Annotated in this window: 118 protein-coding genes, 2 riboswitches and 1 other annotated feature (2 of these 121 running past the window's edge); of the genes, 79 read left to right on the top strand and 39 right to left on the bottom strand. The window is 46.7% G+C overall.

Features of this window, described 5'->3' with window-relative positions:
* Positions 1-71, top strand: partial view of an endonuclease/exonuclease/phosphatase family protein gene (locus BN1080_RS15895; RefSeq protein ID WP_052653728.1) — the 3' end only. The gene continues 766 nt to the left of window position 1, outside the view; 71 of the gene's 837 nt are visible here — the last part of the coding sequence; the start codon falls outside the window, past its left edge; the stop codon is at positions 69-71.
* Positions 72-118: 47 nt separating this feature from the next.
* On the opposite strand, the gene BN1080_RS15890 is transcribed toward BN1080_RS15895, so the two are convergent.
* From BN1080_RS15890 to BN1080_RS15880, 3 genes are all read right to left on the bottom strand, one after another.
* A complete protein-coding gene (locus BN1080_RS15890) occupies positions 119-748 on the bottom strand; it encodes a queuosine precursor transporter (RefSeq protein WP_052653725.1) in 630 nt (209 codons plus the stop codon).
* Positions 749-761: 13 nt separating this feature from the next.
* Complete coding sequence (queF, locus tag BN1080_RS15885; protein ID WP_052653722.1) at positions 762-1256, bottom strand: preQ(1) synthase; 495 nt, start codon at positions 1254-1256, stop codon at positions 762-764.
* 96 nt (positions 1257-1352) lie between these two features.
* A riboswitch (PreQ1 riboswitch) is annotated at positions 1353-1400 on the bottom strand.
* A 56-nt stretch (positions 1401-1456) separates the two neighbouring features.
* Entirely contained in the window at positions 1457-2782 is a 1326-nt protein-coding gene (locus tag BN1080_RS15880) for a cytochrome P450 (protein ID WP_052653719.1), read from the bottom strand.
* A gap of 117 nt (positions 2783-2899) precedes the next feature.
* On the opposite strand from BN1080_RS15880, the gene BN1080_RS15875 reads away from it, so the two are divergent.
* The 4 genes from BN1080_RS15875 to BN1080_RS15860 all read left to right on the top strand — a co-directional run bounded on the left by BN1080_RS15875 (position 2900) and on the right by BN1080_RS15860 (position 5371).
* Positions 2900-3826 (top strand): phosphotransferase family protein, encoded by a 927-nt coding sequence (locus BN1080_RS15875; RefSeq protein ID WP_052653716.1) that lies wholly within the window; start codon positions 2900-2902, stop codon positions 3824-3826.
* Positions 3827-3920: 94 nt separating this feature from the next.
* On the top strand, positions 3921-4454 hold the full coding sequence (locus tag BN1080_RS15870; RefSeq protein WP_052653713.1) for a TraR/DksA C4-type zinc finger protein: 534 nt from the start codon (positions 3921-3923) through the stop codon (positions 4452-4454).
* Between the two features lie 102 nt (positions 4455-4556).
* Complete coding sequence (locus tag BN1080_RS15865; protein ID WP_052653710.1) at positions 4557-4904, top strand: nuclear transport factor 2 family protein; 348 nt, start codon at positions 4557-4559, stop codon at positions 4902-4904.
* A gap of 68 nt (positions 4905-4972) precedes the next feature.
* Positions 4973-5371 carry a thiol-disulfide oxidoreductase DCC family protein gene (locus BN1080_RS15860; RefSeq protein ID WP_052653707.1) on the top strand — a complete coding sequence of 133 codons (399 nt, stop codon included), beginning with the start codon at positions 4973-4975 and terminating at the stop codon, positions 5369-5371.
* 200 nt (positions 5372-5571) lie between these two features.
* Here BN1080_RS15860 and BN1080_RS15855 read toward each other — a convergent pair whose 3' ends face one another.
* Positions 5572-6783 (bottom strand): DUF3238 domain-containing protein, encoded by a 1212-nt coding sequence (locus BN1080_RS15855; protein WP_052653704.1) that lies wholly within the window; start codon positions 6781-6783, stop codon positions 5572-5574.
* Between the two features lie 176 nt (positions 6784-6959).
* Between BN1080_RS15855 and BN1080_RS15850 the strand changes: the two genes are divergently transcribed.
* Complete coding sequence (locus BN1080_RS15850) at positions 6960-7811, top strand: GAF domain-containing protein (protein WP_052653701.1); 852 nt, start codon at positions 6960-6962, stop codon at positions 7809-7811.
* A 40-nt stretch (positions 7812-7851) separates the two neighbouring features.
* Here BN1080_RS15850 and BN1080_RS15845 read toward each other — a convergent pair whose 3' ends face one another.
* Positions 7852-8352, bottom strand: coding sequence for a metallophosphoesterase family protein (locus BN1080_RS15845; protein WP_052653698.1), 501 nt, complete (start codon positions 8350-8352; stop codon positions 7852-7854).
* A gap of 155 nt (positions 8353-8507) precedes the next feature.
* Between BN1080_RS15845 and BN1080_RS15840 the strand changes: the two genes are divergently transcribed.
* The 4 genes from BN1080_RS15840 to BN1080_RS15825 all read left to right on the top strand — a co-directional run bounded on the left by BN1080_RS15840 (position 8508) and on the right by BN1080_RS15825 (position 10891).
* Positions 8508-8783: a hypothetical protein gene (locus tag BN1080_RS15840; protein ID WP_052653695.1), complete on the top strand. Its 276-nt coding sequence runs from the start codon at positions 8508-8510 to the stop codon at positions 8781-8783.
* A gap of 130 nt (positions 8784-8913) precedes the next feature.
* Positions 8914-9453 (top strand): dihydrofolate reductase family protein, encoded by a 540-nt coding sequence (locus BN1080_RS15835; RefSeq protein ID WP_052653692.1) that lies wholly within the window; start codon positions 8914-8916, stop codon positions 9451-9453.
* Positions 9454-9726: 273 nt separating this feature from the next.
* The gene (locus BN1080_RS15830) at positions 9727-10350 is read left to right on the top strand and encodes a cell wall hydrolase (RefSeq protein WP_052653690.1); all 624 of its coding nucleotides are present in this window, start codon (positions 9727-9729) and stop codon (positions 10348-10350) included.
* Positions 10351-10453: 103 nt separating this feature from the next.
* Positions 10454-10891 (top strand): DUF2269 family protein, encoded by a 438-nt coding sequence (locus BN1080_RS15825; protein ID WP_052653687.1) that lies wholly within the window; start codon positions 10454-10456, stop codon positions 10889-10891.
* 44 nt (positions 10892-10935) lie between these two features.
* Here BN1080_RS15825 and BN1080_RS15820 read toward each other — a convergent pair whose 3' ends face one another.
* From BN1080_RS15820 to BN1080_RS15810, 3 genes are read right to left on the bottom strand one after another with little or no spacing between them, the layout of a single operon-like run.
* On the bottom strand, positions 10936-11745 hold the full coding sequence (locus BN1080_RS15820; protein ID WP_052653684.1) for a carbohydrate ABC transporter permease: 810 nt from the start codon (positions 11743-11745) through the stop codon (positions 10936-10938).
* A gap of 18 nt (positions 11746-11763) precedes the next feature.
* Entirely contained in the window at positions 11764-12639 is an 876-nt protein-coding gene (locus tag BN1080_RS15815; RefSeq protein ID WP_052653681.1) for a carbohydrate ABC transporter permease, read from the bottom strand.
* Positions 12640-12643: 4 nt separating this feature from the next.
* The gene (locus tag BN1080_RS15810; protein ID WP_052653678.1) at positions 12644-13903 is read right to left on the bottom strand and encodes an ABC transporter substrate-binding protein; all 1260 of its coding nucleotides are present in this window, start codon (positions 13901-13903) and stop codon (positions 12644-12646) included.
* A gap of 212 nt (positions 13904-14115) precedes the next feature.
* Positions 14116-14326 (top strand) — a binding site (T-box leader).
* 75 nt (positions 14327-14401) lie between these two features.
* Here BN1080_RS15810 and trpE point away from each other — a divergent pair.
* Positions 14402-15742 (top strand): anthranilate synthase component I, encoded by a 1341-nt coding sequence (gene trpE / locus BN1080_RS15805; protein ID WP_052653675.1) that lies wholly within the window; start codon positions 14402-14404, stop codon positions 15740-15742.
* Positions 15739-16329 (top strand): anthranilate synthase component II, encoded by a 591-nt coding sequence (locus BN1080_RS15800; RefSeq protein WP_052653672.1) that lies wholly within the window; start codon positions 15739-15741, stop codon positions 16327-16329. Before trpE ends, BN1080_RS15800 begins: the two co-directional genes overlap by 4 nt.
* A 60-nt stretch (positions 16330-16389) precedes the next feature.
* Here BN1080_RS15800 and BN1080_RS15795 read toward each other — a convergent pair whose 3' ends face one another.
* Positions 16390-17244 carry a dimethylarginine dimethylaminohydrolase family protein gene (locus tag BN1080_RS15795; RefSeq protein ID WP_052653669.1) on the bottom strand — a complete coding sequence of 285 codons (855 nt, stop codon included), beginning with the start codon at positions 17242-17244 and terminating at the stop codon, positions 16390-16392.
* A 145-nt stretch (positions 17245-17389) separates the two neighbouring features.
* Here BN1080_RS15795 and BN1080_RS15790 point away from each other — a divergent pair, with 145 nt between their 5' ends.
* Complete coding sequence (locus BN1080_RS15790) at positions 17390-17806, top strand: GNAT family N-acetyltransferase (protein WP_052653666.1); 417 nt, start codon at positions 17390-17392, stop codon at positions 17804-17806.
* Between the two features lie 157 nt (positions 17807-17963).
* On the opposite strand, the gene BN1080_RS15785 is transcribed toward BN1080_RS15790, so the two are convergent.
* Together BN1080_RS15785 and BN1080_RS15780 are read right to left on the bottom strand one after the other, a co-directional pair.
* The gene (locus BN1080_RS15785; RefSeq protein ID WP_052653663.1) at positions 17964-18341 is read right to left on the bottom strand and encodes a nucleotide excision repair endonuclease; all 378 of its coding nucleotides are present in this window, start codon (positions 18339-18341) and stop codon (positions 17964-17966) included.
* Positions 18342-18423: 82 nt separating this feature from the next.
* Positions 18424-19071, bottom strand: a complete 648-nt coding sequence (locus BN1080_RS15780) for an SDR family oxidoreductase (protein ID WP_052653660.1) — start codon at positions 19069-19071, stop codon at positions 18424-18426.
* Between the two features lie 128 nt (positions 19072-19199).
* Here BN1080_RS15780 and BN1080_RS15775 point away from each other — a divergent pair, with 128 nt between their 5' ends.
* Positions 19200-19478, top strand: a complete 279-nt coding sequence (locus tag BN1080_RS15775; protein WP_052653657.1) for a DUF6509 family protein — start codon at positions 19200-19202, stop codon at positions 19476-19478.
* 43 nt (positions 19479-19521) lie between these two features.
* On the opposite strand, the gene BN1080_RS15770 is transcribed toward BN1080_RS15775, so the two are convergent.
* The gene (locus BN1080_RS15770; RefSeq protein ID WP_052653654.1) at positions 19522-20250 is read right to left on the bottom strand and encodes a SurA N-terminal domain-containing protein; all 729 of its coding nucleotides are present in this window, start codon (positions 20248-20250) and stop codon (positions 19522-19524) included.
* Positions 20251-20393: 143 nt separating this feature from the next.
* On the opposite strand from BN1080_RS15770, the gene BN1080_RS15765 reads away from it, so the two are divergent.
* The 5 genes from BN1080_RS15765 to BN1080_RS15745 all read left to right on the top strand — a co-directional run bounded on the left by BN1080_RS15765 (position 20394) and on the right by BN1080_RS15745 (position 24657).
* A complete protein-coding gene (locus tag BN1080_RS15765; RefSeq protein ID WP_052653651.1) occupies positions 20394-21275 on the top strand; it encodes a DMT family transporter in 882 nt (293 codons plus the stop codon).
* Between the two features lie 91 nt (positions 21276-21366).
* Positions 21367-22476, top strand: a complete 1110-nt coding sequence (gene hisC, locus BN1080_RS15760; protein ID WP_052653648.1) for a histidinol-phosphate transaminase — start codon at positions 21367-21369, stop codon at positions 22474-22476.
* Positions 22477-22605: 129 nt separating this feature from the next.
* Entirely contained in the window at positions 22606-23514 is a 909-nt protein-coding gene (locus BN1080_RS15755) for an NAD(P)/FAD-dependent oxidoreductase (RefSeq protein WP_052654691.1), read from the top strand.
* Between the two features lie 289 nt (positions 23515-23803).
* On the top strand, positions 23804-24103 hold the full coding sequence (locus BN1080_RS15750) for a hypothetical protein (protein WP_052653645.1): 300 nt from the start codon (positions 23804-23806) through the stop codon (positions 24101-24103).
* A gap of 188 nt (positions 24104-24291) precedes the next feature.
* A complete protein-coding gene (locus tag BN1080_RS15745; RefSeq protein ID WP_052653642.1) occupies positions 24292-24657 on the top strand; it encodes a hypothetical protein in 366 nt (121 codons plus the stop codon).
* A 45-nt stretch (positions 24658-24702) separates the two neighbouring features.
* Here the strand turns inward: BN1080_RS15745 and BN1080_RS15740 are convergent, their stop codons facing one another.
* The 3 genes from BN1080_RS15740 to BN1080_RS15730 are packed head-to-tail and all read right to left on the bottom strand — an operon-like array spanning position 24703 to position 27119.
* Positions 24703-25275 carry a 5' nucleotidase, NT5C type gene (locus tag BN1080_RS15740; RefSeq protein ID WP_052653639.1) on the bottom strand — a complete coding sequence of 191 codons (573 nt, stop codon included), beginning with the start codon at positions 25273-25275 and terminating at the stop codon, positions 24703-24705.
* A gap of 4 nt (positions 25276-25279) precedes the next feature.
* Entirely contained in the window at positions 25280-26371 is a 1092-nt protein-coding gene (ribD, locus tag BN1080_RS15735) for a bifunctional diaminohydroxyphosphoribosylaminopyrimidine deaminase/5-amino-6-(5-phosphoribosylamino)uracil reductase RibD (protein WP_052653636.1), read from the bottom strand.
* Positions 26358-27119, bottom strand: coding sequence for a GTP cyclohydrolase II (locus BN1080_RS15730; protein WP_052653633.1), 762 nt, complete (start codon positions 27117-27119; stop codon positions 26358-26360). Before BN1080_RS15730 ends, ribD begins: the two co-directional genes overlap by 14 nt.
* A gap of 277 nt (positions 27120-27396) precedes the next feature.
* Here BN1080_RS15730 and BN1080_RS15725 point away from each other — a divergent pair, with 277 nt between their 5' ends.
* The 3 genes from BN1080_RS15725 (at position 27397) to BN1080_RS15715 (ending at position 29438) form a co-directional block, all read left to right on the top strand.
* Complete coding sequence (locus BN1080_RS15725) at positions 27397-27894, top strand: ferritin (RefSeq protein WP_052653630.1); 498 nt, start codon at positions 27397-27399, stop codon at positions 27892-27894.
* A gap of 66 nt (positions 27895-27960) precedes the next feature.
* On the top strand, positions 27961-28692 hold the full coding sequence (locus BN1080_RS15720) for an ABC transporter ATP-binding protein (protein WP_052653627.1): 732 nt from the start codon (positions 27961-27963) through the stop codon (positions 28690-28692).
* Positions 28689-29438, top strand: a complete 750-nt coding sequence (locus BN1080_RS15715; protein WP_052653624.1) for an ABC transporter permease — start codon at positions 28689-28691, stop codon at positions 29436-29438. The genes BN1080_RS15720 and BN1080_RS15715 overlap by 4 nt, the downstream gene beginning before the upstream one ends.
* A 45-nt stretch (positions 29439-29483) precedes the next feature.
* On the opposite strand, the gene BN1080_RS15710 is transcribed toward BN1080_RS15715, so the two are convergent.
* Positions 29484-30542, bottom strand: a complete 1059-nt coding sequence (locus BN1080_RS15710) for a saccharopine dehydrogenase family protein (protein WP_052653621.1) — start codon at positions 30540-30542, stop codon at positions 29484-29486.
* A 76-nt stretch (positions 30543-30618) separates the two neighbouring features.
* Positions 30619-31446: an STAS domain-containing protein gene (locus BN1080_RS15705; RefSeq protein WP_052653618.1), complete on the bottom strand. Its 828-nt coding sequence runs from the start codon at positions 31444-31446 to the stop codon at positions 30619-30621.
* A gap of 179 nt (positions 31447-31625) precedes the next feature.
* On the opposite strand from BN1080_RS15705, the gene BN1080_RS15700 reads away from it, so the two are divergent.
* From BN1080_RS15700 to coaW, 4 genes are all read left to right on the top strand, one after another.
* The gene (locus tag BN1080_RS15700) at positions 31626-32618 is read left to right on the top strand and encodes a S8 family peptidase (RefSeq protein ID WP_052653615.1); all 993 of its coding nucleotides are present in this window, start codon (positions 31626-31628) and stop codon (positions 32616-32618) included.
* A 182-nt stretch (positions 32619-32800) separates the two neighbouring features.
* A complete protein-coding gene (locus BN1080_RS17400; protein ID WP_234398980.1) occupies positions 32801-33217 on the top strand; it encodes a DUF485 domain-containing protein in 417 nt (138 codons plus the stop codon).
* Positions 33214-34749 carry a solute symporter family protein gene (locus BN1080_RS15690; protein WP_052653612.1) on the top strand — a complete coding sequence of 512 codons (1536 nt, stop codon included), beginning with the start codon at positions 33214-33216 and terminating at the stop codon, positions 34747-34749. Before BN1080_RS17400 ends, BN1080_RS15690 begins: the two co-directional genes overlap by 4 nt.
* A gap of 222 nt (positions 34750-34971) precedes the next feature.
* On the top strand, positions 34972-35775 hold the full coding sequence (gene coaW, locus BN1080_RS15680; RefSeq protein ID WP_052653606.1) for a type II pantothenate kinase: 804 nt from the start codon (positions 34972-34974) through the stop codon (positions 35773-35775).
* A gap of 65 nt (positions 35776-35840) precedes the next feature.
* Here coaW and BN1080_RS15675 read toward each other — a convergent pair whose 3' ends face one another.
* Positions 35841-36401, bottom strand: coding sequence for a nitroreductase family protein (locus tag BN1080_RS15675; protein ID WP_052653603.1), 561 nt, complete (start codon positions 36399-36401; stop codon positions 35841-35843).
* A gap of 164 nt (positions 36402-36565) precedes the next feature.
* Between BN1080_RS15675 and BN1080_RS15670 the strand changes: the two genes are divergently transcribed.
* Complete coding sequence (locus tag BN1080_RS15670) at positions 36566-37963, top strand: protoporphyrinogen oxidase (protein WP_052653600.1); 1398 nt, start codon at positions 36566-36568, stop codon at positions 37961-37963.
* A 106-nt stretch (positions 37964-38069) separates the two neighbouring features.
* Here the strand turns inward: BN1080_RS15670 and katA are convergent, their stop codons facing one another.
* On the bottom strand, positions 38070-39536 hold the full coding sequence (gene katA / locus BN1080_RS15665; protein WP_052653597.1) for a catalase KatA: 1467 nt from the start codon (positions 39534-39536) through the stop codon (positions 38070-38072).
* A 392-nt stretch (positions 39537-39928) separates the two neighbouring features.
* On the opposite strand from katA, the gene BN1080_RS15660 reads away from it, so the two are divergent.
* The 4 genes from BN1080_RS15660 to BN1080_RS15645 are packed head-to-tail and all read left to right on the top strand — an operon-like array spanning position 39929 to position 44332.
* Positions 39929-41431, top strand: coding sequence for a class I adenylate-forming enzyme family protein (locus BN1080_RS15660; protein ID WP_052653594.1), 1503 nt, complete (start codon positions 39929-39931; stop codon positions 41429-41431).
* 31 nt (positions 41432-41462) lie between these two features.
* Positions 41463-42644: an acetyl-CoA C-acetyltransferase gene (locus BN1080_RS15655; protein ID WP_052653591.1), complete on the top strand. Its 1182-nt coding sequence runs from the start codon at positions 41463-41465 to the stop codon at positions 42642-42644.
* A complete protein-coding gene (locus tag BN1080_RS15650) occupies positions 42637-43539 on the top strand; it encodes an NAD(P)H-dependent flavin oxidoreductase (RefSeq protein ID WP_052653588.1) in 903 nt (300 codons plus the stop codon). Before BN1080_RS15655 ends, BN1080_RS15650 begins: the two co-directional genes overlap by 8 nt.
* Positions 43523-44332, top strand: a complete 810-nt coding sequence (locus tag BN1080_RS15645; protein ID WP_110925673.1) for an enoyl-CoA hydratase-related protein — start codon at positions 43523-43525, stop codon at positions 44330-44332. The genes BN1080_RS15650 and BN1080_RS15645 overlap by 17 nt, the downstream gene beginning before the upstream one ends.
* Before the next feature lie 45 nt (positions 44333-44377).
* Here BN1080_RS15645 and BN1080_RS15640 read toward each other — a convergent pair whose 3' ends face one another.
* Entirely contained in the window at positions 44378-44965 is a 588-nt protein-coding gene (locus BN1080_RS15640) for a hypothetical protein (RefSeq protein WP_052653582.1), read from the bottom strand.
* Positions 44966-45138: 173 nt separating this feature from the next.
* On the opposite strand from BN1080_RS15640, the gene BN1080_RS15635 reads away from it, so the two are divergent.
* The 11 genes from BN1080_RS15635 (at position 45139) to BN1080_RS15590 (ending at position 56586) form a co-directional block, all read left to right on the top strand.
* A complete protein-coding gene (locus BN1080_RS15635; RefSeq protein WP_052653579.1) occupies positions 45139-46701 on the top strand; it encodes a fatty acid--CoA ligase in 1563 nt (520 codons plus the stop codon).
* Between the two features lie 64 nt (positions 46702-46765).
* Complete coding sequence (locus BN1080_RS15630) at positions 46766-47158, top strand: hotdog fold thioesterase (RefSeq protein ID WP_052653576.1); 393 nt, start codon at positions 46766-46768, stop codon at positions 47156-47158.
* Between the two features lie 164 nt (positions 47159-47322).
* Positions 47323-47472 carry a hypothetical protein gene (locus BN1080_RS17290; protein ID WP_199876636.1) on the top strand — a complete coding sequence of 50 codons (150 nt, stop codon included), beginning with the start codon at positions 47323-47325 and terminating at the stop codon, positions 47470-47472.
* Between the two features lie 109 nt (positions 47473-47581).
* Positions 47582-48544: a hypothetical protein gene (locus BN1080_RS15625; protein WP_052653573.1), complete on the top strand. Its 963-nt coding sequence runs from the start codon at positions 47582-47584 to the stop codon at positions 48542-48544.
* A gap of 102 nt (positions 48545-48646) precedes the next feature.
* Positions 48647-50311 carry a formate--tetrahydrofolate ligase gene (locus BN1080_RS15620; protein ID WP_052653570.1) on the top strand — a complete coding sequence of 555 codons (1665 nt, stop codon included), beginning with the start codon at positions 48647-48649 and terminating at the stop codon, positions 50309-50311.
* 2 nt (positions 50312-50313) lie between these two features.
* The gene (locus BN1080_RS15615; protein ID WP_052653567.1) at positions 50314-50535 is read left to right on the top strand and encodes a hypothetical protein; all 222 of its coding nucleotides are present in this window, start codon (positions 50314-50316) and stop codon (positions 50533-50535) included.
* A gap of 166 nt (positions 50536-50701) precedes the next feature.
* Positions 50702-51208: an RrF2 family transcriptional regulator gene (locus BN1080_RS15610; protein WP_052653564.1), complete on the top strand. Its 507-nt coding sequence runs from the start codon at positions 50702-50704 to the stop codon at positions 51206-51208.
* Complete coding sequence (locus BN1080_RS15605) at positions 51205-54042, top strand: YhgE/Pip domain-containing protein (RefSeq protein WP_052653561.1); 2838 nt, start codon at positions 51205-51207, stop codon at positions 54040-54042. The genes BN1080_RS15610 and BN1080_RS15605 overlap by 4 nt, the downstream gene beginning before the upstream one ends.
* Before the next feature lie 113 nt (positions 54043-54155).
* The gene (locus BN1080_RS15600) at positions 54156-54656 is read left to right on the top strand and encodes a TspO/MBR family protein (protein WP_052653558.1); all 501 of its coding nucleotides are present in this window, start codon (positions 54156-54158) and stop codon (positions 54654-54656) included.
* Between the two features lie 127 nt (positions 54657-54783).
* Positions 54784-55398: a PH domain-containing protein gene (locus BN1080_RS15595; RefSeq protein WP_052653555.1), complete on the top strand. Its 615-nt coding sequence runs from the start codon at positions 54784-54786 to the stop codon at positions 55396-55398.
* 213 nt (positions 55399-55611) lie between these two features.
* Entirely contained in the window at positions 55612-56586 is a 975-nt protein-coding gene (locus tag BN1080_RS15590) for a proline dehydrogenase family protein (protein ID WP_052653552.1), read from the top strand.
* Positions 56587-56623: 37 nt separating this feature from the next.
* Here BN1080_RS15590 and BN1080_RS15585 read toward each other — a convergent pair whose 3' ends face one another.
* Positions 56624-57880: an MFS transporter gene (locus BN1080_RS15585; protein WP_052653549.1), complete on the bottom strand. Its 1257-nt coding sequence runs from the start codon at positions 57878-57880 to the stop codon at positions 56624-56626.
* A gap of 815 nt (positions 57881-58695) precedes the next feature.
* Between BN1080_RS15585 and BN1080_RS15580 the strand changes: the two genes are divergently transcribed.
* The 4 genes from BN1080_RS15580 (at position 58696) to BN1080_RS15565 (ending at position 65804) form a co-directional block, all read left to right on the top strand.
* Positions 58696-63018 carry a S8 family peptidase gene (locus BN1080_RS15580; RefSeq protein ID WP_052654687.1) on the top strand — a complete coding sequence of 1441 codons (4323 nt, stop codon included), beginning with the start codon at positions 58696-58698 and terminating at the stop codon, positions 63016-63018.
* 107 nt (positions 63019-63125) lie between these two features.
* On the top strand, positions 63126-63518 hold the full coding sequence (locus tag BN1080_RS15575) for an acyl-CoA thioesterase (protein ID WP_052653546.1): 393 nt from the start codon (positions 63126-63128) through the stop codon (positions 63516-63518).
* A gap of 112 nt (positions 63519-63630) precedes the next feature.
* Positions 63631-63732, top strand: a riboswitch (purine riboswitch).
* 153 nt (positions 63733-63885) lie between these two features.
* Positions 63886-64473 (top strand): xanthine phosphoribosyltransferase, encoded by a 588-nt coding sequence (locus BN1080_RS15570; protein WP_052653541.1) that lies wholly within the window; start codon positions 63886-63888, stop codon positions 64471-64473.
* Positions 64470-65804, top strand: a complete 1335-nt coding sequence (locus BN1080_RS15565; protein ID WP_052653538.1) for a nucleobase:cation symporter-2 family protein — start codon at positions 64470-64472, stop codon at positions 65802-65804. The genes BN1080_RS15570 and BN1080_RS15565 overlap by 4 nt, the downstream gene beginning before the upstream one ends.
* A 41-nt stretch (positions 65805-65845) precedes the next feature.
* On the opposite strand, the gene BN1080_RS15560 is transcribed toward BN1080_RS15565, so the two are convergent.
* Positions 65846-66841 (bottom strand): alpha/beta hydrolase, encoded by a 996-nt coding sequence (locus BN1080_RS15560; protein WP_052653535.1) that lies wholly within the window; start codon positions 66839-66841, stop codon positions 65846-65848.
* Positions 66842-67033: 192 nt separating this feature from the next.
* Between BN1080_RS15560 and BN1080_RS15555 the strand changes: the two genes are divergently transcribed.
* Together BN1080_RS15555 and BN1080_RS15550 are read left to right on the top strand one after the other, a co-directional pair.
* Positions 67034-67639: a hypothetical protein gene (locus tag BN1080_RS15555; RefSeq protein WP_052653532.1), complete on the top strand. Its 606-nt coding sequence runs from the start codon at positions 67034-67036 to the stop codon at positions 67637-67639.
* 50 nt (positions 67640-67689) lie between these two features.
* Positions 67690-68628, top strand: coding sequence for a ring-cleaving dioxygenase (locus BN1080_RS15550; RefSeq protein WP_052653530.1), 939 nt, complete (start codon positions 67690-67692; stop codon positions 68626-68628).
* Between the two features lie 44 nt (positions 68629-68672).
* Here BN1080_RS15550 and BN1080_RS15545 read toward each other — a convergent pair whose 3' ends face one another.
* Positions 68673-69584, bottom strand: coding sequence for a proline dehydrogenase family protein (locus tag BN1080_RS15545; protein ID WP_407674808.1), 912 nt, complete (start codon positions 69582-69584; stop codon positions 68673-68675).
* A gap of 304 nt (positions 69585-69888) precedes the next feature.
* Between BN1080_RS15545 and BN1080_RS15540 the strand changes: the two genes are divergently transcribed.
* Positions 69889-71190 carry an acetamidase/formamidase family protein gene (locus BN1080_RS15540; protein WP_052653526.1) on the top strand — a complete coding sequence of 434 codons (1302 nt, stop codon included), beginning with the start codon at positions 69889-69891 and terminating at the stop codon, positions 71188-71190.
* A 412-nt stretch (positions 71191-71602) separates the two neighbouring features.
* Here BN1080_RS15540 and BN1080_RS15535 read toward each other — a convergent pair whose 3' ends face one another.
* The gene (locus BN1080_RS15535; RefSeq protein WP_052653524.1) at positions 71603-72163 is read right to left on the bottom strand and encodes a shikimate kinase; all 561 of its coding nucleotides are present in this window, start codon (positions 72161-72163) and stop codon (positions 71603-71605) included.
* Between the two features lie 113 nt (positions 72164-72276).
* Here BN1080_RS15535 and BN1080_RS15530 point away from each other — a divergent pair, with 113 nt between their 5' ends.
* Positions 72277-73320 carry a lactonase family protein gene (locus tag BN1080_RS15530; protein WP_052653522.1) on the top strand — a complete coding sequence of 348 codons (1044 nt, stop codon included), beginning with the start codon at positions 72277-72279 and terminating at the stop codon, positions 73318-73320.
* Positions 73321-73645: 325 nt separating this feature from the next.
* On the opposite strand, the gene BN1080_RS15520 is transcribed toward BN1080_RS15530, so the two are convergent.
* Both BN1080_RS15520 and BN1080_RS15515 read right to left on the bottom strand, forming a co-directional pair.
* Positions 73646-73975 carry a hypothetical protein gene (locus tag BN1080_RS15520; RefSeq protein ID WP_052653518.1) on the bottom strand — a complete coding sequence of 110 codons (330 nt, stop codon included), beginning with the start codon at positions 73973-73975 and terminating at the stop codon, positions 73646-73648.
* Between the two features lie 3 nt (positions 73976-73978).
* On the bottom strand, positions 73979-74560 hold the full coding sequence (locus BN1080_RS15515) for an SCO family protein (protein ID WP_052653517.1): 582 nt from the start codon (positions 74558-74560) through the stop codon (positions 73979-73981).
* 239 nt (positions 74561-74799) lie between these two features.
* Between BN1080_RS15515 and glgB the strand changes: the two genes are divergently transcribed.
* The 7 genes from glgB to BN1080_RS15480 all read left to right on the top strand — a co-directional run bounded on the left by glgB (position 74800) and on the right by BN1080_RS15480 (position 82632).
* Entirely contained in the window at positions 74800-76683 is a 1884-nt protein-coding gene (gene glgB, locus BN1080_RS15510; RefSeq protein ID WP_052653515.1) for a 1,4-alpha-glucan branching protein GlgB, read from the top strand.
* Positions 76673-77821, top strand: a complete 1149-nt coding sequence (locus tag BN1080_RS15505; protein WP_199876635.1) for a glucose-1-phosphate adenylyltransferase — start codon at positions 76673-76675, stop codon at positions 77819-77821. The genes glgB and BN1080_RS15505 overlap by 11 nt, the downstream gene beginning before the upstream one ends.
* On the top strand, positions 77818-78843 hold the full coding sequence (locus tag BN1080_RS15500; RefSeq protein ID WP_052653513.1) for a GlgC family sugar phosphate nucleotidyltransferase: 1026 nt from the start codon (positions 77818-77820) through the stop codon (positions 78841-78843). The genes BN1080_RS15505 and BN1080_RS15500 overlap by 4 nt, the downstream gene beginning before the upstream one ends.
* Positions 78840-80282, top strand: a complete 1443-nt coding sequence (gene glgA / locus BN1080_RS15495) for a glycogen synthase GlgA (protein WP_052653511.1) — start codon at positions 78840-78842, stop codon at positions 80280-80282. Before BN1080_RS15500 ends, glgA begins: the two co-directional genes overlap by 4 nt.
* A 38-nt stretch (positions 80283-80320) precedes the next feature.
* Positions 80321-81130: an SDR family oxidoreductase gene (locus tag BN1080_RS15490; protein WP_052653508.1), complete on the top strand. Its 810-nt coding sequence runs from the start codon at positions 80321-80323 to the stop codon at positions 81128-81130.
* Between the two features lie 154 nt (positions 81131-81284).
* Positions 81285-82367 (top strand): MBL fold metallo-hydrolase, encoded by a 1083-nt coding sequence (locus BN1080_RS15485; protein ID WP_052653506.1) that lies wholly within the window; start codon positions 81285-81287, stop codon positions 82365-82367.
* Between the two features lie 4 nt (positions 82368-82371).
* Complete coding sequence (locus BN1080_RS15480) at positions 82372-82632, top strand: DUF3006 domain-containing protein (protein WP_052653504.1); 261 nt, start codon at positions 82372-82374, stop codon at positions 82630-82632.
* A gap of 50 nt (positions 82633-82682) precedes the next feature.
* Here the strand turns inward: BN1080_RS15480 and BN1080_RS15475 are convergent, their stop codons facing one another.
* The 4 genes from BN1080_RS15475 to BN1080_RS15460 all read right to left on the bottom strand — a co-directional run bounded on the left by BN1080_RS15475 (position 82683) and on the right by BN1080_RS15460 (position 85947).
* A complete protein-coding gene (locus tag BN1080_RS15475; RefSeq protein WP_110925671.1) occupies positions 82683-82982 on the bottom strand; it encodes a DUF3219 family protein in 300 nt (99 codons plus the stop codon).
* A gap of 13 nt (positions 82983-82995) precedes the next feature.
* Positions 82996-84168 (bottom strand): acyl-CoA dehydrogenase family protein, encoded by a 1173-nt coding sequence (locus BN1080_RS15470; RefSeq protein WP_052653502.1) that lies wholly within the window; start codon positions 84166-84168, stop codon positions 82996-82998.
* Between the two features lie 91 nt (positions 84169-84259).
* On the bottom strand, positions 84260-85324 hold the full coding sequence (locus BN1080_RS15465) for a YkvI family membrane protein (protein WP_052653500.1): 1065 nt from the start codon (positions 85322-85324) through the stop codon (positions 84260-84262).
* Between the two features lie 296 nt (positions 85325-85620).
* On the bottom strand, positions 85621-85947 hold the full coding sequence (locus BN1080_RS15460) for a YflT domain-containing protein (protein WP_052653499.1): 327 nt from the start codon (positions 85945-85947) through the stop codon (positions 85621-85623).
* 120 nt (positions 85948-86067) lie between these two features.
* On the opposite strand from BN1080_RS15460, the gene BN1080_RS15455 reads away from it, so the two are divergent.
* The 6 genes from BN1080_RS15455 (at position 86068) to BN1080_RS15430 (ending at position 91528) form a co-directional block, all read left to right on the top strand.
* Positions 86068-86802 (top strand): MBL fold metallo-hydrolase, encoded by a 735-nt coding sequence (locus BN1080_RS15455; RefSeq protein WP_052653497.1) that lies wholly within the window; start codon positions 86068-86070, stop codon positions 86800-86802.
* A gap of 143 nt (positions 86803-86945) precedes the next feature.
* Entirely contained in the window at positions 86946-87917 is a 972-nt protein-coding gene (locus tag BN1080_RS15450; RefSeq protein WP_052653495.1) for a cation diffusion facilitator family transporter, read from the top strand.
* 86 nt (positions 87918-88003) lie between these two features.
* Positions 88004-89011, top strand: coding sequence for an LLM class flavin-dependent oxidoreductase (locus tag BN1080_RS15445; protein WP_052653492.1), 1008 nt, complete (start codon positions 88004-88006; stop codon positions 89009-89011).
* Between the two features lie 17 nt (positions 89012-89028).
* A complete protein-coding gene (locus tag BN1080_RS15440) occupies positions 89029-89667 on the top strand; it encodes an NAD(P)-dependent oxidoreductase (RefSeq protein WP_052653489.1) in 639 nt (212 codons plus the stop codon).
* 193 nt (positions 89668-89860) lie between these two features.
* Positions 89861-90130 (top strand): hypothetical protein, encoded by a 270-nt coding sequence (locus BN1080_RS15435; RefSeq protein WP_052653487.1) that lies wholly within the window; start codon positions 89861-89863, stop codon positions 90128-90130.
* A 93-nt stretch (positions 90131-90223) separates the two neighbouring features.
* The gene (locus BN1080_RS15430; RefSeq protein ID WP_234398979.1) at positions 90224-91528 is read left to right on the top strand and encodes a purine/pyrimidine permease; all 1305 of its coding nucleotides are present in this window, start codon (positions 90224-90226) and stop codon (positions 91526-91528) included.
* A 220-nt stretch (positions 91529-91748) separates the two neighbouring features.
* Here BN1080_RS15430 and pepF read toward each other — a convergent pair whose 3' ends face one another.
* The gene (pepF, locus tag BN1080_RS15425; protein ID WP_052653486.1) at positions 91749-93563 is read right to left on the bottom strand and encodes an oligoendopeptidase F; all 1815 of its coding nucleotides are present in this window, start codon (positions 93561-93563) and stop codon (positions 91749-91751) included.
* A gap of 695 nt (positions 93564-94258) precedes the next feature.
* Between pepF and BN1080_RS15420 the strand changes: the two genes are divergently transcribed.
* The 4 genes from BN1080_RS15420 (at position 94259) to BN1080_RS15405 (ending at position 97329) form a co-directional block, all read left to right on the top strand.
* Positions 94259-94738, top strand: a complete 480-nt coding sequence (locus tag BN1080_RS15420) for a PaaI family thioesterase (protein ID WP_052653485.1) — start codon at positions 94259-94261, stop codon at positions 94736-94738.
* Positions 94739-95015: 277 nt separating this feature from the next.
* On the top strand, positions 95016-96074 hold the full coding sequence (locus tag BN1080_RS15415) for an LLM class flavin-dependent oxidoreductase (protein WP_052653483.1): 1059 nt from the start codon (positions 95016-95018) through the stop codon (positions 96072-96074).
* Positions 96075-96085: 11 nt separating this feature from the next.
* A complete protein-coding gene (locus BN1080_RS15410) occupies positions 96086-97036 on the top strand; it encodes an ATP-grasp domain-containing protein (protein ID WP_052653481.1) in 951 nt (316 codons plus the stop codon).
* 110 nt (positions 97037-97146) lie between these two features.
* Complete coding sequence (locus BN1080_RS15405) at positions 97147-97329, top strand: hypothetical protein (RefSeq protein WP_052653479.1); 183 nt, start codon at positions 97147-97149, stop codon at positions 97327-97329.
* A 28-nt stretch (positions 97330-97357) separates the two neighbouring features.
* Here BN1080_RS15405 and BN1080_RS15400 read toward each other — a convergent pair whose 3' ends face one another.
* Entirely contained in the window at positions 97358-97660 is a 303-nt protein-coding gene (locus BN1080_RS15400; protein WP_052653477.1) for a hypothetical protein, read from the bottom strand.
* A gap of 132 nt (positions 97661-97792) precedes the next feature.
* Here BN1080_RS15400 and BN1080_RS15395 point away from each other — a divergent pair, with 132 nt between their 5' ends.
* On the top strand, positions 97793-98473 hold the full coding sequence (locus tag BN1080_RS15395) for a hypothetical protein (protein ID WP_052653475.1): 681 nt from the start codon (positions 97793-97795) through the stop codon (positions 98471-98473).
* Positions 98474-98536: 63 nt separating this feature from the next.
* Here BN1080_RS15395 and BN1080_RS15390 read toward each other — a convergent pair whose 3' ends face one another.
* The 4 genes from BN1080_RS15390 to BN1080_RS15375 form a co-directional block, all read right to left on the bottom strand.
* Positions 98537-99292 carry a hypothetical protein gene (locus BN1080_RS15390; RefSeq protein ID WP_052653473.1) on the bottom strand — a complete coding sequence of 252 codons (756 nt, stop codon included), beginning with the start codon at positions 99290-99292 and terminating at the stop codon, positions 98537-98539.
* The gene (locus BN1080_RS15385; RefSeq protein WP_052653471.1) at positions 99276-99806 is read right to left on the bottom strand and encodes an RNA polymerase sigma factor; all 531 of its coding nucleotides are present in this window, start codon (positions 99804-99806) and stop codon (positions 99276-99278) included. Before BN1080_RS15385 ends, BN1080_RS15390 begins: the two co-directional genes overlap by 17 nt.
* A gap of 125 nt (positions 99807-99931) precedes the next feature.
* Positions 99932-101197 carry an erythromycin esterase family protein gene (locus tag BN1080_RS15380; protein WP_052653469.1) on the bottom strand — a complete coding sequence of 422 codons (1266 nt, stop codon included), beginning with the start codon at positions 101195-101197 and terminating at the stop codon, positions 99932-99934.
* 89 nt (positions 101198-101286) lie between these two features.
* Positions 101287-101556: a GNAT family N-acetyltransferase gene (locus BN1080_RS15375; protein WP_052653467.1), complete on the bottom strand. Its 270-nt coding sequence runs from the start codon at positions 101554-101556 to the stop codon at positions 101287-101289.
* Positions 101557-101651: 95 nt separating this feature from the next.
* On the opposite strand from BN1080_RS15375, the gene BN1080_RS15370 reads away from it, so the two are divergent.
* A complete protein-coding gene (locus tag BN1080_RS15370; RefSeq protein WP_052653465.1) occupies positions 101652-102569 on the top strand; it encodes a catalase in 918 nt (305 codons plus the stop codon).
* Positions 102570-102609: 40 nt separating this feature from the next.
* On the opposite strand, the gene BN1080_RS15365 is transcribed toward BN1080_RS15370, so the two are convergent.
* From BN1080_RS15365 to BN1080_RS15355, 3 genes are all read right to left on the bottom strand, one after another.
* On the bottom strand, positions 102610-103989 hold the full coding sequence (locus tag BN1080_RS15365) for a Glu/Leu/Phe/Val family dehydrogenase (protein WP_052653463.1): 1380 nt from the start codon (positions 103987-103989) through the stop codon (positions 102610-102612).
* A 132-nt stretch (positions 103990-104121) separates the two neighbouring features.
* Entirely contained in the window at positions 104122-105612 is a 1491-nt protein-coding gene (locus tag BN1080_RS15360) for a glycine betaine uptake BCCT transporter (RefSeq protein ID WP_052653461.1), read from the bottom strand.
* A gap of 96 nt (positions 105613-105708) precedes the next feature.
* The gene (locus tag BN1080_RS15355; RefSeq protein WP_052653459.1) at positions 105709-106266 is read right to left on the bottom strand and encodes an SLOG family protein; all 558 of its coding nucleotides are present in this window, start codon (positions 106264-106266) and stop codon (positions 105709-105711) included.
* 190 nt (positions 106267-106456) lie between these two features.
* On the opposite strand from BN1080_RS15355, the gene BN1080_RS15350 reads away from it, so the two are divergent.
* From BN1080_RS15350 to BN1080_RS15305, 10 genes are all read left to right on the top strand, one after another.
* Entirely contained in the window at positions 106457-107230 is a 774-nt protein-coding gene (locus tag BN1080_RS15350; protein ID WP_052653457.1) for an SDR family oxidoreductase, read from the top strand.
* A gap of 27 nt (positions 107231-107257) precedes the next feature.
* Positions 107258-107818, top strand: coding sequence for a TetR/AcrR family transcriptional regulator (locus BN1080_RS15345; RefSeq protein ID WP_052653455.1), 561 nt, complete (start codon positions 107258-107260; stop codon positions 107816-107818).
* A gap of 17 nt (positions 107819-107835) precedes the next feature.
* Positions 107836-108723: a 3-hydroxyacyl-CoA dehydrogenase family protein gene (locus BN1080_RS15340; RefSeq protein ID WP_110925668.1), complete on the top strand. Its 888-nt coding sequence runs from the start codon at positions 107836-107838 to the stop codon at positions 108721-108723.
* Complete coding sequence (locus tag BN1080_RS15335) at positions 108720-109499, top strand: enoyl-CoA hydratase (RefSeq protein ID WP_052653454.1); 780 nt, start codon at positions 108720-108722, stop codon at positions 109497-109499. The genes BN1080_RS15340 and BN1080_RS15335 overlap by 4 nt, the downstream gene beginning before the upstream one ends.
* 14 nt (positions 109500-109513) lie before the next feature.
* Entirely contained in the window at positions 109514-109921 is a 408-nt protein-coding gene (locus BN1080_RS15330; RefSeq protein WP_052653452.1) for an acyl-CoA thioesterase, read from the top strand.
* Positions 109921-110988, top strand: coding sequence for a phosphotransferase family protein (locus BN1080_RS15325; protein WP_052653450.1), 1068 nt, complete (start codon positions 109921-109923; stop codon positions 110986-110988). Before BN1080_RS15330 ends, BN1080_RS15325 begins: the two co-directional genes overlap by 1 nt.
* A gap of 13 nt (positions 110989-111001) precedes the next feature.
* The gene (locus BN1080_RS15320) at positions 111002-112774 is read left to right on the top strand and encodes an acyl-CoA dehydrogenase family protein (protein ID WP_052653448.1); all 1773 of its coding nucleotides are present in this window, start codon (positions 111002-111004) and stop codon (positions 112772-112774) included.
* 12 nt (positions 112775-112786) lie between these two features.
* A complete protein-coding gene (locus BN1080_RS15315; protein ID WP_052653446.1) occupies positions 112787-113761 on the top strand; it encodes a quinone oxidoreductase family protein in 975 nt (324 codons plus the stop codon).
* Positions 113762-113779: 18 nt separating this feature from the next.
* Positions 113780-114721, top strand: coding sequence for an MBL fold metallo-hydrolase (locus BN1080_RS15310; RefSeq protein ID WP_052653444.1), 942 nt, complete (start codon positions 113780-113782; stop codon positions 114719-114721).
* A gap of 77 nt (positions 114722-114798) precedes the next feature.
* On the top strand, positions 114799-115343 hold the 5' portion of the coding sequence (locus BN1080_RS15305; RefSeq protein WP_052654680.1) for a zinc-binding dehydrogenase. Its footprint extends 442 nt past the window's final position; the window shows 545 of its 987 coding nt (coding positions 1-545); it begins with the start codon at positions 114799-114801; its stop codon lies off the right edge, out of view.

Here is a 115343-nt window from a genome sequence, read left to right as displayed (position 1 = left end):
TTGTAGCGGAGCTCGTGCTGGCTAGCGTGGCAAAGCCGACAAAATCTGCAGCAGGCATGAGAAATCAATAAACCGAAAAAAAGCCGGAAGCATCCTTTGCTTCCGGCTTTTTGCATGTTTATGAATAGCTGTGTTCAGTTGTTACCCGCTCGCGCCGGCAAATCTTCACCAGCAGATAGACAAGCGGGGTGTCGAGCGCTGCAGCGCACCACTTGAAGGCGTATTGCGTGAGAATCATCGCAATCAACGCAGACAGCGGCATCGTGCCGTAAAAAGCGATGGCGATGAAAATTGTTGTATCCACTAATTGGCTGACCATGGTGGAAGCATTATTGCGCAGCCATAATTTGGAGTCGCCATGGCGGTCTTTTAATTTGTGGAAGATGGTCACGTCTAAATTTTGGCTGATGAAATAAGAGACAAGGCTAGCTAACGTCACCCGGAAGCCCGCTGAAAAGATGGTTTCAAAAGATGCCTGGTCTCCGAAAAACGGAGCAGAAGGCAGCTGAATGGCAAAATAGATAAAAGCCAACGCACATAATTGCGTGATGAAACCGGCAAACACCGTTTTTCGCGCAGCTTCTTTTCCGTACACTTCCGCAATGGTATCGGTGATCGGAAAAGTGAATACATAGACAATGACGGCAGCAGGAAGAACGAGCCACTCGCCGATGCTGAAAAGTTTTACCGCTAAAATGTTCGAGAGAATCAATAGGCCGACAAAAGCGCCATTCAAGTAAAGCAGCATTTAAACGGCCTCCTTAGCGGTTGGTAATCGTTTCCGGATACATGTCGTGGTTCATTATCCGGTACGATGCCATTTCTTCGTATTTTGTTCCTGGCTTGCCGTAATTCGTATAAGGGTCGATGGAAAGGCCTCCGCGCGGCGTGAATTTCCCCCACACTTCAATGTAGCGGGGCTCCATTAACTTGATCAAATCGTTCATGATGATGTTGACCACATCTTCATGGAAATCGCCGTGGTTGCGGAAGCTGAATAAATACAGCTTCAAGGATTTGCTTTCCACCAATTTTTTATCGGGGATAAAGCTGATGTACATTGTCGCAAAATCGGGCTGTCCCGTCTGCGGGCAAAGCGAAGTGAATTCCGGGCAATTGAATTTCACGAAATAATCCCGTGTGTGGAGATTGTCGATCGGTTCCAAAATATCGGGATCGTATTCGAATTTGTATTTGGTGTTCTGATTGCCGAGCAACGATAAGTGATCCAGTGTGTCTTCATTTCTTCCTGTCATGAAAATAGGCCTCCTTCAAGTATCCGGCTTGAGAGAGGCCTATAAAAAAACGGAAAAAGAAAAGCCGAATCGCATGTGGATTCGGCTGAGTTTCGTCAATCCATAGTTTTTTATAGAGGGTGAAATGCTATGAACCTCTCCCGTTGCCGGGTTATAAAATTAGTCTAACTCATTCATAGTAAAAGACTTTCCAGGCTCTGTCAATGGCTATAGGAAGCGCGGACAATGCTTTGCCCATGTTCGCGGTAGAGTATATTGTCCGGAGTCTCTTTCAGCTTTTGGACGTTGCTGATGATAAACCGGCTCTTCGGCATGCTTGGCATGCGCGTCATGTCATAGGATAAATCCTGCGGTGGCACGGTGTAGCTGATGTTCTCCGTGAAGTATTTAAAGAACGCCTGCATCACCATAACCGTCATCCATTCGCCGGCACAGCGATGCCCCACGTAGTGGTCGCCACCGCCTTGCTGAACGAACGAAAACGGGCTGCCTTTCCAATTTTCAAAGCGCTCCGGAATGAATTCGTCCGGTCTATTCCAGCTGTCGGGATGGCGGTTCGTCCCGAAAATATCCAAGACGACCATCATATTTTTTTTGAAATGATAGCCATGCCACACGAAATCCTTTTTCACTTTGGCTGCCATCGCTGGCGTGAAAGGGTAATAGCGGCGGACTTCCTGTGCAAACATGTGGCTGTAATTGTTCTCATCCTTCTGCAATTTCATTTTCGTTTCCGGGTATTGATGAATCGCAAGCGCCCCGAAGGCAATAAGGAACGAAGTCGCAAGCATGGGTCGGTAGGAATTATTTAAGTCGACGGCAGCGGTATGGAGATCCAGGAACTTGCCGTCAGTTCCCCGGTGGTTCGCGACGATATAGGCAGCGGTATACGGCGGCGGGTTAAAGACACCTGAGCGGATATCCTGAATAATGTCTTTCAGCCAGGCTTCCTGGCTTTGCCGGGCAGCTGCTGCGCGTTTAAACCGCGCAATGGAGCCGTTGAATGAGTCGACCATCGCGACCAATTCTTCGGTGCGCTGCTTGACTTCGCTTTCTTTTAAAGGGAGGCCGGCCCAGTGGCAAATAGCGCGCGTCAAGATTTCCTGGACTTCCTCCATCAACACCACAGTATCCATCGTTTCCCACTGGCTCGCTTTGGCGTCGAGTTCTTCAATGGCCATTCGTTTAATATCTTCCAAACGCTCAGGCGTCATCATTGAAAGAAACATGCGCTTCAAGTGATGATGCTCTTCGCCGTCTCGGCCGTGGATGCCGCCTTCGCCAAGCAAAGTTTTCTTTAACGGTTTCGGCATCGCGCCTTTTCGTTTAAAGTATTGATTATCATAGAAAAGGGAAGCGGCTTCCTCACCGGAAATGCACACCGCTTTTTGGCCCATTAGGCGGGTTTCAAAAATATCGGATCCAAGTTCTTTGCGCCGGCTCGACATAAAATTAAATCCTTCATTGATTAGCGATAAGGTGCTATCTAATTCCTTTGCACGGGGAATTGGCGTTTTTACTTTCATCGGTTTCAGCTCCTCAATATTTTGCTTTATCTGCAATCAGGCTATAGCTTAAAATATACCCTTTGCCATTTTGGATAAACGCTGAATGGGAGCTGCATAAAAAGGAGACAGAGGATCATGGATCAAATATACGAAGTGACATCCGACATAAAGGCATGGCTTCAAAAGTCGCTGGGCGCAAAAAGCGAAATAAAAGAGCTTATCCCTTTGAAAGGCGGGACTTCCTCCCATCTTTTCGAATTTACTGCTGTACGCGATGGCCGGTTTGAACCGTTTGTTTTGCGCTTATTTACGTTAGAAGAATGGCTTGCAATGGAGCCGGATCTCGCAAAGCATGAAGCGGCTAGTTTACGGGAAGCCGGAAAGACCGGGCTAACCGTCCCGGAAATCGTAGCTTTTGATGAAACGGGCGAATTTTGCGGAGTGCCGGCCGTACTGATGACCAAAATCAGCGGAGAAGTCGTGTTGCAGCCGGACGATGAAAAGCACTGGCTGAAAGAAATGGCAGCCGCTCTGTCGAAAATCCACCTCCACAAAGCGGAAGGTTTCGGATGGGAGTATTTCGCTTATAACGATGCTTTGAAGATGGAGCGGCCGGTCTGGTCGAGTTGCCCGGACGAATGGATGCGGGCATTCCGTATTGTCGCCGGCATTCGGCCGCATGCAGAATTTTGTTTGATTCACCGGGACTACCATCCTACGAATGTTTTATGGGAAGGTGCCCAGATCAGCGGGATTGTGGATTGGGTCAATGCTTGCCGAGGGCCAGCCGGAATTGACGTCGGACATTGCCGCCTTAATCTCGCATTGCTGTACGGAATTCCTGCAGCGGACGGATTTTTAGCCGCTTACGAGCAGGCAGCAGGAGAAAAGTTCACCTATCATCCTTATTGGGATTTATCGGCGTTGGTCGATTTTGCGGAAGGCACGCCAACGGTTTATCCCGGATGGACTGCCTTTGGAGTAGCCGGTTTGACAGATGAGTTGATGCGGCACCGGTTCGATGGATATCTTCTGAATCTGCTAAAGCGATTTGATAGATAAAATAGCGGAGTTCGGGTTTCGGCAATGCTTGCAGGTTTGATTTCTCCTAAAACGGAAATATACAAACCAAGCAAGCTTTTGAGGAGGAACCAAGATGACAGATCAACAATTACAGGGATTAAAAGAACAATTGATCGAACAAAAGAGTTCTCTAGAAGACCGTGTTGAACATACAGAAGAATTTGATACGACGGAGCTGTCGAATTACGATAATCACCCGGCAGATAATGCCACCGACTTGTTCGACCAGGAACGGGGCATGGCGCTCAACCAATTCAAAGAAGATGAATTGGACGATGTCAACGCGGCATTAGCGGCCATGGAAGAAGGCACTTATGGAAAATGCACCGTTTGCGGAAAGGATATTCCGTATGAACGGCTAGAAGCATTGCCAACCGCTTTGACCTGCATCGACCATGCTGATCAAAATCCAGATTTGACGACTCGTCCGCCGGAAGAAGATGTGCTCCAAGGGGCTACTGGCCAGCCGGTCGAGAAAGAAGACGGACGCCTGCGCGACTATACGGATTCCTTTGAAGATGTAGAAGACTATGGCTCTTCCGATGGCCCGCAGGATCAGCCTGGAAAAGACGAAGATATGAAAGAATTTTACGAAGACGAAAAATAAGACTCAGCCTCTGCTACTGGCAGAGGCTTTTTTGCGGAGAAATGGTTGACGCTCTTTCGTTTATTTCCTACAGTAGTAAGAAATACAGGAGGGGGAAATGAGATGAGAGGGTTGGAGCAGGAGATTTATGAGCTGGAGTGCAGCCACATCCATCCAGAAGTGCGCATTTCCAAACAAAAACTGGGCGAAGTGCTCGATGATGAATTTTACGAAATCGGCAGTTCGGGGCGGATTTGGAGAAGGGCGGATTACGATGAAGATCATGCGCTCACGCCTGACGAGATGGAGATTTCCGATTTTCTTCTGCATCCACTCGGCGAAGAAGCGGTATTGACCACTTACCAGATTTGGAATAAAACAAGCGGCAAAAAATCGCTGCGCAGTTCGGTATGGAAAAAGCGGACATCTGGCTGGAAGCTCTTCTTCCACCAAGGCACGCCTTCCAAGTGAGCCGTGTTTGAGCAGCAGGAAAAGAGGTTATTTAAGGAGTAACACGTTTTTGCAAAGGAGAGATTTAGATGGATCACGCCGTAGTGTTATTTGACGGGGATTGTAATTTCTGTGACTCAAGTGTTCAATTCATCATACAGCACGACCCGGCCGGCTATTACCAGTTTGCGTCCCTGCAAAGCGACGTCGGAATGGAAATGCGCCAAAAATACGGTGTGCCGGACGATGTCGACAGCTTAGTGCTGATCAAAGACGGACAGGCCTATGTTAAATCGGAAGGGGCCTTAATGATTTCCCGCCATTTAACCGGTTTGTGGAAATTGGCTTATTATTTAAAACCGTTTCCTCGCGCTGTGCGTGACGGCGCTTACGATGTATTTGCGAAAAACCGCTATAAAGTTTTCGGAAAGCTCAACAGCTGTATGCTTCCGCCGCCGCATATCCGCAAACGCTTTTTGGACAAATAAAACAAGCTGGATGCCATGTGCATCCAGCTTTTTAATGTGTGGAAAGGGCTAAGGTTAAAACGGCTCTTTCCGCTTTTCTTTGTCCAGTTCCGTCGCCTAACCGCTCGAGGTCGCTTCAGCCTTATCCGCAATGCCAAAGAGCGCCATTGCCGCTAAGGCTTTCAGCGCTTGTCGCGGCTACATAGGCGACTGCACTTTTCTCACTCAAAATTCGATATTCTCCAATACTGGCTGGCGATGGATCTGGACATCCAGGCGAGGCCTTTGCTTTCGGCTTCGTGGATTTGGAACCAGTCGTTCATTTTGTCATTTTTCAAGTAGACTTCGTGGTTGGGCGCTTGGTCGTGCAGGCCGACGATGTCGTATTGGCCATTGCGGTAAAAAGTTGCCGATACGTTATAGTCGATATTCGGCGATGTCGTCAAGGGATTGCCGACGCTATGCGTTAAGGAGATGTTGACATTCCGGTCGTCTTCTTTCACTTTCTCCACCTGTACGTCTTTTGAAGAAGCGACGTCGGCTTTCCGGAATTTTTTCCGCCAGTCGTAGGCAATGCTGACGCCGACATCTTTTTTGAATTCAATGCGGGATTCTTCATCCCGCAGCTCGAGTGTGAAATTCACTTGAGTCCGGTAATCTTTTGCTTCTGCATCAAATCCGCGGTCATCGCCGCCAAAATAGCGGTTGGGTGACAGCATATTCGGGTTTTGCAGAAGATCATCGGGGAGGAACGTCGTATAGCGGAAATCCCATGTGCGGTTTTGGTCGGAAACATCCGTTTTTGGTGGATCTCCTAAAAGCTGATCGATGGATGCAAGCTTTTTGGTAACCCAAAATTCTTCCATCGCTGCTTTATCTTGAGAAGATTTGATGTTAAAAAAACCGAAGATGTTGGCCAGGAATGATTTCTCTTCGCTGAAATCGGTTTCGGATCTTTCAAGCGGACGTTTGGCACGAATCCAATACGTGTAGGCTTGATCTTTCTCGATATCCCGATCTGTGTATTGTCTTTTTTGGGTCGTATCAATCAATTCGCCATCACGGTATACCTCGTATTCTTCGACGCCATCAATGCCTCCCCAGGCAAGCGCAATTTTTGAAGGGGTGATGATGGTGGTGAAAGCCCTTTGCTGGAGGAGATTGACGATATCTTCCGAATGATTTTCCGTACTGGTCTGCATTTTGATGCGCTCAGTTGTATGGCCCGAATGGTCGAGGCGGTCAATCGTATACGTATACATTTCGCCCGCCTTTAAGTTTTCATCTGTAAAGCTATAACCTGTCCCTTCATAAATGACGGTTGCGTCTCTTTTGACTTTGCAGGCATCGCCTGTATCGGTCCATTCAAAATAGATGCTTGTATCGGTTTGCTTCAATAGGTCAATTTCCAAATGCGTTGTTGCCTGATTCATTCTTCTGCCTCCTTCAAATGGGTTTGGTAAGCTATACCCGAATCCCGAACTTCCTGAACATTCCAGTGAGGGCAAAAGCCCCCAACCCATTCATTTGCAAAGCCCTTGAACAAATAGTATGTTAAAGAAAGAGTGTGCAGTGAACTGCACGAGAAAAAGCGGAAGGAGGGGAAAGAATGACTTTGAACGAAACGCAAGCACCCAGAAGCTTCAAAAGTTTTGAGCAGGCGGCAGACCATATCTTGGCGTTATTGAGCACGCAACTGAATATCAATACGTTATTCATTGCCAAAAACGACGGGCAAAGAAACGAAATCGTCCGGGCAGTCAATGCAAAAGAAACCTTGGTCGAAGAAGGCCATTCGTCCCCCCTGAATCAAACCTTCTGCAGTTTAAGCATCAACTACGGAAAAGATGCACTGATTATTGAAGACATTGCTGCAGACCCCCTTTCCAATAAACTCGAAATTGCTTCGCGTTTCGGAAACGGTTCATTTGTAGGGATTCCGATTTATTATGAAAATGGGGAAGTGTACGGCACCATCTGCGGCCTTGACACAGAGTCCTTCGAATTCACTGAAGAAAATCAGCGGCTATTCGAAATGATGTCATCGCTCCTGACGTATGTGCTTGAACTGGAAAAAGCGAATGAGCAGATTCAGTTTCTTTCATCTCCTCTTGTTCCGGTTACGAAAGGCGTAGCGATTTTGCCGATTATCGGTGATATTACAGCTAAACGTGCTCAGTTTATCCTGAATGATGTATTGGTTAAAAGCAGCGACCAAAATCTGGATTACTTGGTGATTGATGTTTCCGGAGTTTCGCAAATCAATTCAGTCGTCGGAGAATACTTGCTCAAGCTTGTCAGCATGCTGAAACTGATTGGCATTGCTCCTGTGTTGACAGGCGTCCAACCATATATGGCGCTAAAAGTTCCGCATTTTGCTGAAAGCTTGAAAGGCATCCTAATCGAAGCGAATCTTGAAACGGCTCTGAAGCAGCTCGGATTTGTCCTCATAAAAGAATGAAAAACAAACGGACCCGCGCAGTAAGCGCAGGTCCGTTTTCTTATTCTTCCTTATCAAAAAATACGTGTTTGAGTTCCCAAGTGTCGCCAATTTCAAGGAGGCCAAAAGAATATTGGGATTCGCGCCGTTTGTCCGTGGGAGAACCGGGGTTGAAGAGTGTAATGCCTTCAACTTCGCGTCTGATGGGTGTATGGGAATGGCCGAAAACGATGATATCGACATGTTCCCCTTCAAAAGCATCAAACGCCCGCTGCTCGGTCGTTTTTCGAATGCCGTCTCCGTGCACGACTCCGATTTTTAAATCGCCGAACGTGAGGATTTTCTTCTTGCCAAAGCGGTCCAGGATTTCCCATGGATCGACATTCCCGGTAACGCCATCTGTTTCGGCATAGGCAGCCAATTCATAATAGACGTCCAGCGTTTGCCAATCGCCTGCATGGATGATGAAATCTGCCGTCTGGCATTCAGCAACCAACTTCTGCGGCAATTTTTTGGAGCGGTTTGGAATATGCGTATCGGAAACAATGACAATCTTTTGCATGTGCATCCCTCCGTCGTTTCAAGATACTTAAACTGTATCAGAGAAATGGGGAGCCGTCTAAGCGAATCCTATTTGTTACTAAACTGAAATGATTAATTTTTTCAGGAAAAGGGAACATAGTTTTATAAGCAAATACGGTTTTTGGAGGAATAGCAATGGATAATAAAACATTTGTCTACACAGGAATGGCAGTAGCCAGCGGAATTCTGTTGCTCACTGCCTACAACAAAAATAAGAAAAAGAAAATTTGGGTCTTTGAAGACAACGATATGCGAAATAGCTTAGAAGTCGACCGTGAAGAAAGTGTAAACGCGCCTTATGACGAAGCGGAAATCGGGCTGACGAAATTGGATTCGGCTTTGCGGTCGGAATGGCAGGCAAATGGCTTCCCCCAGACGCATAGAGGAATGAAAGAACTCGGAAATTCTTGATGGGAACGCGGCGCTGGGATGAAAAGACTCGGCGCTATTTTTTTTATGTTTCCTTAACTTCCAGAGGGATGTCCATGTGATAGAGTAAATGAAACTCAGCAAGCAATAAAAAGCAGGAAGAGGTGGAAAAATGGAAGATCAGCGAAAGCTTGTCTGCTATATAGCAGCCAGTCTGGATGGCTATATAGCGACGGAAGATGATTCATTGGACTGGCTTTTTAAAGTTGAAATGGATGGGGACGCGGGCTATGCCGAATTTATGGAAACGATCGATACGGTCGTAATGGGAAGGCGCACTTACGAGTGGGTGATGGAAATGGAAAAAGGAAAGTTTCCATATGAAGACAAAGAATGCTATGTATTTTCAAGCAGGCCGAATGAAAATAGCATGCATGCTATTTTCACAAACGAAGACATCCCGAGTTTCGTCAAACGGCTCCGAAAACGCCAAGGAAAGAATATTTGGGTAATCGGAGGCAGCTTTCTGCTCCAAGCTTTTCTGCACGAAGATTTGATGGATGAATTTATCATTTCAATCGCCCCCACTTTAATTGGCAGAGGCATCCCGCTTTTCCAGGAGCTTGAGAAAGAAATTGAATACGAACTGAAATCCGTTGAACAGTCCGGCCAATTTGCACAGCTGCATCTGGTTCGGAAACCGGTTATTTAAAAGGGCTTGGAAAAGTCCTTTTTTGCTGCAGAATTCTTACCCGAGCGGCTTGTACGGTATGTGAATCCTTTTTCCTTCAAAGCCGTAAGCAGAACTTCATAGACTTTCGCTGAAAAAACTTGCTTTATTCAAAAAATAGGATGTGGACATGACTATTGAACTTTTCTTTTCAATAAAGAAAGTAGGTCTGATGGATATTATCCATTCTTCTCGCCCCCTATACTAAAAGGAAGGAACGCATACGATCGTTCCGGAATAGAAGGGAGAGAAAGCATGAAAATCATTAAAACATTTACGTTTGTATTGTTTACTGTATTCTTTCTAAGTTTTTCTCAAACAGAAGCAGAAGCTCATTCTGGAGATCTTCACCTGGGCTCTACGGGGCAGCAAGTCACTGAATTGCAGACCTTATTGAAGAAACTCGATTATTTCCATGTAGATCCGACAGGCTATTACGGCCCGATAACCGAAAAAGCAGTAGCTCGTTTCCAGCACGATTTCAACATTCCTTCAACGGGCTATACAGGTCCTTTGACGCAAAACAAAATTGATCAAGTGAAAATGATGGCGCGTACGGTGCATGGAGAAGCGCGCGGTGAAAGCTACAAAGGACAGGTAGCCGTCGCAGCCGTTATTTTAAACCGTATCGATTCCGCCCATTTTCCAAACAGTACATATAATGTCATTTTCCAGCGCAACGCTTTTACGGCGGTAAATGATGGCCAGTATTGGCTGAACCCGAACCGTTCCGCTTACCAGGCGGTAAGAGATGCCTTGCAAGGCGCTGATCCGACAGGCGGGGCGACATATTACTATAACCCTGCTGGTGTAACGGACACCTGGATTTTCACCCGCGACGTCGTCACGAAAATCGGCAAACACTATTTTGCCAATTAACGAAATGGAAAAGGAGAGGTGCAGATGATCTGCAGCCCCTCCTTTTTTCATGTTTCCCCTGTATAATAAAGCAAGAATGATAAAAAGGGCGTTGAAATGATTTATGGTCTACACATTGATTTTATTCGCGCATATCATGAGCGCTATTTTGTCCATCGGCCCTTTTTTTGTCCTGATTCCTTTGCTGAAGCGAATGGAAGGCGTGGCGGAAAACGTGCTGGACGCACAAATTCAAACGTTCAAGTCGGCTATTCGGCTTGTAAAGCACGCAGGGCATGTGCTGGTGGCTTCAGGTGTGCTCATGATTTGGCTGGGCTACTGGCCGTGGTCCACTTCGTGGATCATCATGACTTTAGCTATCATGTTCGCTTCCGTATTCTTTCTGGCGCGGGCATTCAAGCCGACGTTGAAAAAGTTTGAGTCGCGGGATCATGACCGCAGCCATTTGATCAAAAAATTGAACCGGTCTGTCTGGATCTACATTCTTCTCTTGCTTGTGATGCTTTGGCTGATGGTCGCAAAACCGCAGCTTTGGCAATAAAAAAGGAGTTGCCCCGAAATAGGGCAGCTCCTTTTTTGATTCGCTTAGCCTTTTACTGCACCGGCGGTCATGCCAGCGACGAAATAGCGCTGCAAGAAAACATAGGCGACGACCATCGGAGCCGAGGCAATGACGACGCCGGTGAACAGCATCGGATAATTCGTGGCATACTGCCCTCTAAATTCCAATAAAGCGAGCGGTAAAGTCTTATAAGCATTGTCCGTGATGAATAGCAACGGATAGAGCAAGTCGTTCCAATGCATCACGAACAGGAAAATAGCGGTTGCCGAGAGAGAAGGCAAAGATAAGGGAATAGCGACTTTCGTGAACATTTTCCAGTTGCCGGCCCCGTCGATTGTCGATGCTTCAAACAATTCTTTCGGCAAGGTTTTCATAAAGCCGGTCAAGATAAAGACCGCGATAGGCAATGTGGAAGAGATGTTGACCAAAATTAATCCAACTAAACTATTGGTGAGGCCGATATTCAGCACGAGCGAATAGAGCGGCACCATAATCACTTGGGCCGGCACCATCATGCCAAGCGTGAACAAGGCGAAAAGAATATTGCCAAGCCAATTGCTGAGCCGGGTGATGCCAAAAGCGATCATGGCAGCGAACAGCAAGGTGAACGAAACCGAGAACAGCGTGACCACAGTGCTGTTCATGAAATATCCGGCCATGGTCTGTTCTTGGAAAATGGCAACGTAATTATCGAATTTGATGCCGCCTTCCGGAAACCCGAGCGGATTTGCAAACGTTTCCTGGAGGGTTTTCACAGAAGTCAGTAGGACGATAATTAGCGGCACCAGGATCAGCAACGCATAAACGAATAGGGAAAACCTTTTAAAAAGCAACCCGTTCTCCTCCTTTCATCAATAGGAAACCCGGTCCGACCGCAATGCTTTGAATTGCAGGAACGTGATAAAAGCGATAATGATCATGAAGATCACGGAAATGGAACTTGCGTAGCCGAATTGATAGCTTCTGAAAGCGACTTCGTAAATATAAGTGGCGATGATTTCAGTCGAGTTATTCGGTCCGCCGCCCGTCATGGCAAAGACGAGGTCGAATGCTTTAAACGATTGGATGGTCGTATAAGCGACAACAATCGTAGCAGAAGGGGCAAGGAGCGGCCACGTGACGCTTCGGAAAGTCTGCCATTTGCTGGCGCCTTCGATTTTTGCCACTTCATACATTTCCTGCGGGATGGCTTGCAGTCCGGCGACAAAAACGATGAGCATCTGTCCCGCATGAAACCAGATCTGGGTGATGGCCAATGAATAAATCGCGATATTGGCATTGCCCAGCCAGTTTTGTGCAAGGAAGTCAAGCCCCGCTAATTCGAGAAGCTGATTTAAAATCCCGAGTGACGGATCATAGATGAATGACCAGATGAACGCCACGGAAACGGATGAAAGAATCGTCGGGAAAAAATACAAAGCTCTAAGAAAAACGGTGGTTTTCGTGTTTTTCAGGACAATCATCGCAAAAGCGAGTGCCACGACTGTCTGCAAAATGACGACAACCAACATGAACTTCAAGTTATTGCCGACGGTTTTCCAGAAAATCGAATCTCCGGTAAGAGCTCTTTCAAAGTTATGGAATCCGACAAATTGAAACGCTTCACTGAAGCCGTCCCAGTCCGTGAACGAGTAGAAAAGGGCACTGGCCGTCGGATAAAGAAAGAAGATGCTGTAAAGAATCAATCCTGGAAGAAAGAATAAATAAATGGTTTTTGAAGTTTTCATGACATCATTCCCTGTTTTCGTCTACGATTTTCTGTGCAGCTTCAGCAGCTGCCATCGGCTCTTCACCGCCGAGTACATTTTCAATCGAACTCAAGACCGCATCTTCAATTTGGGCGTTGGTGATCAAAAAGCGCGGCTGGAACCGTGTTTTCTTTTCATCGATCCAATAAGCCGTATTTTTCAAAGCTTCTGACTCATAATTCACGTCGGTCACCGTTAAATGCTGGCCTGTGCCGTTTGCATATTTTGAGGCAATTTCAGGCTCGCTAAGGAAGTCGATGAATTTTTTTGCCTGTTCTTGTTTTTCGGATTTGCTGTTTACTGCGAGCATAAATGTAGCGGTATTGATGCCTTCATAAACCGCTTCGCTTTCTTCTACCGTAATGGGTGCCAGTAAATCCAATTGAAGATCCGGATTCAACCCTAAAATAGAAGCCATATGGTAAGAGCCGCTCGCAATCATGGCAGCTTCCTCATTTGCCACCATTGCCATGGCAGAATCCGAATTTGTGCCTAACGCATTTTTTTGGATATAGCCTTTTTGTTCAAGCAATTGGAAGTCTTCCAACGTCTTGACCCACCATTCATTTGTCAAAGACTCTTCGCCGCTTTGCAATTTTGCGAAGACATCTTCATCCAGTGCATTGTTCATCATCATGCTGTTCATAAATTGGTTTGGTCCGATATCTGCACCTGGAAAAGCGATGGGAGTAATTCCGTTTTCAAGAAGCGTATCGGCCATTTCTTGGAATTCAGTCCAACTCTTTGGTACCTCTAATCCTAATTTTTCAAACATTCCTTTGTTGTAGACCGGGATGTTGAATACGAGCTGATAGGGAAGCGCCAATTGCTTGCCGTCTTTCTGCCCGACGGAAATTAAATTTTCATCGAACTTCGAAACAAACTCTTCATCTGTCAAATCTGCGAAAATACCCGCTTTTTGAAGAGATTCAAATTGCGCGCCTGGGAAAGAAGTGAAGACGTCTCCCGTAGAGCCTTCTTGCAGCATGCGCTGTGCGGTAGCTTGGTATTGATCGGAAGGATAAATGTTCATTTCGACAGCGATGTCGGGGTTAGCATCTTCAAACTCAGCGATGATCTCATCGAATACAGCTTTGTCTTCATTGCGCCAATGCATAAAGCTGATGGTCGTTTTGTCTCCGGAATCTTCTCCGCTGCTTCCTCCGCTTTCGCCTGCACAGCCAGTCAGGACCAGCAGCAAGACCAGCATACTTGTCCATAAAGAAAAAGATGTTCTCGTCATTTGTATAGCCTCCCTTTTTTATAGATTATCGTGCTCATTAATAGTTATACCGTACTCTTATAGATTAATACAGAATTATCCGATAGAAAGGGTGGTGGATGGTTGACATTGAAGAAAGAATTGCATACGATAGGAACAACCTTTTTGTACGGAAAATGGCAGAAGGTGCCGGGAGCGGCATCGCCTTAGTACAGTTGAGCTGAGAATAGCAGAGCAAATCGATGAATAAGAAGAGTAGCGCGTGATCTCCACTCAAAGAGAGCCAGTGGCAGGTGTAAACTGGTGTGGAACAGGTGTGAATGGACTTATGAGTGATTCCTTGAAATCGGAGTAAAGGGATCCGTCTCCCCGCGTTATAGGGGATCAAGTGAAAGCTGGATCAGCTTTAACATGAGGTGGCACCGCGGTTGAACCGTCCTCTGCAGGGAGTTTATTTCCTGCAGGGGTTTTTTTATGGTTTAAACGCGCTGTCTTTTAACTTAGAGGAGATGAGCAGAGATGAAAACCAAGAAAATGGACGCCGATTCGCTGACGCCGATCATGGTGTTCAACCGGCTGAAAGGGCCAAGAAAATGCCTGCTTGAAAGTTCTTTGAAAACGAGCCTTACGGGCCGCTATTCGTTTATCGGGGCAGACCCTTCCAAAACGTTTATCGGACATGGAGAACAATTGATAGAGCGGGATTTCAGAACAGGGAAAACCATTCACCGAGCCGGGAAGCCGCTGGAATTATTAAAAGAACTTTTGCCTGTCCGCAAAGCGGAATTGGAAGGCATCCCATTTACCGGCGGAGCGCTCGGCTATATCGGCTACGATGCCATACAAGCTTATGAACCGATAGAAGCAGCCAAGGAAAACAGTTTGGAGATGCCGGATATCCATCTGCATTTATATGAAACCATTATCGTCTTCGACCACGTGAAAAATGATGTCACAATTATTTCGTTTGAAAACAAAATCGAAGAAGTGGAACAGCAATTGCTCGCGCCAAAAACCGAAGAGGCAAGAGAAACACAAGCGCCCTTAGCTTTCGCCTCAAAAACGGACGCGGCTGCATTCCGCGCGCAAGTGGCGAAAGCGAAAGAACATATCCGCCGCGGCGATGTTTTTCAATTGATCTTATCACAGAGGTTATCGGCTGCATATGAAGGCAGCGCCTTCGACTTGTACCGCAAATTGCGGAAGCAAAATCCGTCGCCGTACCAATTCTATATCGACTTTGAGGACTACGGGGTAGTAGGAGCTTCTCCCGAAAGTCTGCTGACCATTCGCGGCGGCCAGATGGTGACCAATCCGATCGCCGGCACAAGAAGGCGCGGCCGGACAGAAGAGGAAGATCAGCTGCTCGCTGAAGAACTGGCAAACGATGAAAAAGAGCGCGCAGAGCATCAGATGCTCGTCGACCTCAGCCGCAACGATGTCGGCCGGGTCGCAGCCATCGGTTCAGTGAAGATTCCAAAATACATGGCGATTGAAAAATACCAGCACGTGATGCATATTGTTTCAGAAGTGACCGGCAACTTGAACGAAGCGATGCACCCGCTGGATGCCTTGGTGTCTTGCCTGCCTGCTGGGACGGTTTCCGGAGCTCCGAAAGTGCGTGCCATGCAATTGATCCAGCAGTACGAAGAAGAGCGCCGGGGTGTTTACGGAGGGGCTATCGGCTATATCGGTTTTAATGGCAATTTGGATGTGGCGCTTGCCATCCGGACGTTTGTCATCAAAGACCGGTTCGTCCATGTACAGGCAGGGGCCGGCATCGTCTATGATTCGGATCCGCAAGCCGAGTATGAAGAGACGCTTCATAAAGCACGTTCGCTTACGGAGGTGTTCGGATGATTTTATTGATCGATCATTATGATTCCTTCACGTACAATATTTTTCAGGCGGCAGCGGAGCTGGGAAAAGAAATCCAAGTGGTCCGCTACGGTGTGCTGACGGTGGATGAAATCGTCGCGCTTCAGCCGGAAGCCATCATTTTATCTCCTGGTCCGGGGCATCCGGAAGAGTTGCCGGAATCGCTTCAGTTGATTGAAGCGGTTCATGCATCCATTCCACTGCTTGGAATTTGCCTGGGCCATCAATTGATCGGCACAGCGTTTGGCGGCAAAGTCGTTCAAGCACCGGAAATCCGGCATGGCAAAGTTTCGATGGTCACTCACCAGCAGCAAGGCGCTTTTGCCGGGCTCCCGACACCGCTGCCGGTTATGCGCTATCATTCACTTGCCATTGAAGAGAGTTCGCTGCCGGATTGTTTTGACGTTCAGGCCATTGCCGAAGATGACGGCACGATCATGGCGGTGAAGCACCGGGATTATCCGGTATATGGTTTTCAGTTTCATCCGGAATCCATTGGGACGCCGGAAGGAAAGCAATTGCTAGAAGGATTTTTGGCGGCTGCAAAAAAACAGGCAGCCCTGAAATAAAAAAGGAAATCCCCGGTTTTGGCCGGGGATTTCCTTTTTTGGATGGAAGGGTTCGCAAGTTTATTTTCTCGTGATGGGCATCGTGCAGCAGCGGAACGCGCCGCCCGATTTGATGATTTCCGAAAAGTCGATTTCGATGACTTCAAAGCCATGAGCTTTCAGCTGTCGATTGACGTCTTTGTTTTGAGGCTGGCTGAATACGCGTCTGTTGCCGATGGATAGCACATTCGTCCCGAGAGCAAATTGTTCCTTGGCATTGACGGAAAGAAGCGTGTAGCGTTTTGCCAGCATTTCAACCGTTTCCGGGTCCAATGCTTCCTCGAAGATCAGGGCTTCGGTTGGCGAAAGGATGTTGAACACACAGTCCAAGTGCAAGTATTTGTCATTGAACGAAATCGGAATGACGTTGAAGTTTGGAAGCTTCTCTTGCAGTTCGCGGACTGCATTATTTGACGTGCGGCTGCTGATGCCGATGTAGAGGGTGTCGCCGTCGATAATGACATCGCCTCCTTCTACCCGGTTGCTGCCAAGCGTTGTCGAACGGATCTGCTCAGTCTCAAGCCAGTCTTGCAGGACGCATTCTTCTCCTTGGCGGATAGAAGAAGCCATTTCCCCGATAAATACAGTATCGCCTACCGTGAACCCGATATCGCGGGTGAAGACTTGTTCCGGATATTCCTTGGAAGGGTCAAGCAATGCTGTTTCCACGCCTTGCTCCTTTAAGGCTTTGACGAATTGCCGGTGCTGCTCCATCGCAATCGCTGCATCAATATTTTCTTCTTGATATCGCTTTTGGACATCGTTGATGACTTCTTTTATTTCCATGTAATTAGGCGGGCAAAGCAAGACGTAGCGCAGCGGATCGTATTCGCTTCGGCACCAGGCTGATGGAATTTCTTTTGCATATGATGACATAAAAGTTCCTCCAAAAAACGTAGTTAGTAATTCACTATTCCCTGTATCAAATGAGGTTGAAACCTGGTGAAAAGGTGCAAGAAGGAAAGGCGGATGGGATAATGGGGAAGAAAATGCATAAAAATAAATGCGAGGGAGATGCGGCATGAGGATTGTTCAGCAGAAAATAAAAGAAGACCGCGAATTTATTCGGCAGAAAGTCATTGAACACAACATGGCGAGTGTGCCGGATGAAATCAAATCGCCAATAGATGAAGTGAGCTTTATCGCGCGCAGCGATAGCGGAGAGATCATCGGCGGGATTACCGGAACCGGCTTTTGGCAGCATATGCACATCGATTTTTTATGGGTCGACGAAAGTGTGCGCGGACAGCGGATAGCAGCACAATTAATGAAGCAAATGGAGGAATATGCACGCCAGGCAGGCTGCCGTTTGATGGTGGTGGATACGTTCAGTTTTCAAGCTCCGGGCTTTTATAAAAAACAAGGTTTTACCCAATTTGGCGTACTCGAGGACCATCCGGCGGGGCACAGCCACCATTATTTTGAAAAGCGGCTGTAAGGTGGAGAGGGCGGCAACGTGCAAATGTATGTAAATCTTCCTTGCCGCATATAAATTCACTAAAGCGGTGTTAAAAATTATTTTAATTAATTTTGTGTAAATAGATGCAAGCAGAAAAAAGCCCGGCGGGATGAATTCATCCCGCCGGGCTTTCCCGTCAGTCTTTGTAAAAGACTTTATCCACATTGTATTTTGCTTGAAGCGCATTGATCAAATACGTTTCGTAAATTTCGCGCTCCATTGGATCTTCCACGATAGAAACCGTGATGCGGTAAACTTCCTCGCGGTGGTTTTTCAAAGGTGACACATTGTCTTCAAAATGCTTTTTCACACGCTGGCGAAGTTTGCGGGCTTTGCCGACAAACAGCAATTCGCCGCTGTGGTTGAAGAACTGGATGATGCCGCCTTTATCGCGCGGGATTTCATGCAAATCGATAAAACCATAAAGCGGTTTTATGATAGCTTCGTCTCCGGTAACTTCCTGTTTGCGCTGTGTAATGGTCACATCCGCTTTTGGGGGTTGAATATTAATCATTATTATCACGTCCTCTAATTATCGTATGGTTTATCGTACCATAATTAGGCGCGGAAATCTATCCGCCCTTAAAGGCAGGAGATTATAAGGAATCTAATTCAGAAGCGGTCGAGTTGCCCCCTTGCAGCACTTCAAAGGTTTTGTGGTAAGTATTCGGGCGGTCCAGAACATTGACTAACACGCTCGCTACATCCGCTCGCGGAATCGAACGGCCTTCCATAGAAGTAAAGCCGGAAGTTGAAACTTCAATGTTTTCCGTTTTGTCTTCATCCGACAAGGCACCCGGACGCACGATGGTATAGTCCAAACTTGTCGATTTTAATATTTCATCCGCTGCTCTTTTGGCAACGAGGTAAGGCTTCATTTCTTCGCCGCCTGCATCCGGATCATTCGTCCCCATGGAGCTGAGCTGTACAAAGCGTTTTACGCCGTTTTCTTCAGCGTATTGAGCCGCTTTCGCAGAACCCCATAAATCGATGGTCAAAGTTTTATCCGGGCCGGTCGAAGCGCCAGATCCTGCCGCGAAAATAACTGCGTCCACGTCGCTGAAAGCCTCACTGAAATCTTTTTCCAAATCAGCGAGCACGACTTTCTGTGCACCCAATTCTTTCAAATGGTCCACTTGTTCTTCTTTGCGGACCATGGCTACAGCTTCATGCTCTGACGCTGAAAGTTCTTTTACGATATTTCGTCCAACTTGTCCATTTGCACCAATGACTAATACTTTCATCTACTATTCCACTCCTTTATTTGTTTCGGTTGTACCTGTATTCCCGTTGTTATTCGATTTAAACAGATGGGTGAAAGGCTACCCAAATGCCTGTATAAAGGCTAGAATAAAAGAACGGAGGTGTTAACATGGAAATTACAAACTACAGCATTTCTCAAATAAAAGATCCGACAGGCATTATCGAGGGAGAGCGCTACGAATTCTTGCTTGATGTGGAAGTCGATGAAGATGATGAATTGTACACAGAAGGCGGCTTGGAGCTTCGCGTCATTCTCGCGGTAGAAGGGGAAGAAACACGCATTGCCTTTTACAATTTTATAGACAAATTGAGCCGGAATGTATTGGAATTCGCTCTTGAAGAAGACGAAGAAGCGGAAGTTCTGGCTTATTGCCAAGGAAAACTGTAAAAACAAAACCCTCCAGTTCAAAGTTGAACTGGAGGGTTTTGTTTTAGATTTTCACATCAATTTCAGCTTTTGCTTTTAACTCTTCAATCCGGTCATAGACCGCTTGCTGTGTGTTCTGCTGTTCGAGCGACTGGCGGATGGTCGGCTCCATTTCTTCGTAAGCCGGAGCTTCTTGTTCCGAAGAGGAAGCGAAGCCGTCGTATGCTTCTTTCACTTCTTCATCCGTCACTTCCCCTGCTTTTACTTCTTCCGCTACGTATTGTTCATAGACGATCTGATCGCGCAGCTGGCTTTCCATGTCCTCAAGGGTAAAACCAGTTCTTTCCAAAGCTTCGTTCATTGCCTCTTCGTCTTCAAATTGGCCTTTCAATGATTCAAGGCGTTCTTCAACTGCGGCGTCTTCCGCTTTATAGCCTTTTTCTTCCGCATCCTGCAAGATCAGTTTATTGCCGACGATAACGGTGATCGCCTGCTCTTTCACTAATTCTGCATTTTCCGGTTCTGACGCTTTTTTGCCATCGGCCGCCAGTGTCGTCTCCAATTGGCGCGCGACGCTATTATAGACATTTCCTAAAATTTCTTCTTCGTTAACGACAACCACTACGTCTTTTTCAGCGGGAAGATCCAGTTCGGTCTGCTGTTCTTCGGTTGCCTCTTCGGCAGATTTTGCAGCTTCATCTTCTTTTGGCTGGGCGTCTTCATTATCTGAGCATGCTCCCAATGTTAGCAATAAAAGAAATGGGGCTAATGCAAATTTCATTTTTTTAATCATTTGAAAATCTCCTCTATGTTTGTCTCGTTACAGTAAAACATATTTGCACGCTGGACACAAATAGTACCCTTGCCTCGTGCCAATAATGCCATTATTCTGTACAATAGAACGATAAAGGCAAATTGGCTACTGGAGGCTGCATGATGGGAAAATACGCAAATCGGGCAACCGGCCTGCTGGTTTTATTGGTATTTATCTGGGGAATCAGTTGGTCCATTTATAAGGCAGCGCTCGATTTTACGCCCCCGATCCTTTTTGCCGGCGCCCGCTCGCTGATTGGCGGACTGTTATTGGCGCTGGTCTTGCTGCCGGTTTGGAAACGAATCAAATGGCGGGGAAACTGGACATCCTATGCCATCTCTGCTTTGTTGAATGCCGTTCTATTTTATGGCTTGCAGACAGCAGGCCTTAACTACCTGCCGGGTGGATTGTTTTCAGTCCTCGTTTATTTCCAGCCGGTGCTGATCGGTATTTTTGCCTGGATTTGGTTGGGGGAGAAAATGACCGCTTTCAAAATAACGGGCCTACTGCTGGGATTCCTCGGCATCCTGGTCATCAGTGCGGACAGTTTATCCGGAACTTTGTCCGTCACCGGCATTATCCTCGGCCTGTTTGCAGCGCTTAGCTGGGCACTGGGTGTTATTTATGTGAAAAAAGTCAGTTCACGGGTGGATTCAATGTGGATGGTCGCTCTGCAATTCATCATTGGCGGCACCGTTTTGGTCGTTGCCGGAAGCTTTACAGAAAATTGGGCGGATATTACTTGGAATACTACCTATCTCTTCGGACTCGGCTTTGGTTCGACATTCGGCATCCCGATTGCTTTCGTTATCTATTTCCACTTGATGAATAACGGAGAAGCAAGCAAAGTCGCAGCATTCACTTTTTTAGTGCCTTTGATTGCGGTGCTGACAGGCACAGTCTTTTTGCATGAAGCCGTAACCGCTACCTTGGCAATTGGTTTGATATTGATCGTTTTGAGCATTTACCTCGTCAATCATCGAACCAAATATCAACGGATATGAAGTAAGAGAGCTGCATTGATTTGCCGAGCGCCAGTGGTATAATTATAGCTATATACAAATAAACATACATAAAAATGTTGGAGGAATCGATATGATAAACCCCGTTACAATTAAAGCGCGCAAAACTTTAGAGACGATTCAACCTTACTCTCCAGGAAAACCGATTTGGGAAGTCCAGAAAGAGTTGGGATTGGATCGTGTGATCAAATTGGCTTCAAACGAAAATCCGCTTGGACCGTCTCCGAAAGCTGTAGAAGCCATCCAAACGGGGTTGGCTGAATTGAACCGCTATCCGGATGCGGATGCAACCGCTTTGAAGGGGGCCATTGCAGCCCGCTACGAGGTGGCTCCGTCGCAAGTCATCACTACGAATGGCGCAGATGAATTGATCACGTTGATTTCGGAAGCGTTTCTTGAACAAGGGGATGAAATTATCGTGCCATCGCCTTCCTTCAGCGAATACGATTTCGGCGCACATATTATGGGAGCAGCTGTTGTGCCGGTGCCATTTGCTGCCGGTTTCGAATACGATGTGGATGCATTGATCGCTGCTGTAACTGAAAAAACGAAAATCATCTATATTTGTTCGCCGAATAACCCGACAGGAACGTATATGCAAAAAGCGGACATCGAAAAACTGCTCAATGCCGTTAAAGACGTGCTCGTTGTCATTGATGCAGCGTACAGCCACTTCGCGGAAGCTGTAGATTACACAGACGGCATCGAGTATATCAATGCAGGCTATCCAGTGGTTGCCTTGCAGACATTCTCTAAAATCTATGGCATTGCCGGGGTACGGGTCGGATTTGGAATCGCACCGGAAGCGATTGTGCAATCCATCCTAAAAGTGAAAGAGCCGTTTAACGTCAACACACTCGCCCAAATCGCAGCTACGGCAGCGATTTCAGACAAAGAACATGTGGAAGCCTCCCAAACAGCCAATCAAGCAGGGCGCAAACAGCTTTACCAAGCGTTTGATGAACTAGGGTTGGCATATACGCCAAGTATGGCGAACTTTGTTTTGGTGAATGTAGGTCCTAACGGAGAAACGCTTTACAAGGAATTGATGGCCAATGGCGTCATTGTACGATACGGAAAAACATGGGGCTTGCCGGAGTACATCCGTGTTTCAGTGGGAACAAAAGAAGAAAACGAATTCTTCATTGAAGTCTTGGCAGGCTTATTAGCTAAACAAATATAAATCTAGAAATCGCCGCTTCCGTTTTGGGAGCGGTTTTTATATGGTCCGGATAAAGCAGCCATCCTTTGTTTATCAGCTTAGCTAAGGGGGAAACTCTATGATTAAACTGACTTGCAAAGGATGGATGGCATGATATATGATTGCGCAATTATTGGAGGCGGACCTGCTGGGCTAAATGCAGCTTTGGTTCTTGGACGGTCTCGCAGAAATACCCTTTTATTCGATGACGACCATGGCCGGAACCTGGTTACCCGTGAATCTCACGGCTTTATTACACGTGACGGCATCTGCCCGGAAGAATTTAAGAAACTGGGTCGCCAAGACATTGCCAAATACGATTCGGTGAAATTGAAAAACAGCCGGATCAAAGAAATCAAACGTGTGACGGAAACCCACTATGAATTGACGACGGAAGAAGGCGAGACTTTTCATAGCATCAAGATTATTCTGGCCACCGGATTGAAAGAACAGCTTCCGAATATTCCGGACATAGAGAAATTCTATGGCACGAGCCTCTTTAGCTGCCCGTATTGCGATGGCTGGGAATTGAAGGACCAGCCGCTCGCAGTCATTGCGGATAAGAGTGTTTTTGAATTGGCTAAAAAAGTCTATACGTGGAGCAAGGATTTGGTAGTTTTTACAAATGGAGAAGGGCGGCTTGACCTGGATGAAAAGGATAAGCTGATTGCCAAAGGCATCAAAGTAAGGGAAGAGATGATTGATGGCCTGGAAGGCGAAAATGGACAATTACGCAGCGTGAGGCTTGAAGACGGCACGCTCATTGACCGTACAGGAGGGTTTGTTACACCGCTTTGGACCCATGCCACAAATTTTGCCAAAGAACTAGGGTGCAAGCAAAATGAATATGGCGGCATTTTGACGGATGGCTATGGACGCACGAATGTTTGGAATGTCTATGCGGCAGGAGATGCATCGCTCATCGTGCCTTCCCAATTGGTGATTGCGGCAGGTGAAGGAAGCGCTGCAGCGATCGGGGTTAATGGCGATTTAACCAATGAATATTTCGACAGTGAATGAACTTGTAACGTTTCCCTATTCTCTCCAGTCTTGCTGCGTAAGAAGCAAGACTGGAGAAAATAACCGTCTATCTAGCTTTGCTTATGCTGATACCAGGCTGTGGAACGTCAGAGGAAAATCCGAAGGGACTTCAAGGCAGCAAAGAGGCAAGAGAGCGAGGAAAAATTTGAGATTGAAATTGCGGATAAGTGATTGGTTCAAAGCTTGTGTGCTTTTCAACCGAATCTTTTGCGTAAACCTGGTGTTATGCGGTAAACTTTCCGTACAGAATGCTAGGAGGCGAGCCGAAATGGATCAATCGAATGTTTTATCGACCATTACGTATATCGACACCGAACGGTCCATTGAAGCGGGGGAAATGAAAATCACCCAATCGGAATACACCATCCATCTTTTTGAAGATCACCTCGTCGCTTCAACTACAAAATTCAGCTTGGACAATGTCTGGGATATTTCCTATAAATCATTTTCAGAAGAAGCCAATCTCCTTTATTTGCATACCCATAGAGGAGTTGTCACGTATAAAGTTTTTGAGAATCCGATAAAGTTTGTCCGGACCTTCAAAAAAATAAAAAATGAAAATTACTGAGAAGCGGCGAAGAAGCCGCCTCTTTTTTTACAGCCGAAACCTCTTAGAAAACAGCATTTGCCGATGATGAAAAACAGAATTTGTGCTAAAATTTAGAAAAAAGGGTGGGCGAGTGGAAGGTGAGCAGTTCGCAGATTGCTTTGCCTGAATGATGGTTGAAAATTGCCTGAGGAAGGGAGCCATGCCAGATGAACGCAGTGATCGAAATTGCCGACCAATGGACAGACCGGGTGAATGCGAAAGATATTGAAGGGGTGCTGAAACTTTCAGCAACGAATGTCGAAATCAGCGGGCCAAGAGGAACGGCTGCGGGGCACGATATGCTTGCGCAATGGGTGGAAAACTCGGGCATTCAATTGCAGACGCTCTCTCGCTACATCAGAGATGGAAAAGTGATTTACGAACAAAAAGCTTCTTGGGAAAATGAGAACGGAGAAGTCATTCTCTATTCCTTTTTTTTAGTAAAAGAGGGCAAAGTCACGCAAATAGCACGCTTTGATTTACTGGACGATGCATTCGGCGCCAGTGGGATGAGTGAAGAAGACTTGGTCTAATGAATAAAGAAAAGGCTGGCCATCAAAATTCAATGGCCAGCTTTTTTAGCTTGTTTTGCTTTTGACAAGATGATAAAACTCCGACCAATCGGTTAAGCGGAGCCCTTCCACATGCCGATTATATGATTGGTCGCGAATGATGACATTTAAAGAGTCCCCGGACAAGGTATCGATCACCGCAGGCTTGTCGTCGAAATAATAATCCAACTCAAGATTCTGGATGATTTCAAATTTCTCCTGATCTTTCATGCCGCAGTAGAAATGGCCGTCTTTCACAGGAAAGCCTTGGCTTTTCAGCCAGTTTTTCGTTCCTTCGCCGTGTGCGGCGCCACGTGCTGTAATATAGAAGATTTCATGGCCTTCCCGGTCCAGCTGCTGCAAAATTTCCACGGCGCCTGGATAAACCGGGCAGTCCGCGTAATACAGTTCTTCAAGTGAACTATTCCACATTTTGCTGCCTTCTTCATCACTCAAATCAAACAATTCATGAATTTCCACGCGGTTCAGCTGGTCGAACAATTCCCGGCCGACTTCACGCCCTAATTTCTGTTGATAGAGCTGGAATGCATAGCCGCGCAAATCGATTAAAGTATCATCAATATCGAATCCGAATTTCATTTCTTTATCTCCTCACTGGATAAGCTGTAAATTTAAAGTCTTTGCCGACTTTCGTGAATTCGCCTTCTTCCAAGTCGATGGCATCTTTCATCAAGTCAAAACCGCTTCCTTCCAAAAACGTCGGGGCGTTTTTGCCGCCGACTAATTTAGGGGCAAAGTACAACACTACTTTGTCGATCAATCCCTGTTCTAAAAAGGAAGCATTGACTGTGCCGCCGCCTTCGATGAACAGCGAGGAAACCGAATGCTCACCGAGAATCCGCAAGACGTCTTGAATATCGACTTTCGTTTCGCCGCTTGTTTCAAAAACGCGGATGCCGCGTTCTTCTAGCTGCCGTTTTTTATTTACATCCACTTGTTGTGCCGTGAAAATCCACGTATCGGCCAAAGAATCGGTGACAAGCTTTGCTTCTAGCGGAATGCGCAGTTTGGAGTCCAAAACAATGCGCAAAGGATTGCGGCCATTCGGAATGCGCGCAGTCAATTCGGGATCATCTTCAATGACCGTGCCGACTCCGACAAGAATCGCCTGGTTTTCGCTGCGCAATTTATGTACGTCATAACGCGCTTCTTCGGAAGTGATCCATTTGCTGTCGAGTTGATGCGTAGCAATTTTTCCGTCTAACGTAGAAGCGGCCTTTAAAATGACGAACGGGCGCTGATCCACGATGAATTTATTAAAGACTTCGTTCATTTTGCGGGACTCTTCCTCGCGTATGCCAACGACCACTTCGATGCCTGCATCTTCCAGCATTTTTACCCCGTTCCCGGACACGACAGGATTGGGATCCAATGTGGCAACCACGGCTTTTTTCAAGCCGGCGTTGATGATCGCTTCTGCGCAGGGTCCGGTACGGCCGTGGTGCGAACAAGGTTCCAGCGTGACATAAATGGTGCCGCCTTTTGCGGCTTCACCAGCCATCCGCAGGGCATGGATTTCCGCATGCGGTTCGCCGGCTTTAAGATGTGCGCCAACACCGATGATGCGCCCATTATTGACAATGACAGATCCGACGAGCGGATTCGGGTAGGTCTGGCCTCGCATCGAACGTGCATTATTCAGTGCTAAATCCATATAGAATTCATGGTTTGGCATGAACAGGGGCCTCCTCTTCTCTTAAATGGCCGGACCGATTGATTTTTGTCTGCAAGTATTTGGAGTTGTATTCTGATTTATCGCCCCAAAGTGCAGTGCGCCCAGCTAACGGCAATCCGGCGTTTTCAAGTGCATGAATCTTTTTCGGATTATTGGTCAGCAGCGTAACCGGTTTTGACCGAAGCGTTTTTAAGACAGCAATTGCGTCTTCGTAATTCCGTGAATCATCTACAAAGCCCAGGCTTTCATTGGCTTCGACGGTATCATAGCCGTTTTCTTGCAAGACATAAGCCATCGCTTTGCTGAAGAGGCCGATGCCGCGGCCCTCATGATTGGCCAAATAGAACAAGGCGCCAGAACCGTGGTCGACAATTCGCTTCATGGACTGCTTTAACTGGAAGCCGCAATCACAGCGCTTGCTTCCGAAAATATCGCCGGTATGGCAAATCGAATGCATGCGGATCAATGCGTCTTCACTGTTTTCGAAATCGCCGTAGACCAGTACGCTTGATTGCTGGTATTCAGCGAGATTGGAAGAAGACAGTTTTTCAATGATGCTCTCATAATCATTTGTCACTTCATCGTGCTTTAACCAGCAATACCACTGGAAGATAACGGTTTCTTCATATAAGTTAACCGGCAGGCGGATCGGTCCCACCAGATAGATGGCCCCTTCATCGGATTCAATCATTTGTATCTTGTCTTTTAATACTGAAAAAACTTTTGGTTCTAGTTTTGTAGAAGTCATGGTGCTTCCCCCTCTTGAATTACTTAATCAAACTTGTATCGTTATCATACAACAATTGGTTACTTAAAGTAAGTGAAAAGCTTTAAAATCAGATAGATTAAATTAATAATATCTTTAAATAATAATAATTCTTATCTGGAGTGTTTAGAATATGATTTTAAATGATTATCATTATCATTTATACTATTCTATTCTCATTTGTTTTGCAATGATTTGGGGGATGTGTTATATTATCTACATTAGAATGATTCTAAATAAGGAAAAGGAGGATGATTACATGTTGCCGTCAAAACTAGTGTTAGCGTTAAATGACCAATTCAACAACGAGCTGCAGGCGTCTCATTCATATACCGCAATGGCCGCTTATTTCTCGAAAAAAGGGTATCATGGATTTGCCAACTTCTATTTAGTGCAAGCGAAGGAAGAACATTTTCATGCCATGAAATTCTACGAGTATTTGGTGACAATGGATGAAAAGCCGATGCTTCAATCATTAAGCGAACCGAAAAACCATTATGTAAGTGCTATGGATGTCCTGGAAAGTTCATTGGCGCAGGAAAAAGAAGTAACGAGCAATATCTATGCGCTTGTCACACTGGCCGACGAATTGCAGGAACATGCCACGCTTTCTTTCCTGGACTGGTTCATTGAAGAACAGATGGAAGAAGAAAAAATGTTCCGGGATATGATTGCCCGCATGAAGCATATTGAAGAAGGCGGAGAATACTTCCTTAAGATGGATGATGAATTCGCTGAACGTAAATTAGAAGGCTAAAGTGATTCCAAAACAGCACACCGCTGACTGTGTGCTGTTTTATTTTTTGAAAAGAGGAGTGGGAACATGGCGATCGAGTATAAACCAGCGATCCATTTTAAGCATGTAGATTATTCCATTGGGAACTTGACTATTCTAAAAGACATCACCGGTTCTTTTCCGGCCGGCAAAATTACCACCTTGGTAGGCCCATCGGGTGCCGGGAAAACGACTTTGCTAAAATTATGCAATGGCTTATTGTCGCCGGATTCCGGCGATATCTATATCAATGGCACTTCCATTCAACAATATGAACCTGTTGAGCTCCGCCGTATGGTCGGCATTGCTTTGCAAAGTGCGCCGATGATTGACGGCTCCGTCTATGACAATTTGGCTTTGCCGCTGGCATTGAAAAATGAAAAATTAGATGAAAGCTGGGCTTTTAGCTTATTGGAAGATGTCGGTCTTGGAAAAGAACTTCTAAAAAGGAACGTTAAAGATTTATCGGGCGGGCAGCGCCAAAAAGTATCGATTGCCCGGACTTTGGTGAATCGCCCCGAAATTCTATTGCTGGATGAAATTACTTCTTCTTTAGACCGGACTTCACTGAAGGAAATCGAAGAATTGATTGTAAAAATCAATCAAAAATACAAAACAGCGATTGTTTGGATTACCCACAATCTGCAACAAGCCTTGGAAATCGGTGATTTCACATGGGTCATGATGGAAGGGGAAGTAGTGGAAACCGGGGAAAGTGAATTGCTGGAAGACCCGCATAATGAAAAAGTCCAAGTCTTTGTGAAGGGGGAAGTTGGATGACTTATTTGACCTTATCGATCACCCTTATTTTTGTCGTCATTCCCTTGATCCTCTCCAAGACATTAAATTTAGGATTAGAGAAAGACACCATCATTGCTACTCTCCGTTCAATTGTACAATTGTTGGCTGTCGGATTTATCCTGAAATTCGTTTTTGATTCGGAGAGTTTGCTCTATATTTTCTTGATGGTCACGTTGATGATTGCGGCGGCGACGCACAATGCGCAGAAGAAAGGTGCCGCGATTAAAGGCATTACATGGAAAATAGCGGTGACGCTCGTATTTGTAGAAGTCCTTACGCAAAGCATTCTGCTCGGCTTCAAAATTACACCGCCCACTGCCCAATACATTATTTCCATCAGCGGCATGGTGATTGGGAACTCGATGGTGCTGTCCATCCTTTTCTTAAATCGTTTTACCTCAGAAGTGGAAGCGCATCAAGATCAAACGGAACTGATTTTATCGCTTGGCGGCACGCCGAAACAAGCAATTCATAAACAATTGATCCAATCGATCAAAGCCAGCATGATTCCGACCATCGAAAGCCAGAAAACCGTTGGGCTCGTGCAATTGCCCGGTATGATGAGCGGGCAGATCATTGCCGGTGCAGATCCGATCCAAGCGGTGCAATTTCAATTGCTGATCATGTTCCTGTTGCTCACCACTGCAGCGGTTACGAGCGTCCTGCTGGGCTTCTTGTCTTATCCAACCTTATTCAATCAACGGATGCAATTTCTGAAGAACTAAAAAAGCTTGCCTTCAAAGAGGCAAGCTTTTTTTGCAGGTAGTTAATTAAGGATAGAAGGTGTCGATTTCAAAAGTTCCGGAGCCGGGAAGTTCTTCGACAAGGCTCGAGCCGAAGAGCATTGAGGGCGTATAGCTGCCTCCTGTAAACTTTCCAGCCAGCAAACGGCTGACGCATTCCAAGGCGCCGTAAACGGTTAAATCGTATACATTAGCTGTCTGAAGGCGGGCGACTTTCCTCAAGCCTTCCGCATTTTGGGCTTCTCCCCATATAAACGCGGGGGAGTTGGAGCGAAGTTCTTCATCCGGTCCGCTTACGCGTTCATCGACCCACCGCTTCAGCGTTTTTTGAACCGCAGCGGATGATAAAACAGGGCGCAGGCCGCTGAGAAAGCGAGCCCCGGCTGCTGCCGGACGAGGGACGGGCGTCCAAGCAGAAATGTTTTGAATGCCGGTTGTGTAGTAAGCGGTTGAAACGTCTCCCCAAGGGATGCCCATGGAAGAACGCGGCCCTCGCCCGTAGTCGATGGTCCGTCGCTGGCTTCCGAGAGGCACAGGCGTCAGCTCTCCGTTGTTGCGGACGGTGCTGCCCGAGCCCAAACCTTCGATCATCGTTTTATAGGTGCCTCTGGAAATCCCCGAGTTCGAATCGAAGCCAAGAGCCAACGAAACGGCCTCGGGCATGAGCTCTTTTAATTTTAAAGCGGTGCAGTCGGTTGGAATAACATCGAAACCGACGCCGGAACAAAGAATAATTCCTTTTTGTTTCGCTTCTTCCGTTAAGGCATGGGTTTGTTCAAAGACGTCGATTTCACCGGTGATATCCAAATAATGCGCCCCGGCAGAAAGACAGGCTTCCATCATCGGTTGGCTGGTTTTGCTGAAAGGGCCAGCGCAGTGGAGGACGAGCGAAATGTCGGCCAGCTGGTCCGGCGCATGTGCATCCAAAGGAAAAGTGCGCATCTCAAGACCTAATTCATCTGCAAGCGGCTCGAGTTTTTGTGCGTTGCGGCCTGCCAAAATCGGTGAAAGGCCTCTCTTAGCTGCTTCGCGTGCAATCAACTCCCCTGTAAAGCCATAAGCTCCATACAAAAGCCATTTCTCCATTCTTTCCACTCCTTTATAGGTTAAAACTTACAACCATTCTGACGTCAAAAGGGAGGGAAATCCAGTGAGCCCTCTTTTAAATCTTCAATTTATTCATCTCTTCGAGAGCTTGCCTTACGGTTGCATAGCTTCGGATGGCAGAAAGATTCACGCCTTCCTGAATCATTGCTTGTGCGATTTGGGGGCGGATCCCGGTAGAAACGACCGCAATTCCCAATAGCTTCAGCATACTGGAGACTTTAAGCAACTGGTCAGCCACCTGGTTATCAATCATAAGGATGCCCGAAAAATCGACGATCAGCGTTTCGATATGCAGAGAAGGAATTTTCGGCACAATATGTTCCACGAGGTATTGTGCCCGTTCCTGATCGATTAACCCGATTAACGGGAGGACAGCAATGCCTTCTTGAATAGAGACGATCGGAGCGGAAAGTTCATTGATCTGTCGGCGGTTGGCGGCAAACTTTTCTTCGGTCAGCCGTTCAAATGCAAAAATAGCTTCATTCAAGCTGAGGTCCAATAAATAATTAAAGCGTTTCATTAAATTGATCATTTCGAGCGGCGGCAATTGGTAAGCCATCGACACAGCGGTTAAATGATCGATGAAAATGGAACGGGTGGATGGATAGCGGACAATCACAGTGGAAATCGGCTGGCCGAGAGCTGCCTGAAGCTCGCCATTTTTTTTGCTCCACTTGATTAATTCGGTATGTACATTTTCTTCAGTCTTTAACAAGGAATTGCCAAGAAATTGGAGAAACTCGGTGTAGACAATTTTCGCCTGGTTGATTTCCTGCAGAGAAACAGAGTGAGGAAAAGTAGGCACAATGTCATCAACAATTGTGTTAGATAAGGATTGAGCATTTTCTTTCAAATGCTTGGCCACGTTTAGGATGGATTCCATACGATTCACACTCCACTAATATATTCAATCTTTCTTATTCCATTATATACATGTAATAGGAAAAATTTAAAAATGAATGAATATTTCCTTTTACAGCCAGATATAAAGAGTTTGACAATTGGGAACATTCGTTCTATTATTCAAGTTACATATATCCACTTCATGGGGAGGCGAAACAAATGGAAAAAATTCACCTGATACCATACCGGATTGAAGACATCACTTCTGCTGTACCGCAAATACCGGAAGGCGTCAGAATGATACAGGCACCCGAAGTGTGGGGACAGGCGGCATACGGAAGAGGCAATGTCATTGCTGTTTTGGATACAGGCTGCCAAGTGGACCATCCGGATTTGAAAGAGCGGATTATTGATGGCCGAAATTTTACAAGCGACTTTGGCGGAGATCCGGCCAATTTTGATGACAATAATGGACATGGCACCCATGTGGCGGGAACAGCTGCTGCTTCGTTGAAGGAAGGCGGAGGCATTGCGGGGGTTGCCCCAAACGCCGATTTACTGATTCTTAAAGTGTTGACTGGAAGTGGCAGTGGAGAATATGCCGGCATTATTGACGGCATCCACTATGCCGTCGATTGGAGAGGGCCAAAAGGTGAGCGGACGAGTGTGATTTCGATGTCTCTCGGCGGCCCTGAAGATATTCCTGAATTGTATGAAGCGGTAAAACGGGCAGTGGATGCGGGGATTCCGGTAGTCTGCGCTGCCGGAAATGAAGGAGATGACAGCCCTCAAACGGATGAATTTGCTTATCCTGGGGCCTACGGGGAAGTAATCCAAGTGGGGGCGGTAGATTTCAGCCGCAAAATAGCGCCTTTTAGCAATACCAACAACGAAATTGACTTGGTGGCTCCGGGCATGAATATTTATTCGGCTTACCCCGGGGGGAAGTATGCAAGCCTGTCGGGAACTTCGATGGCGACGCCTCATGTGTCCGGAGCTTTGGCGCTGATCAAGAATATTGCAGAAAAGCAATTCCAGCGGGAGTTGACGGAAGCGGAACTATACGCTCAATTGGTCAGAAGAACCGTGTCTCTTGGCTATCCGAAAACAGCGGAAGGAAACGGTTTGCTCGCCCTCGACATCTTGCAGAAAGACGAGCGTTTATTGGAGCTCTTCAATTCCTCTGCTGCGAAGAAATCTACGGAAGAATAATCAATAAAAAGAAACCTCGGAAGAGCCGGCTAGTCGGCAGCTTCTGAGGTTTTTATTTCGTCTGAAGAGAAAAATTTTCTGATATTACCACATTTTGTATGACGGTGGTTGACTTGGATGTTTATGGATGTTTTAATTATTTTTAGATTCAGAAAAATTAAAATTTTAAAGGGGTGTTGTATTTGTCAAAACCAATTGCAGAAACCAATGCAGAACTTGCGCGTTCAAAGGGGAGCAGCAAAGTGAAAGGCGGCAGTACCGTTTCTGATACAAGAGCAGCAGGACATGTCCTGGACTTTTTAGCCATTGAATCTTCAGCAGGGTTTAAAGAATTAATGAAAAAGAAAAAGGCATTTTTAATTCCCACAACGATACTCTTTTTAGGACTTTATCTCTTATTTAATTTTATTATTTCGTATTCCAGCATTCTCGAAGCATCTTTTATTGGGGACATTTCCTGGGTATGGGTATTCGCCTTCAGCTTGTTTGCCATGACGTGGATTCTTGTAACCGTATACATGAAGCGGGCAGAAAAGTTTGACAAGATGGCTCAAGACACGTTAAAAGATTTTAACTATGACAAGGAGGAAAATCGATGAATGCGACCGTAATTGTTATTTTCTTAGTCATCGTTGCGATGACCCTTGTCATTACGTATTACGCGGCGAAACGAACCAATTCGACAAGCGATTTTTACACGGCTGGTGGAGGGTTGACCGGCTGGCAAAACGGAATGGCCATTGCAGGCGACTATTTGTCAGCAGCCTCCTTCCTGGGGATTGCGGGTTCCATTGCTTTGTTCGGATTTGATGGCTTCCTTTTCTCCATCGGCTATTTGGTTGCTTATCTTGTCGTTTTGTTTATCGTAGCCGAACCTCTTCGCAATTTAGGGAAGTATACATTAGCCGATATGATCAATGCGCGATTTAATGCAAAAAAAGTTCGGGGAGCGGCCGCATTGAGCTCCATAACCATTGTCATTTTCTACATGATTGCCCAGTTGGTAGGGGCGGGCGCATTGATCCAGCTGCTTTTCGGGATTGACTACTTATGGGCTGTGCTTTTGGTTGGTTTCATGATGACCATTTACGTCCTATTTGGAGGCATGACAGCGACAAGCTGGGTTCAGATCATTAAAGCCGTTCTTTTAATGGTGGGTACCGTTATTCTTTCTTTCCTGGTGCTGCAGCGCTTTGATTTCAGCATCCTGGAAATGTTTGCCCAAGTGAAAACAGCTACGCCGCATGGTGAAGCATTCTTGAATCCGGGCGTGAAATACACGATTCCGTTGGATACGATCTCGCTTATGTTGGCGCTTGTTCTCGGAACAGCCGGCTTGCCGCATATTTTGATGCGTTTCTTTACGGTGCGTGATGCGAAAACGGCAAGAAGCTCGGTTATGTGGGCGACTTGGATTGTCGGCATTTTCTACGTAATGACCATTTTCCTTGGATTCGGCGCTGCCGCATTCGTAGGTTCCCAGAAAATTATCAGCACGAATGCCGCCGGGAACATGGCAGCTCCGCTCCTTGCCCAGGCGCTTGGTGGAGACATTTTGATGTCCTTTATCTCAGCCGTGGCATTTGCAACGATCTTGGCTGTAGTAGCAGGGCTTGTGTTGACAGGAGCTTCCGCTTTTGCCCATGACATTTATGGCCAAATCATCAAGAAAGGGAAGGCCTCTGAAAGAGAGCAGATGCTGGCTGCACGATACGCATCTGTGGGCGTATCTGTGTTCTCAATCCTGTTGGCGATTTTCGCTCAAAACCTGAACGTAGCGTTCTTGGTATCGTTGGCATTCTGTATCGCAGCGAGTGCCAATTTGCCGGTTATCATCTATACGATTTTCTGGAAGAAATTCAACACGACAGGGGCTATTTCGGCTATTTTAACCGGTTTGATTTCAGCGTTAATCCTGGTATCGATCAGCCCAAGCGTAATGAATCCGGAAGCTGGCGCAGCGATTATCACCGGTACACCGATCTTCCCGCTGACCAACCCGGCAATCATTTCTATTCCGCTTGGCTTTATCGGCGGGGTTGTCGGTACATTGCTTTCGAAGGAAAGCGATATCAAGAAATATGCTGAAGTGAAGGTCCGCGCCAATACAGGCGGATTCAGACAGCTGTAAAAGAGAAAATTGAAAAGTGAGCCGCCTTCTATCCGATAAGAAGGCGGCTCTTATTTTATGGAGAGAAAATGGAGCCGGGCGAAGCCAACTTTTCTATTCGGCTCGCTTTGGAGCCGCCCGTCTTCAATCTCGTGGAAAACTGCACCAAATCTTAAAAGATTATGGTAGAATTTCATCGTGTGCAATTAAAGACAGCTGGTATTCAGAAAGAGCAGGTGCAAAATGATTATCGGAATAGATGCGGGAGGTACGCTAATTAAAATTGCGTACACCGAAAATGGCCAACTACAATTTAAGAAATCCCCGATAGCCGATATAGAAGGAGTGGCGAAATGGGTGAATGGCCTAGGCGATTGCGAAATTTGCCTGACAGGCGGAAAATCAGGCGTACTGCGTTCACTGCTGACTAAACAAGCAAAGGAAATCGTTGAATTTGAAGCGACTCACCGCGGTGTGCAGTTTTTGCTCAGCAAAATGGGACGGAGTGAAACGACTTATCTGGTCACCAATGTAGGGACGGGGACTTCGATTCATTGCATTCAAAACGACAGCCAAGAACGTTTAGGGGGCACGGGAGTCGGCGGCGGCACTTTAGTGGGCTTAAGCCATTTATTGACCGGGGTCAGCGATTACGAAGAAATCGTCCGGCTTGCAAGCAAGGGTTCACGTGAACGGATCGACTTAAAAGTAAAGCATATATATGAAGGAAAAGAACCGCCGATTTCCGGCGAACTGACAGCGAGCAACTTTGGAAATGACCTTTTTTCCATATCGGATGAATTGACGAAAGAAGAATTATTGGCAACGGTAATCGGACTTGTCGGTGAAACCGTCAGTACCGTCAGTGTGCAGGCTGCCCGCCAATGCGACAGTTCACTGGTCATCTATATCGGCTCTTCGTTCATCCATAATCCGCTACTGAAGGAAGTTGTCGAAAGCTACACAATTCTGCGCGGATCCACTCCGCTATTTTTGGAGAACGGGGAGTTCTCAGGAGCAGTCGGAGCGATGACCACTTTGCAGTAAAGGATGAAGCTATATGTAAAAAAACTCGTCTCTTCGGCCGGAATTCGGCGTCTGAGACGAGTTTTTTATTCGGAAATAATGGTCAGTTTTTCGCGGATATCGGTGCGTTCCCGTTTTTCAGGAACATGCTGCGGATAGCCGATCATCATCGTAGCGACAATTTTCTCTCCAGGCTGGACACCGATGGAATGGCGGAATATCGGATTGTAGATCCAATCGTTCGAGCGCCAAATCATGCCGATGCCCCGAGCCCAGGCTGCCAGTTGGAAGTTCTGCAGCAGGGAAGAAATCGCGCCGTAATCTTCATCCCAGCGTCTTTGGCGTGGATCTTCGGGCATGATCACAACAAGATGCAGCGGGATTTCACGGAAGTATTTTGCTTTGTTCAACACTTTTTGTGGTGTGACGCCGTCTTCTTTTGGCATGGCATCGATGTAGGCTTGGACGAATTTTTCTTTCCCTTCGCCAGCGTAAAGCTGGAAGCGCCACGGCTCGTTTATTGTATGGTTCGGCGCCCATTTGGCAATATTTAACAACTCGATAATTTCTTCTATATCGATTGGGTCGGATTTGAATTTTTTAATCGTTCGGCGTTCTATGATATTCTGGTCAATAGCATTCAACATCTTCATTCTCTCCTCTATGCGGTAATGTCTCTCTCATAATCAAACCAAAACTTTTGATGAAACGCAATCCAAAAAGAAAATCAAAGCGTAGTAAAACTGTCAAACTCTCTTCTGTTGAACCGGATATTTACTGATAAAATGGAATCACAAGGAGTGGATGAACCATGAAAACGGCTGCAATTATCGGCGGAGGCATTACGGGGCTTTCCGCTATGCATTATTTGCAAAAGTTAAAAGAGCAGCAAAACCTCGAGTTGAATCTTGTATTGATTGAGAAAGATGAGCTGCTCGGCGGTAAAATCAAAACAGCCAAAGATAAGGAATTCATCATGGAAACAGGAGCGGATTCAATTGTCGCGCGCCATGCAAGCGTCATGCCGCTTATTGAAGACCTGGGTTTGCAAGAACGCGTCGTCTATAATGGAACCGGCATTTCTTATTTATATGCGAACAATAAACTGCATGCCATTCCGGCCGATTCGGTTTTCGGGATTCCCATGAACAAAGAAGCATTGTTCAGTTCGACGCTCGTTTCAGAAGAAGGGAAGCAAGAAGCCCTCAAGGATTTTGAAACAGCCAATGAAACGTTTACGAAAGACAGTTCCATCGGTGAATTTTTGGAAGCTTTTCTCGGCAAAGAACTGGTCGAAAACCAAATTGCGCCGGTTTTGTCCGGCGTGTATTCCGGGGATTTGTACGAACTGACATTGGCGACGACTTTGCCGTATTTAGTCGATTATAAGAATAAGTATGGCAGCATCATCAAAGGGTTCGAAGCGAATGCAGCCCATTTCAAAGGAACGGCAAATAAGAAATTCATCTCGTTCGATGAAGGGATGTCGGTGCTGATCGACCGGTTAGAAGAAACATTGGCAGATGCCTCCATCGTAAAAGGCGTTCAGACGGAAAAAGTGGAAAAAACTCAAGTTGGCTATGAAGTGAAACTTGGCAATGGCGAAACGGTCAACGCGGATTATGTCGTGCTGGCAACGCCGCACCGGGCAGCACAATCTTTATTGGACGTCCCGGAATTAGACGAAGAGTTCGACCAACTTTTAACTTCCTCACTCGTGAGCGTGTATCTCGGCTTTGATTTGCCGGATGCGGATCTGCCGGCTGATGGCACCGGATTTATCGTCTCCCGGAACAGTGATCTTCTATGCAATGCTTGTACGTGGACGAGCCGGAAATGGGCGCATACTTCCCGGAAAGGCAACTTGCTTGTTCGGCTGTTTTATAAAAGTTCGAATCCTTCCTATGCACAGCTAAAAGATTTATCGGAACCGGAATTGGCTGGAGCGGCTTTATCTGACATTCGAAAAAGTTTAGGGATTGAAGCCAAGCCCGTATCGGTCGAAGTGACAGGGTGGAAGAACTTGATGCCGAATTATACGATGCAGCATAAGACGGCGGTGGCTGCCTTAGAAGATAAAATGGAAAAACTTGTACCGAACGTTAAGCTTGCTGGTGCTTCTTTCTACGGTGTGGGGATCGGTGCCTGCATTCAGAACGGCAAAGATTTGGCAGAAGAAATTATTGGAGAGTTATTAGCTGGAAAATAAATAAAACAGGAGAGCGGCCGTCGAAGCTGTTCTCTTTTTTGTTTGCGGGCAGGCTGCAAATAAAAAAGCGGCCACCCTTTAAAAAGGGTGGCCGCAAAAATTGGGTTTATTTTGTTTCAGTAAGGCCAGGAACTGGAAGCCCAAGTCCTTCTGCAACGCGTGTTCCAAATTCAGGATCCGCTTTGTACAAGTGGCCGATTTGGCGAAGTTTGATATCTTCTTTATCGACTGCACTCAAGCCGCCGACGAAAGTAGCAACAAGGCGCTCTTGCTCTTCCGGAGTTTGCAGGCGGTACAAGTCGCCCGGCTGAGTGTAGTGGTCTTCCTGGTAGTAAGGAACGGAATCGGTCATGCCTGAAACTTCAAGCGGTGCTGGTTTCGCAGCAGCAGTTTCAGTTGGGCCGCCGTAGCTGTTTGGCTCGTAGTAGACAGAACCGCCGCCGTTGTTGCCAAAGTTCATTTGGCCGTCGCGCTGGTAGTTGTTTACTTGGTTTTTCGCAGCGTTGATCGGAAGCATCTGGTGGTTAGCGCCTACGCGGTAACGGTGTGCATCATGGTAAGCGAACAAACGCCCTTGAAGCATTTTGTCCGGTGATACGTCGATACCAGGAACCAATGTGCCAGGTGAGAATGTTGCTTGCTCAACTTCAGCAAAATAGTTTTCCGGGTTGCGGTTAAGCACCATGCGTCCAACTTCGATTAGCGGATAGTCTTTATGAGACCATGTTTTCGTTACATCGAACGGGTCGAAGCGGTATGTGTTCGCATCTTCCAATGGCATGATTTGAACGTACATTTTCCAAGCAGGGAAGTCGCCTTCTTCGATTGCGTTGAACAGATCTTCTGTGTGGAAGTCTGGGTTTTCACCGGCAATTTTGTCCGCTACTTCTTGTGTGATGTTTTTGATGCCTTGTTCAGTCAGGAAGTGGTATTTCACCCAGTGGGATACGCCTTCAGCGTTTGTCCATTTGAATGTGTGGCTTCCGAAACCGTGCATGTGGCGAAGCGTCGCAGGGATTCCGCGGTCGCCCATCAAGTAAGTTACTTGGTGCAAGGATTCTGGAGATAATGACCAGAAGTCCCACACTGCGTTAGGGTTTTTCAAGTGCGTGCGTGGGTCGCGTTTTTGTGTATGGATGAAGTCAGGGAATTTGATCGCATCTTGGATAAAGAAGATCGGTGTGTTGTTTCCGACTAGATCGTAGTTTCCTTCTTCTGTATAGAATTTCAAAGCGAATCCGCGTGGGTCGCGAACGGTATCAGCAGATCCAAGTTCTCCAGCTACTGTAGAGAAACGTGCGAACATGTCTGTACGTTTGCCGACTTCAGAAAGGAAAGCCGCTTTTGTATATTTTGTTACATCTTGTGTGACTTCAAAGTATCCGTGGGCGCCGGCGCCTTTCGCATGGACAACACGCTCAGGAACACGTTCCCGGTTAAAATGCGCTAATTTTTCAAGAAGATGAACATCTTGAAGCAATACTGGTCCGCGTTGGCCAGCTGTCTGTGAATTCTGGTTGTCGCCAACCGGGGCTCCCCAGCTAGTCGTTAGAGTTCTTTTCTCTGTACTCATCTTTCGAACACCTCATTCTCATTATTATGTAAAACATTACACTTTTAATGATAACATTTTTTAAATTAAAATCAAACCTTAATAATAATCATTATAAATAAAGGGGGATTGATTCTGCTTCTATTGAATAGAATTGAAAAAATCTTTGCAGTTTCTCAATTACAAAACTTAAGAATAAAATGCATCCATTTATTTGAACAAACGTTTGAAAATTAAACGAAAAGGTAAAAATCCATTGCATTTCAAAATGAAAGGCGCTAATATTTATCATAAGGTAAGAATTTTCTGACAAATTAACGGCTGTTTTTTGTTAAATCAAGGTTTCATTTCTGAAAAAATGAAAACCCTTACAAAATTAAATCATGGCTTTATTCATTCAAAGGGGGAAAAATATGTTCATTACCGAAAGCATTGCCCATTACGCTGAACGCCAGCCGGAAAAAATCTACACGACTTATGAAGGGAGAACTTGGACGTACCATTCCTTTTATGAAAAAGCGAAACGCGTAGCCAGTTATTTTCAACAGAAAGGCTATGAAAAAGATGACATTATCGCGCTGTATGCGTTAAATTCGGATATTTTCCTCGTCTGCTATTTCGGTATTCAATTAGGCGGATTTACCGCGATGCCTGTAAACACCAAGCTGGCAGCGCCGGAGGTGGAATATATTTTCTTGAATTCCGAAGCGAAAGCGCTGATTTATGACGTCCGGATTGAAGAGACGATCCAAAAGACTGCGCATTCATTTCAAGACGTTCTTCAAATTGGCGGCGAAGATAGGGTAGGACAAGTGATTGCGGACGAAGCGCTGATTTTCCGGCCGGTCGCCCTGCAGCCGGAAGATACGGCCGTGGTCATGTACACTTCCGGAACGACTGGAAAACCGAAAGGGGTCATGTTGACCCATGCGAATATCCGCGCGGCGGCTGAAATTTGGTCGGAAGCGATGGCCATTACAGAGAATGACCGGATGCTGGTCGCGACGCCGCTATTTCATTGTGCGGCCGCGCATGTATTTGTCGTCCCTGTTACCTATAAGGGCGGCTCCCTTATTATAGAAGAAGCTTTTTCGCCCGATCGCACAGTCCGCATGCTTCAAGAGTCAGCGCCAACGATGTTTTTCGGCGTACCGGCCATGTATAGCATCCTATTGAATATGCCGGCTATCCGGGAAACCCGATTGCCGGCACTTCGGCTGTTCTGCTACGGAGCTGCGCCGATGCCGTATGAACTGGTGAAAAAGTTGAAAGAAATCTTTCCGGATGTCGGCCTGCAAAATTGCTACGGGCAAACCGAGAATGCACCGGCGGCTTCGTCACTGAAAGATGAATTTGCGCTCGATAAAATCGGCTCCGTCGGTGAAGTGCTGCCCCAAACGGAAATCCGCATCGCGGATGAATTCGGCGAATCGCTGCCTGCTGGGCAAGTGGGTGAAATTGTGGTCAAAGGACCGCAGGTGATGAAAGGCTACTTGCGCAATGAGGAAGCGACCCATCAGACAATCCGGAACGGCTGGCTTTATACGGGAGATCTGGGGAAGTTTGATGAAGACGGATTATTGTATATCGTTGACCGGAAAAAAGACATGATTATCCGCGGAGGTGAAAATGTCTATCCCGTTGAAGTCGAAGAAGTCCTTTATCAGATTCCGCAGTTGCTGGAAGCAGCGGTGGTAGGGGTGCCGCATGAAGTCTACGGGGAAGTGCCGAAAGCTTACGCTGTGAAAAAGCAGGGCCAGAAAATTTCAGAACAAGCGATTAAAGACTATTGCGCGACTCAACTGGCCAAATACAAAGTGCCTTTGGAAGTCGAATTCATGGAAGAATTGCCAAGAAACGCCTCAGGAAAAGTGTTGAAGCATACGTTGCGGAAAGCGGAAAACACGGTTTCGTAACGAACAGGAAATTCGAAAGGGGAATAGGAAAATGGAGAATGTGTATTTAGTGGACGGAGCAAGAACAGCCTTTACTTCTTTTGGAGGGTCATTTGCTAATGTAGAAGCGACGGAACTTGGAACAGCAACCGCAATCGAGGCGTTGAAGCGTTCGAATGTCAAAGCGGAAGATATCGACCACGTCATTTACGGCAATGTCATTCACTCAAGCCTGAATGCGGCCTATTTGGCGCGGCACATCGGGTTGAAAGCTGGAGTGCCGAAAGAAGTGCCGGCACTTACATTAAATCGGCTTTGCGGTTCGGGAGCGCAGGCAGTGGTTTCAGCGGCGCAGCATATTTTGCTTGGTGAAGCGGATCTTGTGCTGGCTGGCGGTGCGGAAAATATGTCGATGTCGCCTTACTCGAATTTCAAGCAGCGTTTCAATGGATCCAAGATGGGCAACATGCAATTTGAAGATATGCTGACGGCCACGCTGACAGATCAATATACCGGCAACGGCATGGGAATGACAGCGGAGAAACTGGCTGAACAGTATTCAATTTCCCGCGAAGAACAGGATGCGTATGCCGTAGAATCCAACCAAAAAGCAGCAGCGGCGTCGGACAATGGCGTATTTACCGAAGAGATCGTCGGTGTTGAAGTGAAAACAAGAAAAGGCACTGCACTCATTGACAAAGATGAACACATCAAACCCGATGCCAATGCAGAAAAACTTTCGACGCTCCGCCCTTCATTTAAAAAAGACGGGACGGTCACAGCCGGAAATGCATCCGGCATTAATGACGGCGCAGCGTCAGTCGTAGTGGCGGGCCAAGCGGCCGTCGACAAGCATGGTTTAAAGCCGATTGCCCGCATCGTTTCCTGGGGAGTTGCAGGGGTCGACCCGACCGTGATGGGGATCGGACCTGTGCCGGCGATTAAACAAGCCTTATCTCGCGCGGGCTTGTCGTTGGAAGAGATGGACCTCATTGAAGTGAATGAAGCATTTGCCGCCCAATATTTGGCGGTCGAAAAAGAGCTGGGGCTCGACCGCAGCAAAGTGAACGTCCACGGCGGAGCGATTGCCCTCGGGCATCCGGTGGGGGCGAGCGGTGCCCGGGTCTTGTTGTCAGCCGCATACGAATTGAAGCGCCGCGGCGGCAAGTACGCAGTTGCAAGCCTGTGCATCGGAGGCGGCCAAGGAATTGCGGTGGTGATTGAGCATGCTTAAACTGCCGGTCATCGTCTCGCCGATGTTTCTTGTCTCTACGCCTAAAATGGTCATCGAATCCAGCAATGCAGGCGTCATCGGATCCTTTCCTCTTTTAAATGCCCGGCCGATTGAGCAATGCGCGGCTTGGCTGGAAGAAGTGAAAACTGCTCTTGGCGATAAGCCTTGGGCAGTCAATTTCATCTGCCATCGCGGGTCGAATAAACGCTATGAAGAAGATTTGGAAATGATCCAGCGCTATGAGCCGCCAATCGTCATCACTTCACTTGGTTCGCCGGCTGAAGTGATCGAAATCGTTCATGCATATGGCGGATTGATCTATTCGGATGTGGCCAATGTCCGGCATGCGAAAAAAGCGGCCGCAAGCGGAGTCGACGGATTGGTGCTGGTGAGTGCCGGAGCTGGCGGCCATGGCGGAACATTAAATCCTTTCGCTTTCATTGCCGCAGTCAAAGCCTTTTATACAGGCACGATTATTTTATCCGGCTCTCTTTCGACGGGAGCAGATGTCGCTGCTGCCAGAATGATGGGAGCTGACTATGCATATATGGGCACCCGTTTTTTAGCAGCTGATGAAAGCATTGCCCCTGAAGAATACAAACAAATGGTCATCGATTCTTCGATTGAAGATATCCTCTATACCGATTCATTTAGCGGAGTGCCTGTGAATGTGCTTGTTCCGAGCTTGGTCAAACAAGGAATCGATCCGAAAACCTTGAAGCCAAAAGAGGAGATTGATTTATCTCATTTAGTCAATGCGAAAGCGTGGCGCGATATCTGGTCTGCCGGCCACGGCGTCACTACCATTACAAAACGGGAAACGACGAAAGAGATTGTGGAAACTTTGATTGCTGAGTATGAGGAAGGAGTGGCTAAACTTGTACGAAACGATTAAAACGGAGTTAGAGGACGGCATCTTGACGCTGACCTTGAACCGTCCGGACAAAATGAACGCCTATACGGAAAAAATGAATGAGGAGCTTTTGGATTTCTATAAAAACGTGAACAAGGATGACGCGGTCCGTGTCATTGTGGTGACCGGCAGCGGCCGGGCATTTTGTGCAGGCATGGATTTATCCGAAGGAGGCTCGACATTTTCTTCCGAGCAATCGGCTGAAGATTATCGGGATCTAGGCGGACAGGTCAGCTTGCAGGTATATGAAGTGAACAAGCCGATCATTGCGGCGATTAATGGGCCGGCTGTCGGGATCGGCATGACGATGACTTTGCCGATGGATATCCGGATTGTGAAAAAAGATGCAAAAATCGGTTTTGTTTTTGGACGCCGTGGAATTGGCCCGGAAGCAGGTTCGGGCTGGTTTTTGCCGCGGCTTGTCGGCATCGGAAAAGCCCTGGAATGGACCCTGACTGGCCGGTATATCCCGACGGGTGAAGCTGTCAGCAGCGGACTGGTTCAATATGAGTCGGATGAACCGCTAGCAAAAGCTTATGAAATTGCACGCGAGATTGCCGAAAACACAGCGGCCACTTCCAATAGTTTTACGCGGCAGCTTCTATGGAAGATGCTCGGGCAAGACCATCCGGAAGCTTCTCATTTAATTGAATCGAAATTTTTGCACTGGGCCGGGCAAAACGCTGATGCCAATGAAGGAATTCAGTCGTTCGTTGAAAAACGTCCGGCTGAATTCCCGATGAAAGCGAGCGGGCTGCCCGAGTTTTTTAAATAAAGAAAAGGAGTGGACCCAAATTATTTTGGTGCCACTCCTTTTTCTTTATTTAACTTTTGTGTTGATGTATTTGTAAATGCTTTGGAAATCAGCGCCGATGTTGGAAGCATTCTTCATGGCATCGGCATACCAGGATTCCAATTGTGCCAGTTCGTTGGAGTGTAAGCTTTTCTGGTTTGCTGTTTTGTCGACAAAGAGATTGATGCCGTTCACCCGGTTTTGAAAATGCGGAATGTGCTGGCGAAAACGATCAGCAATTGTCGGATTGAACAACATGCCAAGATGAATAATCCCGTTATTGATATATTCTTCCGCATATAAAGCCGCTCCTGCAGTTGCCAATTGGTCGGAGAGCTCAGGATTTTCCAATTTCTCTACAGTATGTGGAACCAACTTTTTTACGGTCGCAAGAATGGCCAGCAATTCTTGCTGCTGTTCTTTTGACAAACCGTTTTTTGTGTCGAAGTTTTGGAATATCTCACTGGTTTTATCGAGCAATGACGGCAAACTGTCGATTTCAAGCTTTTCGGGCACTGCTCCGAGCATGCTTTTCACTTTTCCGTAGACAAATAAACGCTGAAGATATCCGTAAAGCAAAACGATGCCATTGTATTGAACTTCTAAAGGATTCATTTTCATCCCCCCCCATTCTGTTTTCTCTTTACCCATTATATCGGGTCTTGAAAAGTTGAATAGAATCGATTAAATTTTCTGAAAAGTTATTGCGTTGTTCTCATAAATCTGACATCATTAAAGGTGGAAACAAAATGAATTGCTGTTCATAAAAAGGTGAAGGGGTTGGGGGAATGTACGCAACGCTCGGCAGAATTTTTGATCAGACAGTGAGTAAATTACCGGACAAGGAAGCGATTGTGGATTTGCGAAGAGGCTATCGCTGGACGTATCTTCAATGGGACGCAGAAGTAAACCGTTTGGCTAATGCTTTGACTGCAGCAGGAGTTGAAAAAGGCGACCGTGTTTCCACCTATCTTTTTAATAATATTGAACTGCCGACTGCCATGTTTGCCTGCGCCAAAATTGGTGCGATATTCAATCCGATCAATTTCCGTTTGAAATCTGAAGAACTTGCTTTTATTTTAACTGATGCCAGCCCTAAAATTGTTTTATTTGAAGAGGCTTTGAAGGAGCCGGTAGCTGCTATTCAAGCTGATTTTCCCAATATCGGCTTCTGGTTTATCGATGCAGAAACGCCAGATTATGCAAAGAACTACAACGAAATCACGCAATCTTCTCCAACCGGAAAACCGGCTGTAGAAGTGGAGGAAACGGACACTTATGCCATCATGTATACGAGCGGCACGACGGGTCGGCCAAAAGGCGTGATCCACCGCCACCGGGATATGGCAGAACAGAGCCTCGTATGCATCGCGCTGTTAAAATATACGCCGAAAGACATTGGGTTGGTCGCTGCGCCGATGTTCCATTGTGCGGAATTGCATTGCAATATCATTCCGCGGGTCCAGTCGGGCGCCTCCAGCATCATCATGCATCAATTCCATCCGGCCATTGCACTGGACATCATTCATAAAGAAGGCATCACCGTGATGTTTGCAGTGCCGACCATGTGGAGCATGATGGCGCAAATGGAAGGGGCAGCTTCTAAAGTCGATACGCTGAGATGCGGACTATACGGGGCAGCTCCAATGGCGCCGGTTTTGGTCAAACAAGTAAAAGAAATACTCGGCATCGATTTGATCCAGGCTTATGGACAGACGGAAATGGGGCCGGCCATTACATTTCTTGCGGAAGATGAGCAGCTGACGAAAGCCGGTTCTGCAGGGCGGGCTGCCTATAACCATGAAATCCGGATTGTTCAGCCAAATGAAGACGGGCCATCGGAACCCGATGCCATCCTAAAGCCTGGCGAAGTTGGAGAAATCATCGTTAGGGGCCCTTCGATGATGGTCGGCTATTTTAACCGGCCGGATGCCACAGAAAAAGCGCTGTACAAAGGCTGGTATCATTCAAGCGATCTCGGATTCATGGATGAAGACGGCTATTTGTATGTAGCGGACCGCGTCGATGATATGATTATCAGCGGCGGCGAAAATATTTATCCGCGGGAAGTGGAAGATGTCCTTCATGAACACGAAGCGGTAATGGATGTAGCGGTTCTTGGCATGCCGGATGAGAAGTGGGGAGAATCGGTGCTGGCGTTCATCGTTTCAAAAGACCCTTCTCTAACGGCAGAAGAGCTGGAAGAATTTTGTGTAAAAAATGAAAACCTGGCACGCTTTAAGCGTCCAAGACACTACCGTTTCGTGGATGAACTGCCGCGCAACGCCAGCGGAAAGATCCAAAAGTTCCTCTTGCGCGAACAGAAAATTGAGAGCGGTTCCAATTCCTAGCGGCAAACAATCTTTTGCATTTCCAGGAACTGATTTTGATTGAAGAGAAGGGAAGTTGTAGTAGATGAAGATGAAGCCAGTAGAACAGACCATTGCAGGAGTGCTCGGTATCGAATTTACCGAAATGGAAGAGAATCGGGTAGTGGCCACGATGCCGGTCCATGCTGCCACGCATCAGCCTTTTGGGCAGCTGCATGGCGGCGCTTCTGTCGTGCTTGCCGAATCAGTAGCAAGTGTGGGCACTTGGAACTTGATCGACCAGGAAACGGAGTATGCGGTCGGTTTGGAGATCAATGCCAATCATTTAAGAGGCAAGCAAGATGGTCTGGTGACAGCTATTGGGACGCCGCTCCATAAAGGGCGGACCACCATGGTGTGGGACATCAAAATTGTCGATGAACAAGAACGGCTTATTTGCGTGTCGCGCTGTACAGTTGCCATCGTGAAGAAAAAATAAGATGAAGCCCTGCCTTCCAGATCCACTGGGAGGCAGGGCTTTTCTCTTTGAGAAAGAGCCATGCGCTAAAGTTCATGCGTATATTTTCCTGAAAAATGCATTATCCGTTTATCAATTTTTTATCAGGGAATAGGGGGGATAATAAAAAGTTAGGGAGGGATTGCATGGCTAGAGATAAAAACAAAGATGAGCTGCAGAACAAGCAATTGGAACAGGAATTCAGAGAGCAGGCACAGGAATCTCGCGAGGATCTCGATTTTCCGGAAGAGCGCAGAAATGTTGCCGACTCGGACGATAAGGAAAATGGCCGTTGATTGAAACTCCCCCGCATCCGGATTGTCCGGTCTGCGGGGTTTTTGTTTAAAGGGCTTTTGTCTGCGTGATAAAATATACATAAACAGATTGAGAAAGTGAGTGGAAAAGATGTTTAATTCCATAACAGAGTTGATGGAAGCGAAAGCTTATCCAGATAAACGAGCGATTTCCTGGAACCGGATATGTGAAGAAGAGGCCTTATCCGAGGAATTTATCCGAGCTAACAGCGGCCAAGTCAATTGGTATTTGGTGTCGGGCCATCAAGTGCTATCGGAGGCTTTTATCCGGGAGTTTAGCCACCGGCTGTATTGGCATGCAGTTGCAGCGGAACAGATGCTTTCTGAGTCATTTATCGAAGAGTTCAGCCAAGCGGCTAAATGGCAGCCGGCACTTGAAGGCTTGACGAAGCGCCAAGTGAAAACCTTCGAAAAAGAAGGCCGGGAGTTTGACGACAAGAAATATTGGACCCTGATTTCGATGAAAAAGAACGTCAATCATGGCAAGGGTTTGTCTCCGGCTTTTATCGAGAAGCATCAGGACCGTTTATCATGGAAGGCGCTCTCGCTGTTTCAGAAATTGCCGATGTCATTGATTGACCGACATCCAGAAAAAGTCGATTGGAACAGCATTACCCGCAACCAATGCTTGACGGAGCGTTTTATCGAGAAATACCGGCATCTAGTGGAATGGGAAACCATCTCTTTTCATCAAAATCTTTCCGAGCGCTTCATCAACCGCCATCATTCGAAAATGAATTATATTTCTGCTGAAAAAGAGCGTTCGGAAGGGTTTCTTTATAACCATTTGGAGAAAATGGATGCAGCTTCTGTCGTGGCGCATCAAAATTTGCGAAATGTAAAAAAATACGAACCCTTCACCATTTTTGTTATTGAAAAGAATGGGTTGAAAAAATACATCATTAAATTCCACGAAAATGAGGAGTCGGAAACCGATGCCATCCGCATCGCAGAAGATGAAGAACTCTACGAACAATTGGAAGAGAACGGCTTAGATGCCGTGATTGAAGAGGATTTTCCGGAATTGATCTTAAGTGGGTTTTTCAAATTTTAACCAGGCTTGCAAAAGAGGCCGCCTTCTTTTTTAAGGAGGCGGTTTTTTCTTTTCTTCCAAGGGCAAGGTATAATAAAAGAAAAATTGAAAGTGGGGAAATGAATGTCGAACACGGATTTATCCATTGCTTCAAATGCGGAGATCTTGCCTATCGGAGAAATTGCAGAAAGAGCGGGAATTCCAGCGGACGCCCTTGAGCTATACGGAAAATACAAAGCGAAAATCGACGTTCAAGCGCTGCTTCCAGCTGCACGGCTTGGAAAAGTGGTGTTAGTGACGGCCATCAGCCCGACTCCGGCGGGAGAAGGAAAGTCTACCGTTACGGTAGGGATTGCAGATGCATTCAGCCAATTGAAGGAATCGGTCATTGTGGCTCTTCGTGAACCATCGCTTGGTCCGGTCATGGGCGTAAAAGGCGGGGCGACCGGCGGCGGATTTGCCCAAGTGTTGCCGATGGAAGACATCAACCTGCATTTTACCGGAGATATTCACGCCATCACTTCCGCGAATAACGCCCTTGCTGCTTTTATTGACAATCACCTGCACCAGGGCAACGCGCTCCAAATCGATCCTCGGAGAATTACGTGGAAACGGGCTCTCGATATGAATGACCGCGCGCTCCGCCAAGTGACGATTGGCCTTGGCGGACCTGCACAAGGAGTGCCGCGCCAAGACGGGTTTGATATTACGGTAGCTTCTGAAATCATGGCAGTCTTATGTTTGGCCACTTCTATAGAAGACTTGAAAGAGCGCTTGGCCCAGATGGTCATCGGCTACACTTACGGGAAAGAACCGGTCACGGTTCGGGACCTCGGAGTGGAAGGAGCCCTGGCGCTGCTTTTAAAAGAAGCTTTTAAACCAAATCTCGTGCAGACAATTGAAGGGACGCCGGCCATTATCCATGGCGGCCCATTTGCGAATATTGCCCATGGCTGCAATTCTTTAATGGCGACCAATACAGCAAGGCAGCTGGCGGATATTGTGGTGACTGAAGCCGGTTTTGGTGCCGATCTCGGTGCTGAAAAATTTATGCATATCAAATCGCGCAAAGGCGGTTTCCATCCGGATGCTGTCGTGATTGTTGCGACCGTTCGGGCGTTGAAGATGCACGGCGGAATTGCCAAAGGTTTATTGGGTGAAGAAAATCCGGAAGCCGTGAGACGCGGCATGGTCAATTTGGCCAAGCATGTCGATACAATCCGTCAATTTGGAATTGAACCTGTGGTGGCGTTAAACCGTTTTCTTACAGACAGCGACGCTGAAATTGGCGAAATTATGGAATGGGCAGCAGCTTCAGGCGTTCAAGCGGCGTTAACCAATGTATGGGAACAAGGAGGAGCTGGCGGTTTGGAATTGGCGAAACTGGTGAAGCAAGAACTGGACCGTCCGACAAATTTTGCTCCTCTTTATGATGAAACTGACGCCGTAGAAGAAAAGCTCCAAACCATTGTCCAAAAAGTCTACGGCGGGGCAGCGGTCCAATTGACGGACCAAGCCCAAAAGCAACTGGCGGAATTGAAGAAATACGGCTGGGACGAGTTGCCGATCTGTATGGCGAAAACTCAATATTCCTTATCCGACCAACCGAAATTGCTTGGCCGTCCGGAAGGATTCATCGTCACCATCCGGGAGATTATTCCAAAACTTGGCGCTGGCTTCTTAGTTTGCTTGACGGGCGATATCATGACGATGCCAGGACTGCCTAAACAGCCCGCAGCATTAAAAATGGATGTTGGGCCAGATGGAAAAGCTATCGGGTTGTTTTAAACATGAAACATGAAATTTCGCTTATTGATTATGTGGAACAGGGAAGTTCAATTTATATTCAATTAACGGTTTTCGATGGGAATCTTCAGCAAAGGTTCCAAAATGAAGTGCGTTTTTTGGATGAGCTGTTGTACGGGGAGCTTGTCCATCCAAAGGATTCGCCGCTAACGGAAAGCTGCCGGCTTGAAGTGATCGGCTATTTAAAAAAATATTTTAACCGCTGAAATTAGAGATGCCCCTTGCTTCGACTGCCATTGAAGCAAGGGGCATTTTTTTATTGGCTAAAGGGAGAATCTAGGCCTTGCAATCCGAGTGAAAAAGTGGTTTACTACTTTATAGACATAATATATCCATAATGGATAATAGAAGTAGAAGTAGAGGAGTGGAATCATGCAGCTAACCAAAAAAGTGGAACAGGCGATTTGCATCATCGTGCTGCTCGCCACACAAGAAAGCAACGCGCCATTAGCTTCGGATGAAATCAGCAAACGATTGGGCGTATCGCCTTCATATATGAAAAAAATCACGAGAAAGCTGGTTGTGCAAGGAATTGCCATGTCCGTTTCAGGGAACAACGGCGGCGTTTCCCTCGCTAAGTCAGTTGACGACATCAGTATGCTGGATGTCATTGAAGCAATGGAAGGCCCGATCCGGATGTACCCGGACACCGGCTTGATCGGGCTGGCATTTCATGACGGGAAATATGCGGAACGCGGCCAAAATATTTTGCGGAATGTATTTGCACAAGGCGACAATCTGCTGATTGAATATTTTTCGAAAGTGTCAGCAGGAGATTTATTGAAAGAAGGATTTGGAGTGGAAAATTTACCGACTTTAAACTGGAATAGAGAATCTCTCAGTGATGTACTACCATGGGAATCAGGTGATGACAAGTGAATACAGTGAAAATGGAGTGGAAGAAACTTCTTTCTAAACCATTATTGATCGGCACGATGTTTGTCTTGATGTTCATCCCTATCATATATGGAGGATTTTTCCTCGGAGCTTCATGGGATCCTTACGGCAAAACAGACCGTTTGCCGGTAGCTGTCGTCAATCAGGACCAGCCGGCAGAATACGAAGGAACACAGCTGGCAGTCGGAGATGAACTCGTCGACAATTTAAAAGAAAATGAGGATCTGGAATGGCATTTTACCGATGCGAAAGAAGCGGAAAAAGGGATGGAGGAAGGAAAATACTTCATGGTTTTGACGATCCCGGAAGATTTTTCATTTAATGCTTCCACAGTGATGGGCGTTCAGCCGAAAACGATGAACCTTCAATACGAGACCAACCCCGGACGCGGATTTTTCATTGAAGCGGTTAGCAAGCAAGCGACAGCGGATATTCGGGAACAAATTTCAGAAAGTGTCACGAAAGAATATGTAAAAGCTGTCTTTGACCAGATCCGGACCATTGGAGATGGCATGGACGAAGCGGCGGATGGCGCAGGGCAGCTGACGGACGGCGCTGCAGAAATCCATAAAGGAAATGCAACACTCAGTGAAAAACTGGGGGAACTGGCAACGGGTACGTTAACCTTCAAGCAAGGCGCTGAAAAATTGGAAGTGGGCGCTGGTCAATTTGCAGCAGGAGCCGCCCAATTGGACGAAGGTGCCGGGCAGCTTCGAACTGGAATATTTGCGTACACGGATGGAGTCGGCCAATTGCAGAGCGGTATAGCGGGATTGGCTGACGGTGCTTCCCAGCTGACAGCGGGCGGTTCAGAACTTGTCGAAGGATCAGCCGCTTTAGCAGATGGCCTTGGAAACTTGCTTCCAGGCGCACAGCAATTGAACAGCGGATTGGCAGATGCCGAAAACGGCAGCGGCCAGCTGAATGCAGGGCTTCAAGAACTGCAATCCAAAACAGCAGCATTGGCGGGGCCGGATTCGGGAATCCAAAAATTAGCAAATGGCCAGCAAGCATTGAATGACGGCCTCAATGAGTTGGCATCGGGAAGTTCTGCCTTGGAACAAGGGCTTACGGCGCTTCAACAAGGATTGCCGAGCCAAGATCAAATCACTAGCCTTCAACAAGGTCTTTCAAGCATTCAGGAGAATGCCGAAAAATTAGCGGCTGTGGCATCTGCGGGGGATGCGAACAGTGCGGCTTCGCTGCAAGCCAATTTGGCGGCAGCCCAGCAGGCCTTGGAGGAATTGAAGGTCTCTTCATCCAATGCAGCAGAAGCGGTAAAAAGCACCTCTGCTTATGGTGCCTTGACGCCCGAGCAGCAAAGTGAATTGATCGGGGCAATCGAACAAAGCGCTGCCACGCAGTCAGCCAATCAACAAGCGTCTATCGACAAGTTGGCTGGGAACTTGGCAGCAGTCAATTCAGATTTGAACAATGGCATTTTACCGGCTTTCCAGTCGCTTGGATCATTGCCTGAACAAGCAGCGGGCTTATCCGGTGCCATCGCACAAGTGAACTCGGGTGCAAGCGCCGCTTTGGGTGGATATGAAACCATTCGGCAAGCGTTGAACGGCAAACTGATCCCGGGTGCTGGATCGCTGACAACAGGCATCAATGAAGCTGCGGCGGGAAGTGGACAATTGCTTTCAGGCGTCAACGAAGCGGCAAGCACTTTGCCGCAGCTGGCTGGAGCAGTGGACAGTCTGGCAAAAGGAAGTGAATCGCTGAGTCAAGGCGTTTCTGCATTGTCCGCCGGTTCTAACGGCTTGGTGGAAGGTGCAGGCGCATTGAAAGAAGGTTCAGCGCAGCTTCAGCAAGGGACCGCTGCTTATACAGAAGGCGTCGCTAAAGTAGCAGATGGAACAAACGAACTTAAACAAGGCGCCGATGAACTGGCAGGAAATTCGGCAACTCTTCAATCGGGAGCGGACGATTTGGCTTCTGGGATTTCTTCATTGAACGACGGTGCACCGGCACTCATCAATGGTGTCAATGAACTGGCCAGCGGAGCTGCAGGCATTGGCGACGGCGCGGAAGCGCTGAAGAGCGGCGCTGGAGAACTAGGCGACGGAGCTGCCAAGCTGGAAACAGGTTCAACGGAACTTGCCGACCGTTTGGCGGAAGGAGCACAAGAAATCAACGGCACTGATTTGTCGGATGCCAACTATGAAATGATTGCGGCACCGGCAACCGCTACCGAAAGCAAAAAGAGCGAAGTGCCGAACTACGGCCATGCGATGGCTCCGTACATTTTGTCATTAGGCCTTTACGTAGGGGCTTTGTCTTTCAATTTAGTATTTCCGATCAACGGACGTCCAAGCCATCCTACTTCGGGAGCTGCTTGGTGGCTCAGCAAGTTTTTGCTTGGCTTTGTCCAAGCAACGGCCGCAGCCTTGATTGTGGATGCCATCATGATTTTCGGCTTCCATCTGCAAGTGGACCATGTGGGAGAATTTATCGCCATTTCGATTGTTACCTCATTGGCCTATATGTTCTTGATCATGTTCTTGAGCATTGCTCTTGGAAATCCTGGGCGTTTTATCGCTATGATCATTCTGGTCCTTCAGCTTGGTGCAAGCGGCGGTACGTTCCCAATTGAATTAACCAATTCATTTTTCCAAAATGTGCATGATTTCGTTCCGATGAGCTATGCGCTTCTCGGTTTCCGGGAGTCGATGTCCTCGGCTTACGGAAGTGGAACGTTCATCTTGAGCGTATCCGTTCTTGCCGCTTGCGTCGTGGTTTTCAATCTCCTCTTGTGGGCAATTTTAAGCGTGAGAAACCACAAAATGGCGAAACTGGCTGCTTCAAATTAAACTAAACCATCTCCTTATCCGCTGCTGAAGCGGACACGGGAGATGGTTTTTTGTTTATGGCCTTTTCTTAAAGGAAAAAGTAGTAAAGAAAAGATTCGTAAGGAGGAGAAATAATGGAAGTGTTGAAAGCAGACGGCCAATTCAACGGCAAAAAATTAGCGTTAAGTGTACTGGTTCCGGTGGTTGGCGGCTCAATTATCGGGGCTCTTGCCAATCGCAATACGCAAGAAAAATACAAACGGTTGAAAAAACCATCTTTTTCGCCGCCGCCATGGGTTTTTCCGACAGTTTGGACTACGCTTTATACAACTATGGGACTAGCGAAGTACCGGGTAGATGAAAAATCGGATAGCCAAGAAGAGCGCAGAAATACATTGGCTCCTTATGACATTCAATTAGGGCTCAATTTCCTCTGGTCATTCCTGTTCTTTAAACGGGGAATGCGCGGCACCGCTTTAATTGAAATGACGGCTTTGCTTGGCGTTCTGACCTTGACCACTTACGAATTTTTCGGTGTGGACAAACTGGCTGGATCGCTCATGATCCCGTATATTGCCTGGGTGGCCTTTGCGCTGGGATTGAATTATTCAGTTTGGAAGTTAAATAAAGAATGAAAACGGATAGCCAGTCGACTAAAGATTGGCTATCTATTTATTAAACTGACAAAATTTTGGTGTAGGCATGAATCATATTTGATAGAATAAGGGGGAATGATATTCATCTTGAAAAGGGGAACTGGCGATGTTCAAAAAAATGGCTTCAGAAGCTCTAGGATTATCCGATATCGGAAAAATCATTGACCCACAAGACTACGATAAAACGGATGCAGACGATTATGTCATGCACGAAGACCAGGAAAAAATCTATTTCTTGATCAAAACAAAAGCGGACGAATATTGCTTTACCAATTTGGCGCTGATCCATGTGGACGGCGAAAGTGCCATGTCTTCAAAACGCACGTTAAAAAGATTCCCGTATTCACAAAACTCGATTTCAGATGTAGTAATGGAAACAGCCGGAAAAATCGATTTGGATATTGAAATTAAATTTAAATTAGGGCAGATCGCTTACAGCATCGATGTCCAAAAAGATCAAATTGAGCGTCTGAAAGATTTGTATAAATCCCTCCTGCGCATTGCTGAAATTACGCATGAAAATGAAATCATTACAGCGATGGCAAACGAAAGCCTGAATAAAGCGGTAACTGTGCTTCAAAATTCGCGCCCGAATGATGTGGCAATGGACGTCCAATATTCCAAGCTGACGGATTTCGGCTTCACGTGGATGACTTCTGTCCGAAACCAATATCACATTAAAGATTTTGGCGATGTTTTTGAAAAGTATATCAATAACTGATCGAAACTCCTCGAAAGCTTCTAGCTTCGAGGAGTTTTTTAGATGAAAGCTCATACAATTTTGAGAGTTTTAGCAACCATTTTTAATTCCAACTAAAATAATGGTGCGGGTTCAGAAAAAAAGGATTACAATATAGATGCTTGAATCTAAGGGAAAAGGCCCTTTTCTTTTAGGTAAACAGGCTTTTGGTGAATTGTATCAGGAGGGAAGAAAATGTTAAAAGATGTGTTTATCGGATTGTCGCAAAATCAATTTTTGACAGCTGCTGCAAAGAAATACGGCCTTAAATTAGGTGCGCAAACAGTGGTAGCAGGGACAAATATTGAAGAGACAATCGCAAGTATCCGTGAATTGAATGCTCAAGGAATCAGCTGTACCGTTGATAACCTTGGAGAATTCGTTTTTGAAAAAGAAGAAGCATTAAAAGCGAAGAACAGTATTTTGGAAGTCATTGAAAGCATTCATGCGAACGGGGTAGACGCACATATTTCCTTAAAGCCTACTCAGATCGGTTTAGATATCGACTATGATTTCTGCTATGAGAACTTAAAAGAAATCGTGGATGCGGCAAGCAAATACGATATGCATATCAACATCGACATGGAGGATTATGGACATGTCCAGCCTTCATACGATTTAATCGATGAATTATTAAAAGAATACGATAACGTGGGAACCGTTATCCAATCTTATTTCTATAGAGCAGAAGATGACATAAAAGAACGGAAAGACCTTCGTTTGCGAATTGTAAAAGGCGCTTATAAAGAACCGGCAGAGTATGCTTACCAGACGCGCGAAGAAATCGATGCGAATTTCATCGCGTTGATCGAATACCATCTCTTGCACGGCAAATTCACTTCGATTGCAACGCATGACCACCATATCATCAATCACGTCATCCAATTCGTCGAAGAAAACGAGATTCCGTTGGAGAAATTCGAATTCCAAATGCTTTACGGTTTCCGGAAAGACATGCAATTGGATTTGGCGAATAAAGGCTATAATTTCTGTACGTATGTGCCTTTTGGCGACGACTGGTACGGCTATTTCATGCGCAGACTGGCTGAACGCCCGCAAAACTTGAATCTTGTGGCAAAACAAGTATTTAATAAGCGGACAAATACAGCGATCGGCCTTGTAGCAGGAGCATTCTTGCTTGGCCGCCTCACTTCGAAAAAGAAAAAATAAACATCAAAGGAGGGCTCCTCGACGGAGCCCTCCTTTTTTATTCGTCTGCGAGTTTGCGTTTTCCAAAGATGAAGTAATAGTAGATGGACGAAACGATGTAAAGTCCTGCAGTGATAGTGAACGCATAGGCATAGCCCCAGTATGATCCGAAAGCGACCACGAGCCCGGCAGCAATTGGACCCATCGTGGCCCATCCAACATTGAAGACCACTTGGTTGAGCGAGTTCGCCAAGCCTTTGTACTTATCGTGCACCACTTCCATGGCAATCGCACTTTGGATCGGGTTGCCGGCATTCATCAATGCCTGCCTCAAAAGAAAACCGATGGCCGCAAGAAACAGGGAAGTCGTATAAGCGGTTAAAATCAAAAACGGTATAGACAGCACCTGGAAGATGATCAAGGCTTTGACTTTGCCGACTTTTTGGACCAGCATGGGGCCGATCAGCATCGCAACAGCCGTCATCGCAGAGCCCAGCGACAAAATAAGGCCGATGTACGTATTGGATGCATCGAATCGGTTGGAAAAATAAAGATTCAAATAGGGGACAACAAGTCCGGAGCCAAGCCCGATCAGGAGACTCGCGAACGAAAAGTGGAAAATGATGATCAAATTCTTTTTGAGATTGATGTCAGTTGCAGGGACAAGCGGGTCACTGCTCTCTTTTTCTTGTATTTCAGCGGAACGGCTTTTTAAAGAAAGCAAAGGGATTAGGCCGCAGCTGTAAATGAAGGCCCCGGTAAGCAATGACCAGCGGATGGCCGTGACCGCCTCCATATCCAGGATCGTCTGAAATACATCCGAAACCACTCCGCCGAGCAGGCTGCCGACGACATTGGCGACCGTCATCAAGGCAAAATAGATGCTGAACATCTGCACGCGCTCCGAAGCTTTTGAATTCTCCGCTAAAAAAGGCACCCCAGAGACTTGGACAAACGCCATAAACAGGCCGGTTAGAAAAGCGGCTGTAACAAGAGGTGTTTCTGTAACCGTAAAGCTGCGGTAAAAAAGAGTCATGGCACCAAAAACCGCCCCTAAAATGATGATCCATTTGCGCCCGAACCGGTCGCTCAAAAACCCTGCCGGAATCAGCATGAGAGCAGAGGCTGTGGCTGTCATGGAAATCACTTTGCCATTGACGGTTTCGGGCATGCCGAGTTCTTTAATATAGAGGTTATACATCACCATAAAAACGCCTAACCCGATTTGGATCAGCACATTTGCCAGCATGAAAAATTTAATATTTCGGTTATAGGAGGAGAAATTCAACTTCCAATTGTCAATCCAAGCCTTCATATCCGTCCACTCATTTCGTCTTTTTAATATTTCGCCTCTCTAAATATAAAGTTTTCAAAAGCCGAAAGCAAACAGTAAAATTAGAAATCAGAGCATTCGTACGCAATAAGTCCTCGTCTGCTGTATAGGCATTAAAACTCATGGCCATAATAACGTTAGAGAAGAAAGGCGGTATCTTAAAAATAAGCTAAGAAAAAGCCCGGTTGGTTAAAACAACAAAAAGAATTAAAGATCTTGCAAATTTTTTAAGATGAAAATTATAGAAGTATTTCTTTACAGCAGAATTACAAAGATGACAAATAGATTAAAATGGGTATTTTGTATTCCATGATGTTGAGGTTTTTATTAGTTATTTGAGATTCAAATAAAAGTGGTTTTCTGGAATAATTTTCAATTAGGTGCATCGGTTCATTTTAAAAAAATGAGGCGCTATAAGAAAGAGAGAGTGGAAGTCTGTGATTCATGCGAATCCTTTGTTTTATATGAAATAAGGCTATTTTCTATATTTGTTATTAAAAATTTTAGTTCTTTTGGCACGTCTAAGATATTTAGGTATAGTTTATCAATTAAAAAAATTCAATAATATTACATATTTTTTCTTGTATAGTGTTAACAACAACTTAGACAGAAGCAATGACACCATGACGCTGGGCACCAAAATTATTTGGGGAAGGGGGACGGGTGTATTTTTTTGCCTTTCGATATCGCTCTAAAGGCAAACCAGGGAATAAAATGTTGTGAATTTGGAGGGAGGAACAATAGTGGGCAAGAAAAAAGGTTCTATCAAAGCTTTTAGTTTAGCAGCTTCCTTACTTATGGCGTTTTCACTTGTGGCACCAGGTGCTGCAAGCGCGGAAACGGCAAGCAAATTGCACCGGTCGGTAAATGATTCCAACATAATTGCGAAAGAAAAATTGAGCAGCAGACTTTTGACGAATTTTAAAGACGACGAAAAAGTCACATTCCTGATCAAGTTCAAAGAAAAGGCAGAAACTGAAGAAGTGGCTGAGTCGGTTAAAAAAACTTCAGAACAAGCGGCTCTTTCTTCTTCGAAGTCAAAGCTCGCCCAGCGCTCTGCCGTAGTCTCCGAGTTGAAGGCAACGGCTCTTGAAGAACAGCAGAATGTAAAAGAGTACCTGGAAAAAGAAGTGGCGAAAGGGAATGCAGAAGATCTCAATTCGTATTTTATCGTCAATGGCATGGCAGTAACAGCGACAAAAGAAGTAGCCGAGAAAGTAGCGGCTTTTGCGGAAGTCGAAAAAGTATTGCCGAATGAAACCCGTCAATTGTTTACGACAAAAACTCCGAATGCCGAAGCGCCTAAATCAAATGTGGCAAATATTGAATGGAGTGTCGAACGCGTGAAAGCCCCGGAAACGTGGGATCTTGGAATCGATGGTTCCGGAACGGTCGTTGCGAGCATTGATACAGGCGTTCAATGGGACCATCCGGCATTAAAAGAAAAGTATCGCGGATATAACGCAGCTACCGGCGAAGTGAACCATGACTATAACTGGTTTGATGCGACGGCTGGCCAAAATGCCCCTTATGACGATCAAGGGCACGGGACGCACGTAACCGGAACGATGGTCGGAAGTGAACCGGATGGCTCGAACCAGATCGGTGTCGCACCGGGCGCAAAATGGATTGCGGTCCGTGCATTTACCGCTTCTGGAGGCACAGATGCAGATTTGCTGGAAGCAGCGGAATGGATTTTAGCGCCGACAGACTCAGAAGGCAATACCCGTGTAGACCTAGCGCCGGATGTTGTCAATAACTCATGGGGCGGCGGGCCTGGCTTGGATGAATGGTACCGCGATGTCGTCATCAACTGGCGCGCGGCTGAAATTTTCCCGGAATTCTCTGCCGGCAATACCACTTTATTTAACCCGGGCGGCCCTGCCTCTGTTGCGGCGCCTGCAAATTATCCCGAATCATTTGCGACAGGCGCAACCGATATTAACAATAAAGTAGCTGATTTCTCGCTAAGAGGGCCATCTCCTTATGATGAAATCAAACCGGATGTTTCTGCACCGGGCGTCAATATCCGCTCTTCTGTACCAGGCGGCGTTTATGAAGGCGGCTGGAACGGCACCTCAATGGCAGGACCGGCAGTGGCAGCGACAGCAGCCTTGCTGCGGCAAGTGGATGCCGGTTTGACCGTTGATGAAATGGAGCAGATTTTATTGGATACGGCGACACCGCTGACAGACAGCACCTATCCTGAATCGCCAAACCATGGGTATGGCTACGGGCTGGTCGATGCCTATGAAGCAGTCAGCTCAATTTTGGACGGCATCGGCAAATTGGAAGGCCAAGTTTCAAAGCAAGGCGATGACCTGGAAGCTCCTACTTTTGAGCACGCAGCGCCAGCAGAAACTTATGAAGGAATGGAGTTGCCGTTAACGGTTTCAGTGCAAGACAATATCAGCATTTCTTCTGTAAAGCTGAATTATTTGGATGAAAATGGCGACTGGCAGCAGCTGGATGCCGCTCGCACAGCCGGTGATTTCAAATCAGGCGAATTTAGAGTGATTGTTCCTGGATCAGCGGTTTCAGGCGAATCATTCGTTTACAAATGGACCATCAATGATTTTGGCAATAACGAAATTTCTTCTGAAGAATACACAGTCGAAGTAAAACCGGGAATCACAGTCGGGTATTTTGAAGATTTTGAAGGCGCAGCGGCAGGCTGGACTTCATTTGGTGAAATGAACAGCTGGGAACATGGGGTTCCGACTTCAGGTCCTGGAAACGCAGCATCAGGCGAGAAAGTTTATGCAACGAACTTGGACGGTGCTTATGATTCCAATATGAATGCAACGCTTGTATTGCCGCCGGTCGATCTGCCGGAAGGGCAAGCATACTTGCAATTTAAGCATTGGCACAGTTTCGAACAATCGTCTTCAGGAACAGCATGGGATTATGGCCATGTATTCGTCTCTGCCGATCAGCAGGAATGGACGCAATTGCAGACATTCCAAGGTGAGACCGGCGAGTGGACGGATGCAGAAATCGATTTGGGCGACTATAGCGGACAGCGAATCTATTTGGCATTCAATGCCTATTCAGATGGCAGTGTCGTTAAAGACGGCTGGTATATCGATGACGTAGCGTTGGCGGACGTTTCAGAAACTGGAAAAGTTTCGAAAGGAAAAAATGCGAAAGGAAATTCAGCAACTAAAGGAAATGGCAAAGCAAATGAAAAAGCAGCGGCAAATAGAGGAATTGGATTGGGGCTTGTGAAAGAGAAGGATAAAGAATCGGTGAAAAATCCGATTGATCCTGCGAAAATCCATCCAAGTGTTCCGGCTAAAGAACAATTGCCGACGGTAGAAGTTCCAGTGAATCCGACTTTATTGCCGCTTGGCGCGCAAGTGAGAGTATTGGAGTCCGGGCGCTCAGTTTACTCGAACCCAGCGGATGGCACATATTCGTTGACGCATAGCCCTGGCGAGTTCACTGTGAAAGCGGAAGCCTACGGTTATCAATCGGAAGAAAAATCGGTGACGATTGAAGCGGATGCAACCACGCAAGCGAACTTCACGCTGGAAGAAGTTGCGCAAAATACGGTCAGCGGGACCATCACTGATGAAGCGACCGGCGAAGGGATTGAAGGCGCGACTGTCCTTCTTGTGGAAGATGCCAATATCTCTCCTGTGGAAACTGCGGAAGACGGCAGTTATTCATTGAACGCTTATGAAGGCGAATATACATTGAAAGTGGTAGCAAGAGGCTATTACAGCAAAGAAGTTCCTGTAACGATCGGTGCGGAAGCTGTGGAAGTCAGCTTGGCGCTTGAGCCGTTCTATACGTATCCGGGCGGAGAAATCGGCTACGATGACGGCAGCGCAGAAAATGCACGGGCGTATAATGCAGCAGGAAATGCATGGGCAGTGAAAATGTCGCTTCCTGAAGGCAAGGAATCCGGCATAGTCACAGACGGCGTGTTCCGCTTCTGGGATACGGAATGGCCAAGCCCGGGCGGTACGGAATTTGCTGTAGAAGTGTGGGATGCCTCGGGTGCAGAAGGGACGCCGGGCAAAATGCTGGCTGGCCCGATTGAGGGAGAGGCCTTGCGAAATGGCGAGTGGACAGTCGTCGATTTGGCGCAACACAATATTGTCGTTGAAGGCGACTTCTATATGGTCTACCGCCAGACAGTGGCGAACCCGAATTCTCCTGGACTGGCGACAGATGAAACCGGTGAAAATGCGAAGAGAAGTTATCAGCATGTCTCTGGCGCTTGGTCACAGGTTCCTGCAGAAGAAGGAAATTACATGATCCGTGCACGCGTCAGCTATGAAGTGAATGCACCGATCATCACCTCTCCTAAAGACGGGCAGGTTACAAATGAAGCAAACGCGACGGTCGAAGGGAAAGCATCGCCGACAACAGTCATTGAATTGGAAAACAATGGAGAAGAGGCTGGGACTGTAGAAACTGCTGCTGACGGAACGTTCGAATTGCCGATTGAACTGGAAGAAGGCAGCAACGAACTGGTCGCTGTCTCCACATTAAATGGACAAGAAACGGGCAAATCTTCTTCCGTGACGGTTGTGCTGGATACCGAAGCACCAGATCTTGCCATTACGAATCCGGTAAACGGTGAAAAAACAAACCGTGAAACGGTGACTGTGGAAGGGACGATTGCCGATGAACACTTGGAATCGGTAACCGTCAACGGACAAGCGGCATCCATTGGCGATGGCACATTCTCCAAACGCATTTTGCTGGATAACGGCAAAAATGTCATTGAAGTCAAAGCGGTCGATGCGGCTGGAAATGAGGTCTCGGAGACGGTGACGATCACGGCTCAATTTACGGCCCCTGCCATTGAGAACTTGACGCCTTCAGAAGACGTTCACTTGACGACTGGCAGAAGCGTGAAAATCGAATTCGATTCCGCTCCAGGCTTAAAAGCGAGCTTCAGCATCCATATGCCATTGACCAACGTGTCAAATGCAACGGAACTGCCGATGATGGAGCAAGGCGATGGGCATTATGTGGGCTATTGGACCGTTCCTTATGGCACCACGGCCAACGGCGCCATGATTGAAGCGAAAGTGGTCGACAGCTTTAAAAACGAAACGAGAAAAGCGGCTGCCGGCAAACTGTACATCAACATTGAAGAATAACCGGAAACCGGAAGGGATTCACATCCCTTTCGGTTTTTATATGGAGAAAGAGCGGGAAGGTGATAAGATGGGATTTAGTTAGTAGCTGCGAAAGGGAGTTGGAGTTTATGTATCAAACCACATTATCGCCAAGAGTTTCAGAGACGGATGGGGTCGGCCATATCAACAATACGACCCTGCCAGTCTGGTTCGAAGCGGCCAGAAATCCGTTGTTCAGCCTGTTTACGCCTGACCATGATTTTGCCAAGTGGAAAATGGTGATCATTAAAACCACATTGGAATTTGTGAAACAGATCTATTTTGGCACAGATGTTGAAGTTCGTGTCTGGGTGAAGCGGATCGGCAACTCCAGTTTAGAGCTGTATGAAGAGCTTTACCAAAATGGGGAAGTTTGTGCAAAAAATGCGGTCACCTATGTAAACTATAATCTCGCCGAGCAGAAATCCGAGAAAATTCCGGAAGCGATCCGCGCGGAACTGGAAAAGCATTTATACGTTTAAGAAGGTTTGCTGGGCCTTAAAAGCAGTAGAAAATGCAGCAGCGACATCAATTATTCGAATTCTCTTTTATTTTCATATGGCTTGAAATGCCGTTCTAGCGTGCTATAATAAGACCATTCTTATAATATTCACTCATATAATAGCGGAAATAAGGTCCGCGAGTTTCTACCAGTTTGCCGTAAACGAACTGACTATGAGAAGCAACGAAATGTTGGGAAAGTGCCTTTTGCAAGGAAGGCATGTTTCTTTTCTATTTCCTTTCGAATTTTTAGCTCGAAGGACATTGCTCCGCTCATGGTATGAATGGATGCACGTTCTGAGGGCTATTTTTTATGCCTTCCGGCGTGACGAAAGGAGTGCTGACAGCATGAAACAGTTACAGGAGAAAATTTTAACCGAAGGCAAAGTGTTATCAGAATCCGTACTCAAAGTGGATTCGTTTTTAAATCATCAAATCGACCCGGCACTGATGCAGGCCATTGGAGAAGAATTTGCTTCCCGGTTTGCAGATGAAGGGATTACGAAAATTTTGACCATCGAATCTTCAGGCATTGCGCCGGCGGTTATGGCAGGGCTAGTGTTGGGCGTTCCGGTCGTATTCGCCCGCAAGCGCAAGTCGCTGACTTTGGTGGATGACTTATATACCGCAAGTGTCCATTCGTTTACGAAAAATGAAACCAATGACATTTCAGTTTCCAAAGCATTTATCGGCAGTGAAGATGTAGTGTTGGTCATGGATGACTTCCTGGCGAACGGCCAGGCAGCACTGGGCTTAGTGGATATTGTGGAACAGGCGGATGCCGCACTTTCGGGTATTGGCATCGTTATCGAAAAAGGGTTCCAAACCGGCGGGAACCTCCTCCGCGGACGCGGAATCCGCGTAGAATCCTTAGCCATTGTCTCGTCGCTGGAGCACGGCAAAGTGGAGTTTCTTGAGGAGGAGATGGTTCGATGAAAAAGTCTTTAGGTGCAGCAGCGTTAGGATTCCAGCATTTGCTCGCCATGTACGCAGGCGCGATTTTAGTGCCTTTGATCGTAGGAGATGCCCTTGGACTTTCATCAGAACAATTGACGTACCTCGTCGCAATCGATATTCTGCTCTGCGGAGTCGCGACTATCCTGCAAATTGTCAATAACCGCTTTTTCGGCATTGGCTTGCCTGTCGTTCTTGGCTGTACGTTTACAGCAGTCGGTCCGATGATTGCCATCGGAGGCGAATACGGCATATCTGCCATTTACGGCTCCATCTTGGTTTCAGGGCTGATCGTGGTATTGATCAGCGGATTTTTCGGAAGCCTTGTCCGTTTCTTCCCCCCAGTCGTTACGGGATCGGTTGTAACGATTATCGGAATTACGTTGATTCCTGTAGCCATCAATAATATGGGCGGCGGGCAAGGAGCGAGCGATTTTGGCTCTCTTCAAAATATCGCCTTGTCATTTGGCACTTTACTGGTCATCGTGCTCATCTATAAATTCGCGACCGGCTTCTTAAAAGCCATTTCCATTTTGCTTGGGATTGCGGCAGGCACAATTGCCGCCATCTTCATGGGAATCGTTGACTTTGCTGCAATTTCAGAAGCATCGTACTTCCACATGGTGGAGCCGTTCTATTTCGGCGCTCCGACTTTTGAATGGTCTGCGATTCTGACCATGACGCTGGTTGCCATGGTTTCATTAGTTGAATCTACAGGCACGTACTTTGCTTTGAGCGACATCACGGAAAAGAAATTAACCGAAAAAGATTTGGCGAAAGGCTACCGTGCAGAAGGGTTGGCGATCATCCTCGGCGGGATTTTCAATTCATTCCCTTACACAACGTTCTCGCAAAACGTGGGGCTGATTCAAATGTCCGGCGTCAAATCCAGAAAAATCATCCTGATCACCGGCTTGATGCTGATTACGCTCGGCTTCTTGCCGAAAGTGGCAGCGGCTACGACGATCATTCCGACCGCTGTCCTGGGCGGAGCGATGATTGCCATGTTCGGCATGGTCATTTCACAAGGGATTAAAATGCTCAGCAAAGTCATTTCAGCTACTCCTGAAAATTCCATGATCATCGCTTGCTCTGTCGGCCTTGGCCTTGGTGTAACAGTTGTTCCTGAGATTTTTGCGCAATTGCCGTCCAGCCTGCAAATCCTGACAAGCAATGGAATTGTTGCGGGAAGCGTAACAGCCATTGTTCTGAATATCCTCTTCAACATGCTGCCTTCAAAGGCAAAGGCAGCTAATGCAAAAAAGGAAAATGTTTCAGTGGCTGTAGCGAAAAATGCGGCACACAACAATTAAAGAATGCAAAAAACGGGCTCTGCACAAGGCAGGCCCGTTTTTTATTGGCTATTGACGAATAAAAAATTCAAGGTTCTTTTTAAAGCTTCCTGTGCTTCTTCCGTATCCAAAGCATATTGATATTCATGCTTCAACTGCTTATTGGTGCCTTCAAAAAAGAGGCTTTCCACAGGAATATTTTGATGAAGCAGCACTTCTTTCAATTCTTCGGACTGGCTAACGAAAGGATCAGCATCTCCTACCGTCAAAAATACAGGAGGATAAGCATCCGTGATATGGTTGACGGTCGACAGTTCGTCAATACGTTCGAATGACTCGAAAACTTCCGCTCCTGTATAAGCAGCCAAAAAATTTTCGAGATTTGGAAACTGAGTGGCGCGCACGGTATCCATATCGTACAGTCCGCAAAGCAATACGGCACCTTTCAACTGCTCGGCGCTTGCAGCGGGGAGGATGTCCATGGCTGCCGCTAGCTCAGCGTTTGAAATGACCGCCGCCACTTGGCTGGCAATTTGTGCGCCAGCGGAATCCCCGCCGACAAAAAACCGCTCCATGTCGCCGCCGTATTGCGCCGCATTAGCCATCAAAAATTCAATCGCTTCGTTTGCCTGGAAAATCGGCCCAGGGTATTTCTGTTCAGGTGCTAAAGCATAGTTGATATTGGCTACAACATAACCGTCGTCAGCCAAAGTCATGGCATAGTCTTGCCGGCTGTCTTTGGAGCCGCCGATATAGCCGCCGCCATGGATCCACAGGATAACGGGCATCGCTTCAGATTGGTTTTTAGGATAATAAATATCTAAAATGGCGTCTTTCGTGCCGCTGTACGCTAAGTTTTTCACCACTTCCACATTTTCCTGGATTTCAAGGAAGTTGGGCGGTGGAGCATAGGCAGAGAAGCTGGCTACCTGTTTAGAAGCGGATGCATCGGAAGAAGTGATGATTTGATCGCTTATAAAAATAGACAGCATGAGTCCAATTAAAAAGAACGAAATCAACCAGGTCCGTTTTTCATAAAACACTTCGTTATTCTTCAAGCTGCATCCATCTCCCTGCCAGTTTTAGTCTGTCTGCTAGTTTCTATCTTAAAGTCCTGCCGTTCTAAAAAGACAGTGAATATTGTACCAATGTGACAAATATAACAAAAAAGTTTCATTTTGAAAAAGGATTGGCTCGATTTCCAGGCGGGTATCTTAGTAGTTGAGTGATTTTGACGGGATGTGATAAACGTGTTTGGATTGGCTGACCTGTTGTCATTGGTGATTTCTGCTTTCATTATTCTGCCTGTTGTGATTTTCATTAGAGAAACAGGCTATTTGCTGGTCAGCGCCATTTTCGGTGTAAAAAATCCGAGGCTGACCATCGGTTCCGGACCGAGGATTGTTAAAATCTGGATGTTTGATATTCGGAAATACTATCATTTATATAGCTGGTATTCGTACGATGACTTGCGCTCAAAAGGGAAAATTGCTTATACCCTCATCTATGCAGGGCCCATTTTGATCAATATCGCCGTTGCTTTAGCCATAAATGTAATGCTTGCCAATGGACTGCTCGAGGAATACCGAACTTTTTGGGATCGGTTCGTTTTCTATGCCTTTTACTATGTCTTATTTGATATCGTGCCGATGAAGACAGCGAACGGCAAGCCTAATAATGGATTGATCATTTATGAAATGCTGCGCTATGGCAGACGGACGGACTATAACGAAGAGCCGTTTATCCCATCCACTTCGGAAGTGGAAGAGCAGTATCAGGAAGAGATGGAGCATATTGAAGAACTGAAAGAACAGCAAAAAGAGGAAGTGGCCAAGCAAAAAGAGAATGGCGGATAAAGCGGAAATGGTACGATAGGATGGAGAAAAGAGTTGGAAGGAATGATCGCATGGCGAAACGGACGGCAGGAATCCATCACATTACGGCAATTGTCGGAAATCCGCAGGAAAACGTGGATTTTTATGCCAGTGTTTTAGGATTAAGATTAGTGAAGAAAACGATCAACTTTGATGACCCGGGAACGTACCATTTGTATTTTGGCAATGAAGGCGGAGATCCTGGAACCATTATGACGTTCTTTCCATGGGAGAACGCCTATAAAGGGAGAATCGGCGATGGCCAAGTGGGTGTCACTTCCTACGCTGTGCCCGAGGGAGCGCTTGGCTTTTGGGAAGGACGCCTCTCCCATTATGGAGTAGCATATGAAAAGGCAAGCCGGTTTGGAGAAAGTTCGCTGCGCTTCGACGATCCGCACGGTCTTCATGTAGAGATCGTAGAAAGAGGCGAAAGGGATTTGAATAGCTGGAGTTTCGGAGGAATCGATTCGAAAGTAGCGATCAAAGGTTTTGCAGGCGCGACACTTTTCACTTCGCGAGCGGAAAAGACAGCTGAATTGCTTGAACAGGTTCTTGGATTTGAAAAAGTGGGAACAGAAGGCGACTTTATTCGTTTCCAATCACCAGCAGAAATCGGCAATATTGTGGATGTAAAAACAATTTCCTCTGGAACCGGCCAAATGGGCGTCGGTACGGTCCACCACATTGCCTGGCGCGCAGAAGACGATGCTGACCAATTGGATTGGAAGAAGAAAATCGAAGCCTATGGGCTTGGGGTAACGCCTGTTCAGGACCGGAGCTATTTTAACGCGATTTACTTCCGGGAATACGGAGATTTGCTGTTTGAAATTGCGACAGATCCGCCTGGTTTCGCCATTGACGAATCGCCGGCAAACCTCGGTGAGTCATTGATGCTGCCAAAACGGTATGAGCAGTACCGAAGTGGATTAATGAATGATTTGATTCCGATTAAAGTTCGCGAGCTGGAATAATAGACAATAAGAAAAGCGCTTTGGAAAAATCCAAAGCGCTTTTCTTATTTAGAAATCAAGCTTTTCAAAGCTAAATTGATGTTCTGCGGCCGCTCAGCCAACCGGCGCATATAATAGCCGTACCAGTCTTGGCCGAAAGGGACATAGGTCGTGAAAGCATAGCCTTCCTGCGCCAATTCTTTCTGCATTTCGGACCGGAAGCCGTAAAGCATCTGGAATTCAAAGCGGCTGCGTGGAATGTTGTTGTCTTTAGCGAATTTCTTCACTTCATGGATGACGACATGGTCGTGCGTCGCGATGGAAGTAAAAACATCTTGCTGCAGCCGTATCTTGATTAATTTTAGATAGTTATGGTCGATGTCCTGTTTGCTCTGGTAAGATACTTCGGAAATCTCTTTGTAGGCCCCTTTGACAAGGCGGAGCCGCACGTTTTGGAGGGCTTCCAAATCTTTTTCGGAACGGTATAAATAAGATTGGATCACGGTCCCGACGTTGTCGTAGTCTTTCAGCAGCTCGTGGACAATATCGAGCGTGGGCTGGAGATGGTTGTAGTCCTCCATATCGATATTGACGAAGATGGCATAGTCCGCGGCAGCGGCTACAATTTCTTTCATGTTTTCCAAACAGAACTTGTGATCGACATCCAAGCCCACTTGGGTCAACTTGACTGACATATGGGCAGCGACGCCGTGTTTTTGGATCGCTTCTATTGTTTCAAGGATTTGCATTTTGGCTTCGAGCGCTTCCTCGCGGTTGAAAACAAACTCTCCGAGATTATCAATGGTGGCACCGATGCCTTCCGCATTCAACTCTTTAACGGATTTCATCATGCTGTCGATATCTGTTCCGGCTACCACTTTGCCGGCTCCTAATTTGAGTCCCCATTTTTTAGCTCCGCTATTCAAAACTTGGTTTTTGGATAAGGCAATAAAAAAATCTCTCGTTAAACTCACTATTTTTCCTCCTATGCATATGAAAACGTTTTCAAGGGCGGCGGATAAAAAATCCTCCAAACTTGTATGAAAGACCGTAGGCTCATGGATTATTTTTTAGTTGATGGGCGAGATGCTTCAACCCCTTTTTCATTATAATCGATAGCTTGGATTCTACCTAACTTAAGCTAGCTGATAAAAAGGAAATGAAGGTGGAAAAGGGAAAGAGTGAATCGGGAGAAACAACGGGAGCAGTGTGATTGTCAGCTTTTGGAGATTGCCGTATACTCAAAGTGACAGAATAGTCAAACGAATAGGGGGAGTTAAATTGAGCGGAAAAGCATCGGAAACGGTAACGGTCAATCAATACATCAATGGCGTGTTGGATCCGAACTTGGAAATGTTAGGCCCTGTAAAAAGCGGCGGGCATATCATCGCACATACAGCGCCTGGCTGCTGGGGTCCGATGATTACACCTTGCATCCGAGGCGGCCATGAAGTAACAAAGCCGGTTTTTGTCGAAGGGGCCGAACCTGGCGATGCCATCGTCATCAAAATCAAATCCATTGAAGTGACATCGCTTGCTACATCTTCTGGAAATGACCGTCCTGTCGAAGGGCGGTTTTTGGGAGATCCGTTCATTGCAGTGAAATGTCCGGGATGTGGAACTTTATATCCGGATACGGTCATCAAAGGGACAGGCAGTGAAGCAATCCGGTGCGCCAATTGTGATGCAGACGTCACGCCATTTGTTTTCACAAATGGCTATACGATGTTCTTTAGCGAAAAAGGCGATGTCGGGATCACGCTAAATCAGGAAGCTGCCGAAATGATTGCTCAAGATGGCCGGGCATATATGAAGACGCCCGATGCTTCTGTGCAAAATCCGATTGTCACGTTTGCACCCCATGATTTGGTCGGGACCATTGCACGGATGCGGCCATTTTTAGGGCAGCTTGGGACCACACCGTCCCGGCCAATTCCGGATTCCCATAATGCCGGCGATTTTGGGTCGTTTTTAATCGATGCACCTCACGAGTACGTCAGCACCCAAGAAGAGCTCGATACGCATCGGACAGACGGCCACATGGACATAAGCCGCGTCAGAGCGGGTTCGGTATTGATTTGCCCCGTGAAAGTGCCGGGGGGCGGAGTTTATTTGGGAGATATGCATGCCATGCAAGGAGACGGCGAGATTGCGGGGCATACGTCTGATGTGGCAGGAATTGTCCATTTAGAAGTCCACCTATTGAAAGGTTTGAATAATGAAGGGCCGATTCTTTTGCCGAATGTGGAAGATCTTCCATACACAGCCAAGCCATTTACCGCAGAAGAAAGGCTGTCCGCTCAACGGATTGCCGAGAAGTGGAATGTTCCGCAGCTGGAAGAATCTTTGCCGATTTCATTTATTGGCACGGGCCCGACGTTGAACGCAGCGACAGATAATGCATTGGAGCGGGCAGCTGCGATGTTTAATGTGGAGGTGCCGGAAATCATGAACCGTGCGACCATAACCGGTTCGATTGAAATTGGCCGCCATCCGGGCGTCGTAACTGTAACTTTCCTCGCACCGGAATCCTATTTAAAAGAAGCGAATTTATATGATTTAATAAAAGCGCAGTATCGGTAACATCAAAAGATAGAATTTGTTAAAAAACCCGATATTCCGCAAAACAGCTGCGAAGCTAAGGACCGTGGTTTGCGAGGCCATTCGCTTTGCGCAGGAGCAAGTGTTTTAAAACGAGGCTTTTAAAGAAACATCGTCTCCGCTGTTTTGCTCCACATCGTTAAAGAGTGCTCCAGCACCGGCGCGATTCCGGACTGGACGGAGCAATAAGACGAGTGGTTTTCTCGGCTTATTGTGGGAGTCAAGGAGCGCTTTAGCGCCTCCTTTGCGACGAGCTTTGCACAGGAGCATAATCTTTGCACTTGTCCTTAGCGCCGCAGTGCGGATTCCAGAAGTAGATGCTCTCACTCAACTAGTTTCCCGACGGCCTGAAAGGAATGGCACCTTTAGCTGCCATTCCTTTTTTAATTCGCAGTCAGCCGGGCTGCGGAGCGTGAATTTCCCAAGACAACTTCAATGCATCTGCCAAATAGTCCGCAGCTTCTTCGGCTTCGAAACGGTCCACTTGAAATTTCGAATGATTCATCGAATAGATCTCCTGCCTTTCGACAAAAAGCTTCTGGATGTCTTCGATGGATTGCCCTTGAAGGAGTGGCCGGTTGTCTGAAAGAATATGGATGCGCTCTTTCCAGGAATCCCAACTGATGTCTAGAAACAACACGATGCAATCCGCTAAACAGATTTCGCGGATTTCTTGCTGCAAAAATGCGCCGCCGCCAACCGAAATAACATAAAGTGGCTGTTGGCTGTAAAATTGGATCAGTTCTTTTTCTTTTTCGCGGAAGGCTTTTTCGCCAAACTTCTCGAAAATAAGGGGGATGGGCATGCCGAATTCTTTCTCGATTTCGGCATCAATATCGACAAAGCCCCGATACAATTTTTTTGCGAGCAATTTTCCGACAGTCGTTTTTCCGACACCCATAAAACCGATGCAGACAATGCTTTTTTCGCGGATGGATAATCCGAACCTTCTCATTGGCGACCACTCTTTTCTTTATATAGTAGTAATAGCAATTTGTTCACAAAGCCTACTTTACACCACGCACCTAGAAAACTCACGGAAATTTAAAAATAACGGGGAGGAAGAAAATGAACTGCACCTATTTAGCGACAGGATCCTATTCAAGTTCTGAAGAACCAGGCATCAAGCTTTGGGAATTTAACCAACAATCTGGACGATTAACCGAAATTGGAGGAATTCTCGGCACAGACCGTCCTTCTTTTTTGGCGATCCATCCAAACGGCAAAAACTTTGCAGCCACAAGTGAAATTGGTAATGGCGAAATCATAGTGTATGAATTGACAGAGGAGCCGCTTGGGTTAAAAGAAATCAACCGGCAATCGGCCAATGGAGACCATCCTGCCCACTTGTGCATCGACCGTACCGGCAAATGGCTCCTTGCGGCTAATTATTCAGGAGGAAATGTCAATGTCTATCCGATAGAGGAAGACGGATCAATCGGCGAACGGACGGATTCCGTCAAACATGAAGGCAGGGGCCCGAACACAGAACGGCAGGATGCTCCCCACCCGCATTCTGTTTTTCAACTTCCGCAAAGCGGCCGGTTTATCGTTTCGGATTTAGGGACAGATACGCTTTATCTTTACAGCTTGGATCAAGGAACGGGCAAGCTGGAACTTGAACAATCGATTCAAGCGCCTCCGGGTTCAGGCCCCCGCCATTTGGCGTTCCATCCTTCACAGGGAGAGGTTTATTCATTGGAAGAAATCACTTCCTCCTTAACGGTTTACGCCTGGAATGAAGCAGGAAGCATGGAACCGGTTCAACAGGTGTCATTGCTGCCGGCCGGATTTGAAGGCAAGAATACCAGTGCAGAGGTTCGGGTTTCTGCAGATGGCCGCTATTTGTATGCATCCAATAGAGGAGATGACAGTCTGGCCGTATTCGCTATTGGAGAAGGCGGCAGATTGGAATTGAACGGATTTTCCCCGAGCGGCGGAGAAGGGCCAAGGCATTTCGAGCTGATTTCCGGCGAGTGGATGATCACGGCCAATGAACGTTCCCACAATTTAGCTGTATTGAAAATTGGTGAGGATGGAATGCCTGAGCTTACGGACGAAATAGTGGAGACTAAAGCGCCCGTGTGCGTGAAAATTATAAGGGAACGATAAAGACAAGCGGCCGAGCAAAAATGCTCGGCCGCTTGTTTTATTTGCCTTTCGAACCTGAACGGCTGTTTCCGCTTTTCATTGTCCAGACGCCAGCGCCTAGCCGCTCGAGGTCGCTTCAGTCTTATTTGCAATGGCAAAAAGTGCCATTTTCGACAAGACTTCCAGCGCTTGTCGCGGCTTGCAAGGCGCTTCCGCTTTTCTATTGTCCAGACTCCAACAGCCAGGTTCTCGGATCATAAGCCATTCTGGCTGTGCGGCAAAGACCGCCGCTTCGCCAGACCGTCTTATGGCTTTCGAACCTGAACGGCTGTTTCCGCTTTTCTTATTACCAATCCCTCGAGTCTTTTTCTTTAATGCCAAGCTCTTTCAGCAGGCTGATGAAACGGCTATCGTTGTTTCCTTTAAAGGATTCTTCCGTGCAGGTGGAATGGGGCGGATATTGAAGTTCTTCCGCCTTTTCCAATGTCGAATCTTCCAGGAAGTTTGTAGCGTCCGCCTCATCAAAGCAGGACGGCGCAATATAGGTATGGTGCGTATGCTCGAGAATGACCCGCGTGTTTGGCGATGGCGAATTCTCGCGCGGCAAAAAGAAAAATGCGAGCAAGGCAGCTGCGGCTATCAGGCCGACCAGCATACCGATTCTTTTTTTATTCATCTTTTATTCCTCCGCAAGCAAAATTTCTGCATCGGCTATTATTTCCTCAACGGGGGGATTGACGCCATTATAGTCTTTCATGATGACGCCGTTTTTATCCACCAGGAAAAAGGATGTACCGTGCAACACTTGGTCGTCGTTTTCCGGTTTGCGGGCAATCGTCTTGAAATTATCCATGGCAAACGCATCGATTTTCTCCGGTGAATAGCCGGTGAGCAGATTCCATGAAGCAAAATCTGCTCCGTAGTTTTCCGCATAGGATTTTAAAATCTCAGGGGTGTCGACAGTCGGATCGACGCTGAAAGAAACGATCTGGACATCGAGCCCTTGCTCTTTAAACTGGTTTTGCAAGTCCACCATATTCGCTGTCATTGGCAGGCAGACGGTGGTGCAATTCGTAAAAATAAAATCGGCCAGCCAAACCTTGCCTTTTAAATCGGCCAGTCCCATTTCCTTGTTGTCTTGATTGGTGAAATTAAAATCTTCTATTTCCCATTCCAATGGATCTTCAATGCCTTTGCCGCAGCCGGCAAGCACTAAAATGAAAAGCAATAGGAGTAAAGTCAATAATCGATTTCGCAACATCTCTCGCCCTTCCTATCGTAAGCTGTCTTCCCTAAGCGTAGTAGAAATTCTCGCTGTAAACAAGTCCTGAAGCTTTCAAATATGTGTAGATACTGAGAACTCCTGACTCTTTTGAGCTTTTCGGCCGCTTATTTTCACTGTTTTTCAATTATTCCGATTTTTTACAAGGGTTTTACATTCAGCGTGTAGAATAAAGTTAATTGGGCAAGGGGAAGAATGACGATTTGGAGGTGCTTCTTGTGAACGGTGATAAGGCTTCTCTGAATGAGAAGGAAGCGGCAAATTTCCATAATGGGCAAATGTCCGATGCTTATCGATATTTCGGTCCGCATCTTCAGGACGGAGGGACCCGATTTACTCTTTGGGCACCCGATGTAGCCCAAGTGGCTGTCATCGGTACTATGGGTGAGCAAGAACCGGAGCGGTTTGAAATGAAGCCGTTGCCGTTTGATCCAAGTATTTGGGAAGTCCGGATTCCACGGAAGCTTACTGGATTTAAATACGAATACGAAATTGAAACCATGGAGGGGAAGCGGATCCGAAAATCCGACCCTTATGCGCGGGCCAGCGAAATGAGGCCAGGCACTTGTTCAATCGTCCCAGCTGATTCTGTATTTACGTGGAGCAAAGAAATTTTACTGCAAAAACAGCTGCTCTTCCAAAATCATTTTGAAAAGCCTCTAGCGATTTATGAATTGCATATGGGAACGTGGAAGAGGGCGCCGGATGGTTCTTTTTTGACTTACCGGGCCATTGCCGAAGAATTGATTCCGTATGTTAAAAAACACGGGTTTACTCATATTGAAATCTTGCCGATCACCGAACATCCTTTAGATGAATCGTGGGGTTACCAAACGACGGGGTATTTTTCGCCGACAAGCAGGTACGGCACGGCTGAGGACCTAAAATATTTCAGCAATGAATGCGCGAAAAATGGCTTAGGCCTTTTTTTAGACTGGGTGCCTGGCCATTTTTGCCAGGATCTCCATGGATTGGTTTTATTCAACGGGGCACCGCTCTATGAAGACCGCCGGAAGGAAAGGCGAAAAAATCCAGAATGGGGAACCATGAACTTTGACATCAATAGAGGGGAAGTGGTCAGCTTTCTCCTGTCGAGCGCACATTACTGGCTGCATGAATTCAAATTCGATGGGTTCCGGATGGATGCCTTGATGAAATTATTATTTGTTCCGAATGACCCGAGGCGTGTCCACAATGAAGAAGGCGCTGAGTTTTTGAGGAAATTGACCGCGAGCATCAAGCAGCATCATCCCGATTCTATCTTAATCGCAGAAGATGCGTGGCATTATCCAAATGTCACCGGCAAAACCGAAGACGGGGGAATCGGCTTCGATTATAAATGGAATTTTGGCTGGATGCACGACGTCTTAAGCTATATGGAGACGCCTCCAAAAGAACGGCCTGAAAAGCATCAAAAATTGAATTTCTCCCTTATGTATTATTACGATGAACGCTATGTGTCGATATTTTCCCATGATGAAGTGGTGCATGGGCAAAAATCGCTGTTGAATAAATTGCCGGGGAACAAGGAAGAAAAATTTCATCAACTGCGCTTGCTTCTAGCTTTCTGGATGACCCACCCTGGAAAAAAACTTCTATTCATGGGCCAGGAATTCGGGCATGACGACGAATGGGAATTCCAGCCGGAGCTGGACTGGTTTTTGCTAGATCAGCCCTCCCACCGCCAAATGGACGCCTTTACGAAGGAACTTTTGGCTTTTTATAAAAAGGAGAAGGCACTATTTGAGTTGGACAATGACCGGGCGGGTTTTGAATGGCTGGACCCCGATAATCATGAACAAAGCGTTCTTGCTTTTATCAGGAGAGGGAGAGCCGCGGAAGACGAATGCATCGTCGTCGGGAATTTTTCAAACAGGGATTACAGTGGATTCGAGGTAGGTGTTCCGCTGCCGGCTTTATATGAACGCGTTTTTTCCACGGCATCGCCTTTGTATGGTGGACGGGGGACGGAAAAAGGGGAAGCGGCTGCTAGAAATGTTCCAGTCGATGGCCAGAGCCAGTCGATTGCGATTGAATTGCGGGCTTTTGCCATGGAAATATGGAAGAAAAAATCGGATGGGAGTGAAAATTATGAAGAATAAAGTGGTGGCTATGTTACTCGCTGGAGGGCAAGGGAGCCGTTTGAAATCCTTGACCTACAATATCGCTAAACCTGCGATTCCGTTCGGCGGAAAATACCGGATCATCGATTTTCCGCTATCGAACTGCATGAATTCTGAAATTCATACAGTCGGCGTCTTAACGCAATATCAGCCTCACGTGCTCCATAATTACATCGGACAAGGAATTCCATGGGATTTGGATAGAAGAAGCGGTGGTGTCACGATGCTTACTCCCTATACAGAGATGGGCGGGCTCAAGTGGTACGACGGAACGGCGAATGCGATCTACCAAAACATGCACTATCTCGTGGAACAAGATCCCGAATACGTACTGATTCTATCAGGGGACCATATTTACAAGATGAATTATCAAACCATGCTTGAATTCCATAAAGAACAAAATGCGGATGTCACGATTTCGGTTATCGAAGTGCCGTGGAAAGACACCCACCGCTTTGGCATCATGAACACCGACGAGAAGCTGAACGTAAAGGAATTTGTTGAAAAACCCGAAAACGCAGAAAGCAATTTGGCTTCGATGGGGGTCTACATCTTTAATTGGCAAAAACTTAAAAAGTATTTGCAGCTGGATAATGAAAACGAGAATTCTTCACATGATTTTGGAAAGAACATCATCCCGCTTATGCTGGAAAACAACGAAAAGATGGTCGCTTATCCGTACAAAGGCTACTGGAAAGACGTCGGGACCGTAGATAGCCTATGGGAAGCCAATATGGATTTGCTGGATGAAACGTCGGGCCTGAACTTGCATGATCCCGGATGGCGGATTTTCTCTTCTAATCCGCAGCTGCCGCCGCAGTTTATCGGCGAACATGGCACCGTCCAGGATTCTTTGGTCAATGAAGGCTGTGTTATTGAAGGAGAAATTGAAAAATCGGTCATTTTCCAGGATGTCCAGGTGGATGAAGGTGCGTCGCTCAAAGAATGCGTTGTCATGAGTGGCGTGAAAATTGGGAAAGGCGCCCAGCTTCAGCGTGTCATTATTCCGCCGGGGCTGTCGATTCCCGAAAACTATCAGATTCCGGATCAAAAAGAAGAAATTGTTTTGTTGACGGAAGAGGTTTTACAGAACTGGAGAAGAGGTGAAGGTCAATGAGATTAATGGCAGTTATTGATGCATCTGTAAGGATGTCTGGCCTGGAAGATTTGACGATGTACCGTTCCACCGCATCAATTCCTTTTTCTGGGCGTTACCGGCTCATCGATTTCGCCTTGTCGAACGTGGTGAATTCGAATATCAACCTCGTCGGCGTTTTTCCGGCTTATCCCTTTGTTTCTTTGCTGGATCATATTGGAGTAGGAAAAAGCTGGGATTTGAATCGCCGGAAAGATGGCTTGTTTTTCCTTCCGGGCTCCCAGAAAGTGGGCAATTACGTAAGCGTCGGCGCCTTCTCCATGTTAGGTGAACATCGTTCGTTTTTTGTAAAAAGCAGACAGGAGCATGTGGTAATCACCAATTGCTTTACTGTGGCGCAATTGGATTTTGAAGAAATGCTGGATGCCCATCTAGCTTCCGGCAAGGATATTACCGAAGCCATTTGCGAAGATGGCACCCATTTGAAGAGCTATATCCTTTCCAAAAAATTGCTGCTGGAATTGATGGAAAGCTATGAAGAAAAGAAAGTCATCAGCATTGAAGATGTAGTAAACCGCAAAAAAGCGCCGTATACATTCAATACGTACACGCATGACGGGTTTGTTGCAGTGATTGATTCAACTGAAAATTATTTCAGGTCAGCAATGTCATTATTGGAAGCAGGGCAAAGAGAAAAGCTGTATCTAAAAGACCGCCCCATTTATACGAAAGTGAAAGATGAGCCCCCGACTAAGCATTTAAAGGGTTCGCAAGTAAGCCAAGCATTAATCGGAAATGGCTGTACGATTGCTGGAAGTGTAAAGAAAAGCATTATTAGCCGAGCCGTTTCCATTCAAGAAGGCGCCCGGTTGGAAAATTGCATCATTATGCAAAAGAGTAAAATTGGAAAAAATTGCGAATTAACTTGCGTAATTGCCGACAAAGATGTGGAGATAGATGACGGAGTTGTATTAAAAGGGACTTGGCAGCAACCCATTGTTCTCCGCAAAGGTGAGCGGGTGACAAAGGAGGATGTTCAATGAGAATTGCGATGGCTGCAGCGGAATGCGCTCCTTTCGTAAAAACAGGCGGACTCGCTGACGTAATGGGTGCTTTGCCAAAAGCGCTTGCAGAACTGGGCCATGAAGTAATGGTGATTTTGCCGAAATATACATTGATTTCTGCCGAATATGAAAAAGCGTTTCAATTTAAAGGAGATCTGGAAGTGCCTTTTAAAGGGCAAAGAGAAGCCCATTCCATTTTTGAATATCGGATGAACGGCGTCCAATTCGTCTTTGTGGAAAATGACGCTTATTATGCACGCGACCAAATCTATAGCCAAGCAGATGATGCCGAACGCTTTGCCTTTTTCAGCCGTGCCGTATTGGCGGTGTTGGAAGCGGAAACCGAGGCATTGGATGTTTTGCATGTCCATGACTGGCATACGGCCATGCTTCCGTTTCTGTTAAAAGAAGACGAGCAGTATGCTGCGCTTCGTCCAAAGACAAAAACGGTCTTGACCATCCACAACCTTCAATTCCAAGGCTATTATTCCAAAGAAACAGCCATGGAAGAATTCGAGTTGGCAGCGCGTTATTTTGAAGAGGGCCTGATCGAATGGCGCGGCAACTTCAACATGCTGAAAACAGGGATTCTATATGCCGATCAAGTAACGACCGTCAGTCCGTCTTACCGTGATGAAATTCTAACGGAGTCTTATGGAGAGAACCTTCAAACGCTCCTTCAAAAGAGGGCGGAAGACTTAGTCGGAATCTTGAATGGAGTCGATACCGTCTCATACAACCCGGCAGCAGATTTGATGATCGAAATGCCGTATGACCAGACGACAATGGAAAGGAAAGCGGTCAATAAACGTGCCGTCCAGCTCCGCTTTCATTTGCCGGAGCAAGGTGACATTCCGCTCCTGACCATGGTTTCCAGGCTGGCAGGCCAAAAAGGGATCGATGTTTTGGAAGAGACGTTGCCGAAACTATTGAAAACTCAAGACGTACAATTTGTGCTGCTCGGCTCAGGCGAAGCGAAATACGAGCAGTTTTTCCGGCAGCTGGCTGAAGAGCATCCGGAAAAAATAGCGGTCCACGTAGGGTTTGACGAAGAGCTCGCCCATCTGCTTTACGCAGGCGCCGACATTTTCTTGATGCCTTCCCATTTTGAGCCATGTGGATTGAGCCAATTGGTTTCCATGATTTACGGCACGGTTCCGGTAGCGAATAAAACCGGGGGCTTAAAAGACACGGTGGTGGAGTACGATGAAGTGCTGCGCTCAGGAAACGGCTTTTTAAGTGATTTTGAGGAGCAGCAAAGTTTTGAAGATGCTTTGAAACGGGCATTGAACATGTACCATCATGCCGAACATTGGGAAATCATTAAACGAAATGGCATGGAAGGGGATTATAGCTGGAGCCGTTCCGCTGAGGAATACAGCCGGTTATATGAAAAGCTTAGCAATAAACAAGAGTAGAAAAAGCTTAGAGGATGAAAGTGAGGAGGAGGGAACGAATGGCAGATATGGATTTCAATAATACGGATTTAAAGGACTATAAAGCGAGTGGCGCTCTCGAAGGCAAAGTGGCCATTATTACAGGTGCAAACAGCGGGATTGGCCGCGCTGTAGCCATTGCCTACGTGAAAGAAGGCGCTAAAGTGGTGATCGGCTATCTCGATGATGAAGAAGCGACAGCCGAAACCCTGGAAGTCATCAAAAGCTATGGAGGAGAAGCGAAAGCGTTGAGCGGAGATCTTGGAAAGTCGGAAAACTGCGACAAACTGGTCCAATTCGCGCTCGAATCATTCGGCCAAATTGACATTCTCGTAAATAATGCGGGCTATCAATATCCACAGACTTCTCCGACCGATATTACAGATGAACAGCTATTGAAGACGTTTGAAATTAAAGCCTTTGCGATGTTCTATTTGGTCAGAGCCGCCCGTCCCCATTTAAAAGACGGTGCCCGGATCATCAATACGGCTTCGATCAATGCATACCGGGGCCATTCGGATCTCATTGACTATTCCGGAGCGAATGGAGCGATGGTTTCCATGACGCGTGCGCTTGCCCGCCGCTTCGTCCGTGAAGGAATTGCAGTGAATGGAATTGCACCTGGTCCGGTGTGGACGCCATTGATCACGAAGACTTTTGGTGATCTCAACCCTGATGTTGGGGAAGACTTCGGCAAGGATGTGCCAGCAGGGCGCCCAGCCCAGCCATATGAATTGGTGAAGGCTTTTGTCTTTCTGGCAGACCCGCAAAATTCGTACATGACGGGACAATTCCTCCATATGAACGGCGGAGACTTCATGTCCACTTGATTTGGCCACTTCCAAAAGGCTGCAAGGGAATTTCTTTGCAGCCTTTTGCTTTGGGCACTTTTAGAAGCCTCTGGCATTTTTGCTTTCACCCACTGATAGAGAAAGCCCATCAGAGGGTATGGTAAAATGCCACGACGAAAAGAGGAGAAGAATCTTGAAAAAATACATTTTGATTTTATTAGTTGCAGTTGCAATCGTCGGCATTTTCGCTTTCCACTGGTTCCAGCAGCAGAAAGAAAACGGTGAAGGCGGGAATTCTGCAGCTGTTGAAGGGGAGCTTGCCGTTCATTTTATTGACGTCGGCCAAGCAGATGCCACTTTGCTGGAATTTGGGGATTATGCCATTCTGATTGATGCAGGCGATTGGAACAGTACGGATGCCATCGATTATTTAACAGAGCAGCAGCTGGAGAAAATCGATATTGCCATTGGCACGCATCCCGACTCGGATCACATTGGACAATTGGGTTCCATCATCGAGCAGTTTGACGTGGGTGAAGTATGGATGTCTGGGAACGAAAGCACATCCAATACATTCCTCAGCACGTTAGAAGCGATTGATGAAACGGGCACGGATTATTACGAACCGCGCAGTGGCGAAGTTTTCGATGTCGGCCCGGTTGAATTGGAAGTTCTCTATCCGGAAGAAATCACCGGCAAGGCCAACGAAGAATCGATTTCTTTAAAAGTGACATTTGGAGATGTCCGTTTGATCTTCACCGGTGATGCCGGTGTCAAAGAAGAGCAGAAGATGATAGAAAGTGGCGCTGACTTGGATGCAGAAATTCTCCACCTTGGCCATCATGGGTCGAATACATCGACGAGCCGCGATTTTTTGAAAGCTGTATCTCCCAAAGTCGCCATTTACAGTGCGGGCATTGACAACTCCTATGGACATCCGCATGCCGAAGTCATTGCTTCTGTGGAAAACGAAGGCGCTGACGTCTACGGCACGGATGTAAACGGGACGATTGTGCTCCGGACAGACGGAAACAGCTACGAAATCGAAACAGAAAAAGAAGGAATCGCGGTCGAAGGGAAGAATCGCTGCATCGACCTGAATCGGGCTTCTTCAGCCGAACTGCAGGAAATCGAAGGCATCGGTCCCGCTTTCGCTGAAGATATCGTTAAAAGCCGTCCTTTTGCTTCGCTTGAAGAGCTCAAAGAAATCAAAGGCATTGGGCAAGGGAAATTAGATGATATAAAAGCCCAAGGCCTCGCTTGTGTAGGGGAGTGATTGAATGAAAGGGATGCTGAACCGGATTGAAGACGGGTGGGCGGTCATTCTGATAGAGGAAGAACAAAAGGAACTCCTTCTCCCTCTCAGCCAGTTGCCGGAAGGTAGCCGCGTGAATTCATGGTTTGATATTGAACTGGAAGGAGAAGATCTTTGCTCCATTTCCTTGGATGAGGAAAGTCGGGCGGCAAAAGAACAGGAAGCGCGGGACTTAAGAAGAAAATTGAGAAGAAGGAGCCGAGGCAGCCGCTTTAAAAGAAAATAGGGAATCAAAAAAGGGGCCGCGGCTTATAGCTGTGGCTCCCTTTTTGATTTCTATGCTTTCTCCGTCAATTCCAAATGGTAGTCCGCTACTTCGTTTGGGTTGTAAAGATTTGTCGTATCGGTTGAATAGTTCGAGATGGCAGCTTGAAAGTCCAAGTTTTTTTCCGGAACTTGAACACGGAATTCCATGCCGTACAATAACACGGCAATGTCGTGGTAATCTTCGCTCGTCACGTTGAAATCGATGATGATTTTTTGCAGCGTTTTTTTAGAAACGCTGTCGGCCACATGTTCTTCCATAAAATGAAAAGCCTCGATCACTGTTTCGTTAAGGTGCACTTGAATTGTCAATTGGCTTCACTCCTTATTTATTGGCTGGATTTTCTTGTTTTTCCTGTGAGATAGATTGGATGGCTTGGTTTGCCAGTTGTGCTTTGACCATGTCTTCCATTGGCGGATTGTACAGGCCGGCCCGGATATTCAAGTAATGGCGATGCATCGGATTAGCTTCTGAAAGTGCTCTTGAACCGACAATTTTCATCGCCTTATCGACGATGCCCATGGCCGCCTGTGTGACAGCGATTTTCGTTACGTTCAAAGCTTCATCCATCGCTGCTCTATCGCTTGCTTGAAGATAGCGTTCAACGGTTCCGTATAATAAGTGGCGGGCAGTCGTTAGCTCCAATTCCATTTCTCCGATGAGCTGGCGGATGTTCGGCGTTTCTGAAATCGGTTTTCCGAGGGAAGCCGGTTCATAGGAAACGGCGAATTCAATCGCCTGCGTGCGGGCGGCAGCAGCCATTCCGATATAACAAGCGGGAATGTGGAGCAGCCATCCTTTTCCAGCGGCTTTGGCGCCGCTCGGTTTTAAGATGAAAGAAGAAGGAACCCTCACGTCTCTCATCACTAACGTATGGCTCGCTGTGCCTCTCATGGCTAGCATATCCCAAGTTTCATCGATTGAAACGCCTTCTGTTTTGCGCGGAATAATAAAAGTTTCAATCTGTTCCTCATCCACAGTAGCCGTCACGAAAATGAAATCCAATACAGGGGCCATGGAAGTATAGGTTTTTTCGCCGTTGATTACCCACTCATCGCCGTCTTTAACAGCAAAGGTCCGTGGAAGTGCACCGCGCGCCGGGCTTCCCGCATTGTTCTCAGTGGCCGCTGTATTGATCAAAGCACCTTTTCGGATCTCTTCTGTAAGCCATGCGGCACTGTCCTGATGCCAATGCCGGTTTTCAGCGTATTCCAAAATGATTCCGGCATGCCATCCGATAGAAAGCCCGGTAGCTCCGGAAGCTTGAGAAATCGCTTCTTGCGCCAGTATGTACTCATAGAGGCCGAAGCCTTGCCCGCCCATCTCTTTCGGAAGCGTAAGGGTATGATAGCCAAGCTGCTTCAATTCATTTATATTCTCATAAGGAAAAGATCCAATAGCATCCAGCTCCGGTTCGCGCTTTTGAAACGCAGGAGCCAATGCATGAATTTGGTTTATCAGTTCTTGCTGTTGAGGTGTTTTAATAAAAGTATCCATAAAAAAAGTTCTCCTTCCGGAATGCTCTATTAAAACCATAACATGAAAAGCCGCCAAAGCAGTTGATGGATGCTTTTGCGGCTTCGATACGCTATTTGGTTGGAGCTGTCTGGACTTTCGGTTTATTAAAATCGGCATAGACCAGTGCCGCTACCAGGAAGAACCCAAGATAGCCGACGATCGGGTAGAACTCGTTGACAAGTTTAGTGAATCCGACAAAGCTCAAGATAAAGGAAACAACCCCAACGATAACAACAAATCCTTTGAATTTCGGTGTGCCCGATGGAACAAAGCGGGCTGCAAAGGCATAGATCATGCTGACGGCGGTATTGTAAATCATGCCGAACAAAATGATCGACATAAACACGCCTAAAGTTGGTGAGATGTCATTGGCAATTTGAAGCATCGGCATATCAGCATCGCCCACACTTTCGATTTTTGAAAAAATCGCTAAATGGCTGAGAATAATCAAAATCCCCAAGCCCAATCCACCAAATAATCCGCCACGTGCAGCGATTTTTTCATCTTTTTCGGTGCTGCCCATGACGATGGACATCGAAGCACCTACTGCAATGTTAAAGGATGCATAATTCAATCCGGCCAAGAACCAGTTGGAAACAGCCGAAAGTTTTTCGTTTGCAATTGGATCTAATGTTGCAAAAGATGAATCGCCGGTAGCCAAGCTGTAGATGGCCAAAATGACGACCATCAAAATGAGAAAAGGCGTAATGCTGCCGATGATTGAAATGACTTTTTCGACATTCAGCATGATGGTCAAAACGACCAGGACGATCATTAGCGTGCTGCCAAGAACCGCTGGAAGGCCGAATTGCTGTGAAAAAATCGAACCGGCTCCAGCTACCATCACAACGCCAACGCCAAACAAAGTTAAAATAATTATGTAGTCCACGATTCTTCCCAATATTTTTCCGCTGATTCCGTAGATGACTTCTTTATGTGAAGGTTGCTGCATCCGGCTTCCGAGCCTTGTTAAATTCATTCCCAAATAAGCAAATAAAGCAGTCGAGATAAGGGCTGCAAAAATTCCCATCATCCCAAAACTTGTAAAATATTGCAGAATCTCTTGTCCAGAAGCAAAACCTGCCCCGACAATGATGCCGATAAAAGCGCTTCCCATTTTCAAACTCTTCTTCATAAATTTCCCCCTTGAGGCTTTTCTCCTGCAGGAAAGCGTTTACTTGTCTGTAGTTAGAAAATTAACCTTTTTCAAATATAGCAAATAGTTGTAATCGATACAATGGACAAGATGATACAGACCTTTTACTATGCCAATTTTACTAACAAAATAAAGAGAATTTAGAAAAGAAAGAATAATGAATGGGGATAAGCAGATTTTTCTAAAGGATAAAAGTTATATTGAGATAAAAATAATAAGGAAGGAGAGTATGGGGGCATGAAAAACCCTCTTGCCTTTCAGCAAGAGGGAGGGGCTTAATTATTCTTATTGGCGATGATGACGAGTTTGCCTTTATCCAGTTCTTCTTCGAATTCAGCGGCTTCCTGTTCGGTTGTTCCGGCAGCTGCAATTTTGGCGCGAAGTTCATCCCCGCGAGAAACGGTCATGTTTTTCATGCTGTCCAGGAATCCTTGCTCCTTCATGCCCACGCTTTCGGTGTCCAGTGCAGAAGAAATATCTTTTTCGCGCTTTTTGTCGTGTGCAAAGATATAAATGTCATCATGCGAATATCCTTGCGCTTGTAATTTTTCAATTTCTGCTTTTGCTTGTACGGCGTTTTCTACTGTTAGTTTTACTGTCAAAGTAATCCCTCCAATGTTTTAACTGCTCCCTTTTTATATACCCTGAGCGAATCTCTTTAAACAAACACAGGACAATGGCTGCGTTATAATAGGAAAAAATAGTTTGGGAGGAATTCTTTTATGAAAATCACAACTATAGGGATTTGGGGAGGCTATCCCAATAAAAATGAGGCCACTTCCTCATTCCTGATCGAAGAGGAAGGATTTCGCTGCTTGGTGGACTGCGGAAGCGGTGTTCTGGCCGCAGTACAAAACTACACCGAATTGAAAGATCTGGATGCGGCCATCATCAGCCACTATCACCCAGACCATATTGCGGATATTGGCGTTTTGCAGCACGCAGCAATGGTCGGCATGCAACTCAAAGAATGGCAAACTCCATTCCCGATCTATGCCCATAACCGAGACCCGGAAATGTTTGCAGCACTTTCCTATAAAGGCGTGACGGAAGGGAAGGTGATCGAAGCAGATCAGCCTCTTCAGCTCGGGCCGTTTGAAGTCGCATTTTGCGAAACCATTCATCCTGTTTATTGTTTGGCGATGAAATTTACAGCAAACGGAAAGTCTGTAGTCTTTACAGCGGATACCGAATGGAAAGACGACCTGATCGAGTTTTCGCGCGGAGCCGATTTGCTTGTATGTGAATCGAATTTATACGAAAAATATCGGGGCATCATCAAAGGGCATTTGAGCGGAAAACAAGCAGGCGAACTGGCTGAACGGGCTGGGGCCAAGCAATTGAGGCTCACTCATCTGCCGCAATACGGCGAATTAGGCGAAATTCTTGAAGCAGCACGCTCCAGTTTTAGCGGAGATACAGAATTTGCAGAAATAGGAGCAGTTTACGAGATTTAAAGCAGCTTTAGAAAAGCAGGGCTTAGGAAAAATTGAGAGCCCTCTTTTTCATGGGTTTCTACCGCACCGGTGCAGGGAATAAAATAGAAAAGCTTTCTGAGTTTACATAAAAGTTGTGAGGCCCAGAAGAATGGAGGATTTTTATGAAAGAATTTTTTGGATTGCTTAAGGGAGGGAACAAGTCCGCTTTTTGGGCTGCCATTGTCAATACGATGGTCGCGGTCATTAAGACAATCGCTTACCTCATTACAGGAAATGTCGCGATGTTCGCCGAAATGATGCACAGTTTTGGGGATGCGGCGAACCAATTATTCGTCTTTGTCGGCTCGGCATTGAGCAAAAAAGCGCCTACCGAAAAATTTCCGGGCGGTTTTGGGCGCTTAGTCAATTTAGTGCTGCTAGGTGCAGTGCTGATTGTCGGCGTACTGGCCTATGAAACCATTATCGAAGGAATCAATCATATTTCGGATGCCGTCCATACAGAAGATTGGTTCTGGTTGAACATCGGCGTCCTCGGTGCGTCGGCTCTGTTAGAAGCTTTCGTGCTCAATAAAGCCATGAAAGAAATAACCGAGCACCTTCCGAAAGAACAGACACGCGGATTAAAATATATCCCGCTCAGCTACAAAAACGTAAAAGGGGCTAAACCTGCGACCAAACTCGTTTTCCTGGAAGATAATGTAGCGGTAGGAGGAGCGGTTCTGGCTCTGGCGGCTATTGTCATTTCCACGTATACGCCGTTCCATAGCGCGACCGGCTATGCTTCGGTCATTATCGGTGTCCTGCTCATCCTTGTAGTGGGGCGGGTCTTCCTCGACAATGCGGCAGGCGCGCTTGGTGTAGCGGATGTGAAAATGCAGGCCCGGATCGGCGCAAAAGTTCTGCAGCATCCTCAAGTTGCAGACATTCAGGATTTGGACGTTATAAAAGAAGGCGACCATTTCCACGTGGAGTTGAAACTGGAAGTGGACCCGGGCATGACGATTGCCGAAGCGGATGATTTGCGGGATTACATTGAGAAGCGGATTCGGGACGGCGTCCAGGGAGTAACGGATGTCATTATCGAATTTGACGAAGACGATAAAATCCCTACATGGATGAACACGACTGAATGATTCTAAGGCCATAAGCAGATAGCTTGTCTTCGAGATATTTTGGTTTTATGGTTAATGAACATCTCCTCTTGAAAGGAAGTCATTAAATGAATCAAAATATAAAACCGGTGCCCGTATCCGTTTTGGATCTGGTCGCCATTTCAGAAGGACAGACAGCAAAAGAGGCATTGGCTGATATGGTCAGCTTGGCGCAGCATGTTGAAAAATTGGACTACAAACGCTTTTGGTTGTCTGAACACCACAATTCACCGACTTTAGCCAGTTCAGCTACGTCCATCTTAATTTCAAAAGTGCTCGATAATACAAACACGATTGAAGTAGGGTCTGGCGGTGTTATGCTGCCGAACCATACTCCGCTTGTCGTTGCTGAACAATTTGGAACACTGGAAACGATGTATCCTGGCCGAGTGAATTTGGGGCTTGGGCGCGCACCGGGAACGGATATGCAAACAGCGCATGCACTGCGCCGGACAACGCAAGAAACAGCTTATGCTTTTCCGCAAGATGTCGTAGAACTGCAAAATTATTTGAAGCCGATTGAACACCAAGGACTGGTGCATGCTTACCCTGGCGTGGGCACCGAAGTTCCGATTTTTATCCTGGGTTCAAGTACATCCAGTGCGCAGTTAGCCGCAAGACTCGGCTTGCCGTATGTATTTGCTGCTCATTTTGCACCTCAGAAATTGGAGCAGGCGCTGCAAATTTACCGAACCCAGTTTCAGCCGTCCGATTATCTGGCCCAACCATACGTCATGGTTTGTGTGAATGTCGTGGCTGCAGAAACGACGGAGGAAGCTCAAAAACTTTCGACTTCGAGCCACATGTTTTATTTGAATGTTGTAAGAGGTACGAAAAATCTGCTTCAGCCGCCGGTCGATTCAATGGATGGCAAATGGAGCTTGTATGAGGAAACGATGGCTAAAAATATGTCGCGCTACACATTCCTTGGCGACCGCGAAGCCGTCGCGGGCCAATTAAGGAAGTTTATGGGCGATATGCAGATTGATGAATTGATGGCTGTGTCCTATATTTATGATCAAGAAAAAAGAAAGCGTTCGTTTGAAATTTTAAAAGACGCGATGGATCAAATCTAAAAAAAGAGGTGCTTTAGATGAAAATCGGAATTATTGGAGCAAGCGGAAAAGCAGGCGGAGTCATTATGAAAGAAGCGCTTTCCAGAGGTCATGAAATTACGGCTATTGTGCGGGATGCTTCAAAAATTGAAGAGGAAAACGTACAGATCTTGGAAAAAGATGTTTTCAGTTTAACTGCAGAAGACCTAAAGCTGTTTGATGTTGTCGTAAATGCTTTTGGTGTACCGCCGGAAAAAGCGGAGCAGCATGTGGAAGCAGGGCGAAACCTGATCCAAGCGCTGCAAGAAGCGCCTGGTACGAGATTAATTGTAGTCGGAGGAGCAGGCAGCCTGTTTGTGGATGAGGCCCGAACGACCCGCCTGATTGAAACGCCGGAATTCCCGGATGCTTTTAAAGCGATCGCGTCTAACCAGGCGCAGAACCTGGCAGATCTTGAAGCATCGGAAGGCATCGAATGGACTTTCCTAAGCCCTGCTGCTTTTTTTGATGCGGAAGGCAGACGGACCGGAAGCTACAAGATAGGCGAAGATAGCATCACGGTGAATACAAGAGGAAAAAGCTATGTCAGCTATCCTGATTATGCCATTGCATTAGTGGATGAAATTGAAAATCCGCGCCATTTCAATAAACGCTTTACAGTTGTATCGGAAAAATAGTTTTTACATTCGCAATGCCTTAATCATGCTCGGCGGCAGAAAAAGGAACGCTTCCCGGTTCTGCCGCTTTTCAGCGTTTGTTGCGGAGATTGTTAAGAGTTTGCCACGAAATGTTCACCTTCGGTAATTTATTGAAAAAAGCTATCCTGTATAATGAAGGGAAACTTAACTATCAAAGGCGGGAAATAAACAAATGGAATTCTTATACTTTCCTGAAGATAAATCGGAATACATTCCTGGGATTATCTCAGTTGTCGTTATTTTTATTTTGTCACTGTTGATCATGTGGCTTTTGATCCGTGCGTCTCGGAAGCAAGTAAAGCAACTGCAGGATAAAGGCTATCCGGTTGTCTATAAAGGGCCGTTGGATGAAGAACATCGAACCGATGAGCAAAAGAAAAATATGGAATCGCAAAAAGAAGCGGATCCTAAAGAAACTTCTAGAAAAGACAGAGAGTCCTGAAAATTTCAGGGCTCTTTGTTTTTTCTCCGAACGCCTTTAAAAGCAAAAGGGTATACTAACAAGATAAAGAGTTAGAAAAGACGGGGGCGGGAAATGGTGAAAACTTTGTTTGGAGGCATTCAGTGGGCCGTTTTTTTATTGGCTTCTTCGATTGCTGCTCCCATTGCCATCGCCAATGTTTTTGGGATGGACAGTGGAGATACAGCCTTATTTGTCCAAAGGACGATTTTTGTGCTTGGCATCGCGTGTTTAGTACAGGTGCTGATCGGGCACCGGATGCCGATTAATGAAGGGCCGGCGGGGCTCTGGTGGGGAATCTTCATCGTTTATGCAGGGATGGTCGGTGTTATGTATGAAACGATGGAAGAATCGCTGCAAGCCCTTCAAAGCGGCCTGCTCTATAGCGGTGTTTTGTTCATCGTATTTGCTTACACTGGATTAGTAGGGAAGATGAGAGCGCTGTTTACGCCGACGATTACGTTCATCTATTTATTGCTGCTTGTCCTGCAATTAAGCGAATCGATTATCGGCGGCTTAGTGGGAATAGCGGGTGAAGGCGATGCCGTGGATCCGGTCGTCGTTATAGGAGGCGCAGCCGTCGTTATCGTGACGTTTTTATTCATGGGGCACAAAACTCCTTGGGTCAACCGTTATTCAGTCTTGCTGGCGATTGCCGGGGGGTGGCTGTTATTTGTGCTGCTTGGCAAGGCGGATGCGATTGCTGGTACTTCGGAATCATTGCTCGCATTGCCGGAACTTCTCGTATTCGGCCCCCTCGTTTGGGATAGCGGCATGTTCGTTACGGCGCTGTTTTTAACTTTTCTATTGGTAGCGAATATGATGGCTTCAATGCGGGTCATGGAAGTGCTTTTAAAAAATACGTTTTCGATTGAAGCCCAGGATCGGGTCAAGCAAGCGTCCGTCGCTTCCGGGATCAACCACATTTTTGCGGGGCTGTTTTCAGCCATCGGGCCCGTGCCAATTTCCGGTGCAGCCGGCTTTGTCAGTGCGACACGAAATCCTTCTTTAAAACCATTCGTTATGGGCGGTGTGGTAGTCTTAGCCATCAGCTTTTTTCCAAGCTTGATGGCACTGCTTGCGGCATTGCCGGCGCCAGTCGCTTATGCCGTAATTTTTGCGATATTCACAAAAATGGTGGAAATGGCTTTTATGGAATTGAGAGAAGAAGCGGATCATCAGCAAGCTTATAAAGTATCCGCTTTCGGATTGATGATTGGGGTCGGCATTATGTTTCTTCCGCCCGAGAGCATGGCACAGCTGCCAGCTATTCTCGCCGCTACCTTTTCCAATGGATTGATTACCGGAACACTGGCGGCGATTCTGATCGAACGCTATTTCATCTGGAAAAAAGCACGGAAAAAAACGGGAGCAGCTTAAAAGCCGCTTCCGTTTTCAATATGCTGAAAAAATAAAAATAGAAAAAGTTTTGTTTGGAAACCCGATATTCCCCAAAGCCGCTGTGCTTGCCTAAAATCCGTGCTCCTGCATCGCTGCGCTAGCTTCGTCGCCAAGGTTTGCTCCATATCGTTAGAAGTGCCCCAGTCCAAAGCGCCGAAGCGCGGATTGAGGAAGCAGAAGCTCTCATCCAACTAGGTTTTTATTGTTTCACTTCAATTTCTTTTGTCAGTGTGACGAGTTCGTCGATCAATTCACCGATATATGCGATAGTATCACGCAGCGGTTCTTCCGTCGTGATGTCGACGCCTGCCATCTGTGCCAGTTCCACCGGAGTTTTGGTGCCTCCGGCTTTCAACACGTCCAGCCATTCATCGACAGCCGTTTGCCCCTCATTTAAAATCCGTTTGGACACTTGCGTCGAAATGGTCAAGCCGGCACTATAAGTATACGGATATAAGCCCATATAATAATGCGGTTGGCGCATCCACGTCAGTTCAGCGCCAGGCGTGATTTCTACAGCATCTCCCCAGAACTCTTCCAGTACACCGCGCTTCAGCTCATTTAAAATTCCGGCATTGACGCTTTGGCCGGCATCAATGCGTTCATAGACTTTCCGCTGGTAGGCCGCTTCAAGCAAATGGGTGACAAAGTTATGGTAATACGTTCTCGCAACAATGGAAGAAATCACCCAGCGCTTGAATTTTGGATCTTCCGAGTTTTTCAGCAGGTGGTTGGCCACAAGCATTTCGTTCATCGTTGAAGGGGCTTCGATGAAGTACAGGGAAGGGCGGGCGTTAAAGACGTTCTGTTCCCGGTTGGCATTATAGAAATGCCCGGCATGGCCAAGCTCATGCGCCAACACGAAAACTTCGTTCATGCGGCCGGTCCAGGAAATCAAAATGTAAGGGTGATTTCCATAAGGACTCGAACAGAAAGCGCCCGTTGATTTGCCTTTATTCTGTGCGAAATCGATCCAGCGCTCTGAATAGGAACGTTCCACCATGTCTAAATAATCTTCGCCCATGATGCCGAGCGCATCGTTGATGTATTTCTTGGATTCTTCTACAGTGATTTCCGGTTCGTACGTAGGATCCAAAGAAATCTTCAAATCCGCAAAAGTCATTTTTTCCAAACCGTGGACTTCCTGCAGCAATTTGGCATATTTGCGCATATGCGGCGCCAATTCTTGTGTGATCAAGTCGATTTGGCGGTTATAAAGCGTACGGTCCACTTCCTGGTTGAACAATAAATAATCAAAAACGGAATCGTAGCCCCGCAGGTCCGATGTGGTCTTTTCCATTTGCAGCTGCATATCGTACGTTTTAGCTGTCGTGTGCTGGTAATCTTTCAGCTTTTCAGAAAAAGCGTCAAATGCAGCGCGGCGGATTTCGGCATCCGGCTCGGCTTCCCAGTCCCCTTCAAATGACACATAACTCAATGGATAGCTCTTTCCGTTCACTTCAAAATCTTCAAACGACATATCCACCATTTTGGTCGTATTGTAAAGGCCGTATGGAGCGTTGAACGTAGCGGAATAGGCAGCCAAGGTTTTTTCAGCTTCCGGATGCAATTGGTATTCCTTTTTGCGGAGCAGCTTTTCCAGATACACACGAAACTCGTTGGATTCTTTCATTGCTGCTTCCAATGTTTCTTCCGGAAGCGCCAAAAGTTCACTGCTGACAAAGGATAGCTGGCTTCCGATTTTTGCAGAAACCGAACCGAACTTGCTGGAAAGCATCTGGGCTTCCGAATCGGTCTGGTCCGTGCTTAACGTGAGGCTTGCGTATGTACTGACAGGAACCAATTTTTCAACAAAAGCCATATAAGCGGCCAAGGCTTCAATAACAGAAGATGGATTGCTGATTTTTCCATGAAATTGGCTGTGGAAATCGGAAGCCTCTTTTTCCAATGAAACCAGCGCTTCATTAAATTCTTCATGCGAAGCAAATAAACTTTGCAGATCCCATGTTTCTTGTACAGGCACTTCTGAACGAAGCGGTAAACTTTTAGCCATCCAATCTCTCCTCTTTATTACGGTTATCGAACTAAATACTAGTATAAAGGGACGCCACTAAAATGTAAAAATAATTTATTGAATTTATTAAAATTTTCTTATAAATAGGTTTAGATAAAAAAAGTGGTGGAATATAAATAGTACAAGGCGGAATAACGTAGGGAAAAGCGTATAAACGAAGTAAGTTTATGAACGCATCCAGACGATGACTTGCACAGCCTTGGCGGAAAATTTTGCAATACTGACGACCGTTACTCTTGTCAGGGACCGATAGTACCAATGGTTTCTCTCCAGAAAGTAAGTCAAGAATCAGTAAGATGTAAGTTTTTTGTGGAAGTGCATCTAAACGTCTAACTGCAGAAACACAATTTCGCTGAGAGGTAGATGCGAAGCAAAAGCCTAAATGGCAAATGACAGTTAGCGCAACAAATTGCATTGGCGAGAGTTTTCAAATTCGTCAGAGCATCAACAAGTTGTAGAAAGAATCGAATAAGAAATTTTCCGCGTGCGAACCCTCGTTTTTTAGAGGGAAGGTAATAAGGGAAAGCATGATCTGATGAAAAGGATCATGCTTTTTCTTTTTGTTTTTTATAAAAGTTCATAAAATGAACGTCTAAATGTCAGAACACTCAATTTACTTTATGTTAAGATAGTAAAAATAACTAAAATTACGCAGTTGGGAAAGAGGGATTGGCATGGCAGAAAAGATAGAGCACGCTATTCAAGATGAATACGCAGAGGATTTTGCTTGGTGCTACGGATGCGGCCGCCTGAATCAAGAAGGGCATCAATTCCGGACAGGGTGGCAGGGCGAAGAAACGGTGACGGTTTACACCCCTAAACCTGAGCACACAGCAATTCCTGGATTTGTTTACGGCGGATTGATCGCTTCACTAGTGGATTGCCACGGAACGGGATCCGCTTCTTTGGCGCTGCACCGAAAAAACGGCTTTGAACCGGGAAGCGGGGAAGCGCCGCCGCGTTTTGTCACCGCTTCTTTGCATGTCGATTATAAAAAACCGACGCCGCAAGGAAAAACCTTAAAAGCGGTTGGCCGAATTGAAGAAATCCACCCGAAAAAATTTAAAATCCTAGTCGATGTATTTGCCGAAGAAGAATTAGTTGCCACTGGAGAAGTCCAAGCGGTGGTCATGCCGGCTTCCTTTGCCAAATAATTGATGAAGGGGTATTTGTTATGCGGGAGATGGAACCGCCGCGCAATGATCTGATTGGAGAAATATTAAAAGAATACGAAAATACGGATAGAAAACTTAAAAAAAGCGAGAAGTCACTGGGAATAGATTACTCTATTCCTTTATCGCTTTAGCGCGATAAAATTTAATAACCTAGTATACTAGTAAGAATACGTGGTTTTGTTGTATGCTAAAAGCGTTATTTGATTGTTTGAAAATTTTGCACTTGACTATAAACGTAAAGGGAAGTGAACGGGCGATGAAATATGGTTTCTGGATGCCGATATTTGGCGGTTGGCTGCGCAATGTGGAAGATGAAAACATGCCGGCGACTTTTGATTATGCAAAGCAAGTAGCGCAATCAGCGGAACAATGGGGCTACGACACCACATTGATTGCTGAGTTGAATTTGAATGATATCAAAGGGATGGAAGCCGATTCTTTAGAAGCTTGGTCAACAGCTGCAGCTCTGGCAGCCGTGACGGACAAGCTGGAAATCATGACGGCAATTCGCCCTGCTTTCCATAACCCTGCTGTAACTGCGAAGATGGCGGCTAATATAGACCGGATTTCCAATGGCCGGTTCACTTTGAATGTGGTATCTGCCTGGTGGGCAGAAGAAGCACGCCAATACGGCGGAGAATTTACAGAGCACGATGAGCGTTATGACCGTACAGATGAGTTCCTGAAAATTGTCAAAGGGATGTGGACGGAAGAAACTTTCTCTTTCAAAGGGAAGTATTACGATATCCAAAATGCACATCTTGCTCCGAAACCTGTCCAGCGTCCGAATCCCATTTTATACGCTGGCGGAGAAAGTCCGCGCGGCAAGCAATCGATCGTGGAGTCATGCGATGCTTACGTCATGCATGGCGGGACAGTAGAAGAAATTGAAACAAAAATTGCCGGCATGAAAAAATTGCGGGAAGAAGCAGGTAAAGAACCTTTGAAATCTTTCGGCATGGCAGCCTATATCATCTGCCGCGATACAGAGGAAGAAGTAGCTGCTGAATATGCGCGCATCACAGATGTGAAAGATGCGAAAGGCTACGTGGGCTACGATGACTTTGTCAGCAAATCAAAATTGGAGCAAGAAGTGAAGCTTCAAGATTATTCCGTTTCGAACCGCGGCTTGCGTCCGAATTTGATTGGAACGCCGGAACAAATTGCAGATCGCATTCTTGCTTATGAGCAGGTAGGATTGGATCTCTTATTGCTTCAATTCTCTCCGCAATTGGAAGAAATGGAGCGCTTCTCGAAAAAAGTAATGCCAATCGTCGAGGAAAAGCGTAAAGCACTGGCAGCAACGACTTACTAGGAGGAAACGACATGACTGAAAAAATATACGTAATACATGAAAACGAAGAGTGGACCACGCATTTATTCAAACGTTTAGATGAACTGGGCCTTCCTTACGAAGATTGGTTTATCAATGAAAGCCTCGTTGATTTGAACGATACGCCGCCGGAAGGCGTCTTCTACAGCCGAATGAGTGCATCATCCCATACCCGCGGACATCGTTTCGCACCGGAAATGGCGGATTCCCTGCTTGTCTGGCTGGAGAACCACGGACGCAAAGTGTTCAATGGCAGCCAGGCGCTAAGCTTGGAAGTCAGCAAAGTGAAACAATACATGGCGCTTAATGCGGCTGGCATCCGTACGCCTAAAACCATTGCGGCGAACGGCAAAGAACAGATTTTAGCCGCTGCAGAAAAAATGGGTGTTTCTTCTTTCATCACGAAACATAACCGTGCCGGGAAAGGCCTGGGCGTAAGATTGTTCCATTCGATGGAAGCTTTGAATGAATACGTGAATGGCGCGGAATTCGAACCATCCATTGATGGCATTACGCTAATTCAGGAGTATATCCAAGCACCTGAACCGTTCATCACGCGCTGTGAATTTGTCGGCGGCAAGTTCGTTTATGCAGTGCAAGTGGACACTTCAGAAGGATTTGAATTATGCCCGGCAGATGCTTGCCGAATCGACGATTTGTTCTGTCCGGTAGGAGAAGAAGTCGAAGAGAAGCCGAAATTCCAAGTGGTGGAAGGGTTCAACGATCCGATTATCGCTAAATATGAGGCGTTCCTAGCCCAAAACAATATCAATGTCGCGGGCATCGAATTTATCCGCAACGCAGCAGGCGACATTTTCACTTACGATGTGAATACCAATACGAATTATAATTCAGACGCAGAAGCGGCTGCAGGCAAATACGGCATGCTGGAACTGGCGAAGTTTTTAGAGCGCGAATTAAAAGGCGTGAAAGAGACCGTTTGATGAACGGAGAAGCGGGCATCATTGTTGATGTCCGCTTTTTTGCGTTTAATGAAGGCGCACGGAGGGAAAACGGGTAAAGAAAGCTTGAGGAGACGAAAGGAAGAGAAATCATGGAAGAAAAACGGGAAGACGAGGTATTGGCCGAAGAAGGTGCAGAAGAAGAAGTGGAAGAACCGGTCAAGGAAAAGGATTTTGACGGCATCTACAGCAATATTGCCTCAAACCGGTATGAAAATCTGCGGACTAGCCATATCGAGAACAAAGCGAAGCAACTTCGGAAACAGAGAAAATAAAAGATCAAGTGCCTAAGCGCTCGATCTTTTATTTTTTGGGCAGCCGTTCTATTTCTTCTGCCACTGCAAATGCGAGGTCGTCATTTCCGAACAGCTGCAGAACTTCCAACATCGTGGCATGGCTAATTTCAAGATCAGCTGTTTCGGCATTGGCTTCTTCGATGGCGATTTGAAGCGCCGCATTTTTTTCTTGATAAGGGTAGGCTTTTTGGTAAACAGCCATCGGGTCAAGTTGGTGGTTCGTACACCATTGCACGAATAGTTGGATCATCATCTGCTCATCTTGCTGGTATTTCTTGATGATCCATTCCTCACGGTTTTCGTTTTCCATATCGGCACTTCCTTTTTCATTGTTGTTCCCGTTATACCACAGGAAGCTGGACAAATCGAGTGAATGCATAGACTTCTGCTATAGTTTCCTCTAGAATGAACCCCATAGCATGATAGTATCGGAGGGCGAAAAATGAAATTATTACAAGTACGAAAAGGGCAATTGGTTTATTACAACAACGAACTGCACAAGGTGTATTCGGTTAAACCATTAGCGAAAAAATCCGTGCTGATGTTCCGGCTGAAAGACATGGAGCAAGTAGCGTGCAAAGCGGAAGAGGCGACATTCTACAAACCGAAACATATGGATTCGTTCCTGTTTTTAGGATCAAAGTATACGCTTCGGGAAGATGTTAACGCTGAAGAAGGCGGCTATATCTTCATTGTGAAACCGGATCCGGACTATATGGACCATTACTCATTGAACGAATTTGAAAAAGTTGAATCTGTTGAAGGCAAAAACGTGATTACGACGCGCCAAAACACCGTGAAGGCCCGTGAATTCTTCGTCATGGTTCCGGGTGAAGAGCCGGGAAGCACGGACATCAGCTATTTCGATCCATCAAAAGTGACGGAAAGCCAAAAAGAAGAAGACGCCCAATTGGAAGAAAAATTGCGTGAACAAAACGCGATCAAACCTTCTATTGGCGATGTCTATTTGAATTTGGATAATGGAGCGATTGCCATGGTCGTGGCAATTGAACATGAAGTGGTGACATTGGGGACAGGAGAAAAAATCACATTCCATGCGCTTTTCAAAGCGGACAACTGGAATTACCTATACTCGATCAATTCAACGTCAAGTGAACTTTAAGCATGCAAACAGGCCGGCAAAGAAAATTTCTTTGCCGGCCTGTTTTTTATGCTTCCATTTTTCTCAATCCACGATGTGGAACTCCTGCAGCATGGCATAAAAACGGGCCCCATGCCCTTCAGCCGCTTCTAAGAAATAGCGCTCGGTAATTACGAAACTGCCTTCTTTTCCATTGCTGATGACATAAGCGTGGACCACTTCGTCATCCCACTCCATTCCGCCATTTTTAATGCCATGCAATTGATAGCCTTCTACAGGTTCGGTGACTTTTTCGATTGGGCGAAGGTCTGGAAATTCCTGTTTTAGTTCTTCTTCGTACTGGCTGGCGAGTGCATCAGGAGCCGTGCCGGGGATTTGTTCGATGATCATGGAGACTTCAGGGTATTGCTCCGGCAACTCCTCTTTGGTAGTGATCACATCGGGCTTATCGCCTTCGCCTTTGATCATTTTATAGCGATCTTCATCGATGTAGATGACGTATTCCGCATCTTTTCCTTCATTCAACTGGACATTCGTTTCTTCTTCCATTCCTTCAATGCTTTGGACGACTTCTTTTTCGGGCACAAACATTTCCTTGATCCGGTCAATCAACGCCATGCCGGTTTCGGTTTGGAAACTGAAAGCAATCAAAATACCGGCTGCGGCTGCAATGAACAGCGGAATGATTTTCTTCTTCATTTTTTTCACCTTCTTGTCTGCCGGTTTTGGTTCTGCAAAAAGTTCATCCTCTAATCGGCTCCAAATTTCGGGTTCCATTTGATTGGCGGCTGAAGTTTGATCCATCAGCGCTTTTTTCACTTGTTCATCTATGTTTTTCATTCAGGTACGCCTCCTGTTCGGTCATTTCCAAAAGCTGCCGCAAGTTTTGCCGTCCTTTGTAAAGGCGGGATTTGACGGTGTTTTGGTTTAACTCCAGAATGTCCGAAATCTCTTTTTCACTGAAGCCTTTAATATATTTCAAAATTAACGGAATGCGGTATAAATCCTCCAAATTTTGAATGGCTTCAATCAAATCTGCAGCATTTCCGTCAGAAGATGTGGAAAGCCGTTCATCATTTTCTAAATTCGGCTGCGGGTAGGATCTCATATTCCCTTCTTTCTTTAGCAGCCGGTTGCATTCGTTCACTAATATCCGGTAAAGCCAGGGTTCAAAAGGCAAATTGGCGTCGTATGAAGAAAAATTGCGGTAAACGCGTATAAATGTTTCTTGGACAGCATCTTTGGCTAACTCGGGATTTCGCGTAATCACCATGGCGCTGCGGATGGCGAAATTCGCATGTTCTTTATAAAGTTCCTGAAAGCTGTGTTTGTCCAACGATTTCTTGTGATTCATCGCTCGAAACCACTCCTTTCCATCCGTTCTAAATACTCTTATATGTATTACCTTCGAAAAGGGGGAAAAGTTTTCTTTTTATGCAAATTTTCATCAAAAAAAGACAGACGGGGAGTCTGCCTTTTCTACTGAACGGTATTTTCAACTTGTATAGGGGTGAGGGCTTTCGTTTTTTCCAAATAAATAAAAGCATCATAGCGTTTCGACAGCCGGGTGGGAACATAATTTCCGCGCGATTCAAATTCTGGATGGTAAACGACGCCAATCGCACGATGTCCGGCCCATTGGTCAAAGGCTTTCCGGTTCTGTTCATTAAAAACGACGTACTTGCTGCCGGGTCCGGTTCGGTGAAAAATCTCTTCCCATGAATGGAGCCGGGCCGGCGGGACCTCCATGATGCGGTGAGGGGTCCCCCAGGCTTCTGAAGCTACAACAGTTCCTTCATACGTTCCAAAGCCAAGGGCGAAGACATCTTCCGGCCGGTTCTGTTCGCGAAGCACTTGCCCTACATTGATCATGCCATCGTTTTTCATATCCGTCGCACGGGCATCTCCGATATGGGTATTGTGTTCCCAGATAATGATTTTAGCGTCCCGGCCGTGATAGTCCCGGATTTCATTGATGGCCTCTACCATATGTTCGTCGCGGATATTCCAAGAAACTTCTCCGCTTTGGACCATGGCCCGGTAATAATCTTCCGCATTTTTGGCGACCAAAGCGTTGATTTTCAAATTTAAATCATTTTCCCAATCATCTTTATAAAGTTCTTCATTCGAGCGGATGGAAGAAAGGAGCTTCGAGACTTCCTCGATACAGATAGTCGAAAAGCTTGCATAAGAAATCGCATAATTTTCAGGCTCCCGATTAAAGGGCTCAAAACAGGAAAAGGCTTTTTTGGCTAACTCCAAGTCGCCGCCGGAAGGATTGGTATGGGTCAAATAATGGATCACTTCTTCCATCGACTCCCACAGGCTGTAAATGTCGATGCCGTAAAAGCCTGTTTTCCGGCCATTTTGGTTATTGTATTCCTTCAGCCAGCCAATAAAGTCGGCCATCTCTTCATTGGCCCACATCCAGGTCGGCCATCGGGTAAACGATTTGACGATTTCATGCGCACTTTTTCCATTTTCGTCAAACCCTTTGATGAAGCGGTTGACCTGTTGGGCAGAAGGCCAATCACCTTCAACTGCAACCAAGGTAAATCCTTTTTCTTGGATCAACTTCCTCGAAAGCTCGGCACGCACAGTGTAGAAGTCAGAAGTGCCATGGCTTGCTTCACCGAGCATAACGATTTTAGCGTCTCCAACCGCTTCAACAATCGTCGATAGATCCTTGGCTGAGTGGAAAGGCTCGGCAAATCTTACTACTGCTTGTTCGAGAGAGGTGTCCATGATGCCATCTCCTTTTAAACGCTTTTTTTTTACTGTTCCCGGGTTCTTTCGGACAAAACAAAAACATCCGCCTGCGCGGATGTTTCGGATTATTTTGCCACGACATCCTGGAAATCAGGCGTTTTTTCGATAACGCCATGAGCAAATGGGCATTGGGGGTCGATTTTCTTTCCTTCTTGCCGCGCATACTGCACCACCTGTTCAACAAGCTGTTTGCCGACTCCTTGCCCTTCAAGTTTTGGCGACACTTCAGTATGGTCAACCGTCAACACATCGCCATCTGGAATATAGGAGATGTATCCTAATTCCTCTGCATCTTTCATGACAGTAAAGCGGTTGTTTTCATGTTTGAAATCCATGTACAAATCCCTCCTTAGATTCTCTGATCTTTTTGTATTCCCGTTATTTTTAAAATTAAGCATATTCGGGTATAGCGGTGAAAAGGGGTGAGGACATGGAAAAATCAGAACTGGCCGAAGTGGCCGTTAACCGGATTGAACGCGTATTCGGCGAATATCCGCTTTATCGCCGTGCCCATGCACGAGGCGTCATATACAAAGCGAAATTTACAGCGAACGGCAATGCCGAAGGGCTGACGATTGCACCGCATCTTCAAAAAGGTGAGACCGAGGCATTTGTCCGTTTTTCCCACAGTTCGCCGAATCCCGAATGGACGGATGTCATGTCGCCGGTCAAAGGGATGGCGGTCCAGTTCAAACTGCCGAATGGTAAAGTGACCAATATCGTTGGCGTCAATGCACCGATATTTTTTGCGCGGACTCCTGCAGCTTTCACAGAAATGCTTGGAGTGGTTAACTCATTTAAAGACGGAAAGCCCCCTTTGCGGGAACTGGCTGAACTGCTGATCCGATATCCGGAGAGCCGGGCGGCTGTCAAGATTCTTAAAAAGATGCATGCACCTGTTAGTTTTGCGACAGGCATCTACCATTCAATGCACGCCTTTTATTTTCTGGACCAAGAAGGCAAGCGGACGCCGATCAAATATGAATGGATACCGGATGCCGGGATAGAGACTTTGGATGCCAAAGACCTGGCGGAAATTCCCGCAGGCTATTATGAACAGGAGATCGAGAAACGTGTAAAGGCAGGGACGGCTAATTTCCAGTTGGCCATCGTCCTCGGGAAAGCGGATGATCCGACAGACGATCCCACCGTCGAATGGCCACGGGAACGGCAGCGAATAATAGTGGGGCGCCTGAAGATTGAAGAACTAGCGGAACAGACGGATGGCATGAAGTTCGATCCGACAGAGATGTCTGATGGGATTCTTTGTTCCGAAGATCCGATTTTGCATTTTCGGAAAGATGCCTACTCCATTTCCCATGAACGCCGAATTGCAGAAAAAAAATAAAGCCGCTGAAGCCGATTAAAGGCTGCAGCGGCTTTATTTTTTAATAGAGTTTTCCTTGGCGATAAAGGACAGTGGAAAGCTTTTTAACTGAATGGATGTAGCAATTTTGCCGAAGCGGAAACGGATCGCCGAAGAATTGCGGATAAATGGCATCCATCGTTTCTTTCATTTTTTCAAGCAGGAGGCGATGAACTTCCGCTTCTGTGTAAAATTGCGTTTCACGGCCCTGCAGCCATTCAAAATAGGAAACGATGACACCGCCGGCATTGGCGAGAATATCCGGGATGATGATGACACCCTTGTTGCTCAAGTATTCGTCCGCTTCCTGAGTTGTCGGTGCGTTTGCTCCTTCGATAATAATTTTTGCTTTAATTTCTTTCATATTGTCTTTGTGGATCTGGTTTTCCAGAGCGGCGAGCAGCAAGACATCGACTGGCAGCGTCAGCAGTTCTTCGCGTCCCCTGATTTCTGCGGCGACATTTGCTTGGTCGAGTTCTGCCGGTGTAGCCGGCAAATCGCCGCGGTTGCTTGCGGTGAAGTGGATCAACGCGGGTATGTCCAGGCCATCTTCATTGTAAAGGGTGACATTCCGGTCGCTGACCGCCACAATCCGGTTGCTGATTTCAGTGCTTTTATAGGCTTCAAGCGCTGCTACGGACCCAACATTTCCGAATCCTTGGACCGCCATGGTGAGTGGGCGGTTCGCATGGGCGAGTGCGGTCGCAGCAAACGCATTATCTGAGCTGGCAAGCATTTGCTCGTTGGCTTTTACATACTCATTCATTAAATAGCGGAAAGTGAAGTAGACCCCTTTTCCGGTTGCTTCCCGTCGCCCCAGCGACCCGCCGTTAGCTACGCTTTTTCCGGTGAAGCTGCCAAGATAGGCCTGGCCGTAATGGACTTTTTTGAACTCGGCCATCATCCAGTCCATTTCGCGTTCGCCTGAACCGACATCCGGAGCAGGAATGTCTTTATCCGGACCGATTTCATCTGAAAAATAACGGACGTATTTCCGGCAAATCAGATTTAATTCTTTTTCGGAATATTCCCGTGGATTGATGACAATCCCGCCTTTGCCGCCTCCGAAAGGAACGTTATGCAAAGCATTTTTTAAGGTCATCAGAAAAGCCAGGTTGATGACTTCTTCTTCATTGACGCTTTCGTGGAAACGGATCCCGCCTTTGTAAGGTCCGAGTGCATCGTTATGATGGACGCGAAAAGCAGGGATTCGCACTACGCTTCCGTTGTCTAATGGAATGCGCAAGAACGATTTGTGGATTTTATTCGGTGTGGAAAGAATGGCGCTCAAAGAAGTGAATGCTTGCGTTCTCATTTGTCCTTGAAGCTCAGGCAGGAACTGGTCGCTTTCCAGCAATGCGTTCAATGAACCTTGGACGATCGTGCGTGTCTGTTCTTCCATATGAAAAACACCTCCATTAAATTGGGCCAGCTTGAACTTTCATCAAATAAAACGAAATCTTCCTTCCATCTATACCCGTAACTTGCTTGGACTATGCAAAAAGCGCCTTCCGCAAAAGGAAGGCGCTTTTCGCTATTTCTTTGGTTTCGCTAATTTAACTTCGGCATCCAATGCCTTGAACAAGGCAATGACCATGAGGATCATGACGACGGAGAAGGGCAGGGCTGCAGCAATGATGGTATTTTGTACAGCTGTCAGTCCACCGACAGATAGCAGAATGGCCGCAACAAGCGATTGGGCAATGCCCCACAACACTTTGATCTGGTTGCTCGGAAGCAAAGAGCCGTTTGTCGACTGCATGCCAAGCACGAAAGTCGCTGAATCCGCTGAAGTGATGAAAAACGTGCTCACCAGCAAAATGGCGAAGAGGGACATGATAAAGCCCAGCGGCATTTCACTGAACATGGCAAACAGTGTTTGTTCGGTCGGGAAGCCGGTCAAATCAATTCCGCTTTTCTGCGTATTGATGGCTGTCGATCCAAAAGCCGCAAACCAGAAAGAACCGAAAAGTGTAGGCACCAAGACGACGCCAATTAGAAATTCCCGGATCGTCCGCCCTTTTGAAACACGGGCAATGAACATGCTGACAAAAGGCGCCCAGGAAATCCACCAAGCCCAATAAAAGATAGTCCAATCATTCAGCCATGAGCGGTTTTCCGCATCGAGTGGAGCCGACTGGAAACTTAGGCTAATCAGGTTTTGAAGATAATGGCCGAATGTCTCGGTGAATAAATTCAAAATAAGCAAGGTCGGTCCAAGCACAAGAACAAGGATCAAAAGAATAACAGCCAGCACCATGTTGGTATTGGACAGATACTTAATTCCTTTGTTCAGTCCGGACCAGGCCGAGATGACGAACAGGATGGTGACAATGGCAATAATCAGCAGCTGGAACCAAGGCTCGTCCGGCACACCGAAGAGATACGTTAAACCGCCATTAATTTGAACAGCGCCAAAGCCGAGGGAAGTCGCCACGCCGAAAACAGTGGCAAAAACGGCAAGAACATCAACTAAGGTTCCAAGCGGACCTTCCATTTTCTTGCCGAAAATCGGCTTCAGTGTTGATGAAATTAACGCAGGTTCGCCTTTGCGGAATTGAAAGAATGCAAGCGATAAGGCAATTAACCCGTACATGGCCCAGACATGGATGCCCCAATGATAATAGGTGCGTTCCAAGCCTTCTTTGAAAGCGGCATCTGTCCCGGCTTCTGCAGTGGCTGGCTGGATGGCAAAGTGGCTTAGCGGTTCAGAGGCGCCGTAGAAAACAAGGCCAATGCCCATTCCGGCAGAAAACAGCATGGAAATCCAGGAAAGGGTAGAAAATTCAGGACGGTCGCTGTCTTTGCCCAACCGGATTTTTCCGTATGGACTGACCACAATGACAAATACAAGAATGAGCAGCAGGGCCATCAGCGTAAGGTAATACCAACCAAAATTGGTGCCGATAAATGCCCGGATGTTGCCGGTCACTTTTTCAAAAATTTCAGGTGCGAATACACCGAATAAGACAGTCAAAATGACTAATGCAAATGTGATATAAAATACTCTTGAAGCTTTCTTCATAGGTTCTCCTTTAATCTTTTGTTTGGCATAGTTATTAAGGGTATCGAAGTTCCTTCTTTCCGTCAACCTCGTACCCGGATGTTCAAGTATTCAAACTTACTCCCAATCGTTCATTTGTTCTTCTTCAGCAACGACTCGCAAGTCATCCGCTGTGATGGTGAAAACCTGATAATCATTTTTTTCAGCGTAGCTTTCGGCTTCTTTTTTGGTGAACTTCGGTGAGCCCTCCATTTCTTCGTCGTAAACAATCAGCATGCCATCCGAGTTGCGGAGAAAGAATTTATTTTTCTCGATGAACTGCCAAGGCGCCTCGTAAGGGCGATTTGTCAAACTGCGATGAAAGTCAGCCATTTCAAGAATCATCTCGTACTTTTCCTGTTTTGCTTCGTTCCACCTTTTTTCCTGATCAAGAAAGGGGGTAAGGACTGCGTATTTCAATTCGGGAAATTCATCCTTTAACTCCAACACCACTTCCGCAGCCCAAGTTTCCACTCCAAGCTGTCCGCTGACGATGACCCATTCCAATCCTTCATCCAGGAATTCGCGCAACCGGTTTTCCAGTGCTTTTTTAATAAACCGGACCCCAGGATTTTTGTCATCGAATATCCCGAGCTCATGCTGTTTGTAGCCTGTAATGACGAGCCGCTTCAACATAGGAAACCACCTTTCATTTAAACTTCTATTCTTCCATTTTACCGTATTAATTGTTCGGCGGGCGAGCAGCAGCGTTTTTCAGCCGCAACAAACCGATTTAGCGTCTTGCTTTATAGAAATGAAAACGTTACCATAAATTTAAGTATTCTGAACATACTAACTAGTTAGTATAAAACAAGGGGGAAATGGAATGAACGTCATGGAGCTTTTTAAATTGGATGGAAAAACAGCAATCGTCACGGGTGGAGGAAGAGGATTAGGGGCGCAGATCGCTGAAGGGTTTGCGGAAGCGGGCGCCAATGTGGTGGTGTGTTCACGAAAAGTCGAAGCCTGTGAAGAAATTAGCGAGAAGTTAAAAGCGAAAGGCGTTCGGTCGCTGGCATTGGCATGTGACGTAACGAAACCGGAAGATGTTCAAAAGGTGGTCCAAAAAACGCTGGAAGAATTCGGTTCCATTGATATTTTGGTCAATAATTCTGGGGCTACTTGGGGAGCGCCTGTACTTGAGATGCCGCTGGATGCTTGGGAGAAAGTCATGAACGTTAACGTAACGGGAACCTTTTTGATGAGCCGGGAAGTCGGCGACGCGATGATCAAACAAGGCAGCGGGAAAATCATCAACATCGCATCTGTTGCCGGACTTGGCGGAATCGATCCAAGATTGATGGATACGATTGGCTACAATACAAGTAAAGGCGCGGTGATCACATTCACGAAAGATTTGGCAGCGAAATGGGGCCAATTCAATATTAACGTCAATGCGTTGGCTCCTGGATTCTTCCCGACCAAAATGTCGAAGGTCTTAATTGAGCAGGGAGGAGACCGGCTGCTTGATCAGACCCCGCTGAACCGTTTTGGAACAGAAGAGGATTTGAAAGGGGCTGCGCTGTTTTTAGCTTCAAAAGCTTCCGATTATATTACGGGTGATGTTGTGGTTGTCGATGGCGGCATGCATGTGCTGTAAGTGCATCAAAGATTGCGGGGAAACGACATGAAAGAAAAAATCATTAAAGAAAGCATTTTGCTGTTTGAAAAAAAGGGGTTCAGTGAAACCTCCATTCAAGATATTGTGGAGGCTATTGGCGCGACAAAAGGAACGTTTTATTATTACTTCACCAGCAAAGAGCAGTTGCTGATGGATATCCATTTGGGCTATATCGACGATTTGCTTGAGCGCCAAGCGGCCATTTATAAAACAGAAGCGAACAATCAGCAGAAGCTCCGGCAAATGCTGGAACTGCTAATAGCAGATATTAAGGCCCATGGCCCAAGCGGCAGAGTGTTTTTCAGGGAAATGCGCCATTTAGCAGAAGATAATGCAGGAGCGGTAAAGGCAAAACGCGAAGAATTTCGGGTCAATATCGAAAACTTACTGATTCAAGGAATGGAAGAAGGTGAATTCAGAAAGGATATCAAGCCGGATATGATCGCTTTTGCGGTACTAGGCGTTACCAATTGGAGCTATCAATGGTTTAACCCGGCAGGAGAAGTATCTGCCGAAAGTTTGGCTGAAATCTACAGCGATTTAATTTTGAACGGAATTGCCGGATAAGCAAAGGGGATGGATAAGTGGAAAATCTTACGGTCAATAAAATATGCGTGGTTGGCGCTGGGCAAATGGGACACCAAATTGCGATGCTGTGTGCTTTGGGCGGATATCAAACGGCCCTTCAGGATGTGAAAGATGAAGCGTTGTCGAAAGCGAAGAGCAGCTTGGAAATGTTGATGGGGCAATGGGTGCGAAAAGGAAAGATAACGGAGCAGCAAAAAGCAGAAGCTTTTGGCCGATTATCGTTTACTGCCGATTTGGAAAAAGCGGCAAGTGATGCGGATTACATCATTGAAGCGGCAGTTGAAAAACTGGAAGTAAAGCGCGAAATCTTTAAGCAATTGGATGCGATTGCGCCGAAGCATGCCATTCTTGCTTCCAATAGTTCGACGATTGTCAATTCGTTAATCGCAGAAGCAACAGCGCGCCCGGAAAAAGTGTGCAATATGCATTTCTTTTTCCCGCCTCTTGTCATGGATTGTGTCGAGGTCGTGATGAGCGAAAAAACTTCAGAAGAAACTGCGCAAACTGCGATGGAAGTTTGTAAAAAAATCGGGCGGACAGGCGTCTTGCTGCGAAAAGAAATTTCCGGATTTGTAGCAAACCGGATCTTAGGGGCATTGCAAAAAGAAGCGATGCATTTATATGAAGCAGGCATTGCCGACTTTAAGGAAATTGATCTCGTCATCAAGAAAGCCTTGCGCCATCCAATCGGACCTTTCGAGTTGATGGATTTGTCGGGGCTTGACGTGGCTTATTACGTCATGCAGCAGCAATATGCGGAAAGCGGCAACCCGGAAGACAAGCCGCCTGCATTTATTGAAGAAAAGGTGAAGGCTGGAGAGCTTGGCAGAAAAACAGGCAAAGGATTTTACGATTACGGGGAAAAGGGAGTCGAAACGCCATGACGACAGTGCTGCAAGTAGAAAAAACAGACGGCTATGCGGTGGTCACCATCAATAACCCACCGATGAACGTCATCAGCAACCAAGTATTTAAAGAACTGGATGAAGTGTTTGCAAATCTCGGCGAAGATGAAGGGGTGAACGCGGTCATTTTAACTGGCCAAGGCGAGAAAGTGTTTGCAGCCGGAGCCGACATCAAGGAGTTTCCGCTGCTGATCGGACAAACGGGCATACAAGAAACTTTCCTCGAGACGCATGCAATTTTGCACCGGATCGACCAGTTTGAAAAGCCGGTGATCGCGATGTTGAACGGGCTTACGCTCGGCGGCGGCTGTGAATTGGTGCTATGCTGCGACATTCGGATTGCAGAAGAGCATGTGCAGATCGGCTTGCCGGAAATCACGTTAGGCCTGTTTCCAGGCGGCGGGGGGACGCAGCGTCTGCCGCGCCTGATCGGCGAAGCGAGAGCAAAAGAAATGATGTTCACAGGCGAATCGGTGACAGCAGAAAAAGCCGAGCGGATCGGCTTGGTCAATCGCGTTGTTCCTAGTGGAGAAGGGATGGAAGCGGCGAGAAAGATGGCGAAGCGGTTGGGGCGGTCTTCTTTGCCGGCTTTAGCGTTTATTAAGCGAGCAGTCGATAAAGGATTGGAACTTCCGCTAGAAGACGGCACGGATCTGGAAGCGGCGTATTTTGAAAAAGTCTTCCAAACCGAGGATGCCAAAGAAGGCGTCCAGGCATTTATCGAAAAAAGAAAACCGGCATTTCAAAACAAATAGGGAGATGGGAAACTGTGGCGCATGAGTTGGCGGTAAAAGTGCGGTTTAGTGAAACGGATGCACTTGGACATATCAGCAATATCAGCTATTTTATCTATTTGGAAGAAGCCCGCATCGAATTTTTCAAAGCGCTGGGCTTTGATATGGCCATTGAGAAATGGAAAGTGATTTTGGCCTCTGCCAAATGCGATTTTATCAATCAGGGCTTTTTTAACCAGCAGCTGAAAGTGATTTCGGCCGTCAGTAAAATCGGCAATTCCAGTTTTTCAATCGTTCATCGGATTGAGGATGCAGCGACCGGCCAACTGATAGCAAAAGGAGACGCAAGCGCAGTCCATTTTAATTTTGAAACCCAGAAAAGCGAAAGCTTGCCGGATGAAATCCGCAGCTTGCTCGAGAAACACCTGGAGGAGGACGCGTGATGGCGAAACTTGAAAATGGCGTGATTCCTGTTAGGCCCGGTGAAGAGCTGAACCGGGTGAAACTTTTGGATTTTCTTCGTCTGCATATCGACGGGTTGCCGGAAGGGGAGCTGGAAATCCGGCAATTCGGCGCCGGGCACTCCAATTTGACGTACGACCTGTCAATCGGGAATTGGGAAGCGGTGCTCCGCAGGCCGCCGCTTGGCCCGGTAGCGCCGAAAGCCCATGATATGGAACGGGAATTCCGCATTCTTTCTTCTTTAAATGAAGTGTTTCCTGCAGCTCCAAAGCCATACGTTTTTTCGGATGATGAAGCGATAGTCGGCAGCCCTTTTTTTATCATGGAGAGGCGGCATGGCCAAGTGATCGATACAGAATTGCCAAAAGGAACCGAGCCATCTGAAGAACTGGGCGAAAAAATTTCAGAGCTGATGGTCGATACACTTGTAGACTTGCATGCTGTTGACTACACAAAAACGGCTTTAGCCGAACTGGCTAAACCCGATGGCTTCATGGATCGGCAAGTTTCAGGATGGATTGGACGGTATGAACAGTCAAAAACGGATGACATCCCGGAAGTGTCGGCACTTGCGGAATGGATGCAAACGCATATCCCGCAATCTCCTGCTCCAACCGTCATCCACTATGATTTCAAGCTGAATAATGCGATGTTTTCAGATGATTTTACAAAAATCACCGGATTATTTGATTGGGAAATGGCAACAGTCGGCGACCCGCTTGCTGATTTGGGAGCGGCGATGGGCTACTGGATTGAACAAGACGATCCCGAATTATTGAAAAAAGGGTTTGGCAAAGCTCCGGTAACGGTGCTTCCAGGTTTCTATACACGCCAGGAATTTATCCGGCGCTATGCAGAAAAAAGCGGCCGGGACGTTTCAGCGATGCATTTCTATTTGACGTTTGCTTATTTCAAGCTGGCCGTCATTTGCCAGCAGATTTATTACCGATATCGCAACGAGCAGACAAAAGATCCTCGGTTTGCCCATTTTGGAGACTTTGTAAAGAGCCTCATCCAACATGCACTGGCCACTGCTAAAAATAGCTAAAGGAGTGATTTCAATGGATAAGCATACAATCACTTACCGCGGAGCAAGTTTCCTGTATCAGCCTGCTGAAGCGGAAACGATTTTTACGCCGGAGGATTTTACAGAAGAACATAAGATGATTGCGAAAACCGCCAAGCGATTCCTGGAAAGCAAAGTTCGGCCTTTAAATGAAAAAATTGAAAGCCAGGATTTTGGAGTAGTCAAAACGCTGCTTGATCAAGCTGGAGAACTTGGTTTACTGGCGCACAGCATTCCCGAAAAATACGACGGGCTCGGTTTGGATAAAATCAGCAAAGGTTTGGTCGGAGAAGTGCTGGGGTCAGCTGGAAGCTACGGGGTGGCGCATTCCAATCATACGTGCATCGCGACGCTGCCGATCACTTATTTCGGAAACGAGGAGCAGAAGCAAAAGTATTTGCCGAAACTCGCTTCTGGGGAATACATCGGTGCCTACTGCCTGACGGAACCGAATGCGGGATCGGATGCGCTAGCGGCTCAGACGGTGGCTAAGTTAAATGACGCCGGCAGCCATTATGTATTGAACGGCACGAAAATGTTCATTACCAATGCCGCTTTCTCGGATACGTTCATCGTTTATGCAAAAGTGGACGGCCAGTATTTCACGGCGTTTATCGTCGAAAAGAATTTCCCGGGATTGTCGCTTGGGGCAGAAGAGCAGAAAATGGGGATTAAAGGATCATCCACACGTGCGGTGATTTTCGAAGATTGCGAAGTTCCTATTGAAAATTTATTGGGCGAAGTAGGGAAAGGGCACGTTATCGCCCTGAATGTATTGAATTTGGGGCGCTATAATTTAGGGTCTGCCACCATGGGTGCTGCGAAATACGGTTTGGAACTGGCTTTGAACTATACGAAAGAACGCCGGCAATTTGGCAAGACGATTGCAGAATTTACGGCAACTCAAGAAAAAATTGCCGATATGGCGATACGAATTTATGCATCCGAATCGCTGCAATATCGGACAGCTGGGTATTTGGAAGAAGCTTTAGGCGGTTTATATGACTCAGCAGATACGGGGCTGACAGCGAAACGCTTGATGGAGTATGCCACTGAATGCGCAATTTGCAAAGTCTACGGGTCAGAAACGTTGGATTATGTGGCAGATGAAGCGCTTCAGCTGCATGGCGGCTATGGATTTATCAAAGAATATAAGATTGAACAGATGTACCGGGATTCGCGCATTAACCGGATATTCGAAGGAACCAATGAAATCAACCGGCTAATGATTCCTGGGAATTTGCTGAAAGCGTACGGCAAAGGGCAAGTCGATTTAGAAGAATTGATTAAACAGGCGGCCGCAGAAATTCGGGCGCCTAAAGTGGGATCCATTGGCGTTATTTCCCGGGAAATCGAAGCCGTCCAGGCGATGCGTAGAGTATTTTTGCTATGTACGGGACTTGCCTTTAAAAATTATGGCCCACGTATGAGTGAAGAGCAGGAAGTGCTGATGAAATTGGCGGATATCGGTTTGCATTTATACGCAGCAGAATCTGCTGTTTTGCGGACAGCAAAAGCTGTCGCGAAAGACGGTGAAGAAAAGCATGCATTAAAAGTGGATTTGACCAAAGCATTGATTGATGACTCGCTCCTTGAAGTGGAAATGGCGGCGCGCAAAATGGTGCAAGCGACGGTTTCCGAAAAGACAGTCCATGATTATGTCTTGATGGTCACAGGGGAACTTAGCCGTCTGCAGCGTTCAGGCGGCATCCAGACAAAGCGCAGCATTGCAGAAAGCGTGCTGGAAGCAGAACAGTATATTTCATAAGGGGGAAGTTTCTTGAGACAAATCAAGTTTGAACAATACGGCGGACCGGAAGTACTTGAATGGGTGGAAACGGAAAAACCGGAGCCGGCAGCCAATGAAGTCTTAATAGAAGTGAAAGCGATCGGCGTCAATTATGCAGATACAGCACGCCGCGAAGGGAAATATGTGGTGCCGACTAAGCTTCCATATGTTCCGGGGTCAGAAGTGGCGGGCGTGATTGCTGCAGTCGGCGAAGAAGTGCAGCGTTTTAAAGAAGGAATGCGCGTCGTGGCGTTGATCGAATCAAATGGGTATGCGGAATATGTCGCGGTCGACGAACGGATTTTAACGCCTGTACCGGACGATGTCGATTTTGAGCAGGCGGTGGCGCTGCCATTGCAAGGGCTTAGTGCATATCATATCTTAAAAACGATGGGCCGTTTGGAAGCGGGGGAAACCGTATTAGTCCACGCTGCGGCAGGTGGAGTAGGCGCCATCGCCGTCCAGCTCGCTAAACTTTTTGGAGCAGGGAAAATTATTGCCACAGCCAGTACGAAGGAGAAATTGGCCCATGCAGAAAAAATGGGCGCAACGGATCTGGTGAATTACTCAGAAGAAGGCTGGGGTGAAAAAATCAAGGAAATTACCGGCGGAAAAGGCGTTGATGTCGCTTTGGAAATGGTCGGAGGCGAGGTGTTCAACCAAACCGTAAAATGTCTGGCGCCTTTTGGGCGGCTGGTCATTTTCGGTGCGGCAAGCGGCGAACAAGCGAGCTTCCATCCAGGACAGTTGATGAAGCGAAACCAATCAGTTATCGGCTTTTTCCTGCCGCAAATTATGAGGAAGCCTGAACTTTATCAACGGAGTTTCAAAGAATTGCTGGAATATATGGAGAACGGCCAATTGGAATTGACGATTGGGGGGACCTATCCGCTGGAAAAAGCGGCAGAAGTGCATAAATTGCTGCAAGGAAGGCAGACGATCGGAAAATTGGTGTTGAAGCCTTAGCAACAGAGGAGAGATTGGATGCTTGAGAAATTAGGGGTCGAATCAATTCGGCTGGATCTTCCGTTCAGATTAAATCATGTCAATTGCTTTATGGCAGAATCAGAAAATGGCTGGACGATCATCGATGCCGGATTAAACAATAGCGAAACGAGAATGTTTTGGGATGAACGAATCGGCGATAGACGGATCGAGACGATTCTCATCACCCATTATCATCCGGATCATTTCGGCTATGCCGGCGGGCTCCAAGCGAAAACCGGCGCACAGCTGCGGATGTCGGAGATTGATGCTGAATTGGGAAATGTTTCTTGGAAACCTGAATTTATGGATACGATGCCGAACCATTACAGCGCTTCTGGAGTGCCGCGGGAAACGGCGGAGAAGATGATGCAGAACACAGCGGACTTCCAGCCGCTGGTCAAACCTTTGCCAAAGGTCAACCGCTTTTTGGCTGAAGGCGAACAGGTTCAGATTGGGCGGTATAAATACGACGTGATCCATACGCCGGGACATTCGGATGGCATGGTCTGCTTTTATAATAAAGAAAAAAATGTATTGTTTTCTGCAGACCACATCTTGCCGAACATCACACCGAATATTTCCTATTGGTTCCATGGACAAGCCAACCCCTTGGCCTCGTATTTAGCGTCATTGGAAAAAATCAAGGAACTGAACGCGGATTTTGTTATTCCTTCCCACGGAAGCCCTTTTTACGGGGCGAATGCACGAATAGAAGAATTGATGAAGCATCATCAAGAGCGGTTGGATGAAACAAAAGAGATGATCAAGACACCTTCTACGGTTTATCAAATATGCGAACGCCTCTTTAAGCGTCCATTAACGGTCCACGAAATGCGTTTTGCCGTAGGCGAAACGCTGGCGCATCTGGAATTTCTGCGGCATAGCGGTGAGTGCATAAGGGAGAAGGAACAATGCGCATGGTTTTATGAACAAACGTGATAAACTACTATCAGAATGAGATAAGGCCATGGGGGACTATGGCTTTTTTTATTTACCGATGGGAAAGGGTGAAACAAGTGAAAGCATTTGTCATTGAATCCGGAGAACTCAGACTAAAAGAAATGGAAGAACCGAAAGCAAAACGCGGCGAAGTGGTGGTAGCGCTTTGCACCGCTGGGTTGAACCGGCGTGATTTAGGGTTGCCTAAAAGATGGGGGAATAAACCGGAGGCGCTCATTATCGGTTCGGACGGAGCGGGCGTCATTGAATCCGTAGGGGAAGGCGTAAAAGACTTTAAAGTTGGAGATGAGGTCATCATCAATCCGGCACTCCGTTGGTATGACAATAGCGCAGCACCGCCAAAGGGCTTTGACATTCTTGGAATGCCGGATCATGGGACTTTTGCCGAAAAGATCGCTTTATCTGCAGAGCAAGTCGAGAAAAAACCTGCCCATTTGAGCTGGGAAGAAGCCGGCTCGTTAGCATTGGCAGGACTGACTGGATTTCGGGCGCTCTTTACGAAAGGGGGAACGTTAGCGGGCGATACGTTATTCATTCCGGGCGCTGGAGGCGGAGTAGCAACTTACTTGATCCAATACGCCAAGAATATAGGAGCACGCGT

The organism is Planococcus massiliensis (assembly GCF_000821325.1).
GTDB classification, from domain to species: Bacteria; Bacillota; Bacilli; order Bacillales_A; family Planococcaceae; genus Planococcus; species Planococcus ruber.
This window is presented reverse-complemented; position numbering and strand designations above follow the sequence as displayed.

Coding starts and splice junctions, on each gene's coding strand:
- BN1080_RS15690 (WP_052653612.1), top strand. CDS start 33,214: ATGAATGCGACCGTAATTGTTATTTTCTTAGTCATCGTTGCGATGACC.
- BN1080_RS15530 (WP_052653522.1), top strand. CDS start 72,277: ATGAACTGCACCTATTTAGCGACAGGATCCTATTCAAGTTCTGAAGAA.
- BN1080_RS15595 (WP_052653555.1), top strand. CDS start 54,784: ATGTTCAAAAAAATGGCTTCAGAAGCTCTAGGATTATCCGATATCGGA.
- hisC (WP_052653648.1), top strand. CDS start 21,367: ATGATAAACCCCGTTACAATTAAAGCGCGCAAAACTTTAGAGACGATT.
- ribD (WP_052653636.1), bottom strand. CDS start 26,371: ATGCCAAACCATGAATTCTATATGGATTTAGCACTGAATAATGCACGT.
- BN1080_RS15875 (WP_052653716.1), top strand. CDS start 2,900: ATGGATCAAATATACGAAGTGACATCCGACATAAAGGCATGGCTTCAA.
- BN1080_RS15790 (WP_052653666.1), top strand. CDS start 17,390: ATGAGGATTGTTCAGCAGAAAATAAAAGAAGACCGCGAATTTATTCGG.
- BN1080_RS15320 (WP_052653448.1), top strand. CDS start 111,002: ATGGATAAGCATACAATCACTTACCGCGGAGCAAGTTTCCTGTATCAG.
- BN1080_RS15445 (WP_052653492.1), top strand. CDS start 88,004: ATGAATCAAAATATAAAACCGGTGCCCGTATCCGTTTTGGATCTGGTC.
- BN1080_RS15755 (WP_052654691.1), top strand. CDS start 22,606: ATGATATATGATTGCGCAATTATTGGAGGCGGACCTGCTGGGCTAAAT.
- BN1080_RS15770 (WP_052653654.1), bottom strand. CDS start 20,250: ATGATTAAAAAAATGAAATTTGCATTAGCCCCATTTCTTTTATTGCTA.
- BN1080_RS15390 (WP_052653473.1), bottom strand. CDS start 99,292: ATGAAAAACATAGATGAACAAGTGAAAAAAGCGCTGATGGATCAAACT.
- BN1080_RS15465 (WP_052653500.1), bottom strand. CDS start 85,324: ATGAAGAAGAGTTTGAAAATGGGAAGCGCTTTTATCGGCATCATTGTC.
- BN1080_RS15845 (WP_052653698.1), bottom strand. CDS start 8,352: ATGCAAAAGATTGTCATTGTTTCCGATACGCATATTCCAAACCGCTCC.
- katA (WP_052653597.1), bottom strand. CDS start 39,536: ATGAGTACAGAGAAAAGAACTCTAACGACTAGCTGGGGAGCCCCGGTT.
- BN1080_RS15850 (WP_052653701.1), top strand. CDS start 6,960: ATGACTTTGAACGAAACGCAAGCACCCAGAAGCTTCAAAAGTTTTGAG.
- BN1080_RS15880 (WP_052653719.1), bottom strand. CDS start 2,782: ATGAAAGTAAAAACGCCAATTCCCCGTGCAAAGGAATTAGATAGCACC.
- BN1080_RS15720 (WP_052653627.1), top strand. CDS start 27,961: ATGGCGATCGAGTATAAACCAGCGATCCATTTTAAGCATGTAGATTAT.
- BN1080_RS15450 (WP_052653495.1), top strand. CDS start 86,946: ATGAAAGAATTTTTTGGATTGCTTAAGGGAGGGAACAAGTCCGCTTTT.
- BN1080_RS15395 (WP_052653475.1), top strand. CDS start 97,793: ATGAAATTATTACAAGTACGAAAAGGGCAATTGGTTTATTACAACAAC.
- BN1080_RS15360 (WP_052653461.1), bottom strand. CDS start 105,612: ATGAAGAAAGCTTCAAGAGTATTTTATATCACATTTGCATTAGTCATT.
- pepF (WP_052653486.1), bottom strand. CDS start 93,563: ATGGCTAAAAGTTTACCGCTTCGTTCAGAAGTGCCTGTACAAGAAACA.
- BN1080_RS15730 (WP_052653633.1), bottom strand. CDS start 27,119: ATGACTTCTACAAAACTAGAACCAAAAGTTTTTTCAGTATTAAAAGAC.
- BN1080_RS15815 (WP_052653681.1), bottom strand. CDS start 12,639: ATGAAAACTTCAAAAACCATTTATTTATTCTTTCTTCCAGGATTGATT.
- BN1080_RS15405 (WP_052653479.1), top strand. CDS start 97,147: ATGGAAGAAAAACGGGAAGACGAGGTATTGGCCGAAGAAGGTGCAGAA.
- BN1080_RS15780 (WP_052653660.1), bottom strand. CDS start 19,071: ATGAAAGTATTAGTCATTGGTGCAAATGGACAAGTTGGACGAAATATC.
- BN1080_RS15660 (WP_052653594.1), top strand. CDS start 39,929: ATGTTCATTACCGAAAGCATTGCCCATTACGCTGAACGCCAGCCGGAA.
- BN1080_RS15570 (WP_052653541.1), top strand. CDS start 63,886: ATGAAACAGTTACAGGAGAAAATTTTAACCGAAGGCAAAGTGTTATCA.
- BN1080_RS15615 (WP_052653567.1), top strand. CDS start 50,314: ATGAAACATGAAATTTCGCTTATTGATTATGTGGAACAGGGAAGTTCA.
- BN1080_RS15890 (WP_052653725.1), bottom strand. CDS start 748: ATGCTGCTTTACTTGAATGGCGCTTTTGTCGGCCTATTGATTCTCTCG.
- BN1080_RS15580 (WP_052654687.1), top strand. CDS start 58,696: ATGGCGTTTTCACTTGTGGCACCAGGTGCTGCAAGCGCGGAAACGGCA.
- BN1080_RS15440 (WP_052653489.1), top strand. CDS start 89,029: ATGAAAATCGGAATTATTGGAGCAAGCGGAAAAGCAGGCGGAGTCATT.
- BN1080_RS15620 (WP_052653570.1), top strand. CDS start 48,647: ATGTCGAACACGGATTTATCCATTGCTTCAAATGCGGAGATCTTGCCT.
- BN1080_RS15410 (WP_052653481.1), top strand. CDS start 96,086: ATGACTGAAAAAATATACGTAATACATGAAAACGAAGAGTGGACCACG.
- BN1080_RS15600 (WP_052653558.1), top strand. CDS start 54,156: ATGGAAGTGTTGAAAGCAGACGGCCAATTCAACGGCAAAAAATTAGCG.
- BN1080_RS15435 (WP_052653487.1), top strand. CDS start 89,861: ATGGAATTCTTATACTTTCCTGAAGATAAATCGGAATACATTCCTGGG.
- BN1080_RS15625 (WP_052653573.1), top strand. CDS start 47,582: ATGTTTAATTCCATAACAGAGTTGATGGAAGCGAAAGCTTATCCAGAT.
- BN1080_RS15825 (WP_052653687.1), top strand. CDS start 10,454: ATGGTCTACACATTGATTTTATTCGCGCATATCATGAGCGCTATTTTG.
- BN1080_RS15455 (WP_052653497.1), top strand. CDS start 86,068: ATGAAAATCACAACTATAGGGATTTGGGGAGGCTATCCCAATAAAAAT.
- BN1080_RS15325 (WP_052653450.1), top strand. CDS start 109,921: ATGGCGAAACTTGAAAATGGCGTGATTCCTGTTAGGCCCGGTGAAGAG.
- BN1080_RS15350 (WP_052653457.1), top strand. CDS start 106,457: ATGAACGTCATGGAGCTTTTTAAATTGGATGGAAAAACAGCAATCGTC.
- BN1080_RS15635 (WP_052653579.1), top strand. CDS start 45,139: ATGTACGCAACGCTCGGCAGAATTTTTGATCAGACAGTGAGTAAATTA.
- BN1080_RS15375 (WP_052653467.1), bottom strand. CDS start 101,556: ATGGATTTCAAACATGAAAACAACCGCTTTACTGTCATGAAAGATGCA.
- BN1080_RS15335 (WP_052653454.1), top strand. CDS start 108,720: ATGACGACAGTGCTGCAAGTAGAAAAAACAGACGGCTATGCGGTGGTC.
- BN1080_RS15590 (WP_052653552.1), top strand. CDS start 55,612: ATGTTAAAAGATGTGTTTATCGGATTGTCGCAAAATCAATTTTTGACA.
- BN1080_RS15675 (WP_052653603.1), bottom strand. CDS start 36,401: ATGTTGAATGCTATTGACCAGAATATCATAGAACGCCGAACGATTAAA.
- BN1080_RS15345 (WP_052653455.1), top strand. CDS start 107,258: ATGAAAGAAAAAATCATTAAAGAAAGCATTTTGCTGTTTGAAAAAAAG.
- BN1080_RS15310 (WP_052653444.1), top strand. CDS start 113,780: ATGCTTGAGAAATTAGGGGTCGAATCAATTCGGCTGGATCTTCCGTTC.
- BN1080_RS15420 (WP_052653485.1), top strand. CDS start 94,259: ATGGCAGAAAAGATAGAGCACGCTATTCAAGATGAATACGCAGAGGAT.
- BN1080_RS15565 (WP_052653538.1), top strand. CDS start 64,470: ATGAAAAAGTCTTTAGGTGCAGCAGCGTTAGGATTCCAGCATTTGCTC.
- BN1080_RS15700 (WP_052653615.1), top strand. CDS start 31,626: ATGGAAAAAATTCACCTGATACCATACCGGATTGAAGACATCACTTCT.
- trpE (WP_052653675.1), top strand. CDS start 14,402: ATGAAAACCAAGAAAATGGACGCCGATTCGCTGACGCCGATCATGGTG.
- BN1080_RS15800 (WP_052653672.1), top strand. CDS start 15,739: ATGATTTTATTGATCGATCATTATGATTCCTTCACGTACAATATTTTT.
- BN1080_RS15865 (WP_052653710.1), top strand. CDS start 4,557: ATGAGAGGGTTGGAGCAGGAGATTTATGAGCTGGAGTGCAGCCACATC.
- BN1080_RS15710 (WP_052653621.1), bottom strand. CDS start 30,542: ATGGAGAAATGGCTTTTGTATGGAGCTTATGGCTTTACAGGGGAGTTG.
- BN1080_RS15490 (WP_052653508.1), top strand. CDS start 80,321: ATGGCAGATATGGATTTCAATAATACGGATTTAAAGGACTATAAAGCG.
- BN1080_RS15630 (WP_052653576.1), top strand. CDS start 46,766: ATGAAGATGAAGCCAGTAGAACAGACCATTGCAGGAGTGCTCGGTATC.
- BN1080_RS15835 (WP_052653692.1), top strand. CDS start 8,914: ATGGAAGATCAGCGAAAGCTTGTCTGCTATATAGCAGCCAGTCTGGAT.
- BN1080_RS15640 (WP_052653582.1), bottom strand. CDS start 44,965: ATGAATCCTTTAGAAGTTCAATACAATGGCATCGTTTTGCTTTACGGA.
- BN1080_RS15610 (WP_052653564.1), top strand. CDS start 50,702: ATGCAGCTAACCAAAAAAGTGGAACAGGCGATTTGCATCATCGTGCTG.
- BN1080_RS15870 (WP_052653713.1), top strand. CDS start 3,921: ATGACAGATCAACAATTACAGGGATTAAAAGAACAATTGATCGAACAA.
- BN1080_RS15740 (WP_052653639.1), bottom strand. CDS start 25,275: ATGAAATTCGGATTCGATATTGATGATACTTTAATCGATTTGCGCGGC.
- BN1080_RS15750 (WP_052653645.1), top strand. CDS start 23,804: ATGGATCAATCGAATGTTTTATCGACCATTACGTATATCGACACCGAA.
- BN1080_RS15575 (WP_052653546.1), top strand. CDS start 63,126: ATGTATCAAACCACATTATCGCCAAGAGTTTCAGAGACGGATGGGGTC.
- BN1080_RS15670 (WP_052653600.1), top strand. CDS start 36,566: ATGAAAACGGCTGCAATTATCGGCGGAGGCATTACGGGGCTTTCCGCT.
- BN1080_RS15705 (WP_052653618.1), bottom strand. CDS start 31,446: ATGGAATCCATCCTAAACGTGGCCAAGCATTTGAAAGAAAATGCTCAA.
- BN1080_RS15400 (WP_052653477.1), bottom strand. CDS start 97,660: ATGGAAAACGAAAACCGTGAGGAATGGATCATCAAGAAATACCAGCAA.
- BN1080_RS15470 (WP_052653502.1), bottom strand. CDS start 84,168: ATGGATACTTTTATTAAAACACCTCAACAGCAAGAACTGATAAACCAA.
- BN1080_RS15430 (WP_234398979.1), top strand. CDS start 90,224: ATGGTGAAAACTTTGTTTGGAGGCATTCAGTGGGCCGTTTTTTTATTG.
- queF (WP_052653722.1), bottom strand. CDS start 1,256: ATGACAGGAAGAAATGAAGACACACTGGATCACTTATCGTTGCTCGGC.
- BN1080_RS15810 (WP_052653678.1), bottom strand. CDS start 13,903: ATGACGAGAACATCTTTTTCTTTATGGACAAGTATGCTGGTCTTGCTG.
- BN1080_RS15855 (WP_052653704.1), bottom strand. CDS start 6,783: ATGAATCAGGCAACAACGCATTTGGAAATTGACCTATTGAAGCAAACC.
- coaW (WP_052653606.1), top strand. CDS start 34,972: ATGATTATCGGAATAGATGCGGGAGGTACGCTAATTAAAATTGCGTAC.
- BN1080_RS15385 (WP_052653471.1), bottom strand. CDS start 99,806: ATGAATCACAAGAAATCGTTGGACAAACACAGCTTTCAGGAACTTTAT.
- BN1080_RS15480 (WP_052653504.1), top strand. CDS start 82,372: ATGAAAGGGATGCTGAACCGGATTGAAGACGGGTGGGCGGTCATTCTG.
- BN1080_RS15715 (WP_052653624.1), top strand. CDS start 28,689: ATGACTTATTTGACCTTATCGATCACCCTTATTTTTGTCGTCATTCCC.
- BN1080_RS15370 (WP_052653465.1), top strand. CDS start 101,652: ATGGAAAAATCAGAACTGGCCGAAGTGGCCGTTAACCGGATTGAACGC.
- BN1080_RS15585 (WP_052653549.1), bottom strand. CDS start 57,880: ATGAAGGCTTGGATTGACAATTGGAAGTTGAATTTCTCCTCCTATAAC.
- BN1080_RS15380 (WP_052653469.1), bottom strand. CDS start 101,197: ATGGACACCTCTCTCGAACAAGCAGTAGTAAGATTTGCCGAGCCTTTC.
- BN1080_RS15725 (WP_052653630.1), top strand. CDS start 27,397: ATGTTGCCGTCAAAACTAGTGTTAGCGTTAAATGACCAATTCAACAAC.
- BN1080_RS15840 (WP_052653695.1), top strand. CDS start 8,508: ATGGATAATAAAACATTTGTCTACACAGGAATGGCAGTAGCCAGCGGA.
- BN1080_RS15795 (WP_052653669.1), bottom strand. CDS start 17,244: ATGTCATCATATGCAAAAGAAATTCCATCAGCCTGGTGCCGAAGCGAA.
- BN1080_RS15650 (WP_052653588.1), top strand. CDS start 42,637: ATGCTTAAACTGCCGGTCATCGTCTCGCCGATGTTTCTTGTCTCTACG.
- BN1080_RS15500 (WP_052653513.1), top strand. CDS start 77,818: ATGAGATTAATGGCAGTTATTGATGCATCTGTAAGGATGTCTGGCCTG.
- BN1080_RS15860 (WP_052653707.1), top strand. CDS start 4,973: ATGGATCACGCCGTAGTGTTATTTGACGGGGATTGTAATTTCTGTGAC.
- BN1080_RS15775 (WP_052653657.1), top strand. CDS start 19,200: ATGGAAATTACAAACTACAGCATTTCTCAAATAAAAGATCCGACAGGC.
- BN1080_RS15785 (WP_052653663.1), bottom strand. CDS start 18,341: ATGATTAATATTCAACCCCCAAAAGCGGATGTGACCATTACACAGCGC.
- BN1080_RS15365 (WP_052653463.1), bottom strand. CDS start 103,989: ATGGAAGAACAGACACGCACGATCGTCCAAGGTTCATTGAACGCATTG.
- glgA (WP_052653511.1), top strand. CDS start 78,840: ATGAGAATTGCGATGGCTGCAGCGGAATGCGCTCCTTTCGTAAAAACA.
- BN1080_RS17290 (WP_199876636.1), top strand. CDS start 47,323: ATGGCTAGAGATAAAAACAAAGATGAGCTGCAGAACAAGCAATTGGAA.
- BN1080_RS15830 (WP_052653690.1), top strand. CDS start 9,727: ATGAAAATCATTAAAACATTTACGTTTGTATTGTTTACTGTATTCTTT.
- BN1080_RS15415 (WP_052653483.1), top strand. CDS start 95,016: ATGAAATATGGTTTCTGGATGCCGATATTTGGCGGTTGGCTGCGCAAT.
- BN1080_RS15765 (WP_052653651.1), top strand. CDS start 20,394: ATGGGAAAATACGCAAATCGGGCAACCGGCCTGCTGGTTTTATTGGTA.
- BN1080_RS15505 (WP_199876635.1), top strand. CDS start 76,673: ATGAAGAATAAAGTGGTGGCTATGTTACTCGCTGGAGGGCAAGGGAGC.
- BN1080_RS15550 (WP_052653530.1), top strand. CDS start 67,690: ATGGCGAAACGGACGGCAGGAATCCATCACATTACGGCAATTGTCGGA.
- BN1080_RS15355 (WP_052653459.1), bottom strand. CDS start 106,266: ATGTTGAAGCGGCTCGTCATTACAGGCTACAAACAGCATGAGCTCGGG.
- BN1080_RS15520 (WP_052653518.1), bottom strand. CDS start 73,975: ATGAATAAAAAAAGAATCGGTATGCTGGTCGGCCTGATAGCCGCAGCT.
- BN1080_RS15655 (WP_052653591.1), top strand. CDS start 41,463: ATGGAGAATGTGTATTTAGTGGACGGAGCAAGAACAGCCTTTACTTCT.
- BN1080_RS15515 (WP_052653517.1), bottom strand. CDS start 74,560: ATGTTGCGAAATCGATTATTGACTTTACTCCTATTGCTTTTCATTTTA.
- BN1080_RS15745 (WP_052653642.1), top strand. CDS start 24,292: ATGAACGCAGTGATCGAAATTGCCGACCAATGGACAGACCGGGTGAAT.
- BN1080_RS15535 (WP_052653524.1), bottom strand. CDS start 72,163: ATGAGAAGGTTCGGATTATCCATCCGCGAAAAAAGCATTGTCTGCATC.